This window comes from Aeromonas sp. 61P, from assembly GCF_051919545.1.
Classification (GTDB): domain Bacteria; phylum Pseudomonadota; class Gammaproteobacteria; order Enterobacterales; family Aeromonadaceae; genus Aeromonas; species Aeromonas veronii.
Genome location: NZ_JBQBEL010000001.1, coordinates 3,039,263 through 3,154,605, shown reverse-complemented (window position 1 = coordinate 3,154,605; position 115,343 = coordinate 3,039,263). Strand labels below are relative to the sequence as shown.

The window sequence follows — 115,343 nt, the reverse complement described above, 5'->3', positions numbered from 1 at the left end:
CGGGTGCGAAGAAGGGGGTTAGGGTTTTCCCTTCCTGATAAGCGTTCCAGTCCAGCTCTCCTTTTTGCATGGCATTTTTCAGTTTGAACCAGAGGTGCGGCTGATCCAGCAGCTCGTCCAGTTGCAAAATGAGGTAACCGCCGTTGGCTTCGCGCAGCAGACCGGGCTCCAAAAGGTGCTGGTTGGCATAGACTGAGCCTTGCTCGGTCTGGTAGTTGATGGAGCCAAAAAGGGTATCCCAGTTGAGATCACGGCCATAAATTACCGGCGCTTCCTGCGCTTCGTGGTGGATCAGCAGGTTGATCAGAATGGGGTGCTGGAACTCCAGACCCAATGCCACATGAGCCGCCAGATCAGAGAGGAAATCATCGATTTTCGGATCATTGTTCTGCTTGCGCATGATGCGGGTCACGATGCGTTCGGCATCGAGATGGTGGCTCAACAGCTTGAGCAGCTCGCCAACCATTTCGCAAAACTCGACGCCGGTGCCCGGTTGCAGGCGCAGCCAGATAGGCTTGTAGGGGTTGTTCAGATTCTCGGTGTAGCAGAGATCAAACAGGTCACCATCCTTGCCATTGGAGTCGGCAATCAACGTTTGGCAAACGCCTTCGTAATCTGCGCCGGGGAACCCGTTGAGCAGCATGACCGGACAGTCACCATCAAAACTGGCAAGACGTTTGATGCCGGAAATGGCTCTGGGTTGCAGCGCAGCAAAGGGGATAGGTTCAAGCTCGCTGAGCTTGGGGAACTGTTCAATCGCAAAAGCGGGTTTTAATTGTTCTGATGTTAATTCAGCCACTTAAGACATCCGGTCGAAGATAGGATCAATTGTTGCCATTATACACAGTTCAATAAGTGGTGACAGGAAACAAGATATTCCATTTAACATAATATACATTATGCGCAATGACGGATGCGGGAGGACGGAATGAAGAGAACTGTGCAATGGAGCCGCTTTGATGCGGTTGACTGCTTGGCCACCGAGGCCGACATGGTTGCCTATCTGCTGGCAGCTCTTGAAGATGGCGATCCGGCGCTGCTGACTGCGGCGTTTGACGATGTGGAGCGTGCTCGCGCCAAACTGCGTGGCCAGCCGAGCTACACACTGGAAGAACTGTTGGCTCAGTGTGACCCCAATGCCACGTTACCAGGTGAGATAATTTAACCTCCAAGTTTGAGTGAGCCGACACGCAGGAAGAACTGTTGGTCAAAGTTGCCAATGAAGGTAAGTCATTGAAATGTGGGGAATTGTTCCGTGGGTGCGCGGTGATGCATAATTGACTCCGGTGAAGCATCACCGAGTAACTACAGAGGATCTCCCATGACGACCAGCAACACCTATGCCTATGAGAAGCTGCTTAGCGCACTGACCTATATTTATGAGCGTGGAACTCCAGCTCAGGCGCTCAATGAGATTTATGGGCAGATGTTGGCTCACATCTCAGCAGAGAACGATTTACCAGTAGAGCTGAGACCAAAGTTCGAAAACTTGTGTGCTTTAATTGAATGCTTGCCGGACTCGCTTTACAAAGAACGAGATTTGGAAGTGATCAGAGATAGCATGTCTGCTTTATATGGTCTTCTGTTCCAATTCCCTGGCTATACACCTCATAAGTGATAGGAATGTCATTCAGATAAGCAAATGCCGATAACCCTATTTATCGGCATCTTCGTTAGAGATAACAGGCGGCACTAATAAACTATTGAACTTACTTCTCCACGGGAAATCTTCGACATTTCAATGAAGTCATATTTTGCGGTGTCAGGGAGAGCCTGAAAGAGTTTGGCGATGTATGTTTGATCTTCTGACAAGCGCTGCATTCTACGATATGCATCATCTACTGGAATTGTGGTCAATACCCCCTTCCCTTCACACCAGATGCTAAAGATTGCAGCGTTTACGCCCACTCTCTCCATCAGTTCGATAGCAGATAGGTTGCTGACGTCGAGTTTGGCAAGAACCTCCTCCCCCAACGGCTTCAAGTAGTGGTGCTCCCCATCGAACGGAGGAAGCGATTGAAAAAATGCAATTTTGGACTGAGTGAGATTGAAATGCTGTTCATATCGAACCTCACTCTTCGCCTTCCTAGCCGCCTTTGCTTTCTGCTTGGAGCGTTGCGCTCGCTTTTCTTTGCTGGCCACGATCAACTTCCCTATCAATGAGTGCGAGCCATATGGTGCTACCACATGGATAAACATTCAAGACAACACAGCTGGAATGGATTAACCAAATGTCCCATTTTGAGACAAGAGTCCACTATTAAAGACAGTGGACTCTGGGGCCACGGATGCCCCCTCCCCCCCAGGGTCAGCGCGGGGCATCTAGCGCGCGCAAGAGCCGATGTAGCTCACAAAAGCAGGGTGCTGCGCTTGCTGGATACGTCTCATCAGAGCAACAAGTTGCTCAGCCGAGCCGCATCGCCGATGAACACCAAGAGGGATGACCTACGCATAATCACCCCCCCTAGCTGCAAATGAGAGCCTGGCAGCGAATGGATGGGGCCAACAAATTGCGCATGCGCAAAAGTTTCTCATGCGAAACTCGGGGCCCATGACCAACCTTGAGACTCTACCCCGCAAGCGGGGGCCCCTTCTCAAGGTTGTTCCTGGAATACGTGGAGGCGCTAGTTCAGGGGAAGCGCAGCGAGTGCCATCGTTGCCGAGCTTTCTTGCTGGGGCTTGTTGCCCTGACAGTACAGAAAATGCTCCCGTTCATCATATACCAAGCGCAGCAGACAAGGCCCAAGGGAATAGACCTGATAACCGGCCATCATTAAGTCGCTCAGTTTCATTGAGAAGTAATAGGCATTGTTGCCCTTGGCCTCCAGGTAGTACTCGAACTGGGCATGAAACTTACCGGTATTGTCCTTATAGGATGTATCCGCCCAGCCGGTAATGGTGATATCAAACTTGGAGAATGGGGCTTCCTGCACGCTTTTAGCAGGGGTGGTCGGCATGACTGGTGCCGCCGCCTTCACTTCTGGGTCAGAAGGCGCTGGTGATGCTGCTGCCTGCTCTACCGGCACAGATACCGGCGCTGGGTCATCACTGCCCAGCATATTGAACAGGGACTTTACGCTCATCGGGACACCGATGAAGATGAGGATCACCGCCAACCACAACCACCATCTTTTCCACAGCGGCACAATGTCGGAGGCTTTGGCCTCCTGAACACTGCCTTCTGTTTGGGTATGTGACTTGTAGAACGGGAAGAACGTCTTGTCGTACCGGCGAACAGACTCAGAGAGGCAGGTTGCGCGAGCCCCAGCACCATCGAGTACTTTGCGGGTGTAGGTTTTATCAGAGCCCGCAGCGGCGTGTTTGCTGACCAAGAACTGGATCTCGATCATGTCACGCAGATCCTTGTGCACCTTCCCCAGGGACTGGGTCATAAACAGAATGTCGTGGCCGTAATGACGGTGCATGGAGAAGTATTCTAGGCAGTTGATGAGGTCATCGCTCGCCTTCTTGTTACGCCCTGCTCGGGGGTATTGGAAGTGACATTCATCAATGACAAACAGCGGGCCTTGCCCCTGCTCGTTGCGCCACTCCTCCTGGGTGAAGTGCTCGGGGTCAGAGAACGCCTTGATAGCGCCGTGCTCCCGACTAAAGCCATCCTGACGAACCTCAACGAGATCCCTCACCTCCTCGCCAAACACGGCGATCAGATGATCCATCATCAACGGCAGGTTGGTGACCACACGACGGCCTTCCTTGATGGCTGGGATCACGTGAAATGCGACTGCTTCATACGATTTGCCAGAGCCGGGACGGCCAACAATGATGTTTAGTGCCATGTTGCCTCCTTATGAACCGAGTCTGGTGAAGGGGATCAACTGGAGGATCAGGCGAACGCCAATCGCCGTCACAATGATGGCTGAGGCATCATTCACCCCCGCGATGGCCATGATGTTTTGCACATCAGCGGGGAGCATGGAGAAGTACTGAATGATGTTCATGGCCCCGAGCATGGAGCCAAGGCCGGAGATAGCCAGGTGAACAATCGACAAGATCGCTTCAAAGAGGAAGCAGGCCAAATCCTTGAGCATGTCAAAGAGCGAGAGCAGCAGTGAATAGAGCAGGTTCAGGAAGTCATTCCAGCGGTGAGCAAACCAATCAAGCATGAGAGCACCTCATTTTTCGCATGAGAAAATCAAGCAGCGCGGACTTAGCCGCCGAACACTAAACGCCTGGCCAGCAAGCCGGCGCAGAAGATGACGAAAGCACGAATGGCTATCCAGACATTCGGCGGCACGGTCAGTTGATGGCAGCCGAAGTCAGCGAACCCCATGTCAAAACAGATTGTCCAGGTAGGGTATTCCCCTCCCCCTGACAGCTGTAGACGAAAGCCATTAAGCCAGTCAAAAAGCGCGGTGTGTTGCAGCTCTTGCGTGAATCCGCTCCATACGCCTGCCATCCCAGCGGGATAACGAGACTTCCACCAAGAGGTTCCCTGCGCGGTATCGGGCAGGGTTTGTGCGGGGACGCTGGTTGTGAAGGTGTCGGAAAGCAGCCGGTTAGTTTCATCAATCCGCGTTTCTACGCCATGAAGGTCAACGGCGTTGGTCGTAGCCAATAGCTCATTGGTGCGGTCGAGACGAGATTCCAGGCCGCCAAGGTTGGAGACGGTAACAGAGCTGGGTATGCTGCCAGTGCCAGTGCCAGTGCCAGTGCCAGTGCCAGTGCCAGAACCGGAGCCTGTGCCGGTTCCCGAGCCAGTCCCAGAACCAGTTCCTGACCCCGTACCCGTCCCAGAGCCTGATCCAGTGTTGCCACCTTCACCTGGAACGGTTGGTTTCGGGCCGGTGATAACAGGGCGAATTACACCGCCTGCAATTGCGCCAGTATCTGGGTCTGTAGTTGGTTTGCCGGTGATAACGGAATTAATGGCATCACCATATATTGGGTCAGTGACGGGAGGCAGTGGCTTACCCGATGGTAATACAACGGGAGGTGTCCCAATAATATCGAAGTCTGGGCGGTTATCAGGCTTAACCGGAATGACAACTGAGTTATCTACTAGGTGAGGCTTGGGAAGACGGGTGCCTGGATTTTTCATGTCCTGCAAATAGTGTTCAGGGATAGTACCATCAACGCTGACACCATCGAGAACACTCGCTACAGACTCTTCCAAAACCTCTTCCTTATTAGTTGACTCAACTTTAAGCAAAGCAGTTTGGTAATCATATGAAACGGCAGAAGTTACAACGGATGATTTAACCATTGTGTCATTTCTGTATTCATTAACGACAATGTCAACATCATAGGCATAGCGGTAGTTCGTACCTGAAACACCAAAGAAAACCTTAGATAAGGGATTGGCCTCACAGCGGTTAAAAAAGCGAACAATAGTATTGTTTGGCGGGGTCACATCCTCACGGTAGAACTTACATGTCGGGTTGGTATCCAAATACTGTGATGTACGGATTGAAAGGACGCTGTTGGCTTCCTCAGTGATATAAGAAACACAGGTGGCCATATCTAAGGCTTTGTCACCTTGCTTGTAATAAGGGTCATCACTTTTGTTTCTGGAAGGGTCAGGGAGGCCTGTAAATCTGTCTGGAGGAATACAGCTAGAAACTGGGGTTGAATCGGCGTAGGGGGCGTAACTGAACTCCTTCATAAGATCACAGTCAAGGAATCCTGAAGAAGAAAAATCGCAACGTTTGACGTTATCAAGGTTATCACCATTGAGCGTTATTCCGTAACGCTTGAGCTGGAAAGAAAGCATACCGTAGGGGTCGATCTTCAAATCCTCCTTTGCGAAGTTTTTAAGCAACGGCGGAGTTGATATTGCAACAGCAGTAACAGCAGCAGCGCCCGCGGCGTACTGGACGGCCAGACGAGTAGCTAGGGTTCTGCCCGTCCAGATTGCGGCTTGTTCGGCCATAGCCATTACCACGGGGGCAAATGCCGGTAAGAACGCGCGTGCTTGGTTGACAGGCATCCAGGCGGTGAAAAAGCACAATGAGTAAACAAGGAGTCTGCGCCACATATGGTGCTCCAAGAAATTTAGCGGCTAAATTTTTCGCATGAGAAAATGGCGCTGTAATATGTTGTAAAACGCTACAACATATTACAGTTGGCTTGCGTGGCTAAAAGTTTCGCATGAGAAACTTTCCGTTAGAAAAGGGGGCTTATGCCCCCTTCATTCCCATAACAAACGCCATTCCTGATAGTCCCCCTATCGTAATAATTGACGACATGAAGACGATATAGGCAAAGGAAGCGGTCATTAGGCTTTGCTGACCAAGCGTTTGGCCAAGGAGATCCCCTTGGTTGCCAGCGCGATGCCAACAATAGTGACACCGGCACTTGCAACGAAGGTTACAACCGTTCCCAAATTGACAGCAGCAAACATCTGGTCAAGAGCCGATGTTTCTCCGGCAGCAAAAGCCGGTGCAGAAGCTGCAACGATGATTACAGGAATAGCTTTTTTGACAATAGACATAAGTACCTCACAAGAGATTAATTACTTTTTTCGCTACACCGATAGCGAAGCCAGGAAACCAACCGAGAACAACAACTGCGCCAAACGCCCATGAAAACATAATGGCGATATCTGACGGTGCTATATCAACGGTGGATTGTTTATATTCCTCTACGGTTTGGATAATCATAGAGGAACATTCTTTTACAGGGATATCTGTCTGATACAGAAATCCCTGTTCATTAACAGCGATGCAATAAGCCATTTTTGCCTATGGTGTTATTCCCATGAGCGATAAAGAGTCTTCATTACCTTTTTCAATTCTTGCTCAGTGTTAATAACTGTATTGCCGACATATACCAAGTCACTATCAACGTAGTGAAATATGATGCCTGGTATTGAGCTAGTCAGGTAATGCCGTCCATCGCTTGAATTAGCCTGTAGAACGGGAGTTGTCCCCTCCTCCCACTTGACGTCCTTTTTCAGAAACTTGAGGGCCATCGATCACACCTTGTTTTTCTCATGCGAAAGTGAGGTGACTTCGCGAAGAGCCGCATCGTTGCTCATGTGGTAGGTCACGTTGGCGCCACGCTGACCAGACCACGCTTCAAGCCAAACAGGGATTTCGACAACTTTGTCGATCATGCTGTTGGCCTGCAGCGGAATGCCTGCTTGGGCCAGGGCGTTGGGAACCCGGATCACAATTTGTTCTTCCTGGAAGCCGCCAAAGCCATTCGAACGGCTAACCGCAATGCCGATTTCATGGCGAGTGATAGGGCCGTTCCGCCCCTGTGTGTTTTGCTGACGAGAGCCGAGCATACGGCCACGGATGAGAACACCTTGATGCATAAATGACACTCCTTAACTGACGGCCCTGAGGCGGTGCCCAGGTGATGATGGATAAGAACGAGGCGGCATTGCCCCTGGTATGGGTTCGACAAGAGTTCGGGTGACCATAGGAACACCGGACGGGTCACGTTCGATGGTGACGACTTCTGTTGGTTGTGCTGCTGTGGCCATGCGGTCTAGTGTGCTGACGGGTTCGACATACCAGTCGGGGTGCTGCCGCCCAAAATCGATATTGATCACCTGGATCAGCGGTACCACGTTGGAGGCTTCGCCAGAGAGATTTTGCAACTGTGCCTTGGTGAGGCCTACAGCCATCAGGTCGGCCAAATGACGGCGAAATGTCTCTCTGCTCATGCTGCGATAAACCGTTTCATACCCTTCATTGAGTAGCCGGCGATAAAAGCCATGAACCCTTTGGGCCTTGGCATAGCTGGTGTTCCCCTTCGGGGTGATGCGCTGATAACTGGTGTAGAGCGCGTTACGGATCTCGTCGTCGGTGTAGACCTTCATGGGCTGTTCCCCCAGGGCATCAAACAGTTCTTTAAATGCGGCTTTCCATAGATCGGCAATCAAACAGCGGCCGTCTTGCTCGTAGTCTTTTTGGTACTGGATGGCGTCAAACAATCTGAACGGGACGCCATGCTTGGTCAGCGCCCGTTGTTTCAATCGGGCCTCAAAGCGAACGCAGAGGCTCGCATAGAGCTGCAATGCTGGGTTTTTCATGACCTCAACACAGCGGCGAAGTGATTCATTTTTCGGCTGTTTTTGAAGGCGCTTCATGTATTCGGCCAGCTGACGCTGGAACTCTGGGCCCTTCAAATAGGCTTTCAAGGAACGATGGCGGCTGCCGGTGTTCCACTCTGCAGTAGTCTCATGATCACGGTTCATCCTGCTCTGCTTGGTCTGTCCGGAACGGATGTTCTTGAGTGCAGAAATGACCTGTTTCCCCTGCTCTTCTGTATTCACCCGGGCGGAGAACGTTACATCGATCCATTCAAGGGTAGTGTTTGGAATGTCCAGCATTTCAAACAGTTCAGGGCAGGCGCATGCCAGAGTTGCCAGCAGTTCGGTCGAGCAGAGCTCGATGCTCGTTGGGCCGAACACGTTGTGGCCTTGCAGAAGTTTTGCTGGAGAGGCTTTGAGTTCGACACCTGGAAGGCGGTTGCTACCCCCTTGATGGATCTTCATTGCAAGGCTGCCGAAGTGACTGGGCAGTGACTCGAAGGGATGGGACAGGCCGGAAACGGTCAAATCCCCATCAATCTCATACTCAACTGCCATAGCGGAGAGCTTTAGCCTCCCCTGCTTAGCGACCTGTTCCAGATCGATATAGACCCCCGAGCGATGATCGGCCGTTGGAGATACCAACTGCCATTCGCTTTTGAAGGGTAAATCGAGCTTGAGGAGGTCTATCACGAGAAACCTTGGCAATACCAATATAGACACTAAAGGGTGTCACATATGTTACGTGAGAGCCTGTGCTAGAATTAAGGTAAATGACACTGAAAAGTGTCAAATAAGATCCTTTGGCGAGTATGGAAAAAACAGGAGGGTAGAATGACTGGTGTACCCAACCAGCAACATGATGAAGAGACTATGACCGACCTACAAAGGGCTGAGCGCATCAAAACGGCCATAACAACCCACTCTACATATGAACGCATTGAGGAGATGACTGGGGTCAACATAACGACACTCAAGCGTATCGCATCTGGCAAAAGGGACGTTTACGCGAGCGAGCTGGAGAAGATCGCGGAAGCCACCCAAGAATCCCCCGTCTATCTCATGTTTGGCGAAGACAAGGACATGGTGAAAAAAGGGAAGCTCATGTTCGATGGCCGAAGGAACAAAGTTGCAGAAGCGGCCATGTTTAGCCTCTACAACATCAGAACGCTGAAGGATGACGAGATTATCGTCATTGCGAAACTGATTGCCGGTCTCCAAGCTATGAGGGTGAGTGAGCGGTTTTTCCTGAAAGACTTAGAGAAGCTCAGGGAGCTAAAAGATAGTGAAGGCGATGAGTAGTCATCACCACCAGGGGGGCTTTTATAGCCCCCTTTTCTTTTTTAAAAGGCGGGGAATTTATTATAAATTGGCCGCCGAATTTTTAATAAAAAATCCAATTAAAACAAATATTTCGGGTGTTTACATCGTGTCATCTCTGTGTATTATGAGATCCGCGAGGAAACTGTATATGCGTACAGCTCACTTGCTCAGATAAAAATGAACAAGCAGCAGTAACAGCTTAATTTGGAGGTGGTTATGGGGATTAAAATGAAGATGGCGATCGACCAGAACGGTCGGCCATGGTCTTCGGATGAGTACATTAAAGGGAAGGGTGCAGAGCCATTGCTATGCGAGCACTGTAAGGTGACTGTAACGCATAACTCTGAGCATGTGCGAGGCCTGGATGGCAAATCAATCCTTGTTCCCGCCTACTTCAAGCTGATGCCTGGCAAAGTGCACGCGGTAGGGGCTTGTCCATATGCGATTGATGCAACGCTGTTAAGCATCGTTGATGAATCGAAAGATATGTTTGTCAGCTTGGGGCAAGGCGAATATCGCATGCGCCTCAATATGATAAAGGACAATATAAAGAATGCGTCATCAGCATCACAGAATAAAGGTAGCGGAATTTCTGCTGGTGCTAACTCAAATAGCTACATTAAGTCAGGCAAGCAGAAACTACCTTATATAAACTCTGCCAAAAGAGTGCTAGAGCTTCGTGCAGCTTGTGACAGTCAGTCGGCTATTGCAGACAAAATAAAGCTTGTTTTTGGTAAGGAAAGTATTGGTTGGGATAAGTTTTATTTTGAAGCTGATGGATATCTTGATGCGCTAAAGATTTTGGCATCTGGGAAAGAATATCCGATTGCAATTCATGGTGTTATAAAATCAAAGCGCATTGGAGTTGGGAAAAACAAGAGCAACGTCATCAACCTATACAGGTGCCTTTCTGTTGCAGATCAAGATGATAGCTCGGTAGGCGCGAATGTTGAGGTCAGCGTCTGGGCAAAGGATGCAACATGGTTTGGTAAAGTGGATAAGGGTGATGAGGTTATCATATTGGCATTGTGGCGCAGTAACCAAGGTGATGTTAGCGAAGTTCCCGATAAAGAATTCAAGAAGTATCGAACAGACAAGATAAGTACAACGCTTGTAGTTGCATCACAGCTAATAAAGATATAATGAATTTTAAATGGGCACATATAGTGCCCTTTTATATATGTAGTCTACTCATTAGATATTTCTTGGGTCACTGCGCATAAATGCGGATTATGTTACGGGCGCTCCGGCGTTGGGACGATGCCAGCAAGCTGTCCCACGTCCCTGCCTAGTCGCGTCCCCCTGCCCCTTCGGGATTATCGCAGGGGGAAAACCCTCAACATAATACCGCGGCCACATTATGCGCAATGACGGATGCGGGAGGACGGAATGAAGAGAACCGAACAATGGAGCCGCTTTGATGCGGTTGACTGCCTGGCCACCGAGGCCGATATGGTTGCTTATCTGCAGGCAGCTCTTGAAGATGGTGATCCGGCGCTGCTGACTGCGGCGTTTGATGATGTGGAGCGTGCTCGCGCCAAACTGCGTGGCCAACCGCGCTACACACTGGAATAACTGCTGGCACAGTGTGACCCCAATGCCACGTCACTTAGTGAAATGGATTGGGGTCCAGATTACGGAAAGGAAATTTGAGAATATCTTTTCAGTATTCGGCGATACGTTTGTGGGTCAATCCCACAATTTGACTGAACCTGCTTCGTTTGCCGGCTCGTTCTTGGGTTCAGGTCGCAGGCTAACTGCTGCAGATGGATAAATGCCCTGATTCTCTTGACCATTAAAGAACCACTTACAACGCAGTTCATTATCCAAAGCATCTACATAGGTGACTGTCATGTAAGGGCCACCACTGTTCAGATAAACTACATCGCCAATGCTGTATGTCATTTCGAAGTTTCTCCATGAAGAAGTAAATAGGCCAAGTTAAGATGGAGCTGGAAAAAAAATGATTCAAGTGATCAATAGCATGGAGATGCCGATAACCCCATTTATCGGCATCTATGTGAGAGATAACGTTGAGTGGATTTAACCACTACGGCGACACAACTCCTGTATTAATGCGATCCATGACGAAGAACCATCATGGACACCTTGATCTGCCAAACGAAGAAGATCCTCACCTAAAGCAGACAATGCATCGTGCTTGGAGCCATAGTGTTGGCAATAGGAATTGGCGAGTTCAACCAACTGCTCATTTAGCTGTACCCTAACATCTCTTGGAACTATGTCCCCTCCCCTTAGTCGATATTCTGAAACCACAAATGTCCCATTTTGAGACAAGAGTTCACTATTAAATCAATCCGTTGTGCGGAATCCCCCTCACTTATTGAGCGTTATGTTTGATTTTCACCGTTATAACTATCGTCATTACCGTGAATATTCTTGGAAATATCTGTCCCCTACTTGAGAGGTCTCTCTCTGGAAATATTGATACTCCTTCTTGTAAAACAGCCATAAAAATGCCGACTATCGCGATAGATTCCCCTCCCCTTAATCCTCACAGCTTATTGTTGTGGCTGGCATGATTGCGACTTTTTTGGAAGTCGGGTCAATTCATATTCAAGGCACGTTTGGCGATGGCCAATGTGGGTGGCTGGCAGGTCAAGTAGAGGTTGCTGTTAAACTGCTGCAATATGCGTTTGAGCTCGTTCATATCGTCGGGATGGAGGGTTAAGGACCAGAGTGCTCTGGGCTGGCCATGATGGAGGCCATTGGTATAGATAATGGTGCAATCTTCGATACGCAACTCTTTGCAGTGGGCCTCCATCTGCAGGCCCACATCCGGAAACCAGATATGCAGTGTGCCTGAAGAGATAAAGGTGAACTGGGCCATGAGCGACCCTTTGCCAACGATCCTGAAGGTCTTTTCCACCACTGCCACTTGCATATCCGCTCCTTGGCTTCTCGTTAATATTGACATCAATATCACCAATGATGACTGGATATGCAAGTGTGATAACAAGGCGCTGTTCAATCCGAATATGATTGCTTCCGGCATGTTACTTAGCTTTCGGCATCGGGTGGTCTCGGTGTTTCAGCAAGCAATTTTGTTTTTTTGCTTCTCTGTTACGCGATAAATATGTATGCCGCAGATGAGAAGGTGCCTATTCTTAATCATCCATGTGAGCCACAAATATTCCCTGAACCGATTGCCATCCAGAGAAGTACAACATCGCTGCACCAACTTCTATGACATCCCAAACAAGCCATTCTGTGCTCTAAGAGCAGTCAATACAAATCAGGGTAATGTCACGTTGTTCGTTAGCTTTTGCGAACGTTATCTCTCACTTGTTGGTTCAGTCGGTCCAGCGGCTTTTGCTGGGCGCTCTCATGTCGTTCACTGTGGCTGGTGTGCAGGTATTTCGAAGTGGTGTCGATGCTGTCATGTCCTGCATCGGCCTGTACATGGGAAAGCGGCCGCCCATGCAGGTTGATGTCATGGGTGATCCCGGTGTGGCGGATCGCATGGGGAGAGAGTTGCCGCATTTCGGCCGCATCCTGGACAAATCCATCCTGCTCTGCCAATTCTGCGCCTTTACCGATGATCACCATGATCAAATCCCGTAACTGGCGAATGCCGAGGTTGGCGTTGATCTCCCCCTGCTCGCGGCCGTGGGCTGCCGCTTTATGACGAACGAACAGTGGCGTCTGTTCATCCGGTGTCGGCAAGGGAGAGAGACCGAGGAAACGGCGGTAGCGCTCGAGTGCCGCCAGCAGCGCTTGGGATACCGCTACGGTACGCCGTTTGCCCCCTTTGCTTTGCGGAATAAAGTAGCCCCAGACGCCGGTTTTGCGATCCCGCCTGAACTGCCCCATCACAGGGGTAAAGCCCGGCCGGGCTGCAACCTCAGAGATCCGCAGATAGCAGGCGTACATCAGAATGGTGAGAAAACGGCTGCGCTCGTGTTGCTCCGGATGGTCGTTGGCAAGGGTATCGGCAGCCTGCATCACGTATGACCACTGCAACTCGCTGAAGGCCTGCACCTGATCATCGGCCTCCAGCTGTTGCGGCCGTTTGACCCGCTGCAGTAGCAGAGCGGGATTCCTGTCCATGTACTCCTCCTGGATCAGGAACTGGAAGAAGGCCGACAGGATGGCGAGCTTGGTCTTCATCGCCTGCTCGCTCAGGCGATAGGGCAAGGTGCGGCCCAGCTCCCGCTTGCCGAGAAACGGTCGCCATTGCGGATTGGGCAACCGCTCTCCCCACTCCTTGTCGAGGACAAACTGCGCCACGTTGCGATAGGCGATCAACTCGCCAGGGGGGGACTGACAGTAGTCGAGATAGCGGATCATGATGCGGCGAGTGAGATCTTTCGGGCTGATGGCCGCCTCGCGAAAGCACCAGTGCAAAAAAGTGGTCAGTTCGCTGCGATAGGTTTTGTAGTTGTTTTCGCTGTTGCGCTGCTCCAGCAGCCAATCAACCGCCAGTTCGTAAACCAGCCCGGCATCGGGCACATCATTGAGGCTGAGGTTGGCAAGGTACTGATTGACCTGCGGATTGCCAGCTTCCAGATAGATAAGGCTGTCAAACAGCGGCATGGCTGGCGGCAAGGATAATGGTTGTTGAGTCATGGTGTTGCTTGTTGATGCTGAGATGAGTCGATATGAGCCTGTGAGCCGAGTTGCTAGAAAAGGGCTCGTGATACATGAATGCGGCTTCTGTTGGGATTGGTACTACCTCTTGTTGTTGCTGATTAAGGTAACCGGGAGCGATCTGGATAACGTTCTCTCCACTGTTTGCTCAATTATTTCCTCATAGATCAGGCTGATGTCGCGCAGTGGTGCTCGCTATTCAGTTATGCATTGGATATGCACCGTTGTTAAAAAATTCTCGGGGTAAATAGCCGTAAAAATGGTTTTAAATGCAAATAAAGTGAATGCTGCGAGCTGTTTATCCCGAGAAATAAGGTCTGTGCAATCAGGCCACCTGCTTGAGTGGCTTCTCCTTGCGCTTGGCTGCTGGGGCCTCTTCCTCTTTCGTGCCTGCCTGAACCTTGCCGCCGCGCAGCAGGGTTTGCAGCACATCGCGCTGCTCTGCCAGGTAGAATGCCAGACTCTCTTGCTGCTCTGGCGCCAGCTCGATCGGGGCGCCAGCCAACAGGGTCATCAACTCATCGGCCGTATCCAGCAGCTTGTCATAGGCATCGGCCTCTTTTTTGCTGGCAAAGGTCATTTTTTCCACTCCCCCACGAACAACCACATATTTGATCTCGACAGCCATGATGGCCTCCTCTTGGTGATGATGGATAGAGTATATGTATGGATATACAGTATTGCAAATAACCTCACCGGAAAAGAGTTCGCCGGGGTTTAGCGACAAAAGCCGCGCTGGATCAAGCTGTCTCAAAGTGCCATTTGACTTCCACGCCTGACTGGTCGGATCATGGCCTTATGACGATCGTACGACACCTGTTTATCCTGCTGATGGTAGAGGTGCTGCTCCTCGGGAGTATCGCCCACCTGGTCGTGGGACTTCCTTGGTTGCTGACCTTGCTGTTTGTCGTGTTTGCCCTGCTTGGGTTGCGCTGTCTGGTGGTGCTCGGCAGCTGGCTGTTTACCCGCTTCTACCCCTCCCCGGCTATCGGCCTCGGGCGCCGGGTAAAGATGATGGCGCAGGAGATGCTGGCCTACCTCTACACCTTCACCTTGTTGCTACCGTTCGAGCCTTTGTTGATGGCACCCGATCGGCTGCGTCCATGCCAGCGTCCCGTATTGCTGGTGCATGGTTACGGTTGCAGTCGCGGGATCTGGCGCACCCAGCGCGCCAGATTGGAAGCCGCAGGCCATGTGGTTGCCACCATTACCCTGATGCCACCATTTGGTCATATCGATGAGATGGTGCCGCTGCTGGCCACCCGGATTGACGATGTGCTGGCGCAGACCGGGGCTGACAAGCTGGTGCTGGTCGGTCACAGCATGGGGGGGCTGGTCTGCCGCGACTATCTGGCTCTCCATGGGGGTGACAAGGTCGTGCGCCTGATCACCCTGGCTACGCCTCATCAGGGGAGTCAGCTTGCCGCCCTAGGGCTTGGGGCCAATGCCCGCGAGATGGAGCCCGGTTCCGGCTGGTTGCAGCGTTTTGCCTCTGTGCCGCTTTGCGTGCCCGGCATCTCGGTGCGCACCAGTCACGACAATGTGGTGATGCCGCAGGAGCGGCAACGATTGGTGGGAATGGAAGATATCGAGTTGCCCGCCATTGGCCATCTCTCTTTGCTCTACTCCCGTCGCACGACTGATCTGCTGCTTGATCTGCTGTCCCGAGTCTGATTCTCCTTATTCGACCTTCAACTGTTATTCCAAATAAAACAGGGGCCTGATTGCTCAGGCCCCTGTTGATTTCTTTATCGTATCACCCGGTTAGAAGTGTATCCCCTTAATCAGGGTCGAGACGGCAACCTGATCGGCGGTGGCCTTGGATTTGTCGCCATCCTTGGGATCGGCAAAGGTGCGGAAGCTGGTATTCATGATCACCTGCGCAACACGAGGTGCCAGGGCATGCACCACCTGACCAAACACCCCGAGGCGTGTGGCCAGTCGCACATGCTTGTTGATGATGGTATCGCACACCAGATCGGCGGCCTCTTCCGGCGTCATCATAGGTACCTGCTCATAGACCTTGGTCGGCGCGACCATCGGCGTTTTCACCAGCGGCATATTGATGATGGAGAAGCTCACCCCTTTATCGGCAAACTCGGAGGCGGCGGTACGCACCCAGGCATCGAGGGCCGACTTGGAGGCAACATAGGCGGAGAAGCGCGGCGCATTGGTCAACACCCCGATGGAGGAGATGTTGATGATGTGCCCTTTTTTCTTCTCGATCATGGTGGGTAGCACCCCCATGATCACCTTGAGCGCGCCAAAGTAGTTGAGCTGCATGGTGCGCTCCAGATCGTGGAAGCGATCGAAGGAGTCCTCGATGGAGCGGCGGATGGAGCGGCCGGCATTGTTGACCAGAATATCGACGCCGCCGTGATCGGCCACGATGCGAGCGGTGATCTCCTCGGCCTGCGCCAGATTGGAGAGATCCCCCTGATAGATCTCGATGGTCAGCCCCAGCTCGGCAAACTCCGCTTTAGTCTCGGCAATCTTCTGCTCGTCGCGGGCGATGGTAACGACGTTGGCCCCCGCCTCCGCCAGCTTGCGCGCGGTTGCACGGCCGATACCAGAGGTTGCCCCGGTCACCAGCACCACCTTGCCCTCTACCCGACCACGCAGGGAGCGATCAATGAAGAGCTCCGGGTCGAGGTGACGCTCCCAGTAGTCCCACAGCCGCCAGGCGTAGCTGTGCAGCGGCGGCACTTCGATACCGGTCCCTTTCAGTACCCGCTGAGTTTCGCGACTGTCGAAACGGGTGGGATAGCTGATAAGGCGGAACACATCCTTGGGCAGACCCAGATCGGCGATGGCGGCATCGCGGATGCGGCGCACCGGCGCCATGGTCATCAGCATGGCGGTCAGGTGGCGGGGAATGAAATTAAAGAGAGAGGCGTTGATGCGGATCGCAGGCTCTGGCGCATGGGCGGCGCGGGAGAAGGTGCTCAGCATATCGCCAACCCGCATCGGATTGGGGTCGGTCAGGTGGAAGGTTTTGTTCTCCTCTCCCTCCTGATGGGCGATATGCACCATGGCATCGACCACAAAGTTGACCGGCACGATATTGATACGGCCCCCTTCCACCCCGATGGCTGGCATCCAGGGAGGTAGCAGACGACGCAGTTTCTGAATGGTCTTGAAGAAGTAGTAAGGGCCGTCGATCTTGTCCATCTCGCCGGTATTGGAGTCACCGACAACGATCCCCGGTCGATAGACTCGCCACGGAACTGTGCACTCATTGCGCACAATCCCTTCCGCTTCGTGCTTGGTCTGGAAGTAAGGCATGTCGAGGTGTTCGGCCTCATCGAACATATCCTCGCGAAACAGACCGTCGAACAGGCCCGCTGCAGCGATGGAGCTGCAGTGGTGGAACTGCCCCGCCCCCAGCCGCTCGGCAAGTTGAACAGCATGACGGGTCCCTTCGGTGTTGACCTGCTGCTGGATCCCGGCCTTGGCGTTGAGATCATAGATGGCAGCCAGATGGAAGAAGTGGTCGATCTTGCCGATCAACTGCTCCTGCATCTCGACCGATACCCCCAGCAGCGGTTGCGTCATGTCGCCAAAAACCGGGACTGCGCGCGATTCATCCACAATCCAGAATGAGAACAACTCTGACAATTTCTCCTGATGAGAGGCGCGCATCAGAAAATAGACGGTACAGTCGGGATGCTGTTGGAATAACTTTTTGATCAATCGACGCCCGATAAAACCACTACCGCCAGTAATGAAATAGTTCATAAAGAGAATCCTGCTACTGATTAGGGTGTTACTAGGTTGTTAGATATATCACGATTCATATGGGAATCTGCAATTTGATTGTCGGTTCGTGAGCAAACCCTAATTTCGGTGGTGTGCCTGTTCCGTTATTAGGTAGAACCCTCTATTTTTTGTCCCTAGACTGAAGTTGAAAAATCAGTAATGCCACAACCCGAATGCAGTTTCGTTGTCGCCATTACATTTAACTGTCGTTATTCAAGGAGAAGATCATGGCTAAGAAATTGAAAGCGCTGGCAGGGTCAGTGACCGACAACCAACTCACCTCCACCATCAAGGAGTCCACCCAGCAGATCTGGTTGGCGGGTCTGGGTGCCTATGCCAAGGCGCAGGAAGAGGGTGGCAAGATCTTTGAAGCCCTGGTGCAGGAAGGTGAAGCGCTGCAAGCAAAAACCCGTCAGAGCGCAGATGAGAAGATTGCCGCTGTGACCGACAAGACCGCCAATACCTGGGGTCGTCTGGAGCAGGTGTTTGAAGATCGCGTGGCCCGCGCTGTGGCCAGCCTCGGCATTCCGACCCGCAAGGATATCGACAAGCTCTCCAAGCGCATGGCCGAGCTGACCGATGTGGTCCAGCAACTGCTGGATGCGCAGGAAGGAGGCCCCTGCCGCTGAAGCCAAACCGGCTGCCGCCAAAAAGCCCGCTGCCCGCAAGCCTCCGGTAAAGAAGGCACCGGTAGCCAAGGCCAAAGAGGCCGTAGTTGAGCAGGCCGCCGATCTCCTCTCCGCAGCGGAAGATGCGGTGAAAGAGGTGAAGGCCAAAGCAGAGAGCGTCCTGCCCTGATCCCTCGCGGTGACGGAAGGTGATTGATACCGGCCCATGCCCTGCGCTGGGCCGGTCTTGTCATGGTGAATGTCATGGATAGAGAGGCGACGCTATGAGTACCATCGCAATTGCCCTTGCTGGCGGCGGGCCGCTCGGCGGCATCTACGAGATCGGTGCCTGCGCAGCCCTCTCTGACAGCATCAACGGCCTGCGCCTTGACCATGCCGATATCTATGTTGGTGTCAGTTCGGGGGCCGTGGTGGCATCGGCGCTGGCCAACGGCATCTCGCCGGCTAAGCTGGTGCGGATCCTGCTCAGCGATGACTCGGGGGAGATGTTTGACCCGGCTACCTTGCTGCGCCCCGCCTTTCGTGAATATGCCGACCGTCTGGCCTCGATCCCGCCGCTGGCGTGGCAGAGCCTGACCTACTATCTGGCGGCGCCCTGGAAACGCAGCCTGTTTGAATCGCTGCAGGGGCTCTCCAAGGCCATTCCGACCGGACTGTTCGACAACCGCGGGGTAGATCGCACCCTGACCCAGTTTTTCTCTCGTCCCGGCCGCAGCAACGATTTTCGCCAGCTGCGCAGCCGACTGTTTGTGGTCGCAACCGAACTCGACACCGGTCATCCGGTTGCCTTTGGTAGCCCGGGGCTCGATGACGTGCCTATCTCGGCGGCGGTACAGGCGTCGGCCGCTCTGCCCGGCCTCTTTCCCCCTTCATTGATTAACGGTCGTTACTATGTGGACGGGGCGCTGATCAAGACTCTGCACGCTTCGGTAGCGCTGGAAGAGGGGGCGGATCTGGTGTTCTGCATCAATCCGCTGGTGCCCTATGATGCGGACATGGCCGCCGGCGCGCCGACCAATCTGGTGGACAGCGGTCTGCCGGTGGTATTGGCCCAGACCTTTCGCGCCATCATCCACTCCCGTATGCATGTGGGGATGGATCGCTACAAACACCAATATCCCGACGCTGACGCCCTGCTGTTTGAGCCCTCTTCAGCCGATGGCGAGATGTTCTTCACCAATGTGTTCAGTTACCGGGATCGCCGCCGCCTCTGCGAGCACGCTTACCAGCATACCCGCCGCGATCTCTGGCTGCGTCGTGACGAGCTGGCGCCGGTGCTGGCCAAGCATGGCCTCGAGCTCAATCTGGCCGCGCTGGCCGATGAAGATCGCACCCTGCTGGCCCCCGGCATTGGCTCGGTCGCCGCCCTCGACAAGTCGCTGGAGCAGTTGCAGCACTGGCTTGCCAAACGCTATCGCCACGGCGTGCGCCGTTCATCATCAAAGGAGTAGCATGGATCGCAAACCCAAACGTCGTACCCGGGAGCGGATCCTGACCACTGCCCTCGCCTGCTTCAATCGACAAGGGGAACCCAGCGTCACCACCTCGGCCATTGCGGCCGAGATGGAGATCAGCCAGGGCAATCTCTACTACCACTTCCACAATAAGGAGGAGATCGTCAACGCCCTGTTCTGCGAATTTGAACAGCAGATGGATCGCCTGCTGGAGGCGGTCAGCACCCCGTCCGATGAGCCAGAAGATATCTGGCTCTTTCTCCACCTGATGTTTGAAGCCATATGGCAGTACCGTTTCCTCTACTACGATATCGCGACCCTGATGAGTGGTTATCATCAGGTGGAACAGCGCTTTTCCGCCCTGCTGCGCCGCAAGGAGCAGACCGCCATCGCCATTTGCAACCATCTGCAAACGGTCGGGCTGATGAAGGGCACGGCGCAACAGATGCGCACGCTGGCGGCCAATGTGGCGCTGGTGGGCACATTCTGGATCTCTTACCAGCGGGCACTGCACCCCAAGGCGGACGCCGATATCGCCCTCGGCGTCTTTCAGGTAATGCAACTGGTCGCCCCCTATTTGCGGGCCGATGCCCGCGCTCATCTGGGCGCCCTCGCCCACCACTACACCGACAAGGTTTGATTCACATGCTACAGGGAGAACAAGCATGACCACTTCACAACTCGAATTTGTCCCCTTCCCCTACGCGGATGCGGCCTATGACTATGCTGGCCAGAAGCTGGCGGACAACTGGGATCGTCTCCATCAGGGGGATGCCGAACCCTGGCCCGAGGATGAACAGGTACAGGATGCCTGGCGGGCCTATCATGCCGGGGATTTTGCCCGGGCCGTCGCCCTTGGCGAAGCGGCCGGTGAGGCGGGCCTCAATGTGGCAAACAAGGCACTGGTGATCCACGCCAGCTATCTGCTGGAAGACAAGTATGCCAAGCGCGCCGCCTTCGAGCGGGCGGCCAGCCATGCCGAGAAGCTGCAAAAGCGCCAACCCAAGAACGCCAACGCCTGGTATTTCCACGCGCTGGCCCTCGGGCGCTACAGCCAGGTGATCTCCATCTCCAAGGCCCTCTCGCAAGGAATTGGCGACAAGATCAAGGCAAGCCTTGAGAAGGCGCTGGAGCTGGCGCCAGATCACGCCGAGGCCCATATTGCCTTTGGCGCCTGGCATGCGGAGATCGTCGACAAGTTGGGGGCCATGATCGGCGGCCTCACCTATGGCGCCAAGAAGGAGGAGTCCGAGCGTCACTTCAAGGAGGCGCTGGCGCTGATCCCCGAATCGGCTATCGCCCGCATGGAGTACGCCAACGCTCAGGTGATGCTGCACGGCAAGAGCCGCCTGAAAGCGGCCGAAGCCCTCTATGCCGAAGCGGCCGAATGCGAACCGATGGATGCGATGGAACGTCTCGATGTGGAGGCGGCGCGGGAAGAGTTGGAGGATTAACCGCCACTCTTGCCACGGATAGACAACAAAACAAGAGGCCAACCCGTGGGTTGGCCTCTTTTATTATGGGTACAGACCGGTTGGCTACGCCGTCACCGGTCGCTCAAGTACACACTCAACCGAGCAGCGCATCCAGTCCGTTGGGGTCAAACAGTAGCTCCGGCTCCATCAGAACCAGCAACAGCAGTTGCTCGAACTCCACCGCAAACCGCTCGACCACCCGATCCGGATCCGGTACCAGCTTCTTGTCGGTGATTAGGCCCAGTTGCACCTTGTGATCGTAAGAGAGGATGGAGACGCCGACGCCGATATCCCCCGATTGCGGCACCCAGAACAGCGGCTGACGCAATTTTGCTCCAGCCAGATAGAGGGTCTGCTGCGGGCCGGGTACATTGGTGATCACCGCGCTGGCCTTGGCCGTGAGCAGCTCGACGGCCTGCTGTTGCACCGCATTGGGGGCCATGCCAAGGGCATGTAACAAGTTGAGCACCACCACGGGTTGCAGCGAGGTGCGCAGCGCCTGCATCCGGTCACGCACGGTATAGAGCCGCTGCAACGGGTGTTCAACATCCAGTGGCAAGTCCAGGGCCACCAGCCCGAAGCGGTTGCCAAGTGCCCCCTCATCGTCCGGTGCACGCATATTGACTGGCACCAGGGCGCGGATCTTGACCTTGTTGGCATTATCCCCCTTCTCCTGCAGGTAGTGGCGAAACGCCCCTGCGGTGGCGGCGATCAGCAGATCGTTGACCGAGCAGCCCAGTACCTTGCCCACTGCCTTGATATCCGGCAGATCAATTTGTTCCGACCAGGCCACTCGCTTGGTGCTGGTGGTCTTGCCCCGCAGGCGGCAGGGGGAGTCATCACCTAGGGTGGCGATATTGCACAGCTCGCTCGCCAGATCGCGCCCGGTCTTGAGGTAATCCACCGCCTTGGTGGGATGGGTGACCACTTCGACATATTTGGACCAGAGGCTACCGGTCAGCTTGAGACCGGCTCGCACCAGACGGCTGCCCTGGTGGCAATCCTCATCATCCTCGTCATCGCTGTCATCCAGTGGCTCCGGTGACGGTGGTCGCGGCGCCCCTTCCGGGGTGTTATCCATCATGGTCAGCATGGCTCGCACCAGCGAGAAGCCATCGCCCATAGCGTGGTGAATGCGCACCACCAGCGCTTGCCCACCCAGCGACGTGTCGGTCAGGTGCATATCCCACAGGGGGCGCTGGTGGTTGAGCGGCGTCGAGGCGAGATCGGCCACCAGCTTCTCCAGCTCCAGCTTGCCTGCTTCACCCGGCAGGATCACTCGCTTGAGGTGCTGATCGAGATCGAAATCGGGATCATGGCGCCAGTAGTAGGAGCCCCCCTCCAGCACGGCCCGCTGGTGAAAGCGGGGTTGCACCGAAATGGTGTGGCGCAATCCGGCCCGCAGACGCGCTTCATCAAGCTCTCCTTCAAACATCAGGACACCGATGATCTGCATCAGGTTGTTGGGTCTGTCCATGCGTAACCAGGCGGTATCGACGCAGGAGATAAATTCACTCAGTGGCATGGTTGTTTCCCTACAAAATGAATTTACCGAGGCGGCAAATTGCTCCTTCCCTCATATCCGGATGAAGGCTTGATGCAATCAGAATGACTTTAATGAGTGCCGACTCGAAATATGAAATAAAGATGAAAGATTACTTAAAAAATAGAATCGAGACCTCGCTGGATAATAAATCTGACAAACCATATGGCTTGCCAACTTATTTCAAACAGCCATCGTTTACAGCTGGTTTATTTAAAACCAGTGCAACGAAGAGTTTCAAACACGTTTGGGGCAAGGTAAGCGATTGTCGACATAATCGAGGATCTCTTGCTCCAGCACGCTGCGTACTGGCAACAGCATCAAACCAAGATGCACTTCCAGTTCCAGGGTATCTTCGTCCAGGGTGAGAGTGCCATGTACCCCTGAGCCGCGAAAACGAAGCTCGGTCTCCTCTTCATCCGCCCATTCGCAATCGAGTTGATAGCTCTCGCTCATGTCCGCAGCGATGGCTTCGGCCGCGATCCGGGCGGCGGCCAGTCCCAGCGGATGCTGACGGCTGATCTGAATGATAGAGAGTGCGCTGCTGCCAGCGAGCGAGTTGAAGAACATGGTCGTTACTCTGGGTCATAAGTTAGTTATTGATATTAAACACATGTTCACAACAAATGAAAGGATGGTTCACATAAATGGGACTCACTTAACAGAGTCGAGAGGGATGCAGGCCATCAGCGGGACATGGCATTTATTCCCTCCCCCGTGCGCGCTACACTTGTCACGGAACGGTCAGCAAAAGCTGCTTGTTTTTCATTCACTTGTATCTTCGTATCACCCAATCCCCATCAATGGGCCCAAGGCCAGAGAGCTGTAGATGACGCATCAAGAACATGCCCACGACGACGATAGCACCCTGGGTCGGCTCTACCGCCAGCTCAAGCGGGTTGCAGCCTTGCGCGAGCAGATGCGTGCCCACCCGGAAGATCAGCAGGATCGGGATCGGCTACGCCAGTGGCAGGCCGACCGGTTGGGGCGAACCCATCGTGATCTGCTGGAGAGTGACCGCTACGGCCCTGCCGCCGAGTTTTTCCTGACCGATCTCTATGGCCCGGGGGATTGTGCCCGCCGCGATGCGGACGTGATGCGGGTGATGCCAACCGCCGAGCGGCTGTTGCCGGAGTCCGGCCTCAAGGTGCTGGCGCAAGCGATCGAGCTTGATGCCCTCTCCGAGGAGCTGGACTACCTGATGGTGGTGGCGCTGCGGCGCATTGATGGCATTGATCCCATCACCCCGGACCACTACACCATCGCCTATCGTGCCGTGGGTGAACAGGCGCGCCGGGAACATCAGATTGCGCTGGTGAGCGAGCTTGGGATGACGCTGGACAGGCTGGCGAGAAAGCCGCTGCTGGGGGCAACCCTCAAGCTGGTGTCTGGTCCCGCCCATCTGGCGGGGCTTGGCGAGCTCTTCTCCTTTGTCGAGCGTGGTTATCAGGTGTGTCATCAGATGGGGCGTGCCAACGAGTTCCTCGAGACCATCGCCAGTCGCGAGATGGCCATTATGACGGCGCTCTTTAACGGCGACAGCAGTGCGCTGGGGTAAGGATTATCGAGGGATAAGCCGCCGGAATAACAAAGCGGGCCGATGAGCCCGCTTTTCGTTTATCACTGTTTGCCGATATGTTGGCCAATGCAAGACCGGTCAGATCACCAGCAGATCCATGAAGGCATGTACCGGGGTGGCGGCAAGGCGCGGCCCATCCTGACAGAGGGCCAGAATGTCGTTGACCCGTTTTGTCGGGAAGCGGGTGGCCAGATTGTGCTGGAATTTCTCCACCAGCAGCGGGATCCCCTCCTCCCGCCGGCGACGATGGCCGACCGGATACTCCACCTCCACCTTGGCGGTGTGAGTGCCGTCCTTGAAGAAAATCTGGATGGCGTTGGCAATGGAGCGCTTGTCCGCCTCCAGATATTCGCGGCTGTAACGTTTGTCCTCCTGCACCACCATCTTGCCGCGTAGCGCGTCGATGCGGGGATCGGCAGCAACATCGTCCTCGTAATCCTCGGCAATGAGGCGACCGAAGATGAGCGGCACCGCCACCATGTACTGCAGGCAGTGATCCCGATCGGCCGGGTTGTTGAGGGCGCCGACCTTGCTGATGATGCGAATGGCCGACTCATGGGTGGTGAGCTCGATACGGTCTATCTCGTCGAGCCGCCCCTTCACCTGACCATGCAACTTCATGGCGCACTCCACCGCGGTCTGGGCATGGAACTCGGCAGGATAGGAGATCTTGAACAGCACGTTCTCCATCACATAGCTGCCGTACCCCTGATGCAGGGCGAACTGGTTGCCCTTGAACAGCACATCGTAGAAGCCCCACTTGGGGGCGCTCAGCACACCGGGATAGCCCATCTCGCCGCTCATGGTGATAAGGGCGAGGCGCACTGCGCGAGAGGTGGCATCCCCCGCCGCCCAACTCTTGCGCGACCCTGCATTCGGGGCATGACGGTAGGTCCGCAGGCTCTGGCCATCGACCCAGGCTTGGGAGACCGCATCGATCACCTGATCGCGGGTTCCGCCAAGCATATGAGTCACCACTGCGGTGCTGGCGACCTTGACCAGTACCACGTGATCGAGACCGACCCGGTTGAAGGAGTTCTCCAGCGCTAGCACCCCCTGAATTTCGTGGGCTTTGACCATGGCCACCAGCACATCGGCCATGGTGAGCGGCGCCTTGCCCTCGGCCACGCGAGTACGGGAGAGCCAGTCGGCGGTGGCCAGAATACCGCCCAGATTGTCGGATGGGTGACCCCACTCGGCGGCCAGCCAGGTGTCGTTGTAATCGAGCCAGCGGATGATGGCGCCGATATCCCAGGCCGCCTTGACCGGATCGAGGCAAAGCTGGGTACCGGGCACCCGGGCACCGTGGGGTACCAGTGTACCGGGGACTATGGGGCCAAGGTGTTTGGTGCACTCGGGAAAGCGCAGGGACAAGAGGCCACAGCCCAGCGTATCCATCAGGCAGTAGCGGGCGGTGTCGAGAGCCGCCTCGCTGGTAATGGGGTGGTTGCAGACATAATCGGCAATATCGACCAGCACCTGATCGGGCTCGGGTCTGTGGTTGACGTCGACGTTGGCGGACATCGTGATTTCCTTATCGTTGTTGTAGAGAGACAAAATGACGGGGCGCCGGACCGACATAGTCGGCGCTCGGGCGGATGATCCGGTTGTGTTCGCGCTGCTCCATCACGTGGGCGCACCAGCCGGTGACCCGCGAGCAGACGAAGATGGGGGTGAACAGCTTGCTCGGGATCCCCATGTAGTGATAGGCGCTGGCGTGGAAAAAGTCGGCGTTGGGAAAGAGCTCTTTCTCCTCCCACATCACCTTCTCCGCCTCGCAGGAGACGCGATAGAGGCGATCATCCCCTACCGCCTCGGCGAGCTTGGCCGACCACTCCTTGATGATGACGTTGCGTGGATCCGAGGTGCGGTAGATGGCGTGTCCAAAGCCCATGATCTTCTCCTTGGCCGCCAGCTTGGCCAGCAATTCGCGCCTTGCCTGCTCTTCATCCTGCCAGTGTTCGATCATCGCCATGGCCGCCTCGTTGGCACCGCCATGGAGCGGGCCGCGCAGGGTGCCGATGGCCGCGGTGATGCAGGAGAACATGTCAGAGAGCGTCGAGGCGCAAACCCGCGCCGCAAAGGTGGAGGCGTTGAACTCATGCTCGGCGTAGAGGATAAGGGAGACATGCATCACCCGCCGCTCCAGCTCGCTCGGTGCCTTCTGGTGCAGCAGCGCCAGAAAGTGGCCACCGATACACTCCTCGTCGCTGTCGAGGGCGATACGAATACCTTCATGGCTGAACTTGTACCAGTAGATCAGAATGCCCGGGAAGGCAGCTAGCAGCCGATCCGCCACTTCATGCTCATGCTCGAAACCATCTTCCGGCTCCAGATCGCCGAGCATGGAGCAGCCAGTGCGCAGCACATCCATGGGATGGGCATCGGCGGGAATGCGTTCCAGCACTTCCAGCAGCGGCTGGGGCAAGGTGCGCAGGCGGCGCAGCTCGCGCTTGTAGGCGTCAAGCTGCTGCTCACCGGGCAACTCCCCCTTGAGCAGCAGATAGGCGACCTCCTCGAACTGGGCGCTGTCGGCCAGCTCCTTGATGTCATAGCCGCGATAGGTAAGACCGGTGCCACTCTTGCCTACTGTGCAGATACTGGTCTCCCCTGCGCTTTGACCGCGCAGACCGGCCCCGCCCAACGGTTTTTGCTGTCCCATAAGCTGCCTCCTATTCCTTGGCTGTAAACAGACGATCCAGTGTCTGCTCGTAGTGGTGATATCCGAGGAAGTCGTAGAGTGACTCCCGGGTCTGCATGGTCTCCACGACAGCGCGCTGATGGCCATCCTGGCGAATATGTTGATAGACGTTGAGGGCGGCCTGATTGGCGGCCCGGTTGGCACTCAAGGGGTAGAGCACCATGTCGACCCCGTGGGCGGCCAGTTGCTCTTTGTCAAACAGCGCGGTTTTGCCGAACTCGGTCATGTTGGCGAGGATCGGCACTTTGGCCGCCAGCTTGAACTGGTCGTATTGGGCAAGCTCGGTCACCGCCTCGGCGAAGATCATGTCGGCACCGGCGGCCACATAGGCAGCGGTGCGTTCAAGAGCAGACTCCATCCCTTCCACCGCCAGTGCATCGGTGCGGGCCATGATGACGAACTCGCTATTCTCGCGAGCATCTACTGCCGCCTTGATGCGATCGCACATCTCCTCCAGCGACACCACCGCCTTGTTGGGACGGTGGCCGCAGCGCTTTTGGGCCACCTGATCTTCCATGTGCACGGCGGCAACTCCGGCCCGCTCGAACGCGCGGATGGTGCGGGCGATATTGAATGCCCCGCCCCAGCCGGTATCGATATCGACCAGAAGCGGCACACGGGTCGCCGCGGTGATCCGTTCGGCATCGATCAGCACGTCGTTGAGGGAGGTCATGCCGAGATCCGGCAAGCCATAGGAGGCATTGGCTACTCCGGCGCCGGAGAGATAAAGAGCTTGAAAGCCGCTGCGTTCGGCCATCAGCGCCATATAGGCATTGATGGTGCCGACGATCTGCAGGGGATGTTCATTGGCAAGGGCGGTGCGAAAGCGCAGGCCTGCCGAGGGGGACAAACTGGACATCATGACTCCTTTCACCTGTCTAGTCTGGCTATCTAATATCACGTTTACGTTAACGTCAATTATACTTTCGTAACATTCCGGCCGCAGGCAAGACAGGAAACCGGTTTTAGGGTAAATTTCACCAATTCCTTCAACAGGTTGAATTGTATGATGGAGCCCGGTTCCGTGATTGTCTGTCCGGCGTGCGACTTGCTGATCCAGCGCAAAGCACTGCCGCTGCGTCGCCATGCCCACTGCCCGCGTTGTCACCAACATCTCTATGGCCGTTATGCCTTTCGTCCCTCCCAGTTGATGGCCCTGACCATCACCGGATTTCTGCTGCTGCCCTCCGCATTTTTTGAGCCGCTGATCTATCTGCGGCTGGCTGGGGTCAACACCGACGCCGACCTGCTGCGCGGTATTCTGGTGCTGTTTGGCGAGGGCGAATGGTGGGTGGCCAGCCTGGTGCTCTGGTGCGCCGTGTTGGCGCCGGTGGGATTATTGGCGGGGATCTTTGTGCTGGCTTCGGGTCTGGCCAAACGTTGGCACATTCTTCCCGTCACCTTGAAGCTGGTCGAGGTGTTTCGCCACTGGGCCATGCTGGAGGTCTATATCGTCAGCCTGCTGGTTGCCCTGTTCAAACTGATCGACATCGCCGATGTGCGCCTCGGTGGCGGCTTGCTCAGCCTCGGTATTCTGATGCTGCTCAACATGACCCTGCTGATCCTGTTTGACCCCGCCCCCTACTGGGCGCGGATCCCGTTAAAGGAGGTGGAACATGACCAGCGCCCGTGAGATGGGGCTCTGCCGCTGCCATACCTGCGGTCTGCTGGTGCGTTATCAAGCCGGGGCAGTCTGCCCCCGTTGCAGCAGCAAGTTGCAGGTGCGCATTCCCGCTCCCTCGCCTGGTCGTGGGGCTTGCTGGCGCTCGCCACCTTCATGTTGCTGCCTGCCAATCTGTTGCCCATTACCCATTTCTACAACAAGGGGTTACTGCAGTCAGATACCATCTTCAGCGGTATCATGATGCTCTATCGCAGCAAAATGAGCGGGATTGCCACCATAGTCCTCACCGCCAGCATACTGGTGCCGGTGGGCAAAATATTGGGTCTGGGCTGGATCTGCTGGCAGTTGCAGCGGACCAAACCGGTGCGGCGCAAGCGCCAGCTGGTGATGTATCGGGTGATCGATTTTATCGGTCGCTGGTCGATGCTGGACTTGTTCGTGATTTCGCTGATGGTGGCACTGGTCGATCGTGGTGTGCTGCTGAGTGTCCGCGCAGGCCCCGGTGCCACCGCCTTTGCCGGTGTGGTAGTGCTGACCATGATGTCGGCCCGCATGCTCGATACCCGTTTACTGTGGGACAAGGCGGCCCGTTGATGATTTCTCTGTTTTTGTCTGATGTGCTGTTTAATCCAGCCAATAAGGAGTCACTATGATCGGGGCTGAACCCGTCATCGAAAAGCGTCGCTGGTTATCGCCGGTCTGGCTGTTACCCCTGATAGCCCTGCTGCTGGCGGGTGGCTTTCTCTATCAGCAGGTATTGAGCCGTGGCCAGCTTATCCAGATCAACTTCGCCCAGGGCAACGGCATCTTGCCGGGTAAAACCCAGGTTCGTTATCAGGGGGTGGCCATCGGTGTGGTGCAAGAGCTGGAGCTGGCTGAAGATGGCCGCAAGATTGCGGTGATGGCCAAGATTGACAGCCGTGCCAGACCGCTGATCCGCAAGGGATCCGACTTCTGGCTGGTGAGCCCCAAGGCGTCGCTCACCGAGATCTCCGGCCTCGATACCCTGGTCTCCGGCAACTACATCAACCTGCAACCGGGGCGTGAAAGCAATCCGCTGGAGGAGACCTTCGATGCACTGGAGGGCCCTCCTCCCGGCTATCAGGCTCAGGGGCGGATGCTGCACCTGACCGCCGATTCGCTGGGTTCGGTGGGGATTGGCGCCAAGCTCTATTTCCGCGGTATCGAGGTGGGCAGCGTCATCAATACCCGCCTGGGTCAGGACAACCAGAACGTCATTCTGGATCTGGTGATCGAGCCGCGTTTCGAACATCTGGTCAAAGCTGATACCCGCTTCTGGAACATCAGTGGCATCAAGGGCTCCTTCAGTCTGGCCGGGGTGAGCGTGGAGGCAGGCAGCCTCACTTCCATCCTGAGCGGCGGCATTGCCTTTGACTCACCAAAAGATTCTCCTGAGCCTGAGAAGGGACAGACTTTCGTCCTCTATAAAGGGCTGGCGGAAGCGGCGCGTGGCGAGCGTATCGACATTGCGGTTGGCGATCTTCCGGTCAAGGAGGGGATGCCCATCCTCTATGAGGGGATCGAGATCGGTCGTATCGACCCCATTCGTCTCACCGACAAAGGCCGGGTGGTGACGGCGCTGATCAACCCGGAGCAGGCTTACCGCATTACCGACAAGAGTCAACTGGTGTGGGAGAGCGTCTCTCTCTCCGCGACCGGCGTGCAGCATGCGGATCGCCTGCTCTCCGGCCCAGCCATTCGCCTCGACTATGTGGCGGGCAAACCGGTACAGAAGATGACCCTGACCGATCGCGCGCCCCAGAGCGGCACCAAGGTGACGCTGCAGGCTGACGATCTGGCGGGGCTCAATCAGGATGCACCTGTCTGGTACAAGGGATTGCAGGTGGGCCGCATCAGCCAGCTCATCCTGGATGCGCGCGGCAATGCCAGCGTCGAGCTGGTGATGGCGCCGAACTATGGCCATCTGCTCAACCGTGCCCGCTTCTATCGCGCTGCCCCGTTGCAGATCGATGCCGATCTGAGCGGCATCAAAGTAGAAACCAGTCCGGCCAGTGCCTGGTTGGGAGGCGGGATCAAGCTGGTACAAGCCAGCAGTGGCGAGCGGATTAACCGTCTCTACCCCAGTCAGGAGCTGGCACTGCTCGGTACCCGTGATGCCAAGCCCCAGCGCTGGTTGCTCAAGGCAGATCAGGCCGATGGCATCGGCATTGGCTCACCTGTGCTCTATCTGGGGTTGGAAGCGGGCAAGGTCAAACAGCTGCGCGCCGCCAAAGAGGGGGTCGAGGTCGAACTCGAAATTGATGGGGTCTATGCTCCCCTCCTCGCCCAGCAACCCCAATTCTGGAAAAAACCGGCTATCGACACCAAGGTGCGGGTCGATGGGGTGCAGGTCAAGGTTGGCAACCTCGGTACCCTGCTGCGTGGCGCCATCGAGTTCGATCGGTTGGCCAATGGCCGCAGCAGTCATCAACTGTTCGATTCCAGGGAGCAAGCCAAGGCCAAGGTGCGCCAGCTGTCACTGGTGGCAGAGAGCAATCCGGGGCTCGGGATTGGCAGCCCGATCCGCTATCGCGGTGTCGATATCGGCAAAATTGAAGAGATCGAGCTGGAGCCGTCACTGGGTCAGGTGATCTTCAAGGCGGAACTCGATGGCCACTATGCCGAGCGTTTCCTGCAGTCCGGCGCCCGCTTTACTCTGGTGCAAGCCAAGCTGGGGCTGGGCGGTGTCGCTCACCTCGATACCCTGATCAAGGGGGCGTTTGTAGAAGCACAACCCGGTAAAGGCGCTGGCAAAGATCGCTTCCCCTTGAGCCAGGTCGGCCCGGTGGGTCTGTCCCTGACCCTCAAGAGCCCCTCCGTCAATGGCCTGAGCGTCGGCAGCCCGCTGCTGTTTCGCAAGATGGTGGTGGGCAGTGTCACCAGGGTGGCGCTGGCTCGGGATGGTAGCGAGGTGGTGATCGACGTTAACGTCGATCAGGAGTATGCCCATCTGGTGCGGGCAAACTCCCGTTTCTGGAATGTCTCCGGGGTCAAGGCGGATATCGGGTTGACTGGCGGCACCATCGAAGTGGAGACGGTGCAGAGCCTGCTGGCTGGCGGCATCGCCTTCAATACGCCGGAGAGAGAGATGGGGGCGACCGTCAAGGCGGGGCATAGCTATCCGCTCTATGGCAAAGCCGAGAAAGAGTGGCTGGAGTGGAGTCCACGTATCCAGCCCTGATCTCTTCCCTTTGTATCTCATCCAAGCCCGGCACAGTGCCGGGCTTTTTTATATTCCGGTGCCTGTTGATGGGGTTCAGATTCAGAATATTCTTAGCCTTGTGGTAGGATATCGCCCCTCTTTTTCGGTCAACGAGACGGCACAGTGCACGACAACACCTTCCTTCCCGATTACTTTTTACGCCACATTGCGGCCATCATGCCGGCCCATCTCTCGATGGATGAGTTTGTGGCCAGTTGTCGACGTCCGCTGCGCCGCAGCATTCGGGTCAATACCTTGAAGATCGCCGTCTCGGATTTCGTCGCCCTGATGGAGCCACTGGGTTGGCAGCTCGACCCTGTGCCCTGGTGTGATACCGGCTTCTGGCTGACCCGCAGCGATGAAACTGTCCCCCTTGGCAACACCGCCGAGCACTTGAGCGGGCTCTTCTACATTCAGGAAGCGAGCTCCATGCTGCCGGTGACGGCACTCTTTGCCAGCGACAAGATCAAAGCGGATGGCATGTTGCTGGATGCAGCGGCGGCCCCCGGCTCCAAGACCACCCAGATAGCCGCCTTGATGAACAATCAGGGGATGCTGGTTGCCAATGAGTTTTCCAGCAGCCGGTTGAAAGTGCTCAGCGCCAATATCCAGCGCTGCGGCGTGACCAATGTGGGTATGACCCATTTTGATGCCAAGGTATTTGGCCAGTGGTTGCCTGAGACCTTCGATGCTATCCTGCTCGACGCCCCCTGCTCCGGTGAAGGTACGGTGCGCAAGGATGAAGATGCGCTGCGCAACTGGAGCATCGAGAGCATCGACGAGATTGCGGCGGTGCAACAAGGGTTGCTGGAGAGCGCCTTCCATGCCCTGAAACCGGGTGGTGTGCTGGTCTACTCCACCTGTACCTTGAGTGAGCAGGAGAATCAGGCGGTCTGCCAATCCCTGCTGGACAAGTTTGGCGATGCCTTGAGTTTTGACTCATTGGCAGACCTGTTCCCCCATGCAGAGCAGGCCTGTACATCCGAAGGATACCTGCACGTTTGGCCCCAAATCTTCGACAGTGAAGGCTTTTTCGTCGCCAGATTGCGCAAGCTTCACTCGGTGCCCAACACCATGTTCCAGCCGGGCAAGCTGGGTAAATTCCCTTTTGCGCCACTTCCTGCCAAAGAGGCGGAACCCATATTGCGCGAGATCGAAGCCAACTTTGGGGTGGCACCGCAGGGTCAGCTGTTTGGCCGCAATGACGAGATCTGGCTCTTCCCCCAGCGGTTTGATCAGGTGCAGGGCAAACTTCGTTTCGATCGCATCGGCATCAAGTTGGCCGAAACCTTCAAGAAAGGTTATCGCCTCACTCATGAGTGGGCATTGGCCTATGGCGATAAAGCAAGCAAGGGCGTGGTCGAGCTGGATAGCGCCAATGCGCGGGAATTCATGATGGGGCGGGATGTCTGGCCAGAACAGGATGCTGGTACTGGCGAGGTGATAGTCCGCTATCAGGGGCATACCCTGGGCATGGGGAAATGGGTGGGGAGTCGGGTCAAGAATGCCCTCCCCCGCGAGCTGGTGCGTGACAACAATCTGTTCAATGCCTAGTGGGTTGTTCAGTGCATCAGCACTTGAACGAGTCTGAAATACCCACACTCTGGTTGAACTTTTCTTCGGATCTTGAAAAGCCTTGAGCCTTGTCTAAGCTTAAGGCAATCCGAACACCAGTTAGCGCACGGCTCTGCAAGGAGCCAATTCCCCTATGCCAGGTACAAGGAATTCGTACCTGGCTTTTTTTATCTTTTCACGTATCGCTGTTACTTCACTCTTGTGTCTATTCAACGGTCTCTTCGAGCTGTGTGGCGACTCTGTTTTCAAACGGAGGTTCTCTACCCAGCTCATGTTGGTAGAGCAGATCGATCGCCTGCTCGATGAGTGACGCCTGACTGTCTTCGAGATGAAGACCCAGTGCGGCCAATCGCTCTGCGTGGCGATTGCTGATCCAGCATTGCAGCCGGGTATGGGTCTCCTGCTTGCGTTTTACATGTTGGCGCTGCCGCTCGGCATTGTTTTGGGGCCCCGCCTCTTGCTCTTCACGCACTGTCATTTCTTGGCTCATATGTCCTTGCGATATTACGTTTCCGAGTTTGTTATCTCTCATCTCATGCCATTATCCATTGGAAGATGCCCCTCCACCTTGGGCTGCTGGCTGCACGGCAAATATATCATCAGATCAACAAGATATCATTTAACATAAAAAATGATTATACGCAGTCAGTAAGCAAGTCGTTTCAGCGCTTCCCATCATCACGCAACCCACGGCCAGCGCGGCTCCCGTGTTTGCGCAATACTTTTTTAGGATGCTGTACCAAGTGGCTTTTGCCTCGGGAGTCTTTGCTCTGACTGCGTTCAGTGCAATTATCACTTCTTCCGGATCAAGCCCCGCTCCCTGAGCAAGGAAAATTGCTGTCTCATCAGTAAATTGCGCCCGTTCGTTGTTTATTGACGCTATGTAAGATGTGGTAAAACCCAAGTCTTTAGAAACTTGAGTGTAAGTTGTGTAGTTTTTGGCCCTCATATAGGCCGCCATCAGTGTTTTAGAGTCCATCTGCTCATCCTTTCATGTTTGTCAAATCAAGATTATCACACCTTCCCTGTGCCTGTTTCCGTATGTTGTAAATAGTTCGCACATGTCTTAAAACTCACATCAACTTACCATTCAGTGAGTACGAAGCATGGAACGCCAGACCCTACAGCAACAAACCCCGATTTACCACGTTTGCCAAGAGTGCGGCGGCGAAGGTTGCGCCGCCTTTTCTGACCTGCTGATTCTGGATGGTGACATTCAACTTGACCCTGAATGGTCTGACGAGCACACCGTACAAGAGCAACTTGACTGGCTCGACGCCTTCTCCGAGCGCGTCCAGCTTCTCACCAAGATGGCGCCCATAAATGGGGTTATCGGCACCACTCCAGATTACCCGCTTGAGGCCCGTCTTGCCCATGTGAACAAGCTCGCTGCTCGTATGCCTTACCGCGTCACTAATGCCGGATTGAATTGTGACGTCCTCTGTGACGGTGCCGATTCTGCTCCCAAGGTTGACCCTGTTTGCCCCAAGTGTGGCAAATCCCGCTTCGACTCGGCCTATGGCTGCCTTGCTCCACAGGTCTATTCCCCTGCTGCTGGTGATTGGGTATGTGGCAAAAAGACCGCTGCCCCCTCCCCCAAGCCTGCCCCCAAATACGACATCAGTTTTGATGACCGGAATATGTATCAGCGCCGCGAAGATGACCTTCGTCTTGCTGGTGAGTGGGAGGTTTAAGCCATGTCTTCATTTCGTGCTTACCGTCCTACCTGCCCTTTCTGCGGCGAATTTATGGAAGGTGACGGGTATTCTGACGTTCTTCACTGCCCTAACACTGAGGCTGATTACAGTTCGTTCGAGCCTGACGCCTCCCCTGTTTACTGCTATCAGGCTGAGGAATAAGTCATGATCCGCTTTACCTCCTACGCCAACCAAAGGGACTTGAACAATGGCCGCTCCGCAAATACCGGACATTTCACTCTGGGACGTCCTTCTCATCGTTCTGGCTATCCCCTTCTCGGCGCTGGCTCTGGCTATTCTGACCACGATTTATACTTACTACGTCTCCGCAGTTCAGAGCCTTATATGGCGATGCTTCGGGAAGACTGGGCCCAAGAACAAGCCGCCCTCAAACCCGTAGACCTCAAATCTGTCTATGCCGACAAGGACTCTGACCATATTCGGGTCGGCTCTTTCGCCTATCTCGATGATAAAGCCCTGCTCAATTATGGCGATATCAACGCCCCCGAGCATTGCCAGCACCGCCGCGATATGACCGTGCGCAATCACTACCTGTTGCCGTGGTTCCGTTCTGCCTACTCACAAGCCCTTGAGTACGCTGGTTTGCTTGAAGCGAATCAGCGTATCAAAGAGCTTTTTGACCTGATGAACATTTCCGGCGACTGCGGAACCCTTAACCTCACCTCTGACGATGAGGCGTTCGAGGCATTCGCCGAGCGCCTGGCTAAACATGTGTTGACCCTGCGTAAGGATTATTTTGATGGAGACGAAGAGGAATATCCCGCCTTCCGAAATGCGCGCCATCTTCTGGAAAGCTATGACCTGCTCGATCCAGATTATGATTACCAATTTGAAGAACCCGATGTGGCACGTCCATGTCATTGGCTCAATCGTTGGGTATTACCTACTTTCTTGGCTCGGCTTATTCGCCGTGTGTCTGCTCGTAGACTTTTCGATGCTGCCCGTCTTGCTGGAATGGTTCACAAGTCCGGACAGGTTTATGCACCGGATTATCTTGTGTCTCGTCGTGCCCATCGTGTGCACAAGAATAGATCCACCCTTGCAGGCTTGGCTGCTGTTGATATATCTGATCCTCTTAATGGTGTTTCTCTTACCGATGCGATAGACGCCTCTGTCTCTAATCCAGAGGTACAGCGCGCCGAGCTGATGACCCGCCTCAAAGGGTTCGAAACCATCGCCAAGCAGGAACGCCACGCCGCCTTGTTCCTCACCATCACCTGCCCTTCCCGCTTCCATCCGACCAGCGGCGGCAAGACTAACCCCCGCTGGATTGCAGCGGGCCGCCCTACCGTCAAAGACGGACAGGATTACCTCAATGGTGTATGGCGCAACATTGGCCGCCGCTGTGCTGACAAGGGCACTGAAAAGGCCCCCCGTGAGCCAATTTCTGTATACGGATTTCGATTTGCCGAGCCTCATGCAGACGGTACACCGCACTGGCATTGCATCATCTTCGTGCCCTACGAACGCGCCAATGAGTACCGCTCTATCTGCCGGAAAGAGTGCTTCAAGGACTCCCCCAATGAGGCGGGCGCCAGCAAACACCGCTTTACCTGCAAGCCGTTATCTCTCAAGCGCGGCTCTGCTGTGGGCTACTGCTCCAAATACATCGCAAAAAACGTGGATGGGTTCGCCGTTGGCGAAGACTTCGAGACCGGAACCTCTGCCCTTACCACTGTCCAGCGCGTCCTTGCATGGAAGAGCGCCAACAATATCCGCCAGTTCCAACAGGTCGGCGGCCCAACAGTAACCGCTTGGCGTGAACTGCGCCGGATGGCTAATCAGGACTACGATATGCCCGGATTCGAGACCCTCTCCCAAGGCGATTGGCTGCTGCTGGACGCTTGTCGCCGTGCTGCTGACGAAGGCAACTGGGACGCTTTCTGTGTCGCAATGGGCGGCATCTTCTGCCCCCGTGACGCTCAGACCTTGCGCCCCTCTTACTCCACTCCCCGCGCCTTCACTCGCTTGAACGCTGGCAACGTGGGCCGTCCGTACCACGAGAACGCCGCCGATTTCGAGCTGCGCGTTAGTCCAGAAGGCCGCCTGACCCAATACGGCGACCCTGCAAAGACCACCGTTGATGGTCTTCTCTTCAACCAAATTCACATTGCTACCCGCCTCAAGCGTTACCAAATCAAGTCGCTGGAAGCGTGGGAAACCCAGAAGAAAAAACTCATTGAGCAGGTGCGTGATTACTTCATCACTGCCACCGAAACAGGCGAATACCTGCACATGGCTGACGAACTGTATGAGCAGGGACGCGAGAAGCTTCTCGAAGACCTCGATAACAACCACCTCATCGCTCTGGACTGGGCCGACTGGCAGGAGTGGGCAGCGCGCAGCGCTGGCGACTCCTGTCCAGTCTGGCCGTCAGTTCCCTTGGACCCGTGTCAATAACTGCCCTAAGCACCAAGCAACCACCAACTCACAGAAGGCTTAAAAAATGAAAATCATCGCTCAGATACTCTCAGGCACCGACATCACCACCGCCACCAAAGACCGTGACGGGCGCAAGGTCACTACTGGCACCGTGAAGCTGCTCACCACTGACCCGAGTCAGATCATTGATGTGGCCATCACCGAAGAGCAGGTGACAGCCGGCTATCACGCCATGCTTAAAACCATCGCTGGTAAGGGCCCTACCGAGTTCATGGTCGAGTACCGGAACGGCTCGTTCGGTGACGACAACGGCCGCCACCGCCAGTTCAACGGGTTCCGTCTGGTAGACCTGCCCGCAAGCGTCCAGAACGCTAAGGCGTAAGCATGGACATTCCACCCGACTATTCCCAACTGATTGTGGCTGCCGCCTACATGCTGCTCTACGCCATTGGGTTCATGGGAGGGAATCAACGGTGATTGAGCAAGGTATTGAAATGTTTATTGCTGGCGGGTTCTTGGTTTGGCTCGTTGGCTACGGTTCTGGCACTACGTTTCGATACGTGCGCCAGATTTTTGAGAAGGCCGCTCGCGGCAATTGAAAACGGTAAACGCAATTCAAGGTTGAGTTGTATTGAAAAGCGTAAACATCAATCAAAAGGAAATGATCATGAAAATTCGCAATATGGTTCGTAAGTACGCTGCTCCGGTAGTTGTTACCTCCGGTGTTCTGGTCTCTGGCGTTGCCTCCGCTGCTGGCGGCGCTCTGGATTCCGCTCTGGTCACTGAGGTGAAGACTTCCGTTCTGGCCGATGCTGCTACCGCTTCCGGCGCTGGCTTTGCCATCATGGCCGTGGTGTTGTCCCTGTCCATCGGCTTCGGCCTGCTGCAAACCTTCGTTCGCAAAGGTGCTCAGGGTTAATCACTGGCGGGGCTCTGCCCCTGTACTATCGGGGGGCTCTGCCCCCCTTTTTCATGGGGGATATATGCGCCCGTACATCGTAATACTAGCTGCCGCCGTCACCTTCTCGGCCTCGGCTCTCCAGATAGGCGATTTCTTCCAGAATGCCGAAGTTATCAAGGCAAACTCTGTCAAAATCGTCAATGACTCTTTGATTAAGGTAAACACCACAATTAAGGGGTATGCCGCAAATGCGCCTTATGCTGTTAAGCATGTTGATGTTCCAAAAGCTTCTTTTATGTCTCATGTTAAAACCAACATGAAAGGGCTTGTAAAGAAAAATGCTTGGTATGCTGCTTGGTTTGCAACTATGGCTGCTGCTGGTTGGGCCATTGATGAATTAACCGGACAGGTTACTAGCTCTAAAATTAAGTTTACTGGTCAGTGTGGGACTAACTTTGGTAATTTTTATAATTTCACTTATGAGCAATGTTTGAATCGCGTTCTCGATGGTGATTCGCTAAAGCAACTTGTTTTAGTTTCTGGCCCTAAAAATCCTCAACTTGGCTTGACCTCTTCTTTTAAAGTTTATGCTTGTGCCTCATCCGAACCTGATATTTGTTATGGCGCTCGTAATATGTCTTTTACTCCTCAAATTTCCCAAGGTGAAGTTACTGAGTCTGTTCCTGATGATGCTATTTATCAGTCTCTTGCTGATTTTATGCTTCAAGACCCAAAGGCAGCCGCTCAAGCTTTTATGGTTCCGGATGCGTGGCCTTACCCTTACCCCCATATCTTTCCTGACCCTGTTAAATACATCCCAGGCGTTTCAGAGGCTGATGAGGCATTGCTCGATGCCCTTATTAAAGGTCAGTTACAGACTACCAACCCAAACGCTGCCAACTATGTGACCCCTGAGAAGCTCCAGCAGCTTCAACAGCTTTTGTCACAGCTTCAACAGGGCATTACCCCAGAAGGTGGTGTAGGTTCTGCTAATGACAAGCTCAAAGAGCCTCTCACACAAGCCCAGCTCGAAGAGACCATGAGAAAAGAGAAAGAGGCAGAGGCCAAAGCGGATCAAGAGGCTGCCACTAAAGCGCAAGATGCCCTCAAGCCTGCCGAGGGTGCTCTTGATAAATTGTCAGAGGAAAAGACATGGCTTGAAGAGCAAATTAAAGAGGCTGCAAATCAGGCTCCCCCTACTTCGTCACCAATATTTCCCCAATGGGTTTGGCCTGTTGGCAACTGTAAGCCTTTTCCATTTACGTTCACCATATCTGGCTTGACCGCAAAGGCTAATGATTACGGCCTTTTTTGTCAGAATTACAATGAGACATATCACCCGTTAATATATTGGTTCCTCTATATGTTATTTGGCCTTTATTTGTTTGTTCTTTGGAATAAAACAATGGTTCAAGTCCTCGGGAGTCGTTGATTATGAAAATACTTGTCGGGTTGCTTATAGAACGCTTTGGCTCATTCTTTGCCAAGATTGTTGGCCTTATGTCAAAGAAGGCCGCTTTAATTGCGCTTATTGCTGCCATGTCTGTGATGGTTGTTACATTCACTGCCGCTCTATCCGGCATTCTTGCCACATTAACCACTGGTATGAATCAGCCCCTTGTACTGTTTGGCCTCTCGCTTTTGCCATCCAATACTCCCCATGTCATGGCTCTTATTGCCACTGCCAGAACGGCCCAATGGCTCTTTATCTGGCAAGTCTCGGTTGCCCGTGCTGCATATGATGCCAAATAACCTAACAGTTACCTTAATTCGGGAGGTTTCATGAAAGCGCCGTATTTTGTCACTGGCCCCGTTGGGGCTGGTAAGTCCGTAACAATGGTCTCCATCATGGTCGGCTACCTCAATGAGGGCCGCCCTGTTGCGACAAACATTGATGTTTATCCCGAGCACATGCCCCTCAATGAGAAGGGTAAAGCAACCCCGATCATCAGATTGCCGGAAGAGCCCCGTTCGTCAGACCTTGAGAACCTCGGTTATGCGTATGAGCGCCCTAAGAAAACCGCGCTCCGGTCAGACCAAGAGCAGATCTATGATGAATCGAAAAATGGCTGCCTGGCTCTCGATGAAACGGCGTTCTTCATGAACACTCGTGACTGGAACAACCCTGACCGCGCCCAGTTGATTAAATGGCTCCGTCTCGTCCGTAAACGCGGCTGGAACGCTTTCCTCGGTGTTCAGGACATCGAGTCAATCGACAAGCAGATCGTCAACGCCCTTTGCCGTACCATCTGCTGGTGCTACAGCTCCGATACCATGTTCAGCTCGTCCATGGGGGCCAAGGGCTTTCTCGTCTATCCCCTTATCTGGATTGCTCGGCTGGTGATCAAGTTCGGCCTGCGCGTTCCCCGCGTCCATGTGGCCTCCTATTTCAAGGGCAAGAGCAAAGCCACCGGTAGCCCCTGCGGCACCAAATACACATGGGGCCGTTGGCTCTACAAGGCTTATGACACCGCCCAAGAGTTCGACGATGGCAAAGAACTGTTTGATTTCCCGATACGGGATTCAAAGGGACTTATCAAATGTCGGATCAAGCTTGGCAATGGCGATTACAAAGACGCTTATCTCCACCCTGACGCCATAGACGCAACGCCCGACTGTGAACGCTATACAGAGCCTCGCTTTGTCGATATGCGGGCCTGCTACAGCATTCTGCCAGCAAAATACATCCATCAGTGGTATGGAGATAAACACGTGCAAAAAGCCAAGCCATCCGGCGCTGTTGCATCATCCAGGTCAACCCCGCCCGTCTATCAATTCCGATTCCCGATCACCAATCCCTTGCAGATCCCCCGCTGGGCCATCATGCGGTTTGCCGACCACGTTGCCCGCCGCCAAAACATCCCCATGATCCTTGTTTTGCTCCGGTGGGGCATCGTCAACCATGCTACAGCCATGCGCCATCCAGAGTTCGGCAGGGTCGTCCGCCGTAATTACTGGCTGCGCAAGTATGGCCTTAAAGCCCGTCTCAACTACTACGGGCAGCTAACCCTTACCCGATCTCTCCAATACCATCAGGGCTACACTCTGACCCCCTCTGTTTGACCCCTGATAAAGTATGTGAAGGGCGCGCGCGCCTCACCCCCCTCCCCCTCCAGATGCAAGCTGTAGGGGGCGCGGTTGGGTCGAGTGAGCGCCTTTTTCTTTTGCAGTTATCCACGGCTCGGAACCCCTTATCCATCAGGCAGTCCCCCGGTCTCCCCAACGGGGAGATGTCCCCGCTGTTGGGGGCCTTCGCCTTGGAACAAGGCGCGTATAGCCTCCCTATAACCACCGGAGTCCAAGTTTCCGCCCTGCGGCCGTAGGCCGCCCTGAGCGAAGCGAAGGCAAGAAACAATCACCCCGAGTGGGCATGGGGAGGCCTTACGCCCTGAAAAACAAAAACAAAGAGAGCTGATTTAACCTGCGGACTGTGGCCCTGACTGCGGGGGCAAGGGGGGCTCGCCTGTGGAGAAGGGGTTCCGAGCGGTGGGTAACTGCGGGCGCTTGCGAGACACTGGCGCGCCCCCGCCCAAAGCTTGCATTGTGATAACTGGACATCGTACCGTGTGCGTTCCTGCACATACCTCGGCCAGTTCTTCAATTTCCAAACAGGCGGGGTTTTCTAACACTGCGTAATGGCTTTTTTATGTTAAATAGCAGTCAGCGGAACCGCATTTTCAGGGGCTTTAGCCCCTACAAGCCGCCCACTTATGTCGATATTTCCACCAATCGGCGGGCGGCGGAACATGCCCATCTAGCCCTGAGACTGGATCACCCCCTTCCCTGCTAAACCGGCTTTTAAGGCTTTCAGCATTCTGAGGTCGGCAAACGCCTTAGCGCCCCGTGTACTTAACCTTTGGGGATTTCCATCTTGGGAAGTGTTCAGCGCCCATAATGTCGATTAGCTCCAGTCGCTGACGTGTCATTTGTGACCCTGCGGGCGTTATCAGGTGGTATCCGGACATCCTCCATCCCTCCCAATATCGCTCGAAAATGGTTGGTAATTCCCTGCCTGATGCCATTCGCATGACTCGTTTGTATATCTCTGGCATCACTTTCCCTTCGTCCCATAGCGTGACCTCTGTCACAGAAACAAAACAAAGATTTGCTGTTTCTTCGATACTTAACCCGCACTCAAACCAACGAAAAATGAAGTTTTTTGTAATATTCCGTTTCATACAGTTCAAACCATCAAAACTGGCTAATTCCAGCGGCGCACAGTTTGAGCCTCTATTTAACGTAATCTCTGAAGTGACGCAGTTGTGTCAAAGCAAGCCATCAAGGGCATGATCGGAGAATTTATGGGCATCATCGAAGTACTCCTGCAGGGTTCGCATATCCTTGTGGCGAGTGACTTCAATGATCTTGTTCATCGGTTTGCCGGCAGTCACCGCCGAGGTGATAAAACCGCGCCGCAGGCTATGGCCACTGACGTAAAGATCGTCGATGGTTTGGCCGGTTCGCCGCTTGATCATCAGGTTGATGCCCTGTGGGCCGAGTGGTTCGGCCATCAATTGGCCCCAGCGGTTCATGCGCCGAAACAGCGGCCCCTCGCTGATCCGGCTTTTGTGTAGCCATTTTTGCAGTGCCGACACGGGGCAATAGTGCTTGCCCGGAATCAAGGCTATCTCGGTTTCATGCAGCTGATGCTTGCTCGGTTTGAGGCGAAGGCGGATCCCCTGCCCCATAAAATCGAGATCGCTAACCTCAATTCGGGCCGCTTCCGAACGGCGCAAGGCGCCACTGAACATCAGCAGTATCAGGGTGTGATCACGCAAACCCGCGAGGTCATTGGTGTCGATGCCATCCAGTACCTGGATCAATGGTTGCAGCGTCAGGGCACCGGTTTTGCGCTTGCGGTTATCCCCTAACCTGACAATACCGCGCATCATCTCCTTGATTTCGGGATGTTCGGTGGGCATGGGGTGAATTCCTTTCTGCTTGAAGGCATAACGGATCCCCGCCAGCCGTCTCACCAAGGTTGCTGGTTTTCGAGGCTCGCCATTACGCAGCTCCCCCTTCCCCCCCTCTTTATCCAGCCATATCCAGTCGGCCAATACGCCGTCGGCCTGATCAGCGAGAAAATTCATGATGTCGTGATGGGTCGTTTGTAGCGGATCCAGCCCGTGCAATTGGCACCAGAAGACAAAAATACGGGTATCAGCCTGATAGGCATTGAGGGTGGAATCCGCTTTTGCACTGCGCAAAAAGCGGCGCGCCCGGCTATTTAGTTGCGCATCAAAAACAGTCTGCAGTGACTGATGAGCTGGATTAGACAAGGTTGGATATGCCACGGAACGCTATGATTAATATGAAGTTTGAGAGGATCTTACAGGATCCTTCCCACACATCAAGTATCGATAATGAATATTATCGATACTTATAGCCTGATGTTTTTATACCTCTTGGCCACATTAGATAAACGAAACATCAGAATATGATTCGACTCGGTTTGTATGGATGAACAGGCTACATAGACTGGATAAATGTGAGAGATAACACAGTTCGGTGTTGATATTCAGGTGGGTAATCAGCTTGGTATTTGAAATATAAAAGCCCCGAGCAACGGGGCTTATGTGTTATTTTTTCGCCAGTTTGAATAGTTCAAAGAAATTTCGGCTGGTGGCTTCTGCCAATTCATTAAGCGGAATATGACGCAGATCGGCAATAAACTGCGCAACGTCTCGCACAAAGGCGGGTTCGTTCTCCCTCCCCCGATGCGGCACGGGGGCAAGATAGGGCGAGTCGGTTTCGACCAGCAATCTGTCGAGGGGAAGTGCCTTGACCACCTCTTGCAGTGCAGACGCATTTTTGAAGGTGGCGATCCCGGAGATGGAGATATAGAACCCCATCGCCATCGCCGCTTGCGCCATCTCGAGGGATTCGGTGAAGCAGTGCAGCACACCGCCGACCTGATCAGCGCCCTCTTCTCGCATGATCTGCAAGGTATCTTGCTGGGCATCGCGAGTGTGGATGATCAGCGGCTTGTTCAGCGCGCGAGCAACCCGGATATGTTCGCGGAAAGAAGCTTGCTGCACTTCCTTGTTCTCGGGGGAGTAGAAGTAGTCGAGCCCGGTCTCACCGATGGCGATCACTCTTTCGTCCGCCGCCTGAGTAAGCAGCAAGGCTGCATCCACCCCGGGTTCCTGATTGAGCGGGTGTACCCCGCAAGAGGCAAACACTTGGGGATAAGGTGCGATCGCCTCGAGCATGGTCGGGAACTGTGCCTGAGTCACACTGACACAGAGAAAATATCCCACGTCCAGTTTCGCGGCCTTGGCAAGTACATCAGACATGCTGGTCTGCTTGCTGCCATAGCTGAGGCGATCGAGATGACAATGGGAATCAACGAGTAACATATAAAACCTTTCTGCTTGTCGGTACTTATAACCAGCGACTGAGCCAGTTCATCAGATGGATGGTGGGATTGGAGAGCTGGCCCGGCTGGCATGCCGCTTTCAGGGCTACCAGATCTTGTTCTGCCTCCAGCAGTTTTTCGCTGGAGTGCTGCTCCGCCAACCGTTGACTCAAGATGGCCAGATCAGGCATGGCCAGCTGATGGTGACCGCATCCTGCCTGGGTTTTCAGGGCATCGCACAAGAAGAGCTGCAACCAGTGCAACCTTACCAGCGTCTCCTGACCAAGCTGGCTGCACAGTGCCGTCGCCTTGACCGGACTTTGACTCAGGGCGACAAACTGCTCCAGCAATTCGCGGCGAGTACCGTCCTGTTGCTGCTCGATATAGTCGAGTACCCGCAACGGGGCCCCTTGACAGATCCGCACCTGAGCCAACGTGGCCTGATGACCCTGCTCGGCCAACCAGCGTACTGTTTCCCCTTCCGCAGGCAATTGACAGACATGTTTGTGACAGCGACTGAGAATGGTGGGAAGCAACCGGGAAATCTGGGAGGCAATCAGCAACAGCAAGCTGTCGCCGGCCGGCTCTTCCAGGGTTTTCAACAGGGCGTTAGCCGCCGATTCGGTCATCCGCTCCGCCTCAGGAATAATCACCACCTTGCCACGGCCGAGCTGGGCAGAGCCCTGCAGCCGGGTGCAGATCTCGCGAATAGCCTCGACCCCGATTGTCTTGCTGTCGCGGGTGATGGTGCCAAGATCCGGGTGGTTGCCCTTGTCAAATAACTGGCAGGAGTGGCAGTGGCCGCACGGCTCTCCGCGATCCGGTTGCTGACAAAGATGCAGACGCGCCAACCGCTCGGCCAGCTGTTCTTTGCCAAGACCGGGATCGCCGAGCAACAACCAGGCGTGGCCGAGACGACCGGACTGGGCAGTCTGGCTCAGGGCATGCCAGTCGGGGATCAGCCAGGGATACATAGGCGCTCGTTTGACAGATAGTGATCCAATGCAAGCTCGATGGCAGCTTTGACCTGTTCCGGCGTTTGCGCCGCATCGATCACCACAATGGAATCATCCTTGGCGGCCAGTTCGAGATAACGAGTTCGGGTGCGCTCGAAGAAGCTCAGTTGCTCCAGTTCGATGCGATCCAGCTCGCCACGATGGCGCGCGCGCTGCAAGCCAAGGGCGGGATCGATATCGAGATAGAGGGTGAGATCCGGCTTGAAGTTGCCCAGCACTGCCTGCTTGATGGCTCCGATAAGCTGTGCATCGATACCACGGCCGCCACCCTGATAGGCCTGGGAGGAGAGATCGTGGCGATCCCCCACCACCCAGACACCGTCGGCCAGTGCGGGTTTGATGCGGGTCTCCACCAGTTGTACCCGGGAGGCATACATCAGCAGCAATTCCGCCTCGATGGTGAGGCGCTCGTCGTGCACCTCTTTGACGATGGCCCGCATCCGCTCGGCCAGTGGCGTACCACCCGGCTCGCGGGTGCACTCGATCCGGTTGATGCCGTGGCGCTGCAGATAGTCGGTCACATAACGAACGGCCGAGCTCTTCCCTGCCCCTTCCAATCCTTCGATCACAATAAATTTAGACATTAGGGTTTCTTCAATATGTATTCGCGAACCGCCCGATTGTGTTCATCGAGGGTCTTGGAGAAATAGTGAGCACCGCCCCCCTTGGCGACAAAGTAGAGATAATCGGTCGATTTGGGGTTAAGCGCAGCTTCGATGGAGGCCTTGCCCGGCATGGCAATAGGCGTGGGCGGCAAACCGTCGATCACATAGGTGTTGTAGGGATTCTTGTCGGTCAGATCGCTGCGGCGAATGTTGCCATCGTAGCGATCTTTCACCCCGTAAATGACGGTGGGATCGGTTTGCAACTTCATGCCCAGACGCAGACGATTGACAAACACCGAGGCGATCTGTGCCCGCTCGTCCGGCTGGCCGGTCTCCTTCTCGATGATGGAGGCCATGATCAGCGCCTCATAGGGCGTTTTGTACGGCAGGTTGGCCTGACGTTTCTCCCAGCTCTGCTGCAGGAAAGTCTCCATATCCTGATGGGCGCGACGCAAGATCGAGAGATCGCTGGCATGGGTGGTATAGGCATAGGTTTCCGGCAGGAACCAACCCTCCAGCTTGCCATTCTCGATGCCGAGCTCCTGCGCCAAGTCGGCTTCGGATTGCTCGACGGTCAATCGCTCAAGGTATGGGGCGCTGGAGAGCTGCTTCTGCCAATCCTCGAAACGGGAACCTTCGACGAAGGTGAGGCTGAAGTGAAACTCCTTGCCCGATGCGAACAGAGAGAGGGTCTCCTTGAGAGGGGCCCCTTCCTTGATTTCATAGGTGCCCGATTTGATGGCCACCAGTTCGGGATGGCTGCGCAGCCAGAGCCGCACCGCCCAGGGGCTGGTTTCCCCCTCACCTAGTTCGGCGATGAGGCGCGCCGCATGGGCGCCCTTCTCCACCGTAAAGAGCCGGGTCGGCCCCTTGTTGGTGAGCGTCTCTACCTGTTGCCATTTGTAATGTACATAGCCCCCGGCAGCGGCTACCGTCAGTGCCGCCCCCGCGAGCAGGGTGTAAAGCCGATTAAACTTCAATGACCAAACGCTCCTGTAAACGGCGACTCAATACCGCTGTGGGATAGTGAATATCCTCGATGCAATTGACCGGCACGACCCCCATCAGGGTATTGGTGAGCCACACCTCTTCCGCCTGCCATAGTGACTCCAGCGGAGCCTCTACCACACGCAACTCAATACTCATCTGTTTCAACATCGCCATCACCTGGCGGCGCATGATGCCATCGACACCACCGCGGGCGAGATCGGGTGTAAACACCGTCTTGCCCCGACGCCAAAACAGATTGGCACTGACCCCTTCAATCAGAAAACCACGACTGTTAAGCACTATCCCTTCGACTGCATTTCGGCTGACAAGTTCGCTTTTCAGCAATACCTGCTCCAGACGATTCAAGGTTTTAAGCCCGGCTAGCATAGGCGCATCACCGATCCTCTGGCGGCACACCACTATCTCGATCCCCTCCTGTTGCCACTGGCCATAGTGAGTGGGAAATGGTGCCAGAGTGACAATCCGGGTTGTGTGCTGACATCCGCTGCCGTCATAGCCCCGCCCCCCCTCGCCGCGGGTCAGGATCACCTTGGCCACGCATTGTGGCTGGTCGGCCACAATCTCTTCAACCTCCCGGGTCAAGAGATCCCAGTCCGGTTCAACCAATCCCAGCCGGTTGTTGGCCAGCTGCAACCGTGCCAGATGGGCAGGCCACTGCAACACGCGACCCTCCCTGACCGCCATGGTGGTGAAATGACCGTCACCATAGGCCAGCCCCCGATCATGGGCCGAGATGGTATCAAGCTTCATGCCATTGATAAGCAAAGGGATCCCTCCGATAAAAAAGGCCCGATACCGGCAGTATCGGGCCTGTGTCTTTGCCCTGCGGCAAATTATACGCGTTTGAAGATCAGTGAGCCATTGGTGCCGCCAAAACCAAATGAGTTGGAAAGGGCGTACTCGAAGCTGCCAGGCTTGGCCACATGGGGTACCAGATCCAGATCGCACTCATCATCCGGGTTATCCAGGTTGATAGTGGGCGGAGCCACCTGATCACGCAGGGCCAACACAGTGATGATCGCCTCGATGGCACCGGCGGCGCCCAACAGGTGACCGGTCATGGACTTGGTGGAGCTCACCATCAGGGATTTGGCGTGCTCACCAAACACCGACTTCATGCCACGCAGTTCAGCCACATCACCCAACGGGGTGGAGGTACCGTGCGCGTTGATGTAACCAATCTGCTCGGGGGCAATGCCAGCATCCTTGATGGCATTTTTCATGGCGCGAGCACCACCGTTGCCATCTGCAGGAGGCGCAGTCATGTGGTACGCGTCACCGCTCATGCCAAAACCGACCAGCTCGGCGTAGATCTTGGCGCCACGGGCCTTGGCGTGTTCGTACTCTTCCAGCACCAGTACACCGGCACCGTCACCCAGCACGAAACCATCGCGATCTTTATCCCACGGACGGCTCGCTTTTTGCGGCTCGTCGTTGCGGTTGGAGAGTGCCTTGGCGGCAGCGAAGCCACCCATCCCCATCGCGGTGGAGGCTTTCTCGGCACCGCCGGCGACCATCACGTCGGCATCACCGTAAGCGATCATCCGACCCGCCATACCGATGGCATGGGTACCAGTGGTACAGGCGGTCGTCACGGCGATGTTCGGCCCTTGCAGACCTTTCATGATGGAAAGATGACCGGACACCATATTGATGATGGTGGACGGAACGAAGAAGGGACTGATCTTGCGCGGGCCGCCATTGACCAAGCTTTCGTGGTTCTGTTCAATCAGACCCAGACCGCCGATACCGGAGCCAATCGCCACGCCGACACGTTCGGCATTCTCTTCATTGATGGTCAGGCCGGAATCATCCAGCGCCTGGATACCGGCCGCGATGCCGTATTGAATGAAGAGATCCATCTTGCGAGCGTCTTTACGGTTGATACCGTACTGCTCGGGATCAAAATCCTTCACCAGACCTGCGAAGCGGGTTGCAAACTCGCTGGCATCAAAGTGTTCGATAAGGGAAATGCCGCTCTGCCCGTTGAGCAGTGCTTGCCAGCTGGATTCGGCAGTGTTACCCACCGGGGAAAGCATCCCCAAGCCGGTCACCACGACTCTGCGTTTTGACACTGAGGTAGTCTCCGAGAGGTGTTTTGAAAAGGAACAAATACAAAAGAAGCGGCCCTTGGGCCGCTTCTCTTAGAACAGGAACTTATTCCTGATTAGCGGTGATGTAGTCGATAGCCGCTTGAACAGTGGTGATCTTCTCGGCTTCTTCATCAGGAATTTCGGTATCGAATTCTTCTTCCAGCGCCATTACCAGTTCAACGGTATCCAAAGAGTCAGCGCCCAGGTCGTCGACGAAGGAGGCAGCTTTCTTAACGTCTTCCTCTTTAACACCCAGTTGTTCGATGATGATTTTCTTTACGCGTTCTTCGATGTTGCTCATGACCTGAATTTTCCTTTAAAAATACGCTATTTGCGTCTGGTTGGGGTAGTTTATTCAATTGACGTGAGTTTGCAAGTAGCTTGCCGCTGGTCAAACCACGAAATGTGCCAAACTTCGGCGTACTATCGCAAATTTGAACAGATCTTACGACAAATTGATTACACCATGTACATCCCGCCATTAACATGCAGGGTTTCGCCGGTGATATAGGCTGCTTCATCAGAAGCCAAGAATACCACAGCTGCGGCAATTTCTTTTGGATCACCCAAACGGGCGGCAGGCACCTGACTCATGATGCCGGCACGTTGATCGTCATTCAGGGCACGGGTCATGTCGGTTTCGATGAAACCGGGAGCAACCGCGTTCACTGTGATACCACGGGATGCCACTTCCCGCGCCAACGACTTGGTAAAACCAACCAGACCGGCCTTGGCGGCAGCATAGTTGACCTGACCGGCATTGCCCATGGTTCCCACCACGGAGCCAATGTTGATGATGCGACCGTGACGTTTCTTCATCATGGCACGCAGCACAGGTTTGCTCAGACGATAAAGCGAGGTCAGATTGGTATCGATGATCTCGTTCCACTCGTCATCTTTCATCCGCATCAACAGGTTGTCACGGGTGATACCCGCGTTGTTGATCAGGATGTCGATGTCGCCAAAGCGCGCCTTGATGGCGGCGAAGACGGCTTCGATGGATTCCTGGCTGGTCACGTTCAGTGCCATGCCGCAACCATTCTCGCCCAGATAGGCGCTGATCGCCTCGGCACCGCTCTCGCTGGTCGCCGTACCGACCACTTTCGCGCCACGGGCCACGAATGTTTCGGCAATCGCACGGCCGATGCCACGACTGGCACCGGTCACCAACACAACCTTATCGGTAAAGCTCATCACTTGCTCCTGTTTACTTGATCTGGGCCAGCGCCTGCTCGAAAGAGGCGGCATCGTTGGCGTGAATACCTTCCACGCGCTTGTCGATACGCTTGGCGAGCCCGGTCAACACTTTGCCCGGTCCCATCTCGATCTCGAGGGTAACCCCCTCGTTGGCCATCCGCTCGACAGTCTCGGTCCAACGAACCGGGCTGAACAGCTGACGTACCAGCGCTTGCTTGATGGCGGCCGGATCCTGTTCACAGGATACGTCGACATTATTGATGACAGCGATGGTTGGAACCTTGATCTCGATCCCGTCCAGCGCAGCTGCCAGTTTTTCTGCGGCAGGTTTCATCAGCGCGCAGTGAGACGGCACGGAGACCGGCAGCGGCAGCGCACGCTTGGCGCCCGACTCTTTCATCAGCACGTTGGCGCGCTCAACGGCCTCTTTGTGACCGGCGATAACCACCTGGCCCGGGGAGTTGAAGTTGACCGGAGAGACCACCTGCCCTTGTGCCGCTTTTTCGCAGTTGGCGGCGATGGATTCGTTATCCAGACCGATGATGGCCGCCATGGCGCCGGTGCCTTCCGGTACCGCTTCCTGCATGGCCAGACCACGCAACTCGACCAGTTTGACCGCATCGGCAAAATCGAGTGCGCCGCTGCAAACCAGCGCGGAGTACTCACCCAGGCTGTGACCCGCCATCATGGCAGGAGTTGCCCCACCCTGCTGTTGCCACAGGCGCCACAGGGCGACAGAGGCCGTCAGCAGCGCAGGCTGGGTGCGCCAGGTTTTGTTCAGATCTTCAACCGGACCATCCATCACCAGGGCAAACAGGTCATAACCCAGCACCTGACTCGCCTCGGCGAAGGTCTCCTTGATCACGGCATGTTGTTCGGCCAGCTCGGCCAGCATGCCAACGGACTGGGAACCTTGTCCCGGGAAGGCAATGGCAAATTGGGTCATCATTGATTCCTTTTAGATAAGACAAAAATGAAATCGGTGACGGGATGATGGGCGCACCATCCCGCCGAAGATCAGAGGCGAACCAGCGCCGAGCCCCAGGCAAAACCGCCGCCGAAGGCCTCCAGCAGTACCAGCTGACCCGGTTTGATCCGGCCATCCCGCACCCCTTCGTCAAAGGCGACCGGAACGGAAGCGGCAGAGGTATTGCCGTGCTTGTCGAGGGTCAGCACCACTTTATCGAGGCTCATACCCAACTTCTTGGCGGTGGCGCTGATGATGCGAAAGTTGGCCTGATGCGGCACCAGCCAATCCAGCTCGCTCGGCTTGATGCCTGCAGCAGCAAGGGTTTCGGTGACGATCTCGCTCAGACGGGTGACCGCGACCTTGAAGACATCGTTGCCTTTCATATACATGTAGGCTTCGAGCTCGGCACCCGGCATGCCGCGGCGAGGGTGCGGCAGCTTGAGCAGCTCGCCATAACGGCCATCGGCATGGAGATGGGTAGAGAGGATGCCCGGCGTCTCGCTGGCACCGACAATCACAGCCCCAGCCCCATCACCAAACAGGATGATGGTGCCGCGATCTTGTGGATCGCACATGCGGGAGAGTACATCGGCCCCGACGACCAGTACATGGCGGGCGGCGCCGGATTTGACGAACTGATCGGCAATGGAGAGCGCATAAGTGAAGCCTGCGCAGGCCGCTGCCACGTCAAAGGCAGGGATGCCCGGTACGCCGAGCAGCCCCTGCAGCTCGCAGGCGGCAGCCGGGAAGGCATTTTCAGCACTGGTAGTGGCCAGCACTATCATATCGAGATCGGCAGCGGTCAAACCGGCTGCATCCAAGGCGCGCAGGGCGGCCTGGTAAGAGAGGGTGGCAACGGTCTCGTCAGCCCCGGCAATACGGCGCTCACGGATACCGGTGCGTTCCACGATCCACTCATCACTGGTCTCAACCATCTGCTCGAGATCGGCGTTGGTACGCACTGAACTCGGCAGGTAGCTGCCAGTACCCAGAATTTTGCTATGCATAGAGTTCTTATAGATCCCTGTCAGAGAAGACAGCTTCAAGGCGATCTGCTATTTGCAGTGGAAGTTGATGTTTGGCCTCTTGTGCGGCCAGCAGGATCGCATTACACAGAGCGCGCCGTTCGGCCCGCCCATGACTTTTTACCACAATGCCGCGCAATCCTAACAGACTTGCCCCGTTATACTGGTCGGGGTTCAGGTAAGAAAAACGCCGTTTGAACATAAATCCGGCGATCCGGCCAAGAAAAGTGCGTTTCTTGCGGGGATATCCGGCCAGCTGGGCCATCATCCGCACCACCCCTTCTGCCGTCTTGAGGGCGACATTGCCGACAAAACCGTCGCAGACGATCACGTCGCTGTCGCCGCTGAAGATGCGATCCCCTTCGACGAACCCGACATAATTGAGCGCGTGGCACTGACGCAACAATTCGGCGCTGTGGCGCACCAGATCGTTGCCCTTGATCTCCTCCTCGCCGATGTTGAGCAAGGCAACACGAGGTAATGCTATGCCTTCTACCTTTTCGGCCACGACGGAGCCCATCACCGCAAACTGCAACAGGGTATCGGCATCGCAACTGACGTTGGCGCCGAGATCCAGCATCACAGTGCGTTTACCACTCAATGTTGGCAACGCCTTGATGAGGGCTGGTCTGTCTACCCCGGGTAGAGATTTGAGCACGCACTTGGCCATCGCCATCAACGCACCTGTATTGCCAGCACTGACGCAGGCATCGGCCTCACCGGCTTTCACCAGATTGAGTACCACCCGCATGGAGGAGTCTTTCAGAGTACGCAGCGCCACGATCGGTTTATCGCCCATGCCAACTACCTGGGATGCATGTACGAAACGAACGCGGGGATGATTCAGCAAGCCATGTTGCTGCAGCAAAGAAGAGGTCTGGTGCTGGTCGCCGACCAGGATCAGTTTTAGCTGGGGTAAAAGAGACAGTGCCTGCACGGCGGCAGGCACTGTTTCCGAGGGGCCAATATCTCCCCCCATGATGTCTAGCGCGACAGTTTGCGTAGACAAAGGCAATCCTTAAGCGATTACCTTTTTACCGCGGTAGAAACCATCGGCAGTCACGTGGTGACGACGATGAATTTCGCCACTGGTCTGATCAACAGTCAGGGCAGCGGTGGTCAGCGCATCGTGGGAACGACGCATGCCACGCTTGGCACGGGTTTTACGGTTCTGTTGTACGGCCATTGTAGGCTAACTCCTAAATTCACTTACGTTTAAGCTCTTCAAGAACTGCAAAGGGATTCGGCCGCTCATCAGCAGGTTCGATTTCACCCCAGGTCATCTCCATGTTTCCTCTCGGGCATGCATCCAGAGAATGCATAGCGACTTGAGGCAACGAGAGGATGAGTTCATCCTCCAGGATTTGATGAAGATCTATCTCGCCGTTTTCGTCCAACTCAATGGGCTCATAAGCTTCCGGCAGTTCTTCCTCGTTTGTTCTTTCGAACAGCGGAGTGTAGATAAATTCAGCTTCACAGAGGTGTTCGAATGTCTCTCCGCAACGTTGGCAAACCAGGTCAACCTTGGCATGGGCAGTGCCTTTCATAACGGTCAACTTCTGGACATCTTTGCCAAAGTGCAGTGATACCTCGATATCACTCTGCAAGCCAGCGGTTGATTCCTCCAGCCTGGGCATCTGCGACTTTTCCACTATCCCGATGTAATCGAGCAGCTTCAAGGCACTACGGACTGGATCAACCTTAACGGGCAACTTCACCTTTTGCATAGGGCGCGAATAATATAGGTCCAACAACTGATAGTCAAAGGAAAAAGTCCTTACCGCCGATGATTTTAACGTCACAAGTCCCTAGAATGCCGGTACTCGCTTTCATCGGTACCTGATTATGCCACAGAATCTGATCCTCGCCTCAACTTCTCGCTATCGCAAAGCCCTGCTGGAGAAGCTCGGCCTCCCCTTTGAATGTGCCGCCCCCGATGTGGATGAACGCCCGCTGGCTGGCGAATCCGCCGAGGCGCTGGTGGCCAGACTGGCTCGTGCCAAGGCTGATGCCATCGCCCGACATCGTGATCACGGCTTGATCATCGGATCTGATCAGGTGTGTGTCTGCGATGGACGCATCCTCGGCAAACCGGGCACCATCGACAATGCCATCGCCCAGCTGATGGCGGCTCAAGGTCGCAGCGTCACCTTCTATACCGGCCTGTGCGTGGTAAATGCCGCAACCGGTGAGACTCATCAACTGGTGGAACCTTTCACCGTCCATTTTCGTAACCTCGATGAAGCCGCCATTCGCCGCTATGTAGAGGCAGAATTGCCCCTAGATTGTGCGGGCAGCTTCAAATGTGAAGGGATGGGGATCGTTCTGTTCAAGGGGCTGGAGGGGCGCGACCCTAACGCATTGATCGGTCTGCCACTGATCGGCCTGATCGAACTGCTGGAGCGCCACGGTATTGCCCTGCCCTGATTGCGGACGAGAATAGATAAGCTAGATCGAGGATATAAAAAGCCCGATCAATAGACCGGGCTTCTGTTATCAATCAGATTGATGTCTGTTAAAAAGAGGCGTCTAAAACAGCGCGCGAAGAGCCTTCATGGAGTCCACCACCGCCACAGGTCCTTGACGACCGAGGGCATCCCGACTATCTACACCCCAAGTAACGCCGATGCGCGGCATGGCAATTGCCTCGGCCATCGCCATATCGTGAACAGAGTCGCCGATCATGACGGCCTGCCGGGGTGACAGCCCCAGCTCGTCCAGGATCTGCTCAAGCATCAGCGGATCAGGCTTGGAGCGAGCCTCATCGGCCCCACGACTGGTCACAAACAACGAGCGCAGCCCGGTCTCATCCAATACCCGATCCAGCCCACGGCGCGATTTGCCGGTAGCGATGGCCAGTTGCAGCCCTCGTAACTGCCAGTCATGCAGCAACTCCCCAGCCCCGGCAAACAGCGGGCTGGGGGTCGCGTCGTGCAGATAGTGATGACGATAGCGATCGATGATTGCGGCAATCTGGCGCTCACCGCTGGTGGCGCCACTGCCACTGCATAAGGGGAACAGACGGGACATGGCGACATCGAGGCTCAATCCGATGATCTGCCGGATCTGGGCTGGTGCAGGTACCGCCAGCTCACAATCTCTGGCGGCCGCTTGCACACAGGCCACAATCCGGCCTACCGAATCCATCAGGGTACCGTCCCAATCGAAAATGGCGAGCCGGATATCCTGCATCAGCGTGGCAAGCCGTTGAGGAAGTTGTCGAGCTCAGGTGCGAGCGGCGCTTCTACCTGCATTTCGCGACCATCGGCCGGATGGGTGAAGCTGAGCTTCCAGGCATGCAAAAAGAGCCGTTTCAGACCTTGGCTGCGCATTTTCTCGTCAAATGCTGCTTCACCGTACTTATCGTCACAGGCGATCGGATGACCGGCATGCAGGGTATGCACGCGGATCTGGTGGGTACGACCGGTGATGGGGCTGCACTCGACCAGGGTCGCTTCGGCAAATTGACGCACGATACGGAACCGGGTTTCGGAGGGCTTGCCATCGGCACTGACCCGTACTACCCGTTCACCGGATTGCAGATCGTTTTTGCGCAGCGGCGCATTAACCACCTTGACGTGAGCCTGCCACTTGCCACGCACCAGCGCCAGATACTGTTTGCGCATGGTCTTGATGCGCAACTGCTCATGCAGGCTGCGCAGGGCGCTGCGCTTCTTGGCAACCAGCAATACACCAGAGGTGTCGCGATCCAGTCGATGAACCAATTCGAGGAAACGGGCTTCCGGCCGCAGGGCTCGCAGCCCTTCAATCACGCCAAAGCTCAGGCCGCTGCCGCCATGTACTGCCATGCCGGAGGGCTTGTTCAGCACGATCATGGCATCGTCTTCGAACAGGATCTGGCTCTCCAGACGCTGGATAACCCCGAGGTTTGCCGAAGGCAGCTCATTCTTCTCGGCAACGCGCACGGGGGGCACCCGCACCTCGTCACCTGCGCAGAGTTTGTACTCCGGTTTGATGCGCTTTTTGTTTACTCGCACTTCGCCTTTACGAAGGATGCGATAGATCAGGCTCTTGGGGACGCCCTTTAGCTGAGTCTTGAGAAAATTGTCGATGCGCTGCCCGTCATGCTCAGCTTCGATGGTGAGCAGCTGCACTTGTTGTTGTATCTGTGTCATGGCGCGGATTTTAACACTGCCCGCGCCCCTTGGCTGCATGGTTTGTTGAAAAATGGCGCCTTGCTATAAAAGAGGTTTAAATGGGATAATAAACAAGGTTTTGTCATTGTGTTCAAGCCTTGTACTAAGTGGCCAAAAAGTATGCCACCCAATCCCGAAACACCGTGTATACAAGAACATGACGGTTCCCGGGTGCGAGGTACAACGCATGGAGAACACAAACATCACCGTTTATTTGTCTCCATTTCGGCATCCTTATTCATTCCTTCTCGAGAAGTGATGACCAGAACGCCCTTAGTTTGCGCCTCATGCATACCCCAACCGGGAGGTTGCCCCAGTATGCTGAAGACCCGAGGCCGGCGCTGGCAGGACCCAGATGGAGGAAATCAAAATGACACAATAATGAGAACTCAATGAAAAGAATGCTTATCAACGCAACTCAAGAAGAGGAGTTGCGCGTAGCGCTGGTTGACGGACAACAGCTCTACGATTTGGATATTGAAAGTCCGGGACACGAGCAGAAGAAAGCGAACATTTACAAGGGTAAGATCACCCGCGTAGAACCCAGCCTTGAAGCTGCTTTTGTCGACTACGGCGCCGAGCGCCACGGTTTCCTGCCGTTGAAGGAGATCGCCCGCAATTACTTCCCCTCCGGTTACTCCTATCAGGGTCGTCCCAACATCAAAGAAGTGGTCCGCGAAGGTCAGGAAGTTATCGTCCAGATCGACAAGGAAGAGCGTGGCACCAAGGGTGCAGCCCTCACCACCTTTATCAGCCTGGCAGGTAGCTACCTGGTACTGATGCCCAACAACCCCCGTGCCGGTGGAATCTCCCGCCGCATCGAGGGTGATGAGCGGACTGAACTGAAAGAAGCCCTGAGCGGATTGACCGTGCCGGAAGGCATGGGCCTGATCGTACGTACCGCCGGTGTGGGCAAGTCTCCGGAAGAGCTGGAGTGGGATTTGAACGTTCTGCTCAACCACTGGGACTCCATCCACAAGGCCTCTCAGGAGCGCGCTGCGCCGGTGCTGATCCACCAGGAAAGCAACGTCATCGTGCGTGCCATCCGTGACTACCTGCGTCGCGATGTGGGCGAGATTTTGATCGACAATCCGGTGATTTTCGAACGCGCCAAGGCCCATATCGAGCTGGTACGTCCCGATTTCCTCAACCGCGTGAAGCTGTACAAGGGTGAAGTAGCCCTGTTCAACCACTTCCAGATTGAGAGCCAGATCGAATCAGCCTTCCAGCGTGAAGTGCGCCTCCCTTCCGGTGGCAGCATCGTTATCGATCCGACCGAAGCGCTGACCTCCATCGATATCAACTCCTCCCGCGCCACCAAGGGCGGCGATATCGAAGAGACTGCGCTGCAAACCAACCTGGAAGCGGCCGACGAAATTGCCCGTCAATTGCGTCTGCGCGACCTGGGTGGCCTGATCGTAATCGACTTCATCGACATGACCCCGGTTCGCCATCAGCGCGAAGTGGAAAACCGTCTGCGTGAAGCTGTGCATCAGGACAGGGCCCGTATTCAGCTGGGCCGGATCTCCCGTTTCGGTCTGCTGGAGATGTCTCGCCAGCGTCTGCGCCCCTCCCTCAACGAGTCCAGCAGCCATATCTGCCCCCGTTGCCAGGGTCAGGGCGTGATCCGTGACAACGAATCTCTCGCCCTGTCCATCCTGCGTCTCATCGAAGAAGAGGCCATGAAGGACAATACCGAGCAGGTTCATGGCCAGGTGCCAGTGGATGTTGCCGCCTATCTGCTTAACGAGAAGCGTGCCGCCATCGCCAGTCTGGAACAGCGCAATGATGTGCGTGTTTACATCATTCCGAACCAGCATCTGGAAACCCCGCACTACGAAGTGACTCGCATTCGTCAGAACGAGATCCCGGAAGCGGCCAGCTACGAACTGAAAACCGAGATTGCCAAGCCGGTCTACCAACCGAAGCAAGCTCAGGTGATCGAGCGTGAGCAACCGCTGCTGCAAGGCTTTGCCCAACCGGCACAACCGGCCCCTGTGGCGCCGCAACAGCCGGCGGCTCCCGTTGCTGCGGCCCCTGCCGAAGCCGGCTTCTTCAGCAAGCTGATCAAAGGCATTACCGGCCTGTTCAGCAGCGATGCAGCCCCTGCCGACGTGAAAGCGCCCGCCGAGAAACCAGCAGCTCGTGAAGTACGCAAGGATGAAGGTCAACGTCACCAGCGCGAAGAAGGCCGTGGCCGTGGTCAGCGTCCTCGTCGTGATGACAATCGTGGCAACCGCAACAATGCGGAAGCTGGCGAGAAGCGTGAAGGTGGCAACCGCGAAGCCGGTGAAAACCGCAATCGCCGTCCCCGCAAAGAGCGCGAGCCTCGTCAGGAGCGTGAAGCCCGTGGTGAGGTGCGTAGCGAACAGCGCATGGAACGTGAACCCCGTCAGGAGCGCGAACCTCGCGAGCCGCGCCAGGAACGTGCGCCACGTCCAGCCCGTGAACCTCGTGCTCCCCGTGAGCCGCGCGCCGAAGTCGTTGTTGAAGCGGTAGATGCCGTTGATGCAACTGCCGTCCAGCCACGTCAGGAGAAAGAGCAGAAAGTGGCCGAGCGCCGCGAACGTCGCCAACTGCGCAAGCAGATCCGCGTCGATGTCGCCGCTGCTGACACCCCTGCCCTGCCGGTTGACGAAGTACCAGCGCAAGCTGAAGTGATCGATGCCACCGTGGGTAACGAGCAGGAAGAGCAGAGTGAAGGCCAGCGCCGTTCACGCCGCACTCCGCGCAGCCAGCGCATCGAAGGTCAGCGCCGCAAGCGCATCAACGAAGATGCCCGCAGCCAGCGTGACGAAGAACAGCAAGATACCACCACGCTGACCACCGCAGCCCAGGCAGATATTGCCAAAGCACAGGTTGAAGAGCCGGTAGCACCTGTTGTCACCATCCCGAGCGCTGAAGCCATTGCCGCAGCCCTGCAGGCCTCTGCAGCACTGACCGAGCACGTGGTTGCCGAGGCCATCGCTGAAGAAGCTGCCGAGCAGGCCACTGCCCAGGTTGAAGCAACTCAAGCCGATGTTGCCGTAAGCCCGGTTGTTGAAACCGTTGCTGAGGTAGTGGTTGCAGCAGAGCCAGAAGTAGCTGTTGTCGCTGCTCCGGTTGCCGACGTGGCTCCCGACACAGTGGTTGAAACTGTACCGGTTGTTGAAGCCCCTGTTGTTACCGCGCCTGTCGTAGAAGCTGCACCGGTCGCCGCTGCAGTCGAGATGCCAGCTGCTGTTGTCGAAACCCCGGCACCTGTCGCTGCCGTTGTTGCGGAAGAGACTCCGGTCGTCACCAAACAGGTAGCACGCTCCGCTGGCTTGCTTGCTCGTGCCCGCAAGGCATCCGCCCCGATGGCAACTCCTGCCGAGGCCCCTGCCCTGCCTGCCCGCGAGCCGGTTAACTACCCGCCGCTGGTACGCAACGAGGTGAGCACCTCAGGTCGTCACGGTGGCAGCACTGCCGCCGTCAACGTGGCCACCTGCCCGGCCGGTCGCCCCTAAGCAACCCGGGTTGACCCCCTAAACAAAAGCCACACCAACCGGTGTGGCTTTTTTATTTCTCGTGTCCCGTTCTGAATATGGTTTACACCTTTTCCCCCAATAAATGGAGAACCCTGAGGTGTCCTGACAAGATCGGACAGTCCCAGATCAAGCAGCCTGAGCTGTTCTCCAATACCTCTTGTTAAACTCCGCCGGGCTGACATTGCCAAGTCGTGAATGCCGACGTTGGCGGTTGTAAAAAATCTCTATGTATTCCTGAATCGCTGCCTTGGCCTCCGCTCTCGTCTTGAATCTATGGTGGTGAACCAGTTCATTTTTAAGAGACCCCCAGAAGCTTTCTATCGGGGCATTGTCGAAGCAGTTCCCCTTGCGTGACATGGAGGTCTGCATGCCAAATTGTACCTGGAGAGCCCGGTAAGCCTTGGCACAGTACTGACTGCCCCGGTCTGTGTGATGAATAAGCCCAACTGGTGGCCTCTTCTGCTGCACAGCCCGAAACAGCGCCTGACTGACCAACCTGGTGGTCATTCGCTCTCCCATCGCATAACCCACTATCTCACAGGTAAACACATCCTTGAGACCAGCCAGATAAAGCCAGCCTTCGTCGGTGGCGATATAGGTGATATCACCGGTCCAGACTTCGTTGGGCTTCGTCGGCGTAAAGACCTGACCAAGGCGATTCTCCGCCACAGGCAGGGAATGAGCAGAATGGGTTGTCGCCTTGAATTTGCACTTTTGTTTGCAAGACAACCCCATTTCACGGCGCAATCGCCCAATTCGGTCCCGTCCGGCGTAAAATCCTTCGGCGGCCAACTCAGCTTGTAAACGCGCTGCGCCATAGGTCTGGCGCGTCTTGCTGTGAGCAGCCCGAATGGCGAGGTTGAGTCGTTCATCTTCTTGTTGGCGCTGTGACAGTGGACGCTGGCGCCAGTGGTAGAAGCCCGCACGAGAGACCTCCAGCACACGACAGATAACGGAAATGGGATAGAGATCCTGCTGGTTGGCTATCCACGCGTACTTGGCAGTGACTCCTGAGCAAAGTACGCGGCGGCCTTTTTTATGATGTCGCGCTCCATGTTGGCTTGTGCGAGAGCTTTGCGTAGCCGGGCCACTTCACCTCCAGCTCGGCGACAGAACGCGCTCCGGGAATGGCCGATGTATCCTTTCCTCCTTTGGCTGCGACCACCCAGTTGCTCAGTGTGCCTTTGGCTATACCCAACCTTCTGGCGGCTTCAGCTTGGCCAAGGCCTTGCTCCAACAGCAGTCGAACCGCCTCTGCCCGAAACTCTGGTGAATAGTGTTCTCTCGATTTCATTAAATACCCCCGATTGTCTCATAGTAACAATCGGGACTGTCTGTGAAAATCAGGATACCTCACTAAACGTGATGCTGTGAATTAAGGAAAAAAATATAGTTGTCTTGCCCCTAAAACCTCAGTTGGTATGAAAGCCTTGGCCGGTGGGCGGCAGCGCCTCCTCATACTCCATCCGGGTCACTCTGGCGGTGCGCGGGCCATGCTCCAGCCACCCCAGCATCATCTGCACCCCCTGCGCGGAGCCGCTGATGAGGATCTCCACAGAGCCATCCTCCAGGTTGTAGGCATGGCCCCGCAAACCCAGTTGCAGCGCCCGCTCGCGGGTGAAATAGCGAAATCCCACCCCCTGCACCTGCCCCCACACCCGAATGACAAACGATTGCTCTCCCATTTCTCACACCTTCCGCTTAAGAAAAAATTTCCCGAGACGATAATGTGCCGACACTCTATCTCTGCAGGATGCAGCTCCATTATGAAAGAAGTTAAATTTCGGTGGGTTGACCGCTATCTCATTCACCTCACCATCAGTGAAAAATTCCATATCGCGTTCTGGTTACCTCTATTCATCATCGCCTTCCTCAGCTGGTACATGCTGGCGGCCAGCCATCAGCAGGAGGTCTCCCTGCGGGTAGCACAGTTGCAGCAACGGGTCGAAACCACGGCGCAGCTGGTCAGCCAGCAGCCAACTCTGGTGTTGCCTGCTGATCTGCGTCTGACCCGGCAAGGCAGCAGCGGGTTGCAGCAGCAAGGAGGTCACTACCTCTTTACCGCGCCAGCAGGTCAGGTAGGCTACGTCACCGGTGATCTCGACACCGGCAACCTCTCCATGTGGGAAGGTCAGGGCTCGACCCTGCTCCTGATCGGCGCGCTGGCCGCCCTGATGGCACTGGTGATCCACTACATGATGACCTTTGTCTCCGGTGCGCTCTACTCCACCAACAAGGCGCTGCAAACCGTGGCGGACGGGGATCTCACCTTCCGACTCAACTTCTTCCCGGTGCGGGACGAGTTCTCCACCCTGGCGGGCAGCATCGACCGATTTACCGACCGCCAGCACCAGATCGTCAAACTGGTGGAGGAGTCTGCCGAAGCGCTGACCATGGCCGCCGACGAGTTTCGTGACCATGCCCGCGAAGGCGAGACCATGGCGCGTTCACAGCGCCAGCACATGGATTCACTGGCCACTGCCATGGAGCAGATGTCGGCAGCGATCCGCGAAGTGGCGCGCAATGCCAACGACACCCTGCAGCAGACCCGCCAGTCGAGCCAAGAGGCGGCCAATGGCGCCAACCGGGTGGCCCGCACCATCGAAGCGATCCGTACTCTGGCCGACGAGATTGGCAACGCCTCCGGCGCGGTCGAGCGGCTCACCCACAACGCCAACCGGATCAACGAGGTGGTCAACGTCATCAACGCCATCTCCCAGCAGACCAACTTGTTGGCCCTCAACGCCGCCATCGAAGCGGCCCGTGCCGGTGAGCAGGGTCGCGGCTTTGCGGTGGTAGCGGATGAAGTGCGTACTCTCGCCAGCCGTACCCAGCAGGCGACGGTGGAGATCCAGCAGATGATCGAAGAGCTGCAGACCGGTACCGGCGCGCTGAACGAGATCATGGAGAAAACCGTGGGGCGTGCCGCCAGCAGCCAGCAGCTCATCAGCGAGGTGGGGCTCGATATCGAAAAGCTCAGCAACCACAGCGATGCGGTACTGGAGATGAGTACCCAGATCGCCACCTCCAGCGAAGAGCAGAGCTCGGTCGCCACCGAGATCACCCACAATCTGGATCAAGTGCGCCATGAAGCGGCGCAGGTGGAAGAATCCGCCAGCGCCTCGGTAGCCGGTACGCAGGGGCTGAAAGCCACCGCCAGCGAGCTGACCCAGGCGCTCAAGGGGATTAAGCTCTGACCATATGAGGTGTCAGATCAGGGCAACCCCATCCATTACACAGGGTTGTTTGAGTTTTACCTGCGGGCCACATAGAATGTGGCCCTTTTCTTTCTACCATCGGCAAACATCCATGAGCGCTTCCATCTATCTCGTCAAAGGCCGCGAAAAATCCCTGCTGCGTCGCCACCCCTGGATCTTCTCCAAGGGGATTGAGCGGGTTCAGGGCAACCCCATTGACGGCGATACCGTCGAGATCTATGCCAACGATGGCAAGTGGCTCGCCCGTGGCGCCTGGTCAGGCAGTTCCCAGATCCGTGCTCGAGTCTGGACCTTCGACAAGGATGAGACCGTCGATCTCGACTTCTTTATCCGTCGTCTCAAATATGCGCAGGAGTCTCGCGATCCGCTGATCAAGCGTCAGGGTCTCACCGGTTATCGCCTCTGCGCCGCCGAATCCGACGGCCTGCCGGGTCTGACCATCGACCGTTATGCCGATTTTCTGGTGTGCCAGATCCTCTCTGCCGGTGCCGAGTTCCAGCGTGAGCTGATAACGCAGGCACTGCGTACCCTCTACCCAGAGTGCAGCATCTATGAGCGCTCCGACGTGGCAGTGCGCAAGAAGGAAGGGCTGAAAGAGCGCACCGGCGTTATCTATGGCGAGACCCCGAATGAGCCGGTGGTCATCGAGGAGAACGGTGGCGTCAAGATCCTAGTGGATATTCGTAACGGCCATAAAACCGGCTTCTATCTGGATCAGCGGGATAACCGTCAGGCTGCTGCCAAGTATACCGAAGGCAAGCGGGTGCTCAACTGCTTCTGCTACACCGGTGGGTTTGGCGTTTATGCCCTCAAGGGCGGCGCCAAGGAAGTGGTCAACGTCGATCTCTCCCAGAATGCGCTGGATATCGCCCGCCAGAATGCCGAGCTGAACGGGCTGGATACCAGCAACACCCAGTTTGTCCGTCACGACGTCTTCAAGCTGCTGCGGGAATATCGTGAGAAGGGCGAGAAGTTCGATGTCATCGTGCTGGATCCGCCCAAGTTTGCCGAGAGCAAGGCCCAGCTGCTTGGCGCCTGCCGTGGCTACAAGGACATCAACATGTTGGCGTTCCAGCTGCTGGCACCGGGTGGCGTGCTCTTGACCTACTCCTGCTCCGGCCTGATGGAGCAGAGCCTGTTCCAGAAGATCGTCGCCGATGCGGCACTCGATGCAGGTCGCGATGCCCAGATCCTGGAGCTGCTCTCCCAGGCTTCCGATCACCCCATCGGTACCGCCTATCCGGAAGGCTTCTACCTCAAGGGTCTGGTGGTGCGCGCCCGCTGATCGGTCGTCATATTCCCTTGTGATCAATCAGGCCCCTTGCGGGCCTGATTGTTTTGCATCGCGCCGTATAAACCTGAGCCTGACGCTCGCCCCGATGACCACCCTCTCTGCTTTATTCGCGTTCCTTCTCCTCCTCTTTTACTGCCAGCGCCCCACTTCTTCTCTGTTTAAATTACTTTGCACAATAACTGCACATTTATGATTTAAATCACATCCGTATGACTCTCTTTTCCGTAGTGTGATCCCGCCTGCGGCAGCCGAGCCGGGGCAACCGTCCCGTCAGGATTGATGGGCGGCACAACAACAAAATAGATGTCAGGCCAAGCTGAACATCACAAGGGATCCCGATATGAATCAATCATTGCCGCTGTTAACGCCGCTGCGGGGCATCGCTGCCCTGATGGTGGTGCTGTTCCATGCCCGATTATTGCTCTTTCCCCAGTGGATGGAGCCGATCGCAGGCCACACCCAACTCATCGAGAACGGCTACCTCTGGGTCGACCTGTTCTTTATTTTGAGCGGCGTGGTGCTGGCCCATGTCTATGGCGAGGCTTTCACCCGCACGCCCCGCACTATCGGTTATGGCCGCTTTCTCTGGCTGCGGCTGACCCGCGTATACCCCCTCTATATGGTGACCCTGCTATTGCTGGTTGGCTGGGAGCTTTACAAGGCACAGCACGGGGTGGGCTTCTATGCTGGCCCCCTGTTCAAGATGTGGGAGTGGGAAGGGATGCCGCCCTTCGGTTCACCCTTCACCCCGGCCGAGGCGCTGCCAAGCGCCTTCCTGCTGCTGCAGGTGGTGACCGATCACGGGCTGACCTGGAACTTCGCCGCCTGGTCGCTCAGCGTAGAGTGGATCAGCTACCTATTGTTCCCGCTGCTTATCCCGCTGGCGGTGACCCGCAGTCGCTGGAGCCATCTCGCCCCCCTGCTGGCGCTGACGGTGCTGGCCTTTATCGTACACAGTCGCGGCACCTTGGATGTCACCAGCGGGGCGCTGGCGGTGGGACGCGGGGTGAGTGAATTTGTGCTCGGCCTCTGGCTGCTGCCAAGGGTCAAGGCCGCGCAAGGCTTGCCCATGATGAAGCATGATCTGCCGCTGCTGGTAGCCTTTGTGCTGCCCTTCGCGCTGATGCAGTTCACCATGACGCCGCAGCTGACACTGCTGCTGATCGGCTCCTACGTGCTGCTGATCTGGATTGCCGCCGCTCAGGGGGAGCGCCGGAGTCCGCTGCTGCGCCTTTTGGATAACCGCTTCACCAACTGGCTGGGAGATCTCTCCTACTCCATCTACCTGCTCCATGCGCTGGTGCTGCTCACTGGCTGCGAGCTGATCCACTATCTGGCGCCGGGGATCACCGAATGGTGGTATGGCCAGACCAACCCGCTGCTGGGGGTAGTGGCAACCTTGCTGATGCTGGTGGTGCTGATCGGGCTCTCGGCGTTGAGCTACAACCTGCTGGAGCGGCCACTGCAACGGCGCCTGCGCCGCTGGGGCAAGTCACGGCAACCGGCGCTGGAGCAAGCCGGATAAGCTAATCTCGCCCTGTCTGGATGAGTTGACGGGCTTATGCCAACTCATCCAGTACCAGTTCATCCAGATTGCTCATCACCCAGGCGCTCGGGTGCTGGCTAAATCCAAGCTTGGGGTAGTACGCCACCGCCTGCGGCGCGGCCAGCAGGATCAGCTTGCAGCCGGGCTGCAATTGTAAAAACGTCTCGCGAATAAGGGCTTTGCCAATCCCCAGCCCCTGCACCGACTCGGCCACCGCCAGATCCGAGAGGTAGCAACAAAAATGAAAATCGGTCACCGAGCGGGCCACACCGACCAAGGTCTCGCTCTGCCAGGCGGTGATCAGCAAATTGGCGTTATCCAGCATGCCCTGCAGGATGGCCGGATGGTCCAGCGGCCGTCTCGCCCCGAGCGAGGTTTGCGCCAACAACTCCGCAAGCTGTGCCGTGGTGATGGGGTGGTTAACCAAAAATGTTGTGGTCACTAAGCTCTCCTGTTGTCGATCGGCTGTTGCGTGCTGTGGATCTCTTTGACGTCCTCTTTGCTGCATCTGTACTGCAATCAATCAGCCAGCGCCGGATCCAGAGCGATGACAGGCAAGTGCGGGCAATTCCCTGCTGTTTATGTGAATTCCTGTTCGAACCCCAAGGGGCAAATGTGGCATAATGCCCCGTCCTGTGGCCCTTGGCGGGGCTGCGCTGGCGCACCTTGTCGCCCTTTTCTTCCCCGTCCGGCCTGGCGGTCCTTCATAACTGCCAGTCATCGCTGCCCCTGTTGGCACCGAGGCCACCCATATTTGCGGCTTCTTGTCATTCTCTCTACAAGACCGCCCATTGACCAAGACGGCTCCACAGAGCCTCTGCTCTGTTTGCAAATAAAAGGGGTAAGTATGTCTTCCATTCGTCTGACCCAATACAGCCACGGCGCTGGCTGCGGCTGCAAAATTTCTCCCAAGGTACTCGACACCATTCTCAAGAGCCAGATCCCAGGCTTCAACGACCCGACCCTGATCGTTGGCAACAGCAGCAAGGATGACGCGGCCGTGGTCGATATCGGCAACGGTCAGGGCATTGTCTCCACCACCGACTTCTTCATGCCCATCGTCGATGACCCCTTCACCTTTGGCCGCATCGCCGCCACCAACGCCATCAGCGATATCTACGCCATGGGCGGCAAGCCTATCGTTGCCATCGCCATCCTCGGCTGGCCCATCAATACCTTGGCGCCGGAAGTAGCCCAGCAGGTGATCGATGGCGGCCGTCAGGTGTGCCATGAAGCGGGCATTTCGCTGGCCGGTGGTCACAGTATCGATGCCCCCGAGCCCATCTTCGGCCTCGCGGTCACCGGTATCGTGCCTCTGAATGCCATCAAGCAGAACGACACCGCCAAGGTGGGTGACACCCTCTATCTGACCAAGCCCCTCGGTATCGGCATCCTCACCACCGCCCAGAAGAAGGGCAAGCTGAAACCCGAACACGAGCAACTGGCCCCCAATGCCATGTGCACCCTCAACAAGATCGGCCAGCGCTTTGCCGAGCTGCCGGGTGTCCACGCCATGACCGACGTCACCGGCTTTGGTCTGGCGGGCCATCTGCTGGAGATCTGCGAAGGCTCCAATGTCAGCGCCCGCCTCGACTTCAAGGCGCTGCCGCTGCTTGATGAGGTGGATTACTACCTCGCCGAGGGCTGCGTCCCGGGCGGTACCCTGCGTAATCACGACTCCTACGGCCACAAGCTCGATGCCATGGACGATCGCACCCGCAACATCATGTGCGACCCGCAAACCAGTGGCGGCCTGCTGGTCGCCGTGGGGAAAGAGAGCGAAGCCGAGCTGCTCGCCATCGCGCGCGAAGCTGGCCTTGCACTCTCACCCATCGGCCAGATCAAGCCCCTTGAGGGCTCCCGCTTTATCGAGATTGTCCAATGAGTGAATTGCCACTGGCCACGGACTACGCCCAACTCTTTTTGGACGATGTGCCGTTGATTGATGTGCGCGCCCCCATCGAGTTCAAGGAGGGGGCCTTCCCCTGCTCGACCAATCTGCCCTTGATGACAGACGATGAGCGTGCCCAGGTGGGGACCTGCTTCAAGAAGCAGGGTCAGGCCGCCGCCATTGAGCTTGGACACAAGCTGGTGGGGGGAGCAGTGCGTGCCGAACGACTCGAAGGCTGGCTGGCGCAGTTGCGCAAGCAGCCCGATGCCCTGCTCTACTGCTTTCGCGGCGGCCTGCGCTCGCAAACTGTACAACAGTGGCTGGCTGAAGCGGGGGTGATTCGCCCCCGCGTCGCCGGTGGCTACAAGGAGCTGCGCCGCTTCCTGATCGACACCCAGGACAAGGCCTCTGCCGAGTGTCGCTGGACTGTGCTGACCGGCATGACCGGCTCCGGCAAGACCCATATGCTGGACCATGTGGCCCAGGCGCTCGATCTGGAAGGACACGCCCATCACAGGGGCTCGTCGTTTGGTCAGCTGCCCGGCGGCCAGCCCAGCAACATCAACTTTGAAAACAACATGGCCATCGAACTGCTCAAGCGCCGCCATCAGGGCGAGCATGCCTTCGTAGTCGAGGACGAGAGCCGCCTGATTGGCCGCTGCTGCCTGCCCCTCTCCCTCCATGAGGCCATGAGTCAGGCACCGCTGGTGGTGGTGGATGTACCGCAGATCGATCGCGCCGAGCAGATCCGCGAAGATTACGTGCACGATCTCTGGCTGCGCTATCAAGCCATGTATGGCCAGGAAGCCGGTTGGCCGCTGTTTGCCGCCTACCTCACCGATGCGTTGGCCCGCCTCAAGCGCCGCCTCGGCGATCTGGCCCACCGCGAGCTGGATACCCTGATGCAGACCGCCCTCACCGAGCAGGAAAAGAGCGGCGATACCGGGCTGCATCTGGCCTGGATCACCTTGCTGCTGACCCGCTACTACGATCCCATGTATCTCTACCAGCTTGGCAACAAGCAGGAGCGCATCGTGTTTCGCGGTGACAAGCAGGCCTGCCTCGACTATTTCGCCGAGCAGCATGCCAGCGCACTGCGCGGCTGACCCATCCCAAGAGAGGAACTCTATGTTGAAATTCGAGGTGATCCCGGTCACCCAGTTCGCCCAGAACTGCTCCCTCATCTGGTGTGACGAGACCCATCAGGCGGCCCTGATCGATCCGGGCGGCGAAGCGGACAAACTGCTGGCCGCCATCGCCAAGCGCGGCCTGACCCTGACCCACATACTGCTGACCCACGGTCATCTGGATCATGTGGGTGCCGCCGCCGAGCTGCGGGAAAAGACCGGCGTCGCCATTACCGGTCCCCACAAGGAGGACGCCTTCTGGCTCGACATGCTGCCCCAGCAGAGCCAGATGTTCGGCTTCGCCCATACCCCCGCGTTCACGCCGGATCGCTGGCTTGAGCAGGGTGACAAGGTGCAGCTTGGCCAGTGCGAGCTGGATGTCTACTTCTGCCCCGGCCACACCCCGGGCCATATCGTGCTGCTGAACCAGGCCGAAAAACTCGCCTGGGTTGGCGACGTGCTGTTTGCCGGCAGCATCGGCCGCACCGACTTCCCCCGTGGCGATCATGGGACGCTGATCAAGTCGATCACCGAGACCCTGCTGCCGCTGGGTGACGAGATCGTCTTTATCCCGGGCCACGGCCCCAGCTCCACCTTCGGCCGCGAGAAGGTGAGCAACCCCTACCTGACCCAGCCTATCTGGTGATCAAAAAAGGCAGCGGTATTAGCCGCTGCCTTTTCTTCTCTGCTCTCTTTTTCATTCTCGACTCCTGCCATCCGGCCAGCCATGTCCCCTCTGCGTTCTCCAGTTCAGCATGCCTGTTTGTCTCTTTCGCCCAATTAAAATCCCCACCCTGGGGTGAGGATTTATTTATAGGTGCAACCGTCTGGTGGCTTATTGTGCCAGCAGGTGACCGACCAGCTCATGACGCCACCCTTGCAGCAGCATCGGTTTATCGCTACGGGCCCGCTCTTCGTCGTTCATCCGCCAGCTCCAGGTGAAGTACTGGTGAATGATCTTCTTGCTGGCAATCAGCTCGGGCGGAATATTGCTCGCTTTGGCCTTCTCTTCCACCATAGCCTTGATGCGCTTGAGCTCGGCCTTGTACTGGGGGAAGTCCACCAGCCGGCGAATGGGCTCGGGCCAGCTGTCAGGATCGCTCTGCTGCGCCTTGGCGACGATATCGAGCATCCGCTTGCCGTGGATCTTGATCTCGATGGGCGAGAGGCCGAGCTCGTTGAGATCCCGCAGGGAGGCAGGACGACGCTCCGCCACCTTGAACAGGTGCAGCTCTTTGACCACGAAGTTGAGGGCCAGATCGCGGCGCACCGCCTCTTGCTGGCGCCAGGCGGCCAGCTCGCGCAGAATGGCGAGCTCGCGGCGACCCAATTGCCAGGCGTTGACGATGTCAAGATAAGCCTGACGGGGATCGCTACCCTGGGTCTTGCGGGCGGAGTGGTTTTGGCACTCCTGCTCGAACCAGGCAAACTTGCCGCTTTCCCGCAGTTTGGCCATCACCTTCTCGTAGAGCGGCATCAGGTAGAAGACATCCGCTGCCGCGTATTCAAGCTGACGTGGCGTAAGCGGGCGGGCCAGCCAATCGGTGCGCGCTTGATCTTTTTCCAGCTCGACCCCAAGGAATTCGTTCACCAGCGCACCAAAGCCGACCGAGACGCCGTAACCGAGAAAGGCGGTTGCCAGCTGGGTGTCGTGCATCTGGTTGGGCAGGTGGCCCGCCTGATGCTGGATAAGCTCCAGATCTTCGCCAGAGGCGTGCAGGATGGAGATCTGCCCTTCCCTGCCCAGTCGCTGCCAGAGGGCGGAGAGATCCAGCGTCAGCGGATCCAGCAGTGCCAGATGCTCGCCGTCATAGATCTGGAACAGGCCAAGCTGGGGGTAGTAGGTACGGGTGCGAACGAATTCAGTATCGATAGCCAGGGGAACGTCGGCCAGAGAAGCGAGATACTGCTCAAGTTCGGCTTGCTGAGTGATAAGTTGATAGTGCATCTGTGCCTGCGCGGTTGATCAGGGCCAAAAAGAAAAAACCGTGGGATGACCCACGGTTCTGCATAACGACGGTGCTGGTTTGCAGAGGGTTCTGCAGCTTCAGTCCGGTTATTGCTTGGCAATCTCCTCGTCGCGCAGTACGCGGCGCAGGATCTTGCCCACATTGGTCTTGGGAAGTTCGTCACGAAATTCTACCAGTTTCGGCACCTTATAGGCAGTCAGATGTTTGCGGCAGTGGGCAATAATCTCGTCCTCCTGCAATTTTGCATCTTTCTTGACCACAAAGATCTTCACCAACTCGCCGGAGACCTTGTGTGGCACACCGACAGCGGCCACTTCCAACACTTTCGGGTGCAGGGCAACGACATCTTCGATCTCGTTCGGATAGACGTTGAAACCGGAGACCAGGATCATGTCCTTCTTGCGGTCAACGATCTTGAAGAAGCCCTGCTCGTCGCACACGGCGATATCACCGGTACAGAGCCAGCCATCCTGCATCACTTCGGCGGTCGCCTCGGGACGCTGCCAGTAGCCCACCATCACCTGCGGGCCGCGCACCTGCATCTCGCCCGGAGTGCCGAGGGCGTGGATCACCTGACCGTTGTCATCCACCAGCCGGATCTCGGTAGAGCAGACCGGCAGACCGATGGAGCCGTTGTAATCGGTCAGATCGTAGGGGCAGACGCTCACCAGTGGTGAGCACTCGGTCAGACCATAGCCTTCCAGCAGCGGAGTGTCGGTCAGTGTCTTCCACTTCTCCGCAACCGCGCGCTGCACTGCCATGCCGCCGCCGATGGTGAGCTTGAGCTTGTCAAAGGCGATCCCCTGAAACTCTTCGTTGTTGACCAGCGCATTGAACAGGGTGTTGACCCCGGTAATGCAGGTGAAGGGGTACTTCTTGATCTCTTTGACAAAGCCTGGGATGTCGCGCGGGTTGCTGATCAGCAGGTTGTAACCGCCGATACGCATAAAGAGCAGGCAGTTCACGGTCAGGGCAAAGACGTGATAGAGGGGCAATGCGGTGACCACGAACTCCTTGCCGCGCTCCAGCATGGGGCCGTAGACGCCGAGACACTGCTCGACGTTGGCAATCATGTTGCGATGGGTCAGCATGGCCCCTTTGGAGAGGCCGGTGGTGCCACCGGTGTACTGCAGGAAGGCGAGATCGTCGTTGGTGATCTCCGGTTTGATGTACTGCAGGAAACGCCCCTTGGAGAGGGCCTGACGCATGGTGGTGGCGTGGGGCAGATTGTATTTCGGCACCAACTTCTTGACGTACTTGACCACGAAGTTGACCAGGGTGCCCTTGGCCAGCCCCAGGTTATCCCCCATCCGGGTCAGAATAACGTGCTTGATCGGGGTGTCGTAGACCACCTTTTCCAGGGTATGGGCGAAGTTGGAGACGATGACGATGGCCTTGGCACCCGAATCTTTGAGCTGATGCTCCAGCTCGCGCGGGGTATAGAGCGGGTTGACGTTGACCACGATCATGCCGGCGCGCAGGATGCCGAACACGGCGATGGGGTATTGCAGCAGGTTAGGCATCATCACCGCAACCCGATCCCCTTTCTCCAGCTTCAGCTCGTTTTGCAGGTAGGCAGCAAAGGCGCGGGACTGCTCTTCCAGCCGGCGGTAGGTGATGGTTTGGCCCATGTTGACGAAGGCGGGCTGATCGGCAAACTGGGTTACCGAGGATTCGAACATCTCGACCAGGGAGCTGTATTGGTCTGGATTGATCTCGGCGGGGACCCCTTCCGGATAACGTTTCAGCCAGACTTTTTCCACAAACTTCTCCTGCATAACTAGCACCTGTGCGCTCACTGTGTTGCCTCCGTCCCGGTTCACATCCATTTTAATCGGTTGTTTTAAGCTGATGCTCTAATGCCGCACATATTTACACAGCGCAACATCAATTAACAGCAAATTAACAACAGAAAAATGTGAGGGAGAAAACAAACCTAGAATAATTGAAAGCTGGCGATTCTACCGAACTTGACAAAACTTTACGATACAAACGGCCGTATCAACCGAATTTTCCATATGAAAATGGTGGTTTCCACCCAATATGACCCGCTCGATCTGCTGGAAGGCATCCTGACGGGCCTGCCATTGGGCTTCAAGTGCAGCAAAGCCCTGCTCCCCCTGAATCAACAGCACAGGACAGCGGATAGCCGCCATCAATGCCCGGGCCTGCCCTTCGCTCATTCTCAGGGGTGAAAGATCCCGCAAACGGGGGTCGCTGCGCCAGTGCCAGCGCCCTGCCCGCTCTTCAAGCTGCCGCTCACAGATAAGGCGCGCCGACTGCGGCGTGATATCCGCCACTTTGCAACGAGCGGCGACAGCCTCATCGATGGAGACAAAACCGTTGGCACTGCGCTCCCGGGTGCGACTGCGCTTTAAAATTGCACGTCGCAGCTGGGCAGGTACCTCCTCATCGGGCTGGCTGAGCGGCCCCAGCCCCTCCAGCATGATCAACCGCTCCACCTGTTCGGGAAACACCCCGGCATAGGCGGAGGCGATCAGCGCCCCGAGGGAGTGACCGAGCAGAGTGAAGCGCGACCAGCCTGCGGCCTGAACGATCTGGTAGAGATCGTCCAGCCAGTCGACAAAGACATAAGGGTTGGTTTTGTGATCGGAGTGACCATGTCCCGGCAGATCGACACAGATGAGGTGAAAATCCCCCAGATGCGGTGCCAGCGGCAAGAAGCTTGCACTGTTGTCGAGCCAGCCATGCAAAGCGATCAGCAGGGGTTTGCCCTGCTGAGTCTGATCCGCGAGTTGATTCTCAAGCAGGGCCACCTGCCGACCATCTGCCAAGGTGAGCAGACGTTCGTGCAGAGTGCTTTTGATGCTCTTGATCATGGCAAGCCTTAGCGACGCAGCGGCCGTCTCGGCCAGAAGGGATCATAGAAAGGATCGTAGAAGTAGGGGTCCATGTAGCGCACCTCCACCTCCTTGACTGGCGGCCACAGCTTGCTGCCCGTCACATTGAGCACAGAGAAGCGGTACTTGTGCTCGCCAATCTGGCTATCAACCGGTTTGCCTATGGTGCCAAGCACAGTCAGGCTGCGCCCCTTGGCATAGAGGGTCGGGTCGACAAAGCCCTTCATGATGGCCAGAAAACGGCCCGGGCTCTGCTCGGTCTGCTCCGGCACGCCGTTGGACTTGAGCGGCAAATAGACCACTTCAATGACGCTCTGATCCGCCTTGTTGTGCACCGCCGAGATAACGCCGCTCCAGCGGGCCGGTTTGCCCTCCATCCCGCCAAGGGCGGGCTGATAGGCCACCAGCTGGTTTTCTGGCTCATAGGCCAGCTCTTTAGGAACCGAGCTGCAGGCCCCGAGCAGCAGGGCCAGCGCCCCGACCACCATTGTGCGTTTCATCATGTCGCTTCTGGTATTACGCATCATGTCACTCTCCTGTTGCCGGCGTGGCCCGTCGGGCCATCCGCTTGTGTTGCAGCTGATGAGCGGCAAGAGCGACATGACGTCAGTGCTCCTGCCCTTATTCGCGACCCGGCAGTTTTTTCCAGGTCACCTTGTCACGCAAATAGACCGGCGTCGCCTGTTCAACCGGCACCGCCTCCCCCGCCAACCAGGCCGCGCGGGCCAGCGGCAACATGTCTTCTGCCGCCGGGAAGCGCACCTGACTCACCGCCAGCTCATCGGCCAGACCACTCAGGGTCTCGCCATAGGTTTCAAAACCGGTGCCGACGCAGGTCACCCGACCCGCCAGCTTGCCACGGACGTCAACCAGTGCCGCGGGCTCGCTCACCACCTCGTCACCCACCAGTTGCATGCGGCCATCAATCAGCTCATAGCGGCCGAAATAGACCTCGTTCATCCGCGCATCGATGGCGGTCAGCACCTGCTCGGCGCCATCCAGTCGATAGGCGCCTTGCGCCATGGCGGCTAGGGTCGAGATGCCAATCAGCGGCACACCCGCACCAAACGCCAGACCTTGCGCCACACTGATGCCGATCCGCACGCCGGTAAAGGAGCCCGGGCCGCGGCCGAACGCGATGGCATCGAGGTCACTCAAACTTATCCCGGCATCCTCTAACACAGCCTGAACCATGGGCAGGATTTTTCGGGTGTGATCCCGTGGCGCCTCCTCCCAGCGGGAGAACAGCTTGTCACCCACCAGCAGGGCGGCGGAGCAGGCTTCGGTGGCGGTATCAACGGCCAGGATCTTCAACTCGTTCATGCTTTCCAATCTCTATAAAATCAGTCAATTACATAACCGGCAAGCGAGATATGCTCACCCGTTGTTCAAATCTGTTAGCTGGCGGCACACTTATTCACTGCGATCGAAAAAACTCCCCAGCGTTCCCAACTCCCGGGTACGGGGGATGGCGGGCAGACTCTTGATAAAGGTGGCGCCATAAGGCTTGTTGACCATTCGTGGATCACAGATCACCAGCACCCCGTGATCACTGCGATCACGAATAAGCCGCCCCACCCCCTGCTTGAGGGCAATCACCGCCTTGGGCAACTGCAGCTCGGCGAAGGGATCCCCCCCCTTGAGCTTGCAATCATCCACCCGCGCCTTGAGCAGCGGATCATCAGGGCTGGCAAACGGCAGTTTGTCGATGATAACACACGACAACGCCGCCCCTCGCACGTCGATCCCCTCCCAGAAGCTGCTGGTCGCCACCAGCACGGCGCGGCCATTCTCGACAAACTCCTTGAGCAACCGCTGCTTGTTGTCCTCCCCCTGCAACAAGACGGTGCGGCCAATCTCCCGGCGCAGCACCTCGGCTACCTGACGCATCACCTGATGGCTGGTGCAGAGGAAGAAACAGCCACCCGGCGTCTTGTTGATGAGGGGGATCATCAGATTGGCCAGCTGCTCGCCACGGCCAAAGGCGTTGGGCTCCGGCAGATAACGGGGCACACAGAGCCGCGCCTGCTCGCCATAGTCAAACGGACTGTCGAGGATCAGCTCGGCGCTGCCCGCCAGCCCCAGCTCGGCTTTGAAGTGATCAAACCGCATATCCACCGTCAGGGTGGCGGAGGTGAAGACCCAGGCCACTTCCGGTCTTTGCACCTCGGCACTGAATCGCTCGGCCACCGACAGCGGCGTCAGATTGAGGGTGAAATGAAGCCGTGAGCAGTCGTACCAGTATGAGAAACCGGTCTGGTTGACCGCCAGCACTTCACCCAGGCGGGTGCGCAGTTCACTGATGCGCTCGAAGGCGTGATCCAGCTGCTCGCCACGGCCGAGAGCCAGTTTCAGCACTTCGTAGCAAAGCCCGATGGCATCGTTAAGACGAGCCAAAGCCTGCCCCCAAAGCGGCTGGCGCAGCATGTCGCGGGTATTACCACGACCGCCATCCACCCCGAAGGCGAGACGTAAGTCCTGACTGGCGATAGCGAGCCGGTCCGCCGCCTTGCCGAGCTGGGCCATGTCGTGGGCCTCTGCCCGATAGGCCAGCTGGATATCCTGCGCCAGATCCTGAATCGTTCGGCTGCCTACCGACTTGCCGAAGTAGTTGGTGGCGATCTCCGGCAGCTGGTGCGCCTCGTCAAACACATAGACTTGCGCTTCGGGCACCAACTCACCAAATCCGGTGTCTTTCACCGCCATATCGGCGAAGAAGAGGTGGTGGTTGATCACCACCACCTGGGCGTCCATGGCGCGGCGTCGTGCCACCACCAGATGGCAGTCGTCGTAATAGGGGCAGTCGCGACCGAGGCAGTTATCGTTGGTGCTGGTGACGTGGGCGAGGATCTCGGCGTTCTCCTGCAATCCCGGAATATCCCCCACATCGCCGTTATCGGTAGCAGTGGACCAGGATTTGACCTTCACCAGATCGTTGAGAATTTCAGGCTTTTGCAGATGGGATTCGCTCAAGAGCCGGTTCATCCGCTCGATGCAGAGATAGTTGCTGCGCCCTTTGAGCAAGGCCACCGGCGGGGTGTAGGAGAGCGCCCCTGTGATGGTCGGGAGATCCCGATAGAAGAGCTGCTCCTGCAGGTTCTTGGAGCCGGTGCTGATCACCACCCGCTTGCCGGACTCCAGCGCAGGCACCAAATAGGCGTAGGTCTTGCCGGTACCGGTCCCCGCCTCCACCAACAGACGGCCACCACTTTTGATGACGCGCGCGACCGCTTCGGCCATCTCCAGTTGGGGAGCGCGGGCTTTGAAACCGTCGATATGGCTGGCCAGAGGGCCATCTGGCTTGAACAGGGTCTGGATGGTCAAAAGGGCGTCCCGCAGCAAAAGCGGCCATTATGCCAAAAGCGCGGCAAAAGCGGGACAGATAATCTGCCTAGACGAACAGATCGATCTGATGCTCGGGGTCCGGCTTGTGATCGCCCTCTTCCGCCTTGGGCTGATCACGTTTGGCTGGCGTGTTATATGCCTGCTGGCGCTGCTGGGAGTCACTGTTGTCAGTGCTGGTCTTGCGCAGCTGGTGCTTTTTGCTGATCTGGTTCACTTCCCGCTTGATATCTTCGCTGCCGGGCGCAGCGGGCGCCCGGGGCAAAATGGGGAACAACAGGTCCTGGCTGGGCATGATGGCGACTCCTGCAGGGGTTATTGTCTAGTTATCGACCAGAAAACCGTTTTCGCCACTTTAATCGATCAAATCACAATTTCGGGTTGCATTTTCTGTCAAGGCAGGTAGTTTAAATCAGGCGTCAATTACGACATCTTATTTTGTAAAGGATTGATTACATGAAGTTCACCACCCTGAAGACTCATCACCACCATCATCATCCCGACTAGTCTTTCAGGAGGTTGACTGCTGGAAGACACTTAACTGGTGACTTCCAAAAGGACCGCAAGATTCATAAACCCTCGGAAGCACACACTTCCGAGGGTTTTTTCGTTTTTGACTAGAAGGAAATCGAGCAATGGAAACACAACGTCTGCGTATCGCCATGCAAAAGTCCGGTCGTCTGAGCCAGGACTCCCAAGCCCTGTTCAAGAGCTGTGGCCTCAAGATCAACCTGCGCGAGCAGCGCCTTATCGCCCATGTCGAGAACATGCCCATCGATATCCTGCGGGTGCGTGATGACGACATCCCGGGTCTGGTGATGGAAGGGGTGGTCGACCTTGGCATCATCGGCGAGAACGTGCTGGAAGAGGTGCAGCTTATTCGCGCTTCACAGGGACTGCCCTTCGAGGTCAAAACCCTCAAGCAGCTGGACTTTGGTGGCTGCCGCCTCTCGCTGGCGGTGCCGGAAGATGTAACCTACACAGGGCCACAGAGTCTGGCGGGCAAGCGCATTGCCACCTCCTACCCCGGGCTGCTCAAGCGCTTCTTTGACGATAAGGGGCTCGGCTTCAAGAGCGTGATGCTGGGTGGCTCGGTGGAAGTGGCGCCGCGCGCGGGTCTCGCCGATGCCATCTGCGATCTGGTCTCCACCGGCGCGACGCTGGAAGCCAATGGCCTCAAAGAGGTGGAGGTGATCTATCGCTCCAAAGCGGTGCTGGTACAGGCCCCCAACCCCTTGTCCGATGCCAAGCAGAAGCTCATCGACAAATTGCTGCCCCGCATTCAGGGGATGCAGCAGGCCCGCGAGAGCAAGTACATCATGCTGCACGCCCCCAAAGAGAAGCTCGATGCCATCACCGATCTGCTGCCGGGTGCCGAGCGTCCCACCATCATGCAGCTGGCCGGTGACACCAATCAGGTGGCGCTGCACGTCGTATCCAGCGAGACCCTGTTCTGGGAGACCATGGAGCAGCTCAAGGCGCTCGGTGCCAGCTCCATTCTGGTGCTGCCCATCGAAAAGATGATGGAATAAGGAAGGGATATCATGCAGACCCTGATCTGGAAGACCCTCTCCCCCGCCCAGCAGGCCGATGTGCTGACCCGGCCCGCCCTCAATGACGAGGCCGATATCGGCGCCGTGGTCAAAGAGATCATCGCAGCGGTGCGAAGCCGGGGCGACGAGGCCCTGCGCGAGCTAAGCCAGCGCTTCGAGCGCGCCCCCCGTGAACAGCTGCGCGTTAGCGAAGATGAGATTGAAGCTGCCTGCGCGCGGCTGGATGACAACATCAAAAGCGCCATCGAAGCAGCGATTGCCAACATTCGTACCTTCCACGACGCGCAAGTTCAGCCGGTGGTACGGGTAGAGACCCAACCCGGGGTTGTGTGCGAGCTGCGCATCCAGCCCATCAGCCGGGTCGGCCTCTATGTGCCGGGGGGCAGCGCACCGCTCCCCTCCACCGTGATGATGCTGGCCATTCCGGCACGCTTAGCCGGTTGCCGTGAAGTGGTGCTCTGTACCCCGTCCCCCGCCAGCGACGAGATCCTGTTTGCCGCCCGCGCCTGCGGCGTCGAGAAGGTGTTCGCCATCGGCGGTGCCCAGGCCATCGCCGCCATGGCGTACGGCACCGAGAGCATCCCCAAGGTGGACAAAATCTTCGGCCCGGGCAACGCCTATGTGACCGAAGCCAAGGGCCAGGTATCCCGCGACTGGCGCGGCGCCGCCATCGACATGCCGGCCGGCCCCTCCGAGGTGCTGGTCATTGCCGACGAGAGCGCCAACCCCGCCTTCGTGGCAGCAGATCTGCTCTCCCAAGCCGAGCATGGCCCCGACAGTCAGGTGGTGCTGGTGACCACCTCACCACTGCTGGCCGATGCCATCGCTGGCGAAATCAAGAGCCAGCTGGCCAAGTTGAGCCGCCGGGATATCGCCGCGCAGGCGCTCGGCAGCAGTCTGGTGATCCTCTGTGACGATCTGACCGAAGCGTGTGCCATCTCCAACGCCTACGCGCCGGAACACCTGATCGTGCAGACCCGCGCTCCCCGTGATCTACTGGATCAGCTTGAGAATGCCGGCTCCATCTTTCTGGGGGCATGGACACCCGAGTCGGTCGGCGATTACGCCAGCGGCACCAATCACACCCTGCCAACTTATGGCTATGCCCGCACCTGCTCGAGCCTTGGCCTCGCCGATTATCAGCGCCGCTACACGGTGCAGGAGCTAAGCGCCGATGGTATTCGCGGCCTTGGCCCTATCGTCGAGCGCATTGCTCAGGCCGAGGGGCTCGATGGCCACAAAAATGCCGTCACCCTCAGGTTGAATGCCCTGGCCACCGCGCCCCAACCAACAGCACAGCAGAAGGATTTGTCATGAGCATTGCCAATCTGGCGCGCCGCGTGGTGCGGGCCCTCACTCCTTATCAATCCGCCCGCCGCATCGGCGGCAAGGGCCACGTCTGGCTCAACGCCAACGAAGCGCCGCTGGCCTATCCCTTCACCATTGAGGGGAGCCGCCTCAACCGCTACCCCGAGTGCCAACCGGCCGAGGTGGTGAACGGCTATGCCGCCTACGCCGGGGTTAATCCGGATCAGGTGCTGGTGAGCCGCGGCGCCGACGAGGCCATCGAGCTCTTGATCCGCACCTTTTGCGAAGCGGGTGAAGATCAGATCCTCATCTGTCCGCCCACCTACGGCATGTACGCCATCAGCGCCGAGACCTGCGGCGTAGGTATCGTCGAGCAGCCGCTGACCGCCAGCCGTCAGCCTGACTGGCCCGCCATTGCCGATCGCCTCAGCGATGTGAAGCTGGTCTTTCTCTGCTCCCCCAACAACCCCACAGGGGATCTGGTGGGTCGCGACGGTCTTATCGCTTTGCTGGAGAAAGCCCGGGATCGCGCCATCGTGGTGGTGGACGAGGCCTATATCGAGTTCTGCCCGGAAGCGTCCGTGGTGGACCTGCTGGCCCGCTTCCCCAATCTGGTGGTGACCCGCACCCTCTCCAAAGCTTTTGCCCTGGCGGGGATCCGCTGCGGCTTTACGCTGGCAAGCCCCGAGGTGATCGCCATGCTGGCCAAGGTGATCGCCCCCTATCCCATCCCCGAGCCCATCGCCCAGATCGCGGCGCAGGCCCTCTCCCCCATGGGGCTGGAGCTGATGCGCGAGCGAGTGATGGAGCTCAACAAGCAAAAAGCCACCTTCAAGGCAGAGCTGGCCAAGCTTGCCTGCGTGAAGGAAGTATTCGAGGACAAGGGTAACTTCGTGCTGGTGCGCTTTGTGGATGGCGCCGCCGTCTTTGCTGCCATGAAGGCCGCCGGCATCATACTGCGGGATTTCTCGACCAAACCCGGCCTTGATAACAGCATTCGCGTCACCATCGGCTATCAGGGCGAGATGGATGCCGTGCTGGCCGTACTGCGTGATCTGCCCTCTCCCACTTTGTAAGACAAGGATGTAGCGATGAAGACCCCGTTTTTGTTTATCGACCGCGACGGCACCCTGATTGAAGAGCCGGTGACCGACAAGCAGGTGGATAGCCTCGCCAAACTGCGCTTCGAGCCCATGGTCATTCCGGTGCTGCGCGAGTTGCAGGCCGCTGGCTACGTGCTGGTGATGGTGACCAACCAGGATGGGCTGGGTACCGCCAGCCTGCCGCTGGAGAACTTCCAGCCACCCCACGACCTGATGATGCACCTCTTTGAATCGCAAGGGGTGAAGTGGGAACAGGTGCTGATCTGCCCGCACTTCCCTACCGACGGCTGTAGCTGCCGCAAGCCTCACCTCGGGCTGGTAAAGGAGTATCTCGCCTCCGGTCGCATCGACTTTGCCAACTCCTTCGTGATTGGCGATCGCCAGACCGATCTGCAACTCGCCGAGAATATGGGTATTGGCGGCATTCGCTACCACCCACAGGATCACGACTGGCTCGCCATCCGTGATCAGCTGTTGTCCAAGGGGCGCGTAGCCTCGGTGGAGCGTTACACCAAGGAGACCCGCATTCAGGTAGCGGTGGATTTGGACCCTTCTGCCACAAACAAGAGCGGCGGCAACCAGATCGCCACCGGTATCGGCTTCTTTGATCACATGCTGGATCAAATTGCCACCCACGCCGGTTTTCAGCTCAAGCTGAACGTCAGCGGCGATCTGCATATTGACGATCACCACACGGTAGAGGATGTGGGGCTGGCCCTCGGCCAGGCGCTGCGTCAGGCCCTTGGCAACAAGCGCGGCATCGGTCGCTTCGGCTTCGTGCTGGCAATGGACGAGGTGCAGGCGGTAATCGATGCGCGCCCGCTGACCGAGCAGGAGGTGGGCACAGCGCTGGACTTGAGCGGTCGCCCCTACTTCGTGTTTGACTGCCCGAGCGGCTTTGGCCGCGACAACGTGGGCGAGATGGCCACCGAGATGGTGCCCCACTTCTTCCGCTCGCTGTCGGACGCCATGGCCATAACCCTGCAGATGAAGGTGGGCAGCGGCAACACCCACCATCAGGTGGAGGCACTGTTCAAAGGCTTTGGCCGCGCCCTGCGTCAGGCCATCCGGGTGGAAGGGAGCGAGCTTCCCTCCAGCAAGGGAGTGCTGTGATGGATGTAAGCAAGCAGAAGCTGATCATTATCGATACCGGCTGCGCTAACCTGGCCTCGGTCAGAATGGCGTTCGAGCGCCTCGGCGTGCAGCCGCTGGTTTCCAGCGTGGCGGCCGATATCGAGCAGGCGGATAAGCTGATCCTGCCCGGTGTCGGCACCGCGGTGGCCGCCATGAAGAACCTAAACGAGCGCGGGCTGGTACCGCTCATTCGCGCCGCCAAGCAGCCGCTGCTGGGCTTTTGCCTCGGCATGCAGATGCTGGCGGAGGCTTCCGAAGAGAGCATGGGTACGGATGACTCGTCAGAGCGCCTTATCGACTGCCTTGGCATAGTGCCGGGCAAGATCCGGCTGATGGAGGTGGACAATTTGCGCCTGCCCCATATGGGCTGGAACCAGATTGAGCATGACGAGACCCATCCTCTGCTCAAGGGGATCCCGAGCGGCAGCTACTTCTATTTCGTTCACTCCTATGCGCTGGAGGTGACCGACGCGACGCTGGCGACCTGCGACTATGGCCAGCCGTTTACCGCCATCGTCGGTGGGGTTGCAGAGCACAGCAACTTCTTTGGCGCCCAATTCCACCCGGAGCGCTCAGGCGCAGCCGGTGCCCGTTTGCTGCAAAATTTTCTGGAGCTTTGAATGATCATTCCCGCAATTGACCTTATCAACGGTCAGGTGGTTCGCCTCTATCAGGGGGACTACGAGCAGAAGACCGAATACAGCAGCAGCCCGCAGGCCCGCTTAGATGAATATGTCTCCCAAGGAGCGGTGCAGCTCCATCTGGTGGATCTGGACGGTGCCAAAGATGCCAAGGCGCGCCAGCTGCCCCTGCTGACCCAACTGCTGTCGGCCACCGAAGCGCCGGTTCAGGTCGGCGGCGGCGTGCGCACCGAACAGGATGTGGCGGATCTGCTGGCCGCTGGCGCCAGCCGGGTAGTGATCGGCTCTACCGCCGTCAAATCCCCGGCTCTGGTGGCCAGCTGGATGGAGAAATATGGCCCCGAGCAGATCGTGCTGGCGCTGGACGTCAATATCGATGAGCAGGGCAATCGCCATATCGCGGTGGCGGGCTGGCAGGAGAACAGCGGTGTGACCATCGAGGCACTGATCGAGCGCTTCCTCCCCGCCGGGCTCAAGCATGTGCTCTGCACCGACATCAGCCGTGACGGCACCCTGGCTGGCACCAACGTCGAGCTCTATCGGGATCTCTGCGCCCGCTACCCGAGCGTCGCCTTTCAAGCCTCCGGCGGCATTGGCGGCATCGCGGATATCGAGGCGCTCAAGGGCTCCGGCGTCAAGGGGATCATCCTTGGCCGTGCCCTGCTGGAAGGCAAATTCTCGGTAGGTGACGCCATCGCCTGCTGGCAAGCCCCCGCAGCTGATACCACAGGAGGCAACTGATGCTGGCAAGACGTATTATCCCCTGCCTCGACGTAAAAGATGGCGTGGTGGTCAAGGGGGTGCAATTTCGCAACCACGAGGTGATGGGCGGCATTGTCGAGCTGGCGCGCCGCTACGCCGAGGAAGGCGCTGACGAGCTGGTGTTCTATGACATCACCGCCTCAAGTGATGCCCGGGTAGTGGACAAGAGCTGGGTGAGCCGGGTAGCTGAGGTGATCGATATCCCCTTCTGCGTCGCCGGTGGCATCAAAAGCGTGGAGGACGCCCGCCAGATCCTCGAATTTGGCGCAGACAAGGTCTCCATCAACTCTCCGGCGCTGGCCGACCCGACCCTTATCAGCCGACTGGCCGAGCGCTTTGGCGTGCAGTGCGTGGTGGTGGGCATTGACTCCTACTTCGACGCCGACACGGGCCACTATCAGGTCAAACAGTTTACTGGTGACGAGAGCCGCACCCGCACCACCGCCTGGCACACCCTCGACTGGGTGCAAGAAGTGCAAAAGCGCGGCGCAGGCGAAATCGTGCTGAACGTGATGAATCAGGACGGCATGCGTCAGGGTTATGATCTCGACCAGCTCAAGCTGGTGCGCAGTGTCTGCAAGGTGCCGCTGATCGCCTCCGGCGGCGCCGGTGCCATGGAGCACTTTCGCGATGCCTTCACCCTCGCCGATGTGGACGGGGCGCTGGCCGCCTCTGTGTTCCACAAGGGCCTTATCCCCATTCCCGAATTGAAACGCAGGCTGAAAAACGAAGGAGTCGCCATCCGTGAATAACTTCTCTGAAAATGCACAAACCACCGCCAGCGCGCGCCCCCTTGCCGAGCAGCTCGATTGGGCAAAATGCGATGGCATGATACCCGCCATCGTCCAGCATGCCGCCAGCGGCGAGGTGCTGATGCAGGGCTTTATGACCCGTGAGGCACTGGAAAAGACCCAGACCACAGGTCAGGTCACCTTCTTTAGCCGCAGCAAACAGCGACTGTGGACCAAGGGTGAAAGCTCGGGCAATGTGCTCCAACTCGTGGCCATCAGCACCGACTGCGATCAGGACTCTCTGCTGATTGCCGCCAACCCCGTCGGCCCCACCTGCCACAAAGGGACGACCTCCTGCTTCCATGGTCACCCGCTGCCACCGCTCGGTTTTCTGGCAGAGTTGGAACAGACCCTGGCCGCCCGCAAAGGGGCCGATCCGGCCACCAGCTACACAGCCAGCCTCTATGGCAAAGGGACCAAGCGGATCGCTCAGAAGGTGGGTGAGGAAGGTGTTGAAGTGGCGCTGGCCGCCATGGCCAAGGATCGGGAGGAGCTCATTAACGAATCCGCCGATCTGCTCTACCACCTGACCGTACTGCTGCAAAATGAAGGGCTGGGATTACAGGATGTCGTTCAGCGACTTTACGAGCGACATAATAAATAAGTTGATAGTAAAGCCGGGTTATCCCGGCTTTATTTAGTCAAGATGCACAGCCAGCTCAACTAAATTTTTATACGTTGTTAAACGTCGCTCCAATAGTGAGAGTTCCTTTTCTGCCAAAATAGTATTTTCTTCTACAGTCAAATTTCGCATTCGCTTAACACAATCTTTTGCTAACGTGATAAAACGATATGAACACTCATCATCTGAAGTCGATTTCAATAGACTTTCATAAGAAATGGCTAACATATTTTTTAATGAAACCATATATGTTCCATCTATAAAAGGATTTAGATATCGTTCATGTTCGACATCCTCAATATAACTTCCTATTGCACTCCCTGCTTTTATAAAACATTGAAAATGTTGTTCTTCATACTCACTTGTAAGAGTATTGAAACCTTTTAGCTTAGGATGGTTATCTGTCGTAGGCATTTTGCCATCCGCTACAGCACGATAATCTCCATTGCGTTTCTCGCAAAGAGAGAACATGTAAACAAGAAAAATCAGATTTAATGTGCAACCTTGGTAATTGACGATGGACGCGATCGTTCGATCCAACACTTGCTCTGTTTTTCTTAAGCTCAATGAAAAATGATCACAAACAGCTGTCAATACATTTACCAACACTTGGCTATCAGTGATCTCAGGCCATACGTTGACATGCTCAAAATGCAATTTTTTATCTACAATTGCCTGCTGAATAAACTCTCGCCGAGAGATACTGCCTAATGTAAATCGTCTATGAAAAAATCGGCCAAGATAACTTTCTGCATCAAAACCATCGCCATAAATTACCTTGATAGCATGCTGTAACTGCTCGGTATCCGTGGCCAGTACAAACACCACGCGCTTAATATCAAAGATATGCTTGATAGTCTCCAGCATTTCTACCGCATAGGAGGGACGGCAGCGATCCAGTTCATCAATCAAAATAAAGGCGGGATAGTCCAGTTCTCCGTTACCTAATCCAACAACCCCTTCCACCCATTGCCTTATCTCTTGTTTAAGATACTGAATAGATTCATAACGCTCTTTGTGATTGCTACAAAGCGTATCAACCAGCTTATCTGCATCTTCGCCTTCCACAGAAAAATCACTATCTTCCCATCCAGCTTTTTTAATGGCTGACTTGAGCACCAATTTCCCGCCCACTTTGAGCAAACCCAATAGTTTGGACTTGATGCCATCAGGTATTGCAACCTTATTTCCTGTTGCATCTTTCAATTGATCGATAATCGACGAAATAACCGTCAATAAAGGATCATCGGAAAAATCCTGCTGCCAGGCATCGATATAGACGGTGGGATAGTGCGCTTTCAGCTCCATATACCAGCGCTTGATAAACCAGGTTTTACCCGCCCCCCACTCGGCATTGAGGTTAAGCACATAGTTGCGCTGCTTGCCTTCGGCGGCCAGGTAGTTGGTCAGAAACTCTGCATAGCGGGCACGATCAAGCCGATCGGCACTCAAGATCTCTTCGCTACCCGCAATGGCCCCCGGCCCGTCCCACTGAACGACGTCATCCCAATTAAACGGTGCCACTGCCATCTCGAATCTCTCCATATTGCGTTGCTGAGGATGATATCAGGGGCACAGTGAAAATAGTTTGATTAAAGACCTGTTTGTTGCCCTTTCTGCCGCTCGGGCTGGCGTATTTGACTGCCGGGCAATTGCTCTGCTGCTGGCCAACGATGCCGGGCCGATATAGGTGGGACGGTTATCTGCATAGCCACGGACTCAGTTGATTTCCTTTGACCACACCAACGATGACAATCGTGTGACATGGCGCAGATCCTGCGGAAATAAACGCGAAACATGGCCTGTGAAGTGCTTAATTTAAACCGTTGGTACATATATTCGCGCTGTATACAACGATGCCCTTAACCAAGGATGGTTAGCCCCATGAAGGATGAGCCCTTCTCTATCCAGTTACAGCATGAGCTGGATCACCTCAAAGCCATCTTCAACGAGACGGACGCCTACATGTTTACCAAGGATCTGGCGGGCTGTTACACCTATGCCAATCAGGCGGTGCTGGATCTCTTTGGCTGCACCCTCGCCGAGTTGCAGGGGCAGGATGATCGGGCTTTTTTTGATCTCGAATTCTCGGATGCGATTCAGCGCAACGATCAACTGGTACTGGAGCAGCAGCTTGCCCTCGCCCAAGAGGAGGTCAACTACCTCAAAACCACCGGGGAAAAGCGCTGCTACTGGACTGTCAAAAAGCCCATGTATGACCGGGATGGCAACCTGATCGGCCTGTGCGGCATCTCCACCGATATCACCGAACACAAGCTGATCGAGGCGCGGCTGGCGGAGCAGCATCAGCTGCTGGAGCTCATCCTCGCCAATGTGGATGCCCATATCTATATGAAGGACAGCCTGCACCGCTTTCTCTACGTCAACCAAAAGGTCGCCGATCTGCTGGGCATTCCTGCCGAGCAGATCATCAATCGGCGCGATGATGAGGTGATCCCGGCTGCCAGCGCCTGCCAGCTGTGGCGGCTGGACAACCGGGTATTCGAAACCGGCGAGCTGCAAGCCGGGGAAGAGATGCTGACCGATCCCGAAGGAAATCAGCACTACTACTGGTCGGTCAAGGTGCCCTTTCTGCTGGGGGATGGCACTCCCACCCTGATCGGTATCTCCTCCGACATTACCGAACTGCACCAGCTCAAGGAGCAGTTGCACCAGCAGTCGGTACGCGATGGCCTCACCGGTCTCTACAACCGCCGTTTCTTTTTCGAACTGTGCGAGAAGAACCTCAGTCTGGACATGCGCCACCATCTCACCTCGGTGCTGATGGTGCTGGATGTGGATCAGTTCAAGTGCATTAACGATCGCTTCGGCCATCCCCTTGGGGATAGCGCGCTGGTGCATCTGGGCAGGGTGATGCAATCGGTGCTGCGCAGCGAAGATGTGCTGGCCCGCATCGGCGGTGACGAGTTTGCCATCTTGCTACCCAACACCACCCTCTCGGCCGCCGCATCTCTGGCCGAGCGGCTGCGCCTGCAGGTGATGCAAAGCCCGCTGCCCCTGCCCGATGGGGATAAGCTGGTCATCACCATCAGCGCCGGACTGGTGGAAAATGGCGAAGGGGAGCTGATGGAGAGCCTCTACGCCCGCGCCGATCAGATGCTCTATCAGGCTAAACAGAGCGGCCGCAACTGCGTCGCCTGCAAGGCACCCTAGCCATACAACGGGAGGGCCAGCAGCCCTCCAGCTCCCTCGTATCTCCCTCCTATGAATGGCTGTGCTGGCTCCTTACGAACAGGCCGCTACCCCAGCTGTTTGCGCAGCACAAATTTTTGCACCTTGCCGGTGGAGGTTTTCGGCAATGGGGTGAAGATGATGCGTTTGGGGGCCTTGAAGTGGGCCATCTGCTCCCGGCAAAAGGCGATCAACTCCGCCTGGGTAGTCTCTCGCCCTTCTTTCAGTTTCACGAAGGCGCAGGGTACCTCCCCCCACTTCTCATCAGGCATGGCGATCACCGCCGCTTCGTCCACATCGGGATGGCGATAGAGCACATCCTCCACCTCCAGACTGGAGATGTTCTCCCCGCCGGAGATGATGATGTCCTTGGATCTGTCCTTGATCTCCACATAACCATCCGGGTGCCATACCGCCAGATCGCCACTGCGAAACCACCCCTCCGCCATCGCCTCGGCGCTGGCCGCCGGATTTTTGAGATAGCCTTTCATCACCACATTACCGCGCAGCACTATCTCCCCTATGGTTTTGCCATCCTTGGCCACCGGCTCGCCAGTGACCGGATTGATAACCCGCATCTCCCCCTGCAGGGGCGACGCAACTCCCTGCCGTGCCTTGAGGCGGGAGAGCGCAGTAGCATCCTGCCCTTGCCAACTTCTTTGCGGCTCGCACAACACGCAGGGGCCATAGGTTTCGGTGAGGCCATAGACGTGGGTCACGGCGATCCCCATCGCTTCCATGCCGGCGATCACGGTGGCGGGGGGCGCAGCGCCAGCGGTCATCACCTTGATGGGGTGATCCAGCCCCTGCTTGAGCGCCGGGTCGGCATTGTTGAGCATATTGAGCACGATGGGCGCCGCGCAGAAGTGGCTCACCTTGTGCTCGTGCAGCGCCTCATAAATGGCGGCGGCCTGCACATGACGCAGGCAGACGCTCACCCCGGCGGTGGCCGCCAGCGTCCAAGGGAAACACCAGCCGTTGCAGTGAAACATCGGCAAGGTCCAGAGGTAGACGGGATGTTTGGGCAGCTCCCAGGAGAGCACGTTGTTGATGGCGTTGAGGTGGGCACCGCGATGGTGATAGACCACCCCCTTGGGATTGCCGGTGGTGCCGGAGGTGTAGTTAAGGGAGATGGCCTGCCACTCATCTTGCGGCAACCAGCCAGGCTCATCCCCATTCCCCTCTGCAAGAAACACCTCATAGTCGAGGTCACTGATCAGCGCACCCTCCCGGTAGAGGGGATCGTCGATGGCGATGACCAACGGTTGGCTCTCCAGCAGATCCAATGCCTTGCGCACCACAGGGCCAAACTCCCTGTCCACCAGCACCACCTTGCTCTGGGCATGCTGGAAGATAAAGGCCATCGACTCGGCATCGAGCCGGGTATTGATGGTGTTGAGCACGGCGCCGCTCATGGGCACCCCGAAGTGAGCTTCAAACATCGCCGGGATATTGGGCGCAACGATGGAGACGGTATCCCCTTCCCCGATGCCGCGAAGCCTCAGGGCCGAGGCCAACTGACGGCAACGGCGGGCGGTCTCGCCCCAGCTCTGGCGCAGCGAGCCGTGGATCAGCGCCGGATAGTCGGGATAGACCCGCTCCGCCCGCCCCAGAAAGCTGATGGGGGTCAGGGCCTCGAAATTGGCGGCGGTTTTGGCAAGGTCGCGCTCATAGATGTTCTGCACTGTCATCGGATTCCTTCCTCACAAGTGGCACAAAACGGGCTATTTCGGGATCAATCAGAGATCAGACAGCGACATGGGCATCCTGCCCGTCACTGGTCTCTTATGGGGATGACAGCCTAACAGTGAGCCTGCAGCGGCAGGTATTAGCAAAACGTCTTAGACAGGGGCAGCCTGCTGCCAACAGAGGCCCCCTGTTTTCGTTGCAAAAAATATTTCATTACGGGAAAGCGTGCCATTTTTTTCACAGGCTGTTTTTGGCGAATAACGAAAAATGACGATAATGGAATATTATTCCGTCAAAACTGCTTTATATGTCATTTCATTCATCTCGGCACGCACTATTTTCATGACCTTTATTTAAGGTAAACCGCATAAAACGAAAGCTGAAATAGTTATTGCATAATAACTTTTATTTCATATCAGCTGTTAAATCCATGGAAAATAAATTTTGTGAGCCATCCCATAAAGCGAGCATGGCACCATGTTCATTCAGCCACACACGGGTTACGGTTACAACGTGAAACAATCTACCGGATGTTCAATATCAGGCCAGATTTCTCGCCAATCACTACGCAATCCACAGTGAGTTTGCGTACCTTGGATGTATGATGCAGAAACCCTATCGACCCGATATTCCGCCGAGCCCAAACCTGCTTTATCAAGGAGCATTTTATGTGTGCCGTGCCGAATACCACACCACGCAGACAATTCCCTACTGCATTTACCATTCTGTTTCTTATTATGTTACTGGCCATTGCACTGACCTGGATAATTCCGGCGGGCGCCTATGCCAAGCTCTCTTATAATCCAGCCAGTGAAAGTCTGATGGTCAATAGCCCACAGGGGGAAATAAGCCGACTTCCCGCAACCCAGGATGCCCTGGCAAAACTTAATATCAATATTGCGGTGGAGCAATTTACCAACGGCACCATCCGCAAGCCCATTGCCATTCCCGGCACCTATGCCCGATTGGAGCAAGCGCCCAAGGGGTTCGGTGACGTGGCGGTCAGCATGGTCAAGGGCACCATAGAGGGGGCGGATATCATCGTCTTTATTCTGGTGCTCGGGGGGCTGATCGGCGTCATCAACAAGACAGGCGCATTCAGTGCGGGGCTGGTCGCCCTCTCATACAAGACCCGGGGCAACGAGTTCCTGTTTGTGGCGCTGGTCTGCTTCGTGATGGCGCTGGGAGGCACCACCTGCGGACTGGAGGAAGAAGCGGTCGCCTTCTACCCCATACTGGTACCCATCTTTCTGGCGCTCGGCTATGACTCCATCGTCTGCGTAGGGGCCATCTTCCTCGCCGCCTCCATGGGCACCACCTTCTCCACCATCAATCCCTTCTCGGTGGTGATCGCCTCCAATGCCGCCGGCATTCCCTTTACCGAAGGGCTGATCTTTCGCGCCATTGGCTGTCTGGTGGGCACCCTGGTGGTGATCGGTTATCTCTACTGGTACTGCAAGAAGATCAAGGCCAATCCAGCCTTCTCCTACACCTATGAGGACAGAGAGAGTTTTCGCGCCCGTTTTCTCAAAGAGGGCTCTATGGACGAAGGGGTGCCCTTCACCCTGCGCCGCAAGATCATTCTGACCCTGTTTATCCTCGCCTTCCCGCTGATGGTGTGGGGCGTCTCCATGGCCGGTTGGTGGTTCCCGCAGATGGCGGCCTCCTTCCTGACCATCGCCATCATCATCATTTTTATCTCGGGTCTCAAAGAGAAAGAGGCGGTCGAGGCCTTCACTCAGGGGGCGTCGGAGCTGGTGGCCGTCTCCCTCATCATCGGGCTGGCGCGGGGGGTCAATCTGGTACTGGATCAGGGGATGATCTCGGACACTATTCTGGCCTACGCCTCCGGTCTGGTCTCCGGCATGCATGGCGCCGTGTTCGCGGTGGCGCAGATGCTGGTGTTCACCCTCTTGGGGCTGGTGGTGCCCTCCTCCTCGGGGCTCGCGGTGCTCTCCATGCCCATCATGGCGCCGCTGGCGGATACCGTGATGATCCCTCGCTATATCGTGGTGTCGGCCTACAACTGGGGCCAATACGCCATGCTGTTTCTGGCCCCCACCGGACTGGTGCTGGTCACTCTGCAGATGCTCGGCATCCAGTTCAACAAGTGGGTCAAGTTCGTGCTGCCCATGGTGGGCTTTGTGCTGGGATTTGGCGCCCTGATGCTGGTGGCGCAAGTGATGTTGGCCTGATGGGCCTGTGATACATGAGTGACAACACCCCGAGCCTGGCGCGGGGTGTTCTTTTGTCAGCCTTAGTGGCGCACCCGCCCCTGCTGGCGGAAGCAGTAGAGTTTGAGGCTGATGTCGGCGATATCGGCGGGAACTCCTCTCCCTGCTCGGCCAGGGGTCGGTAGAGGGATGAAAGCAGACGTTCGGCCTGCTGCACCGTGATGATGTTGGCCTGGATGGCCGGGGTGATCCAGCTGGGTAACATTGACATATCTCCCCCTCATTGATCCGATGATCTCGGGTTAACCTCTTCATATCAGGTCTTACGCAGTTGTCTGCCGACCCGTTCACCCTCTGCTTCACCCAATCAAAGCAAAATGCTTGCCGTGATCTCTTATCGGCCAACATCCGATGGGGCTGGAGCCATTTATCAACCACTTGCGTGGCCATCTCAACGAACAGAGCCCTTGTTCAAGACCTTCCTTGACCTGCCCCCGTCAGCACTTTGCCACTCTGGCATGCTGCTCACCGCCCGCCTTGCAAATTGCGACTCGAATTGCTCCTTATCACACTTGCTAAGTTCACCACACGTCGGAAACCGGTCACTTTTAGTCCGTTGTCGCCAAAGTCAGACACTTTTTCATGGTGGCTGTTTTTTGACCTTGCCAGTGCCTGTCGCAGACCCATCCCCCTCGCCTTGTCCGGCCAACCGGTTGTGACAAGATGGCGCCAGATTGGAACAGCCCGTGTGGGTATGCAGGAGAACAACAAGATGAACAGATCCATGATGGCAGGTATCGGTATTGGCATCGCCTCGGCCCTGGCGCTCTCGGCCGCGGCCAGCGGCTCCCTCTTTACACCCCAGCCCACCTTTGCCGAGGTGATCGCCAGCAAGCCGATCACCGAGACCATCAAGACTCCCCGCCAGGAGTGTCGCAACGTCACCGTGACTCACCGCAAGCCGGTACAGGATGAGCACAAGATCCTCGGCACCGTGGTGGGCGCGGCGCTGGGTGGCGTGGTCGGCCACCAGTTTGGCGGTGGCAGCGGCAAGAAGGTGGCTACTGCCGCCGGGGCGGTCGCGGGAGGTTATGCCGGCAATCAGGTGCAGGGCAATATGCAGGCGGGCGATACCTACACCACCACCGAGCAGCGCTGCAAAACCGTACAGGATACGAGCGTCAACACCATTGGTTATGACGTGACCTATCGCCTCGCCGGTCAGGAGGGGGTGATCCGCATGAAGCAAGTCCCGGGCGCCACCATTCCGGTCAAGGATGGCAAACTGGTGATCGAGCCGCAAAAAGGGTAATCAACCCGGTTAACGACTCAAAGAGAGAAGGCCCGCCTCTTGCGAGACGGGCCTTTGGTTTTATTGCTTGTTACGCGGCTTTCGTCACCGAAGGGGCAAACTGCTTTCAACCCTTGCAGCACTTCTTCACCGCCCGCACCACGTTCTGATACCCGGTGCAGCGGCACAGATTGCCCGACAGCCCGCGGCGGATCTCCGCATCGGTCAGCGGACGGCGTTCGGTCTTGTCGAGCAGAGCCGCGCTCGCCATCACGAGGCCCGGGGTGCAAAAACCGCACTGCACCGCCCCCTCGTCGATAAAGGCCTGCTGCACGTCGGAGAGTTCGTTACCTTTGCGCTCTCCCTCCACGGTGCGAATGGATTTGCCATCGGCCCACACCGCCAGATAGAGGCAGCTGTCGATGGCAGTGCCATCCACCCGCACGGTACAGGCGCCGCACTCACCGACACTGCACCCCTCTTTCACACTGATAAGCCCCTGCCCGCGCAGGAAATGGAGCAACGACATGGTGGGCGGCACTGCATAGGAGTAAGGCTTGCCGTTGATCTCGCACTGGATCTCCACTGCGGGACAGCTTTGCGGTTGCATCATAGGATCTTGCCTCCGGCACGTTCGACTGCGCAGGCGACCACCCGCTGCGCCAGGGTTTTGATAAGGTGCAGGCGAAACTCCTTTTCCGCCCGCCAGGAGGATCGCGGCGCCACATCGGCCACCACCGCCTCGGCAATCGCGGCCAGTGTGGCACGAGTCAGGGGTTGCCCTTCGGCCGCCGCTTCCGCGTGAGGAGTGCGCACCGGGGTCGGGGCCGCCACGCCATAGGCCAGCCGCAGGCGCTTGAAGTGGCCCTTCTCAATCTGGCAGTAGGCGGCGCAGCCGATGGTGGCGATATCCATGGCACCCCGCATGGCGTACTTGAAGTAGTGGGAGCCCACATGGGGGTGAGAATCCGGCGCAAAGTGAAATGCCACCAGAATTTCCGCCGGTTGCAGCGCCACCTTGCCGGGGCCGGTGTGAAAACCGGCGATGGGGATGCGGCGTGTGCCGTTAGGGCCAGCAATCTCAAGCTCGGCCTCGAGCGCGACGGTAGGCGCCGCCGAGTCAGCACTGGTGGCGCCGTTGCAGATGTTGCCGCCATAGGTGGCGACGTTGCGGATCTGCGGGCCGGCGATGGTGGCAGAGGCTTCGGCCAGCATTGGCAGGCGGCGCTGCACCAGCTCGTTTTCGATGAGCTCGGTAAAGGTGGTGCCGGAGCCGATGCGGATCGACCCATCAGGCAACTCGCACACCCCTTTGAGTTCGGGCAAGTCGTGAATATCAACGATATGGCGATAGGCGGCGTTGAGGTGATGGAGCTGGATCATCACATCGGTGCCACCGGCCAGCAAACGCGCCTCGGGATCAGCCTGACGCAGGGCGACCGCCTCGGCCACGCTGTGCGCCTTGTAGTAACGGGCAATATCAAACATGGTGTTGCTCCTCCCCTGATCCCTCGCCAATCAAACCCGCCGCGACAAACTCCCGGAACAGGGTTTTGGGGGTGATAGGCAGCTCGTTGATGGCCACCCCGGTCGCCATGCGAATGGCGTTACGGATCGCCGGGCCCGGCGAGATAATGGGCGGTTCCCCCAGGGATTTGTGGCCATAGACCGACTGGGGCTCGTAGGTCTGCACGAAGTCGCATTCAAGTTCGGGCAAATCCAGCATGGTAGGGAACTTGTAGTCGAGCAGGTTGGGGTTGCGTACCACGCCGGTTTTGGCGTCGATGATCATCTCCTCGAACAGGGACCAGCCGATCCCCATCCCCATGCCGCCGTGCACCTGCCCCTCCGCCAGCTGCGGGTTGAGGATCTTGCCTGCATCGTGCAGGTTGATGATGCGATTGATGGTCACCTTGCAGAGATCGATATCAACGCTGAGATCGACAAACGTGCATCCGAAACTGGGCGGGTTGGTGGTGGTCTTGTGGGAGACCTCGGAGGTGATCTGACCGCCGATAGTGAGGTGGTAGTAGGCGTTGACCGACACCTCGGCAACGCTGATCAACACCTTCTCCGGCGCACCGGCCAGCACCACGTAACCGTCGATCAGAGTCAATGACCCCACATCCTGATGGCAGAGTTGGGCCGCCAGCGACAAAATGCGGGCCCGCAACTGCAGCGCCGCCTGATGGATGGCGGGGGCCGCCACATAGCTCTGACGCGAGGCGAACGAGCCAGGATCATAGGCGGTGATGTCGGTATCCTGAGTCGAAATGACCCGGATCTGCTCAAACGGAATGCCCAATGTCTGGGCCGCCATCTGGGCAAAGACAGTGTCCGACCCCTGCCCTATCTCGGTGGCGCCGATCTGCAGATTGACGGTGCCATCCTGATTGAGCAGCATGCGGGCACCGGCGATCTCCACCCCCACCGGATAGGTGTTGGAGCCGTAGCTAAAGCACGCTACCCCGATGCCGCGCCGCACCCTAAGGTGAGGATCCTGCCCCAGACACTCGGCCTTGAGTCGCTCCCACTCGAACATCTCGCGACCACGCTGCAGGCAGTCCGGCAACCCGGCGCTGTAGATGGTCTTCTGGTTGACCTGATTGACATCGCCTTCCCGCGCCACGTTGGCGATACGCACATCGAGCGGATCCAGCCCCAGTTCGGCGCAGGCGTCATCCAGCATGCACTCGAGGGCAAAAATCACCTGGGGCGCGCCGTAACCGCGCATGGCACCGGCGGTGGGCAGGTTGCTGTAAACGGTCTTGGCGTCGTAGCCAAAGGCGCTGCGCGGATAGAGGTAGCTGATCTTGTTGCCCCCGGCGCTGGCGATGGAGTGGCCGTGAGAGGCATAGCCGCCGGTGTTGGAGAGCACGTCGAGCTGATAGCCTTTGAGGGTGCCATCGCGGTTGAGGCCAATCTTGCCATCGATGGCAAAGCCATGGCGGGTGCGGGAGGCAAAAAAACACTCCTCCCGGCTCAAGGTCACCTTGACCGGCACGCCGCCGAGTTTGTAGCTCAAAAACGCCGCCATCGGCTCTTCCAGCACATCCTGCTTGTTACCAAAACCGCCGCCCATATAGGGCTTGATCACCCGTACGCTCGACCAGGGCAGGCCGAGGGATTTGGCCACCCGGCTGCGCACAATCTGGGGGATCTGGGTACTGCTGACGACGATGATGTGGTCCGGCTGATCCATGTAGGCGTAGCAGGTCACCGTCTCCAGATGGCAGTGCTGCACCACCGGCGTCCGGTAGTGCGCCTGAAATTGCAGGTCAGCGGAGGCAATGGCCTGCTCCGGGTCATTGGCGCGAAGCTGGCTTTGGCGCAGCAGATTGCCGCTCGGGTGGATGGGATAGGCACCGTCGGCCAGCGCGCTTTGGGCATCTGTCATCACCGGCAGCGGCTCGTAAGTCACCTTGACCAGCGCGGCAGCCTTCTCGGCCACCAGCGGATCACGGGCTACGACTATGGCGACCCCATCGCCAAAGTGGCGTACATGGTCGGTGAGCAGACGCCGGTCTTTCACATCCCGTTTCGCCTCATCGAGGGACCAGGCGTGACCGGCGGTGCGAAAACAGGTGGTGGGCACATCCTCATGGGTAAACACGGCTTCGACCCCATGCAGGGCCAGTGCCTCGGTCGCATCGATGGCAAGCACCTTGCCGTGGGCAATATTGCTTCGCACGTACTTGGCGTGGCGCATCCCGAGCATGATGTTGTCATCGGTATAGCGGGCGCTGCCGGTCACCTTGGCCTCGGCATCCACCCGCTTGAGCGGTAATCCTATGGACATATGCAAGTCCTTTTTTCGAAGGGAAAAATCTGGAACCGGTATAAAAAACAGCAAGATATGCGCCTGTTTCCCGCCATCGTCAGGACAATGGGGAGAAGTGTGAAGGGGATCCCATCTAGCCCGCTTTTGTTGGCTCGCAGCGACAAGCCAAGGGCAGCCCCTGAGCAAACGGGGCACATTTGCGGTGAAAAAAACGGCAGAGCGAGGAGAGCAAGGTGGGAGCCTATCAATCTGGTAGGAGGATTTATCAAAATGGTATCGCGATGGCACCAGCGGCTAAGGCATGGTAACCAACGTTGACGATCAGAGCGCCGCAGATATAAAAATGGGGCCGCCAGAGCGACCCCAAACGGGCGGGTTATCCCTAAATAGCCCACCCTCCAGCATAAAAGAGCACCAGCGCCAGGGCGATGACCACGGTGCCGACGTTGAGCTTGTGCCACTCCTTCGAGCAGATGCGGCCGATCACCAGCGAGCTGAAGCCAAGCATGATGCCGGTGACAATATTGCAGGTGAGCACGATAAAGACGGCGCACACCAACCCGGACATGGCCCCGACAAAGTCATCGAAATCGAGTTTGGTGACGTTGCTCAGCATCAAGAGCCCCACATACATCAGTGCCGGCGCCGTGGCATAGGCGGGCACCAGATAAGAGAGCGGCGAGAGGAACAGCATCAGCAGGAACAGGCCGCCGACCACGGTCGCGGTCAGGCCGGTTTTGCCTCCCGCCGCCGTGCCCGCCGCCGATTCGATATAGACGGCAGCCGGGGCCGCCCCCACCAGACTGGAGAAGATGCTGCTGACCGAGTCGGCACTGAGCGCCTTGCCGCTGTTGATGATGTGACCATCCTTATCCAGCAGGTTGGCCTGCCCCGCCACGGCCCGGATGGTGCCGGTGGCATCGAATACCGCTGTCATCACCAGCGCCAGCACGCTGGGCAACACCAGCGGCGAGAGGGCCCCCATGATATCCAGACTGAAGATGAGGGACTTGCCCTGATCGTCCGACAGGCTCGGCAGGGCGAACAGCCCCTGATATTTCACCGCCGGATCGAAAATGAGACCAAAGATGGAGATGGCGATAATCACCAGCAGGATCCCCCCCGGCACTCTCAGCTTCTCCAGCCCGAAGATCACCGCCAGGCCGATCAGGGACATAATGACCGGCATGGAGGTAAAAGCCCCCAGCGCCACCGGCAACCCCTCGAGCGGGTTCTTGATCACCAGCCCCACCCCGTTGGCGGCGATAAGCAGCAGGAAGAGACCAATCCCGATGCCGGTACCGTGGGCAATCCCCATCGGCAGGTTGTCGAGGATCCAGCTACGCACCCCGGTCACCGAGATGGCGGTAAACAGTACCCCCATCAGGAAGACGGCCCCCAGCGCCACCGGAATGGGGATCTGCTGCCCCAGCACCAGACTGAAGGCAGTAAACGCCGTGAGGGAAATAGCGCAACCGATGGCCATCGGCAACTTGGCCCAGAGCCCCATCAAGAGCGAACCGAAACCCGCCACCAGACAGGTGGCGACAAACACGGCGCCGGGGGGAAAGCCCGCCTTGCCGAGCATGCTCGGCACCACGATCACCGAGTAGACCATGGCAAGGAAGGTGGTGAGGCCCGCCAGCACCTCCTGTCTGACGTTGCTGCCCCGCTCGCTGATCATAAAGTAGCGATCAAGAGCCGTGAGCGGCTGTTGCTTTGATGCGCTCGGGCTGGCGTCATCATTGGCCAGCTGTTCCACGCTGTTTGTCCTGCTGTTTGCTTGGGTCATACCCAACTCCTTCACACGCGCCTGAATGTTCCATGACGAAATGGCGACAGGATCTGCGGGTCTGCCTCGCGCCAGTCTGATGAGAAACAGGCGATGGTGGCAGAGGATGCGACAGACAGACCAGGGCAGGCAGCCTTGACTCAAACGTTTGCCTTGCTGGTCAAAAAAACCGGGCCATTTCACGTTCTATGCGGGGAGATCCCCTGTGGTGCGGCAAGACTGGCGCCCCTGTGGGGCACGCCAGCCGCCGTATTCGTTGGGGCTGCGCCGCGGCAGCCCACTACAAGCCCTACCCCCGTTCATGCACCAGTTGGCCATCCACATAGGTGCGGTAGATGGATCTGTCATCCCCCAGGGTCAACAGCACAAAGAGCTTGTCCCGCAGGGTGGTGGAGTTGTCATAACGCAGCTGCTGCAGCGGGGTGGCGACCGGGTCGAGCACCACGAAATCCGCCTCCTTGCCCACCGCAAAGCTGCCGATCTTCTCGTCCAACCCCAGCGAATGGGCACCGCCCAGGGTCGCCAGATAGAAGGCCTGATAGGCCGAGAGCCGCTCGCCCTGCAACTGCATCACCTTGTAGGCCTCGTTGAGGGTCTGCAGCATGTTGAAGGTGGTGCCCGCACCGATGTCGGTGCCCATCCCCACCTTCACCTGCTTGCGCCACGCCTTGTGTAGCTTGAAGAGCCCGCTGCCGAGATAAAGATTCGATGTGGGACAGAAGGCGATAGTGGAGCCGGTCTCCTTCAGGCAATCCCACTCCTGCTCTTCCAGATGGACGCAGTGGGCAAACACGCAGTTGTGGCCGGTCAGCCCATGCTGGTGATAGACATCGAGATAACCCTTGTGCGCCGGGAAGAGGGATTTTACCCAGGCGATCTCGTCCTTGTTTTCGCACAGATGGGTGTGCAGATAGGTGGTGGGAAACTCTTCGCGCAGTCGCCGCGCCATCGTCAGCTGCTCGGGTGTCGAGGTGGGTGCAAATCGTGGTGTGATGGCATAGAGCAGCCGACCATTGCCGTGCCAGCGCTCGATAAGCTGCTTGCTCTGCACATAGCTGCTCTCGGCGGTGTCGAGCAGATAGTCGGGCGCATTGCGATCCATCATCACCTTGCCCGCGATCATCCGCATATTGATGCGGCTGGCCGCCTCGAACAGGGCATCCACCGACTCGGGGTGCACTGTGCCAAACACCAGCGCCGTGGTGGTGCCGTTTCGCAGCAGCTGTTTGATAAAGAAGGTGGACATCTCGCGGGCATATTCGAGATCGTTGTAGCGCCGCTCGGCCGGGAAGGTGTGGCGGTTGAGCCACTCCAGCAGTTGCTCGCCATAGGCCCCTACCATCTCGCTCTGGGGATAGTGAATGTGGGTATCGACAAAGCCCGGCACTATCATCTTGCCGCGATAATCGCGCACCCGCACCTCGGCCGGAATGCGATCCTTGCCCTCCTCCCACTCACCAAACCAGTCGATGCAACCGTTGCGAATGATCAGCAGACCATCCTCGATAAGACGGGCGTTGGACTCAATCTCCTCGGGCTGATCCACCACCCGGGTGATATCGAAGAAGCTGCCGCGTACCGCTTTGACAGAGTTGTCGTTTTTCATAACCGTTTCCCTGTTTTTCTTGTTCTGTTGACGTTTTTTGCCGGTTTAACCGTCAGATCCGTTCCACTTGTGGCGCCACCGCCTGCCCGGGCACTGGCTCTGGTGAACCCTCCCCCTTGCTGGCCGATGGCTGGCCCACACTGCGGGCGGTAAAGCTCACATCCGGCTTGTCGCTCAGCTGGATCACTTCAACCGCCTCTGCATCCCTGACGGCCGCCTTGCGTTTGCGGCTTTGCGGCAGCACCAGATTCATGATGATGGCGGTGATGCCGCCGGCGCAGATGGGGTTCTCCACCAGCATGTAGATACCCGCCGGCAGCACCTTGAAGACGTTCGGGTCATAGGAGACCCCGAGCCCAAGACCCAGCGAAGTGGCGACAATCAGGGTCTCCCGCCGATCGAAACCGTGGCTGATGATGATGCGACCACCGGCGATGGCGATCATGGAGAACATGATGACCATGGCGCCCCCCATCACAGGTGACGGTATGGTGGTAAAGAAGCGTCCCACTACGGGGAAAAGCCCCAGCAGCACCAGAATGACGGCGATAAACTTGCCCACATGGCGTGACGCCACTCCGGTCATCTGGATAACGCCGTTGTTCTGGGCAAAGGTGGTGAGTGGCAAAGAGCCGAGGGCCGAGGCAATGACCGAGACCAACCCATCAGCCAGCACGCCGCCGGAGAGCCGTTTTTGAAACTCGGGACCCTGAATATCCCGGTGGGAGACCATGGCGGTGGCGGTGATGTCCCCCACCGCCTCCAGCACGCTCAACAGATAGATGGTGCCCGCCAGCATAAAGGCGTGAAAATCGAAGGAGAAACCGTACTTGAACGGGATCGGTACCGTAATAAGCGGCAGGTTCTCAAGGGCGGAGAAATCCACCATGCCAAGCATCAGGGCCACCGCATAGCCCACCATCAGGCCGATGGCAATGCCACTCATCCGCAGCAGCGGGCTTCGGCTGCAGTTGAAGGCGACGATAACGCAGAGCACCAAGAGCCCCAGCCCGATGTGCTCGTATTTGCCAAAGGTGCCGCTGCTCATTGCGGAGAAGCCGCCGCCAAAGTCGATGATCCCCACCTTGATAAGACTCAGACCAATCATCAGCACCACCACACCGCTCACGGTCGGGGTGATCACCCGCTTGAGGTAGGGCAGCACGAAGGAGGAGCCCATCACCAGAAAGGCACCGACAAAGGAGACCCCGAGCAGGGTCGAGACGATCAGCTCCTCGTGGATGCCATCTTTTTTCATGGCGCCGCCGAGGGCGATCATCACGGTGACGAAGGAGAAGTTGACCGACTGGATGGAGAGCAGCCCAGAACCGATGGGGCCATAACGGTTTACCTGCAGCCAGGTGCCGATACCGGAGGCGATCATCGCCATGGAGACCAGATAGGCGGTGATCTCGGTGGATAGGCCCAGGGCACCGCCGACGATCAGCGCCGGGGTCACCATGGGAACAAAAATCGCCAGCAGATGGGTCACTGCACCCATCAGGGTTTGATAAAACGGGGGTTTGTCTTCCAGCTCGTAAATGAGATCCGAGTGCTTGCGTGTTGTTTTAGACATCGTGTTTGTCCCATCACACAGAATGTAGGCGGAGTACTCATTCCGCCGTCAGGCGCTGGGGACGAGCTGGCGCCCGCCCCTCACCTTTTCTTTTGTTATGCCGACACTTTTTGCTCCAGCTTGCCCAGTTCGCGCAGGATCTGCTCCGGCGTGAAGTGCCACTTGCGCAGCCAGACACCGCAGGCGTCGTGGATGGCGGTGGCGATGGCGGGCGCGGCGCCGTTCACCCCGATCTCCGAGATGGACTTGGCGCCGTAAGGGCCGACCTTGTCGTCACTCGGCACCAGGAAGGCCCGGAAGTCGCGGGGAATGTCGCCAATCTTGGGCGCGCCATAGCTCTTCAGATCCCGGGTGAGCGGGATGCCCTTGCTGTCGTAGCAGATCTCTTCGGTCATGGTGTGGCCGATGGCCCGCATGGTCGCCCCGTAGATCTGGCCGAGGGCCAGCTCCGGGTTGATGGGGGTGCCGCAGTCGAGCAGGGCGTAGAACTTGTCGAGCCGGATCTCGCCGGTTCTGACGTTGACAGCCACCTCGGCGAAGTTGGCCCCGTACGGGAAGGCAAGCTCAGAGGTGATGTAGCTGGCGGTGCCCACGAGGATACCGAAGCCGGTACCGGTCTCGGCCTTGTGGGCCAGCTTGGCGAGGGTCACCTCCCCCAGCTTGCCGCGCACCACGCCCGGGAACGCCAGCTCAACATCTGCTACCGGCTCGCCCAGCATGGCTGCACCGTGGAACAGGATCTTCTCCTTGAGGTTCTCGGCCGCCTTCTTGGCCGCGTTGCCGGAGAAGCAGGTACCTGACGAGGCGTAAGCCCCCTTGTCGAACAGGGCGTGGTCGGTATCACCGGAGATGACGTGCACATCCCCGAGCGGACAGTGCAGCACTTCGGCGGTCAGCTTGGCCACCACGGTATCGAGGCCAGTGCCGATATCGGCGCCACCGGAGTGGACGATAAAGGTGCCGTCCGATTCCAGTTTGACCATGCAGTTGGCCTGATCGATGTCCGGGATCCCCGATTTTTGCATGATGATGGCGACGCCACGGCCGATGCGCCAATCCCCGTCGGCGGGTTTAGGGCTATCCCAGGCAATCAGTTCGCGACCCTGTTTGAGGATGGGCTCGAGGGCGCAGCTGGCGGCGTGGGGCACCGAAGTAGGCATCTTGCCCTCGCCGATGGCACCCAGCACCTTGAGGATATCCCCTTCGTGCACCCGGTTGTGCTCCACCATGTCGAGCTGATCAATACCCAGTTTCTCGGCAAGTTCGGCAATCGCCATGGTCAGGGCGAAGTTGCCCTTGGGCGCGCCATAACCCTGATAGGCGCCAGTCGGGCAGATGTTGCTGTAGTAGGTGTTGACGGTAAAGCGCACGTTGTCGCACGGATAGAGCGGCAGGGAGAGCGCCGGGCCGTTGCTTGGCACCGTCAGGGAGTGGTTGCCATAAGGGCCGGTGTTGGCACGAAAATCCATATCGATGGCGGTGATGGTGCCATCTTTTTTGGCCCCCACTTTCACCTTCACCTTGGCCACGTGGCGGGAGGTGTTGCTGATGAACTCCTCTTCACGGGTGTAGCGGAAGGTGACCGGACGGCCGGTGACCTTGGTCGCCCAGGCGCACACCTCTTCCAGCAGGATGTCCTGCTTGGAGCCAAAACCACCCCCTACCCGCTCCTTGATCACGTGCACCTGATGTTGCTTGAGGCCGACGATACGCGCCACCTGACGGCGCACGTGCCACGGCACCTGAGTGGATGCGTGAATAACCAGACGATCCCCATCCATGTAGGTGAAGCAGATGTGCGGCTCGGTCGGGCACTGCTGGGCCTGGGTCGATTCGTAGGTGCGCTCGACAATCTCGTCCGCCTCGGCAAAACCTTTTGCCACGTCACCGATCTGGCCATGGACACTGGCGGCCAGGTTCTCGTGCGGGCGGGAGCCGATGGGGAAGTTGATGATCATGTGCTCGTCGCCGCGGCGCACCGAGCAGGCGTTCTGCTGCTCGAGATCCGCCGGCGCACCAGCCATGTAGACGATGGGCTCGTCGTGCACCAGCGGCGCATTGGGGGCCATCGCCTCATCGATGGTCATGACCGCAGGCAGCACCTGATACTCGACATCGATGAGTTTCAGGGCTGCCAATGCGATGGCTTCGCTCTCGGCCACCACGGCGGCGACCCTGTCACCTACGTGGCGCACCTTGCGGCTGAACATACGGCGATCAAGCGGTGACGGCTCGGGGGCACTCTGGCCACCTGGGGTGTAAAACACATCCGGGCAGTTGAGATAGGTAATGACATGCACTACACCCGGCAGCGCCTCGGCGCGGCTCACATCGAGTTTGGTGATCACCGCATGGGGATGGGGACTGCGCAGCATCTTGATGATCAGTGCATCCTCGGTGACCCGATCCTCCACATAGCAGGGCTTGGCCTGCACCATCTTGGCGGCGTCCACTTTCGGGCAGCTCTTGCCGATATGGCGCAGATCGTCACGAAACTCCGGGGCGATCTGGCACAGGTAATCGGGATCCTTCATCCGTGAGCAAGCGAGCTCGATGGCCTGATAGAACTGCTGGTAACCGCCATCGCGGTGAAACAGGCCCGAGAGCGCGTCGTCGATTTGATCACGGGTGGGCTCGGGGTGGCGATCAAGCAGGTCGGTGACGATGAGCGCCGCAGCCGGATCGTTGTAGCCCGACTGCACCACCCCCACATCTACCATCGCCTGCTGCACCAGACTGAGCTGGTTCCAGCTGCCCAGCGACTCGGCGGTGCGCACGTCGGCTCCATCCAGCTGAGCGGCGATCAGCAGGGAGGCGTTGATCACCTTGCCATTGAAGAGAATGGCGTCGGAGCCGGCAAAGCCGAAGCCGTCGTCGCTGTTGCGCACCGAGTGCATCCGGCACTGGTTGAACAGCACCCGCTGGGCATTCTCGCCAGCCGGGGTGATGACGGTGCGCAGGGCACCGTTTAGTGTGAAGTTGAGTTCCATCATGCCTGTACCTCCTGCTGCTGGCAGTCCACCAGCAGATCCGCCACTACCACACCGGTGATATACCGCTTGTAACTTATGCTGCCCGCCAGATCCTCACGGGGCGCAATCAGCTCGCTCACGGCCGCCTCCAGCGCAGCGTCGTGCAGATCGCGGCGCTCCACATCACGCAAGCGCATCGGCTGCGGGGTAACGCCAGCGACGGCTACCCGTATTTCGCCAATGCTGTCGAGGGCCACGGCGGCGGTCATTACCGCCAAGCCATCGGCATTGCGGCTGATGCGGCGAGTGGCGCAGCGCAGTTCAGGCTCCGGCAGCACAATCCCCAGCACCAGGGCATTGCGCTGCCCCGCCAGATAGGCGTCGATGGGTTGCAGCAGGTTGTTCTCCAGCACCACCACCGCTTCGAGCACCAGCAGCACCGGCAGCAAGGGGGAATCCTGCTGTTGGCAGGCAAGCTCGCCACCGAGAGTGGCCTGATTGCGCAGATGGCGGGAGTAGACAAACCCCAGCGCCTCGCACAGGGCGGCCGGGGTACGGGGATCATCTTTCAGGGTCTGCAGGGTGACGGTGGCGCCGATATGGAGCTGGCCGTGCTGCTGCTCAATCTGGCCAAGTCCGAGCTTGTCCAGCGAGATGGCGACCTTCTTGTCGGTGCGGGTCGGGGCGGCGTTGAGCTTGCTGCCGCCCCCCATGTAGACGGCGTCGTTGCCAAAGCGGGCCTTGAGTTCCAAAGCCTGACCCAGTTGCTCGGGTCGGAAGAATTGCTCAATCATGTGTCGTCCTTACTCTTGCTGCCCGCCGCCGGGGAGTTCCACAGGGCGGGCAATCCAGTCCAAACGTGCGGAGGGTGGCCTCAGGCCAGCTGATCCATCCGTTGCCACAGGCGGCTCGCCACCTTGCTGGCCTGCTGATAAATGGGCTCGACGTCAAAGGCGAACTCGCGATCCTGATAGACCATGCGTCCCTCGACCATCACGCTGTTGACCGAGGATGAGCCCATACCAAAGGCGAGATGGCCGCCGAGGTTGCGCGGCGCCAGCGGGGTCGGTGCGGCGTAGTCGCAGATGGTGAGGTCGGCCTTGTAACCCGGCTCCAGGCGGCCAAATTTGGCGCCGAAGTTGCGCTCCAGCAGGGTGTTGCCGTTCCAGAGGAAGCGGGCAAAGCTGTCAGGCCAGAGCGCGCCACCGGCATCCTTGTGCTTGAAGTAGGCAAACTTGAGCTCTTCGAGCATGTCGGAGCCGATACCATCGGTGCCAAGCGCCAGATTGCGATACTCCGGCAGGTGCATGTTGTAGCCCACATGATTGTTCATGTTGGAGCGGGCGTTGTGCACCAGGAAGGCATCGCGGCTGTTGAGCAGCTCGATGTCAGCCGGGCTCAGGTAGATGCCGTGGGCGATCAGGGTCTTGCTGTCGACAAGGCCAAACTCGTCCAGCCGGGCGATGGGCTCCTTGCCATAGTGGTGGTGACCGTGGGCCATGTCGTAGCGGTCTTCCGCCACATGGATATGCAGCCCGCGACCGGTGACCTGCACCGCTTCGCGCAGCATGGCGAGTCCCTCGTCGGGCACGGTGAAGGGGGCGTGGGCACCGATATGGGCTTCCACCAGATAGGGTTCGCTCCCCTTGGCTTTGGCCGCATCGATCTGTTGGGCGAACAGGATGTTCTCCTCTACCCCGGCCTGCAGCTCGGCGAGGCCGCCGTTGCGATCCGTGGTCTCGAAGCAGGTCATGCCGCGCAGACCCGCCTCCATAAACCCTTTGCGCAACACATTCAGGGAGCCCTTGATGAAGTTGGGCGAAGCGTGGTGGTCGATCACCGCGCTGCAGCCGCTCTTGATCGCTTCCAGCGAGCAGATGAGACCGCTGTAGTAGAGGGACTCTTCATCGAGCGCCCGATCGAGGCGCCACCAGAGGTTTTTCAGGGTGGAGATAAAATCCGGGCAGGGGGCGATATTGGCCATGATCCCCCGCGACAGGCCGGAGTAGAAGTGGTTGTGGGCACAGACAATGCCCGGCATCACCAGCTTGCCCCCCATCTCCCGATAGTTGGCCTCCGGATAGAGGGCCCGCAGATTGGGCCCCACCGCTTTGATAAGCGATCCTTCGATGGCGATATCCACCCCTTCCAGCACCCGGGTCGGCTCCAGCTGGACAGCGGTGACGTTCTTCAGAATAAACATGGTTTGCTCCTTCGCTTATTCGTGGTTCGCTCAGGCCTCGACGGCCCCCAGCAGGTAGTGGTGATGAGCATGGACATGGCTGATGATCCGGCACATATCGCCAAGGGCCGCAGGCGCATCCTTGATCCGGCTCTGGGCATCGATAGTCAGGCGATAGGTCTCACCACCCTGACGCACCCGCAGCTCACCACCGTCAGCCAGATAGAAACCGGGGTTGCGGCTGTTGTCGAAGTCCTCGGGCAGGCTGAAGATGGTGACCTTGTCCTGATAGGGCTTGCCCTGCCACGGGCAGAACTGGGCGCAGTTGCCACATTCGTTGCAGTAGGCATCCAGGTGCAATGTCTGGAACTGATCCTTGAAGCCCGGCACCGCGATGGCGACGTTGGCCCGGTTGGGGCAGACATCCACGCACTTGCTGCAGAGGTAGTTGCACTCGAGGCAGCGGTGCGCCTCTTGCGCCACGAAGGCATCACGCTCGTTCTTGTCGACCATGGTGACGGCGATGCTCCCCTTGCGGCGGTAGATCTCATCCTTGCCCGACGGCTGGATGGTCACTTCGCTCTGCTGGCTGGCGATATGCTCGCGAGAGAGCACCAGATCCGCCGCGCGGCGGGCACCACCGATGGCACCGACGATGGAGGATGGTCCGCTCTGCACGTCACCGATGAGGAAGACGTTGCGACGGCTGGTTTCGCCAGTCTGGCCATCCACCTCGGGCCAGCCATCGCTGCCAAGGGGAATGCCCATCGCTTTCAATACCTCGCAATCAGGCTGCTCGCCGATGGCGGTGATCAGGGCATCCATCTGCATCACTTCGGTCTGCTCGGTGGGCACCGGACGGCGGCGGCCCTGCTCGTCAGGTTCCCCCAGCGCCATCATCCGCACGGTAAGCTTGCCATCTTTCTCAAAGCGCTCCGGATTGGTGAGGAAGCAGAAACGCACCCCATCCTCCACTGCTTCCAGATACTCCTCGCGATAGGCGGGCATCTCTTTTTCGCTGCGGCGGTAGATAACGGTCACATCGCTGACACCCGGCACCTTGAGGGCGGCGCGGGCACAGTCCATGGCGGTGTTGCCGGCACCAACCACAGCCACATGGCGGCCCAGCGGCAGCGGTTTGCCCTGATTGAAGCTGCGCAGGAAGTGGAAGGATTTGTAAATCCGCTCGTGTCCCCCCTCAAGGCGCATGCCACCGTTCTTGTCGGCGCCAATGCCGACGAAGACATAGCTAAAGCCCTGGGCGTGCAGCTTGTCGACGGTGAGTGCCGGATCGCAGCCAAACTCGAACTTGACCCCGTGGGCGGCAACAAAGTCGATGTCGTGCTGGATAAGTTCAGCCGGAATGCGGAACTCGGGGATGATGTGCTTGACCACGCCACCGGCATCCGCTTCGCGCTCGAACACGGTGACCGGGTGACCGGCACGGGCCAGGAAGTAGCCGGCGGAGAGACCGGCCGGACCGGCGCCAATCACCGCCACCGGATGCTTGTCACCACTGCCTGCCGGTTTGTGCCAGCGGGCCTTGTACCCTTCCCAGCCGCGCTCCAGCGCCACTTTTTTCAGCTCGCGGATATTGAGCGCGCTTTCGTAGTCGAGACGGGTGCAGTTGTACTGGCACTGGTGATCGCAGATGTGGCCGGTGATGGCAGGCAAGGCGTTGCGCTGATAAATCAGCTCAAGGGCTGCCACATACTCTCCCTCGCCCATCAGACGAATGTACTCGGGGATATCCTGATGCACGGCGCAGGCGGTGACGCAGGGCGCCACGTAGCAGTCGGTCAGCGGCAGGCCACCACCCACTTCGATCCGATCCTCGGACTTCCACTCCTTCTGGGTGTAATCCATGGTGAGCGCCTTGGCGGCAAGCGCCTCCAGCTTGGCCACGTCCACCTGACTCATGCCCCAGCTGTCAGAAGCGTCGATCTCTTTGAGGCACTCGATCTGGCGCAGGTAGCCGCCCGGTTTCAGCAGGTCGGTGGCCATGGTGATGGGACGGATACCGGTCTCGAAGATCTCGGCGATGTTGAACTTGCTGGCACCGCCCGAGTAGGAGATGGGCAGCTTGCCATCGAAGGCACGGGACAGCACGGCGGCCACGTTGATGGAGAGCGGGAACAGCGCACGGCCGGACATATACATCTCATCGCCGGGCAGTGCCCCTTTGCGGTTGATGGTGCCAAGGGTATTGGTGAGTTTCACCCCGAAGGTGAGCCCCTTCTCGGCCCCCAGCGCCATCAAGCGAGTCAGCATGGCTTTGGCCTGATCCAGCTTGAGGTCGTGATCGAATGACTCTTCGCTCAGACCAATGTAATCAAAGCCGCAGGTATCGAGGATCTCGCGCACCCGCGGGTAGCCCAGCAGGGTCGGGTTGAGTTTGACGAAGGTGTTGAGCCCCTTCTCTTCCAGCATGTAGCGGCAGATGGCCTCAATCTCGTTGGGCGGGCAGCCGTGCATGGTAGAGAGGGTAACGCCGTGAACCAGATTGGCCGGGATACGATCCACCAGCTGTTGCAGGCGAGCGCGGCGCGCCCCCAGTCCCAGCTCGGCGATAAACTGCTCGTCGGCCACGAGGTCACGTACCACCTGCTGGTACTCGGCAAATTTCGGATTGCTGCTGGCATCCATCAGGCTGTGGATGAACTGCTGCATCGGTGGCTGTTTGATGCCATCGAGGTTGTAACCCACGCTCATGTTGAAGATAAAGGACTTGGCCTCTCCGTCGAGACGGGGGTCAAACACCTCCTCCAGCAGGTAGAGGGCAAACCAGGCTTTCAGATACTCGTCAAATGCCTTGGGCAGGGTGAACTCGGTGGACCACTCGGTATTGAAGCACTCATCCTCGGCATCGATACAGGGCTTTTCCAGTTCGAGACGGTCCAGGATCTGCACCGTCTTGAGCTCGATAAAGCGCCCGCCGGTCAGCCAGGAGGTGACGATATTCTGGGCCAACTGGGTATGAGGGCCGGCTGCCGGACCAATGGGGGTCTCGCAGGTTTCACCGAACACCTTGATCTTGCGCTCGTCCTGCTTGCGATAGAATTGCGCGGCGGGAATACCGAAAATGCTCTGACTCTCTTTATATTCCGCAAAAATACGGGTCAGCAGGTTCTTGAACGGAACGGGTCGCATAATATCGCCCATGGCTATCTCCTTGCAGCTGTTCTGCCCATTGGCAGCATGAATAAATGGGGTATCCCGCACGGGCATTACCCCTTGGCAAGGAGAGGAGCAACTATCAGGCCACTCCATCGGCAAAACTATTTTTTAGGGTAAAAGCGTGAGATGGCTCGAATTAATGAAGGCTGTTTGGCATGTCGCCATTATGATTGATGAGAGTGGTTCTCACTCACTTGAAATTTTATTCAAGGCAATGCCAGAGAAAAATGAAAAGTATCAAATCGGCAGCGATAAATATCACTTTGATAGGGTAAAAATCATCCAGCATTATCGCAAGCAAACCCCGGCCAATATGGTCTGGGTTTGCTTAAAAGTCACTGCTATATAAAAGGCAGTCGTCGCTATTTCGGTTTATCCAAAGGCTGCGAGATGACTCGGCGTTATCCCCCCTCTGGCTGCCATTGCACGCAGAGGGAGGTGGGCCCCAACGATGCGACTCAGCCCTGCTCGGTCGTAAACTCCTCGGCAGAACGCAGCTCCAGTTCGCCACGGATCAGCGCCTGATAGCGCTCGGGGGTATCGATATCAAAGAGGATGGCAGGACTCTCGACCGGTATGGTGCGATGGGGACGTTGCAGCAACCAGCGGCGCACCGAACCCTGTGCCGGCGCGGCAGCCAGCTCCCTTGCGAGGGATTTTGGCAGCAAGACCGGATGACCCGCCTCCCCCTCAAAGCTCGGGAACAGGGCGAGCTCTCCGCGCGCCTGCCACAACTGCTGATAGACCTCGCACGGGATACAGGGCAGATCCCCGTGGCTGATAAAGAGGTAGTCAGCATTGCTGGCCGCCAGAGCGCAGCGGATGGAACTGCCCAGCCCCAACTCATAGTCAGGGTTATGGACGATGAGAATGTCGGGGCGATTCCCATAACAGGCAGCGAGTTCGGCCCCGCGATGACCCACGACCAAAATAATCCGGGAGCAGAAAGCCAGGGCATTTTTGAGACTTGCATCAAGAATTGTCCCCGCGCCATAAGGTAGCATCATTTTCCATGCCCCCATGCGGGATGACAAACCTGCTGCGGTAATTATACAGTCACACTGTTCACGCCCCCGAGCCTGCACCTTTTCATTCACCTCGCAATTTATTTCGGTCATTGCCATGTCCTTGCCACACTCTGTTATTCACGCGTTTCCGGATATTGGTTCGCTTTTAAATCCACTGCTTGAAAATAGTGACAACCATACCACGCTAATTAGCCTTTGTGGTGCCGGAGGAAAAACCAGCACCCTGTTCTGGCTGGCGGAATATTTTTATAAGCAGGGTAAAAGGGTGCTAATTACCACCACCACCCGGATGTTTCTGCCTGCCCCGTCACACTATCGGGAATTGATTATCGAAACGGATCCCGTTCGTCAACTTACCCGTTGTCAGGCGCTACCGGATGAACCGACCCTGGTCGCCCTGTTCAGCCATATCGATCAGGCCAGCGGCAAGGTGGCGGGCCCCACGCCCCAGCAGATTGATCTCATCAAGGGGCAGCAGCGCTTCGATCTGATCCTGGTCGAAGCGGATGGCGCCCATCACAAGTTATTGAAAGTGCCCGCTTTGCACGAACCTTGCATTCCCCAGAGCAGTGATTGGGTGATCGCCCTGACGGGTGGCGCCATGGTAGGGGCCAAGGCGGACCCGCAGCAGATCCACCGCTGGGCCGAACTCCAGGCCCTGTGCGGGATAGAGGCCGGTGCCCCCCTCGACTGGATGCTGTTTCACCAGCTGCTCTGCCACCCTCAAGGGATGTTCAAGGGCACCCCGGCCAGGGCGCGCCGGATCTGGTTTATCAATGGCGATTATCAAAATGAGGCGTCATGGCAGCAGCCATTGATAAACCTGCTGGCCCGGCATCCCGAGCTCCACGCCATCTGGCAGGGGGCGGTACGCGAGCCACAACCCATTCGCCACGCACTCGGCTACTTCGCTCAGGATGAGGCTCAGCCGCCTCGCCCATGATGGTTTAAGGATAAGAAGAGGTACCTTATGAATCTTTTTTCACACGCAGCCCGACTGGAACAGGAGAACACTCCGTTCGCCATTGCCCAGATCATCGAGAGCCGCGGCTCCACTCCCCGCCATCAGGCCCAGATGCTGGTGATGGCTGATGGCCAGATCCTCGGCACCATAGGCGGCGGCATGATAGAGCGGCTGGTGATCGGAGAGGCGGTGGCGGCCATTGGTGAGCGCAAGCCCCGCATCTTCCACGGGCGGATGGCCCGCAACGGCGAACATGCGGTGGGGTCGGATTGCGGCGGCGCCATGTCGGTCTATATCGATGTCTATGGCCTGCGCCCCCGTCTGGTGCTCATTGGTGCCGGTCACGTCAACCGGGCGCTGGCCCATGCCGCAGCGCCGCTGGGTTTTGATATCCATGTGGGCGACTGCTTTGAAGGGAGCCTCAATCCCGACCACTTCCCCGCCGGTACCCATCTCAAGCAGGCCGATACCATCAGCGCGGTGATCGAGGCGCTGGCCATCGAGCCTGCCAACTTCGTCATCATCGCCACCAACCATCAGGACAAGGAGGCGCTGGATCGGCTGATCAGCCGTCCCCTCGCCTATCTGGGGCTGCTCGCCAGCAAGCGCAAGGTACAGACCTTCACCCAGGCGCTGCGCCAACAAGGGGTGAGTCAGGAGCAGTTGCAGCGGCTGCACGCCCCCATCGGCTACAACATAGGTGCCGAGACCCCCGAGGAGATCGCCATCAGCATTCTCGCCGAGCTGCTGCAGGTGAAAAACGGCAAATCGGGTGGGCTGATGCAGGATGACGTGCGCCTCAAGCGGGATCAACTGGTGGTGATGCGCGGCTCCGGCGATATCGCTACCGGCGTGGCGCTGCGCCTGCACAATGCCGGCTTCAAGGTGGTGATGCTGGATCTCGACAAACCCACGGTGATCCGCCGCACCGTCGCCTTCGCGCAAGGGATGTTCGACGGTGAAACCAGCGTCGAGGGTGTGAGCGCCAAGCGGGTCGAGAGCGTCGAGCAGGCGTTCGAGCAGCTGGATCGGGGCATCGTTCCGCTGCTGGTTGACCCCGACTGCGCCACCCTCACCGAGCTCAAGCCCCGCTATCTGGTGGATGCCATTTTGGCCAAGCAGAACCTCGGCACCCACAAGGAGATGGCCCCCATCACGGTCGCCCTCGGCCCGGGATTTGAGGCGGGACGCGACTGCGATGCGGTGATCGAAACCAACCGCGGTCACCATCTGGGGCGGGTCATCTATCAGGGCCCCGCCCAGCCCAATACCGGCATTCCCGGGGTGATAGAGGGGCACTCCGCCCGCCGGGTAGTGCGCGCCCCTGTCGCCGGGGTGATGAAGAGCTTTATCAAGCTCGGTGATCTGGTGCAGGAGGGGGATGTGATCGCCCATGTGGGGGACGCCCCCATTATCGCGCCGCTCTCCGGCATGGTACGGGGATTGCTGAGCGATGGCATCGAGGTGACCGTCGGCTTCAAGATCGGTGACATCGACCCCAGAGGCGAGCGGGCCGACGCCACTACGGTATCGGACAAGGCTCGCGCCATCGGCGGCGCCGTGCTGGAAGCCATGATGCATCTGGCCCAGCGCAGATAAGAGAGTGTTCTTAAAACCAGAAGGGCCCGCCATGATGGCGGGCCCTTTTTATTTCGTTGCCGACAATCGACTCAGCCGTGCTTGATGCGAGTCTCCCCCGCCACCGACACCACGGAGCGTTTGCCCTTGCGGCTAATCACCAACAGCGCCAGCACGATAAGGGCGATGCCGCTCCCCTCCACCGGCCCCGGATTTTCGCCCAGCAGCCACCAGGAGAGCAGCACGCCGCTCACCGGCACCGCCAGTGTGCTGAGGCTGGCAATCCCCGCTGGCAGTTTTTTCAGCACAAACAGCCAGAGACTCCAGGCGATGGCGGTGGCGAAGATGGCGCTATAGGCCAGCGCCCCCATCACGTAGGGCTGCCAGTCGATGGGGCGCTCCGGCACCAGCGCCGCCACCACGGCCATCACCACGGTGGCGTAGATCATCTGCCAGGTGGTGAGGGACATCAGATCCACCCCGGGGTGGCGGGCATACATCCGCTTGGCGATGATGGCGCTGATCCCCCAGCAGATGCCGGACGCAATCCCCAGCAGCGCACTCTTCATGGAATCGAGATGCAACTGCCAGGGCTCGATCACCAGCAGCAGGCCGCAGGCGGCCACCCCGACCGCCAGATAGTGGAGTTTGCGCATCCGCTCGCCGAGAAAGAGCGCCGCGAAGATCACCACCCAGAACGGCATGGTGTAGCTCAGAATGGCCACCTTGCCCGCCCCG

Annotated in this window: 103 protein-coding genes, 4 pseudogenes and 1 other annotated feature (2 of these 108 running past the window's edge); of the genes and pseudogenes, 44 read left to right on the top strand and 63 right to left on the bottom strand. The window is 57.5% G+C overall.

The window, feature by feature from the left end; all coding sequences use genetic code 11:
* Positions 1–799, bottom strand: partial view of a Lon protease family protein gene (locus ACTG2O_RS15000; protein ID WP_005336580.1) — the start only. 1,178 nt of this gene lie to the left of the window's left edge; the window shows 799 of its 1,977 coding nt (coding positions 1–799); its start codon is at positions 797–799; its stop codon lies off the left edge, out of view.
* Positions 800–928: 129 nt separating this feature from the next.
* Between ACTG2O_RS15000 and ACTG2O_RS14995 the strand changes: the two genes are divergently transcribed.
* Together ACTG2O_RS14995 and ACTG2O_RS14990 are read left to right on the top strand one after the other, a co-directional pair.
* Positions 929–1,165, top strand: coding sequence for a hypothetical protein (locus ACTG2O_RS14995; RefSeq protein WP_439976250.1), 237 nt, complete (start codon positions 929–931; stop codon positions 1,163–1,165).
* A gap of 156 nt (positions 1,166–1,321) precedes the next feature.
* A complete protein-coding gene (locus ACTG2O_RS14990) occupies positions 1,322–1,618 on the top strand; it encodes a hypothetical protein (RefSeq protein ID WP_236292797.1) in 297 nt (98 codons plus the stop codon).
* A gap of 74 nt (positions 1,619–1,692) precedes the next feature.
* On the opposite strand, the gene ACTG2O_RS14985 is transcribed toward ACTG2O_RS14990, so the two are convergent.
* The 8 genes from ACTG2O_RS14985 to ACTG2O_RS14950 all read right to left on the bottom strand — a co-directional run bounded on the left by ACTG2O_RS14985 (position 1,693) and on the right by ACTG2O_RS14950 (position 8,695).
* Complete coding sequence (locus ACTG2O_RS14985; protein WP_439976249.1) at positions 1,693–2,142, bottom strand: hypothetical protein; 450 nt, start codon at positions 2,140–2,142, stop codon at positions 1,693–1,695.
* Positions 2,143–2,624: 482 nt separating this feature from the next.
* Positions 2,625–3,797 (bottom strand): zonular occludens toxin domain-containing protein, encoded by a 1,173-nt coding sequence (locus ACTG2O_RS14980; protein ID WP_439976247.1) that lies wholly within the window; start codon positions 3,795–3,797, stop codon positions 2,625–2,627.
* A 9-nt stretch (positions 3,798–3,806) separates the two neighbouring features.
* Positions 3,807–4,124 (bottom strand): DUF2523 family protein, encoded by a 318-nt coding sequence (locus tag ACTG2O_RS14975; RefSeq protein WP_047440322.1) that lies wholly within the window; start codon positions 4,122–4,124, stop codon positions 3,807–3,809.
* Between the two features lie 44 nt (positions 4,125–4,168).
* On the bottom strand, positions 4,169–5,995 hold the full coding sequence (locus tag ACTG2O_RS14970) for a hypothetical protein (RefSeq protein ID WP_439976244.1): 1,827 nt from the start codon (positions 5,993–5,995) through the stop codon (positions 4,169–4,171).
* A gap of 240 nt (positions 5,996–6,235) precedes the next feature.
* Positions 6,236–6,451, bottom strand: coding sequence for a hypothetical protein (locus tag ACTG2O_RS14965; protein WP_439976242.1), 216 nt, complete (start codon positions 6,449–6,451; stop codon positions 6,236–6,238).
* 7 nt (positions 6,452–6,458) lie between these two features.
* Positions 6,459–6,620 (bottom strand): hypothetical protein, encoded by a 162-nt coding sequence (locus tag ACTG2O_RS14960; protein WP_154109889.1) that lies wholly within the window; start codon positions 6,618–6,620, stop codon positions 6,459–6,461.
* A gap of 314 nt (positions 6,621–6,934) precedes the next feature.
* Entirely contained in the window at positions 6,935–7,279 is a 345-nt protein-coding gene (locus ACTG2O_RS14955; RefSeq protein WP_042023432.1) for a DNA-binding protein, read from the bottom strand.
* A 12-nt stretch (positions 7,280–7,291) separates the two neighbouring features.
* Positions 7,292–8,695: a phage/plasmid replication protein, II/X family gene (locus tag ACTG2O_RS14950; RefSeq protein WP_265760530.1), complete on the bottom strand. Its 1,404-nt coding sequence runs from the start codon at positions 8,693–8,695 to the stop codon at positions 7,292–7,294.
* Between the two features lie 141 nt (positions 8,696–8,836).
* Between ACTG2O_RS14950 and ACTG2O_RS14945 the strand changes: the two genes are divergently transcribed.
* The 3 genes from ACTG2O_RS14945 to ACTG2O_RS14935 all read left to right on the top strand — a co-directional run bounded on the left by ACTG2O_RS14945 (position 8,837) and on the right by ACTG2O_RS14935 (position 10,900).
* Positions 8,837–9,304: a helix-turn-helix transcriptional regulator gene (locus tag ACTG2O_RS14945; RefSeq protein ID WP_201889999.1), complete on the top strand. Its 468-nt coding sequence runs from the start codon at positions 8,837–8,839 to the stop codon at positions 9,302–9,304.
* 237 nt (positions 9,305–9,541) lie between these two features.
* On the top strand, positions 9,542–10,468 hold the full coding sequence (locus ACTG2O_RS14940) for a hypothetical protein (RefSeq protein ID WP_439976240.1): 927 nt from the start codon (positions 9,542–9,544) through the stop codon (positions 10,466–10,468).
* A 246-nt stretch (positions 10,469–10,714) separates the two neighbouring features.
* Complete coding sequence (locus tag ACTG2O_RS14935) at positions 10,715–10,900, top strand: helix-turn-helix domain-containing transcriptional regulator (RefSeq protein WP_019446394.1); 186 nt, start codon at positions 10,715–10,717, stop codon at positions 10,898–10,900.
* Between the two features lie 114 nt (positions 10,901–11,014).
* Here the strand turns inward: ACTG2O_RS14935 and ACTG2O_RS14930 are convergent, their stop codons facing one another.
* The 4 genes from ACTG2O_RS14930 to ACTG2O_RS14915 form a co-directional block, all read right to left on the bottom strand.
* Positions 11,015–11,230, bottom strand: coding sequence for a YodC family protein (locus ACTG2O_RS14930; protein WP_080764885.1), 216 nt, complete (start codon positions 11,228–11,230; stop codon positions 11,015–11,017).
* Positions 11,231–11,891: 661 nt separating this feature from the next.
* Complete coding sequence (locus tag ACTG2O_RS14925) at positions 11,892–12,230, bottom strand: hypothetical protein (RefSeq protein ID WP_005333109.1); 339 nt, start codon at positions 12,228–12,230, stop codon at positions 11,892–11,894.
* A 374-nt stretch (positions 12,231–12,604) separates the two neighbouring features.
* Positions 12,605–13,882: a tyrosine-type recombinase/integrase gene (locus tag ACTG2O_RS14920; protein WP_019446395.1), complete on the bottom strand. Its 1,278-nt coding sequence runs from the start codon at positions 13,880–13,882 to the stop codon at positions 12,605–12,607.
* Between the two features lie 379 nt (positions 13,883–14,261).
* The gene (locus ACTG2O_RS14915; RefSeq protein WP_005333111.1) at positions 14,262–14,564 is read right to left on the bottom strand and encodes a YebG family protein; all 303 of its coding nucleotides are present in this window, start codon (positions 14,562–14,564) and stop codon (positions 14,262–14,264) included.
* Between the two features lie 170 nt (positions 14,565–14,734).
* Between ACTG2O_RS14915 and ACTG2O_RS14910 the strand changes: the two genes are divergently transcribed.
* Positions 14,735–15,610, top strand: coding sequence for an esterase/lipase family protein (locus tag ACTG2O_RS14910; RefSeq protein ID WP_019446396.1), 876 nt, complete (start codon positions 14,735–14,737; stop codon positions 15,608–15,610).
* 90 nt (positions 15,611–15,700) lie between these two features.
* Here ACTG2O_RS14910 and ACTG2O_RS14905 read toward each other — a convergent pair whose 3' ends face one another.
* Positions 15,701–17,674, bottom strand: a complete 1,974-nt coding sequence (locus ACTG2O_RS14905) for an SDR family oxidoreductase (RefSeq protein WP_439976237.1) — start codon at positions 17,672–17,674, stop codon at positions 15,701–15,703.
* A gap of 248 nt (positions 17,675–17,922) precedes the next feature.
* Between ACTG2O_RS14905 and ACTG2O_RS14900 the strand changes: the two are divergent.
* From ACTG2O_RS14900 to ACTG2O_RS14885, 4 genes and pseudogenes are all read left to right on the top strand, one after another.
* A pseudogene (locus ACTG2O_RS14900) lies at positions 17,923–18,493 on the top strand (phasin family protein).
* A 94-nt stretch (positions 18,494–18,587) separates the two neighbouring features.
* Positions 18,588–19,775 (top strand): patatin-like phospholipase family protein, encoded by a 1,188-nt coding sequence (locus ACTG2O_RS14895; RefSeq protein ID WP_019446398.1) that lies wholly within the window; start codon positions 18,588–18,590, stop codon positions 19,773–19,775.
* A 1-nt stretch (position 19,776) separates the two neighbouring features.
* Positions 19,777–20,418: a TetR/AcrR family transcriptional regulator gene (locus ACTG2O_RS14890; RefSeq protein ID WP_019446399.1), complete on the top strand. Its 642-nt coding sequence runs from the start codon at positions 19,777–19,779 to the stop codon at positions 20,416–20,418.
* 25 nt (positions 20,419–20,443) lie between these two features.
* Complete coding sequence (locus ACTG2O_RS14885) at positions 20,444–21,232, top strand: hypothetical protein (RefSeq protein WP_111901103.1); 789 nt, start codon at positions 20,444–20,446, stop codon at positions 21,230–21,232.
* Between the two features lie 115 nt (positions 21,233–21,347).
* Here ACTG2O_RS14885 and ACTG2O_RS14880 read toward each other — a convergent pair whose 3' ends face one another.
* Together ACTG2O_RS14880 and ACTG2O_RS14875 are read right to left on the bottom strand one after the other, a co-directional pair.
* A complete protein-coding gene (locus tag ACTG2O_RS14880) occupies positions 21,348–22,778 on the bottom strand; it encodes a wax ester/triacylglycerol synthase family O-acyltransferase (protein WP_019446401.1) in 1,431 nt (476 codons plus the stop codon).
* Positions 22,779–23,033: 255 nt separating this feature from the next.
* Positions 23,034–23,366, bottom strand: coding sequence for a polyhydroxyalkanoic acid system family protein (locus ACTG2O_RS14875; protein ID WP_019446402.1), 333 nt, complete (start codon positions 23,364–23,366; stop codon positions 23,034–23,036).
* A 259-nt stretch (positions 23,367–23,625) separates the two neighbouring features.
* Here ACTG2O_RS14875 and ACTG2O_RS14870 point away from each other — a divergent pair, with 259 nt between their 5' ends.
* The gene (locus tag ACTG2O_RS14870) at positions 23,626–24,354 is read left to right on the top strand and encodes an FFLEELY motif protein (RefSeq protein WP_439976233.1); all 729 of its coding nucleotides are present in this window, start codon (positions 23,626–23,628) and stop codon (positions 24,352–24,354) included.
* Positions 24,355–24,453: 99 nt separating this feature from the next.
* On the opposite strand, the gene ACTG2O_RS14865 is transcribed toward ACTG2O_RS14870, so the two are convergent.
* Genes ACTG2O_RS14865 through prpB form a run of 3 tightly spaced genes read right to left on the bottom strand, consistent with a single transcriptional unit; the run spans position 24,454 to position 27,935 of the window.
* Complete coding sequence (locus ACTG2O_RS14865) at positions 24,454–25,899, bottom strand: bifunctional 2-methylcitrate dehydratase/aconitate hydratase (protein WP_421286633.1); 1,446 nt, start codon at positions 25,897–25,899, stop codon at positions 24,454–24,456.
* A gap of 10 nt (positions 25,900–25,909) precedes the next feature.
* Positions 25,910–27,037 carry a bifunctional 2-methylcitrate synthase/citrate synthase gene (gene prpC, locus ACTG2O_RS14860; protein WP_421286631.1) on the bottom strand — a complete coding sequence of 376 codons (1,128 nt, stop codon included), beginning with the start codon at positions 27,035–27,037 and terminating at the stop codon, positions 25,910–25,912.
* Positions 27,038–27,047: 10 nt separating this feature from the next.
* A complete protein-coding gene (gene prpB, locus ACTG2O_RS14855; RefSeq protein WP_335844116.1) occupies positions 27,048–27,935 on the bottom strand; it encodes a methylisocitrate lyase in 888 nt (295 codons plus the stop codon).
* Positions 27,936–28,082: 147 nt separating this feature from the next.
* On the opposite strand from prpB, the gene ACTG2O_RS14850 reads away from it, so the two are divergent.
* The 4 genes and pseudogenes from ACTG2O_RS14850 to rsmF all read left to right on the top strand — a co-directional run bounded on the left by ACTG2O_RS14850 (position 28,083) and on the right by rsmF (position 33,477).
* A complete protein-coding gene (locus ACTG2O_RS14850; RefSeq protein WP_167572747.1) occupies positions 28,083–28,709 on the top strand; it encodes a paraquat-inducible protein A in 627 nt (208 codons plus the stop codon).
* Positions 28,693–29,294 (top strand): annotated as a pseudogene (locus ACTG2O_RS14845) (paraquat-inducible protein A). The gene ACTG2O_RS14850 and the pseudogene ACTG2O_RS14845 overlap by 17 nt, the downstream one beginning before the upstream one ends.
* A gap of 55 nt (positions 29,295–29,349) precedes the next feature.
* Positions 29,350–31,902 carry an MlaD family protein gene (locus ACTG2O_RS14840; protein WP_439976230.1) on the top strand — a complete coding sequence of 851 codons (2,553 nt, stop codon included), beginning with the start codon at positions 29,350–29,352 and terminating at the stop codon, positions 31,900–31,902.
* A gap of 144 nt (positions 31,903–32,046) precedes the next feature.
* Positions 32,047–33,477: a 16S rRNA (cytosine(1407)-C(5))-methyltransferase RsmF gene (gene rsmF / locus ACTG2O_RS14835; protein WP_439976228.1), complete on the top strand. Its 1,431-nt coding sequence runs from the start codon at positions 32,047–32,049 to the stop codon at positions 33,475–33,477.
* Positions 33,478–33,703: 226 nt separating this feature from the next.
* Here rsmF and ACTG2O_RS14830 read toward each other — a convergent pair whose 3' ends face one another.
* Both ACTG2O_RS14830 and ACTG2O_RS14825 read right to left on the bottom strand, forming a co-directional pair.
* The gene (locus ACTG2O_RS14830) at positions 33,704–33,976 is read right to left on the bottom strand and encodes a RepB family protein (protein WP_339380310.1); all 273 of its coding nucleotides are present in this window, start codon (positions 33,974–33,976) and stop codon (positions 33,704–33,706) included.
* A 141-nt stretch (positions 33,977–34,117) separates the two neighbouring features.
* Positions 34,118–34,477, bottom strand: a complete 360-nt coding sequence (locus tag ACTG2O_RS14825; RefSeq protein WP_349930975.1) for a DUF3693 domain-containing protein — start codon at positions 34,475–34,477, stop codon at positions 34,118–34,120.
* Positions 34,478–34,604: 127 nt separating this feature from the next.
* On the opposite strand from ACTG2O_RS14825, the gene ACTG2O_RS14820 reads away from it, so the two are divergent.
* The 7 genes from ACTG2O_RS14820 to ACTG2O_RS14790 all read left to right on the top strand — a co-directional run bounded on the left by ACTG2O_RS14820 (position 34,605) and on the right by ACTG2O_RS14790 (position 41,562).
* The gene (locus tag ACTG2O_RS14820) at positions 34,605–35,192 is read left to right on the top strand and encodes a hypothetical protein (protein ID WP_439976225.1); all 588 of its coding nucleotides are present in this window, start codon (positions 34,605–34,607) and stop codon (positions 35,190–35,192) included.
* Between the two features lie 168 nt (positions 35,193–35,360).
* Positions 35,361–37,616 carry a replication endonuclease gene (locus tag ACTG2O_RS14815; protein WP_439976223.1) on the top strand — a complete coding sequence of 752 codons (2,256 nt, stop codon included), beginning with the start codon at positions 35,361–35,363 and terminating at the stop codon, positions 37,614–37,616.
* Between the two features lie 46 nt (positions 37,617–37,662).
* Entirely contained in the window at positions 37,663–37,980 is a 318-nt protein-coding gene (locus ACTG2O_RS14810) for a hypothetical protein (protein WP_042658319.1), read from the top strand.
* A 285-nt stretch (positions 37,981–38,265) separates the two neighbouring features.
* The gene (locus tag ACTG2O_RS14805) at positions 38,266–38,517 is read left to right on the top strand and encodes a hypothetical protein (protein WP_205660700.1); all 252 of its coding nucleotides are present in this window, start codon (positions 38,266–38,268) and stop codon (positions 38,515–38,517) included.
* Positions 38,518–38,581: 64 nt separating this feature from the next.
* A complete protein-coding gene (locus ACTG2O_RS14800; RefSeq protein WP_439976220.1) occupies positions 38,582–39,931 on the top strand; it encodes a hypothetical protein in 1,350 nt (449 codons plus the stop codon).
* Positions 39,932–39,933: 2 nt separating this feature from the next.
* On the top strand, positions 39,934–40,251 hold the full coding sequence (locus tag ACTG2O_RS14795) for a DUF5455 family protein (protein WP_101530571.1): 318 nt from the start codon (positions 39,934–39,936) through the stop codon (positions 40,249–40,251).
* 30 nt (positions 40,252–40,281) lie between these two features.
* Positions 40,282–41,562, top strand: a complete 1,281-nt coding sequence (locus tag ACTG2O_RS14790; protein ID WP_439976218.1) for a zonular occludens toxin domain-containing protein — start codon at positions 40,282–40,284, stop codon at positions 41,560–41,562.
* A gap of 770 nt (positions 41,563–42,332) precedes the next feature.
* Here the strand turns inward: ACTG2O_RS14790 and ACTG2O_RS14785 are convergent.
* The 15 genes from ACTG2O_RS14785 to yceD all read right to left on the bottom strand — a co-directional run bounded on the left by ACTG2O_RS14785 (position 42,333) and on the right by yceD (position 54,501).
* On the bottom strand, positions 42,333–42,521 hold the full coding sequence (locus ACTG2O_RS14785; protein WP_272870685.1) for a DUF3653 domain-containing protein: 189 nt from the start codon (positions 42,519–42,521) through the stop codon (positions 42,333–42,335).
* Between the two features lie 243 nt (positions 42,522–42,764).
* The gene (locus tag ACTG2O_RS14780; protein ID WP_019446412.1) at positions 42,765–43,706 is read right to left on the bottom strand and encodes a site-specific integrase; all 942 of its coding nucleotides are present in this window, start codon (positions 43,704–43,706) and stop codon (positions 42,765–42,767) included.
* 372 nt (positions 43,707–44,078) lie between these two features.
* Positions 44,079–44,858 carry a TatD family hydrolase gene (locus ACTG2O_RS14775; RefSeq protein WP_019446413.1) on the bottom strand — a complete coding sequence of 260 codons (780 nt, stop codon included), beginning with the start codon at positions 44,856–44,858 and terminating at the stop codon, positions 44,079–44,081.
* Positions 44,859–44,883: 25 nt separating this feature from the next.
* The gene (holB, locus tag ACTG2O_RS14770) at positions 44,884–45,831 is read right to left on the bottom strand and encodes a DNA polymerase III subunit delta' (RefSeq protein ID WP_019446414.1); all 948 of its coding nucleotides are present in this window, start codon (positions 45,829–45,831) and stop codon (positions 44,884–44,886) included.
* Entirely contained in the window at positions 45,816–46,457 is a 642-nt protein-coding gene (gene tmk / locus ACTG2O_RS14765; protein WP_019446415.1) for a dTMP kinase, read from the bottom strand. Before tmk ends, holB begins: the two co-directional genes overlap by 16 nt.
* Positions 46,457–47,458, bottom strand: a complete 1,002-nt coding sequence (gene mltG, locus ACTG2O_RS14760) for an endolytic transglycosylase MltG (protein WP_005333156.1) — start codon at positions 47,456–47,458, stop codon at positions 46,457–46,459. The genes tmk and mltG overlap by 1 nt, the downstream gene beginning before the upstream one ends.
* Positions 47,448–48,254, bottom strand: a complete 807-nt coding sequence (pabC, locus tag ACTG2O_RS14755) for an aminodeoxychorismate lyase (RefSeq protein WP_439976215.1) — start codon at positions 48,252–48,254, stop codon at positions 47,448–47,450. Before pabC ends, mltG begins: the two co-directional genes overlap by 11 nt.
* A gap of 68 nt (positions 48,255–48,322) precedes the next feature.
* A complete protein-coding gene (gene fabF / locus ACTG2O_RS14750; RefSeq protein WP_201946488.1) occupies positions 48,323–49,564 on the bottom strand; it encodes a beta-ketoacyl-ACP synthase II in 1,242 nt (413 codons plus the stop codon).
* 82 nt (positions 49,565–49,646) lie between these two features.
* Positions 49,647–49,883, bottom strand: coding sequence for an acyl carrier protein (gene acpP, locus ACTG2O_RS14745; protein WP_439976212.1), 237 nt, complete (start codon positions 49,881–49,883; stop codon positions 49,647–49,649).
* Between the two features lie 158 nt (positions 49,884–50,041).
* A complete protein-coding gene (gene fabG / locus ACTG2O_RS14740) occupies positions 50,042–50,776 on the bottom strand; it encodes a 3-oxoacyl-ACP reductase FabG (protein WP_439830602.1) in 735 nt (244 codons plus the stop codon).
* Positions 50,777–50,789: 13 nt separating this feature from the next.
* Positions 50,790–51,725, bottom strand: coding sequence for an ACP S-malonyltransferase (gene fabD, locus ACTG2O_RS14735; RefSeq protein ID WP_005333161.1), 936 nt, complete (start codon positions 51,723–51,725; stop codon positions 50,790–50,792).
* A gap of 71 nt (positions 51,726–51,796) precedes the next feature.
* A complete protein-coding gene (locus ACTG2O_RS14730) occupies positions 51,797–52,756 on the bottom strand; it encodes a beta-ketoacyl-ACP synthase III (protein ID WP_019446418.1) in 960 nt (319 codons plus the stop codon).
* Positions 52,757–52,763: 7 nt separating this feature from the next.
* Complete coding sequence (gene plsX / locus ACTG2O_RS14725; RefSeq protein ID WP_019446419.1) at positions 52,764–53,783, bottom strand: phosphate acyltransferase PlsX; 1,020 nt, start codon at positions 53,781–53,783, stop codon at positions 52,764–52,766.
* 9 nt (positions 53,784–53,792) lie between these two features.
* Positions 53,793–53,960, bottom strand: a complete 168-nt coding sequence (gene rpmF / locus ACTG2O_RS14720; RefSeq protein WP_005300935.1) for a 50S ribosomal protein L32 — start codon at positions 53,958–53,960, stop codon at positions 53,793–53,795.
* A gap of 19 nt (positions 53,961–53,979) precedes the next feature.
* On the bottom strand, positions 53,980–54,501 hold the full coding sequence (gene yceD, locus ACTG2O_RS14715) for a 23S rRNA accumulation protein YceD (protein WP_005345553.1): 522 nt from the start codon (positions 54,499–54,501) through the stop codon (positions 53,980–53,982).
* A 118-nt stretch (positions 54,502–54,619) separates the two neighbouring features.
* On the opposite strand from yceD, the gene ACTG2O_RS14710 reads away from it, so the two are divergent.
* The gene (locus ACTG2O_RS14710) at positions 54,620–55,201 is read left to right on the top strand and encodes a Maf family protein (RefSeq protein ID WP_019446421.1); all 582 of its coding nucleotides are present in this window, start codon (positions 54,620–54,622) and stop codon (positions 55,199–55,201) included.
* 102 nt (positions 55,202–55,303) lie between these two features.
* Here ACTG2O_RS14710 and ACTG2O_RS14705 read toward each other — a convergent pair whose 3' ends face one another.
* Both ACTG2O_RS14705 and rluC read right to left on the bottom strand, forming a co-directional pair.
* Positions 55,304–55,966 carry an HAD-IA family hydrolase gene (locus ACTG2O_RS14705; RefSeq protein WP_439976208.1) on the bottom strand — a complete coding sequence of 221 codons (663 nt, stop codon included), beginning with the start codon at positions 55,964–55,966 and terminating at the stop codon, positions 55,304–55,306.
* Positions 55,966–56,910, bottom strand: a complete 945-nt coding sequence (gene rluC / locus ACTG2O_RS14700) for a 23S rRNA pseudouridine(955/2504/2580) synthase RluC (RefSeq protein ID WP_202801611.1) — start codon at positions 56,908–56,910, stop codon at positions 55,966–55,968. Before rluC ends, ACTG2O_RS14705 begins: the two co-directional genes overlap by 1 nt.
* Before the next feature lie 413 nt (positions 56,911–57,323).
* Between rluC and rne the strand changes: the two genes are divergently transcribed.
* A complete protein-coding gene (gene rne, locus ACTG2O_RS14695) occupies positions 57,324–60,419 on the top strand; it encodes a ribonuclease E (RefSeq protein WP_026035073.1) in 3,096 nt (1,031 codons plus the stop codon).
* A gap of 147 nt (positions 60,420–60,566) precedes the next feature.
* Here rne and ACTG2O_RS14690 read toward each other — a convergent pair.
* Together ACTG2O_RS14690 and ACTG2O_RS14685 are read right to left on the bottom strand one after the other, a co-directional pair.
* Positions 60,567–61,734 (bottom strand): annotated as a pseudogene (locus ACTG2O_RS14690) (IS3 family transposase).
* A 118-nt stretch (positions 61,735–61,852) separates the two neighbouring features.
* Complete coding sequence (locus ACTG2O_RS14685) at positions 61,853–62,125, bottom strand: acylphosphatase (protein WP_019446426.1); 273 nt, start codon at positions 62,123–62,125, stop codon at positions 61,853–61,855.
* Between the two features lie 81 nt (positions 62,126–62,206).
* Between ACTG2O_RS14685 and ACTG2O_RS14680 the strand changes: the two genes are divergently transcribed.
* The 3 genes from ACTG2O_RS14680 (at position 62,207) to ACTG2O_RS14670 (ending at position 66,477) form a co-directional block, all read left to right on the top strand.
* Positions 62,207–63,637, top strand: a complete 1,431-nt coding sequence (locus ACTG2O_RS14680; RefSeq protein ID WP_439976205.1) for a methyl-accepting chemotaxis protein — start codon at positions 62,207–62,209, stop codon at positions 63,635–63,637.
* Positions 63,638–63,749: 112 nt separating this feature from the next.
* Positions 63,750–64,943 (top strand): class I SAM-dependent methyltransferase, encoded by a 1,194-nt coding sequence (locus ACTG2O_RS14675; RefSeq protein WP_005336736.1) that lies wholly within the window; start codon positions 63,750–63,752, stop codon positions 64,941–64,943.
* Between the two features lie 349 nt (positions 64,944–65,292).
* A complete protein-coding gene (locus tag ACTG2O_RS14670) occupies positions 65,293–66,477 on the top strand; it encodes an acyltransferase family protein (RefSeq protein ID WP_257124908.1) in 1,185 nt (394 codons plus the stop codon).
* Between the two features lie 34 nt (positions 66,478–66,511).
* Here ACTG2O_RS14670 and ACTG2O_RS14665 read toward each other — a convergent pair whose 3' ends face one another.
* Complete coding sequence (locus tag ACTG2O_RS14665; protein WP_439976203.1) at positions 66,512–66,940, bottom strand: GNAT family N-acetyltransferase; 429 nt, start codon at positions 66,938–66,940, stop codon at positions 66,512–66,514.
* A gap of 405 nt (positions 66,941–67,345) precedes the next feature.
* Here ACTG2O_RS14665 and selD point away from each other — a divergent pair, with 405 nt between their 5' ends.
* Genes selD through ACTG2O_RS14650 form a run of 3 tightly spaced genes read left to right on the top strand, consistent with a single transcriptional unit; the run spans position 67,346 to position 70,162 of the window.
* Complete coding sequence (gene selD, locus ACTG2O_RS14660) at positions 67,346–68,383, top strand: selenide, water dikinase SelD (RefSeq protein WP_439976201.1); 1,038 nt, start codon at positions 67,346–67,348, stop codon at positions 68,381–68,383.
* Positions 68,380–69,495 (top strand): tRNA 2-selenouridine(34) synthase MnmH, encoded by a 1,116-nt coding sequence (gene mnmH / locus ACTG2O_RS14655; RefSeq protein WP_257124906.1) that lies wholly within the window; start codon positions 68,380–68,382, stop codon positions 69,493–69,495. Before selD ends, mnmH begins: the two co-directional genes overlap by 4 nt.
* A gap of 22 nt (positions 69,496–69,517) precedes the next feature.
* Positions 69,518–70,162: an MBL fold metallo-hydrolase gene (locus ACTG2O_RS14650; RefSeq protein ID WP_158112562.1), complete on the top strand. Its 645-nt coding sequence runs from the start codon at positions 69,518–69,520 to the stop codon at positions 70,160–70,162.
* 189 nt (positions 70,163–70,351) lie between these two features.
* On the opposite strand, the gene rnd is transcribed toward ACTG2O_RS14650, so the two are convergent.
* The 7 genes from rnd to ACTG2O_RS14615 form a co-directional block, all read right to left on the bottom strand.
* Positions 70,352–71,464, bottom strand: a complete 1,113-nt coding sequence (gene rnd / locus ACTG2O_RS14645) for a ribonuclease D (RefSeq protein WP_439976198.1) — start codon at positions 71,462–71,464, stop codon at positions 70,352–70,354.
* Positions 71,465–71,572: 108 nt separating this feature from the next.
* A complete protein-coding gene (gene fadD, locus ACTG2O_RS14640; protein WP_085942148.1) occupies positions 71,573–73,249 on the bottom strand; it encodes a long-chain-fatty-acid--CoA ligase FadD in 1,677 nt (558 codons plus the stop codon).
* 198 nt (positions 73,250–73,447) lie between these two features.
* A complete protein-coding gene (locus ACTG2O_RS14635; protein WP_257124904.1) occupies positions 73,448–74,326 on the bottom strand; it encodes an alpha/beta fold hydrolase in 879 nt (292 codons plus the stop codon).
* Positions 74,327–74,334: 8 nt separating this feature from the next.
* Positions 74,335–74,850 carry a Slp family lipoprotein gene (locus ACTG2O_RS14630; protein WP_021230054.1) on the bottom strand — a complete coding sequence of 172 codons (516 nt, stop codon included), beginning with the start codon at positions 74,848–74,850 and terminating at the stop codon, positions 74,335–74,337.
* A gap of 118 nt (positions 74,851–74,968) precedes the next feature.
* Positions 74,969–75,670, bottom strand: coding sequence for a tRNA (adenosine(37)-N6)-threonylcarbamoyltransferase complex dimerization subunit type 1 TsaB (tsaB, locus tag ACTG2O_RS14625; protein ID WP_069556447.1), 702 nt, complete (start codon positions 75,668–75,670; stop codon positions 74,969–74,971).
* A 90-nt stretch (positions 75,671–75,760) separates the two neighbouring features.
* Entirely contained in the window at positions 75,761–77,671 is a 1,911-nt protein-coding gene (locus ACTG2O_RS14620; RefSeq protein WP_439976196.1) for an ATP-dependent DNA helicase, read from the bottom strand.
* Positions 77,672–77,738: 67 nt separating this feature from the next.
* Positions 77,739–77,984, bottom strand: coding sequence for a hypothetical protein (locus tag ACTG2O_RS14615; protein WP_439976194.1), 246 nt, complete (start codon positions 77,982–77,984; stop codon positions 77,739–77,741).
* 187 nt (positions 77,985–78,171) lie between these two features.
* Positions 78,172–78,300, top strand: a sequence feature (His leader region).
* 24 nt (positions 78,301–78,324) lie between these two features.
* Here ACTG2O_RS14615 and hisG point away from each other — a divergent pair.
* Genes hisG through hisIE form a run of 8 tightly spaced genes read left to right on the top strand, consistent with a single transcriptional unit; the run spans position 78,325 to position 85,585 of the window.
* On the top strand, positions 78,325–79,221 hold the full coding sequence (gene hisG, locus ACTG2O_RS14610; protein ID WP_439976192.1) for an ATP phosphoribosyltransferase: 897 nt from the start codon (positions 78,325–78,327) through the stop codon (positions 79,219–79,221).
* Positions 79,222–79,233: 12 nt separating this feature from the next.
* Positions 79,234–80,559, top strand: coding sequence for a histidinol dehydrogenase (hisD, locus tag ACTG2O_RS14605; protein WP_439976190.1), 1,326 nt, complete (start codon positions 79,234–79,236; stop codon positions 80,557–80,559).
* A complete protein-coding gene (gene hisC / locus ACTG2O_RS14600) occupies positions 80,556–81,626 on the top strand; it encodes a histidinol-phosphate transaminase (RefSeq protein ID WP_019446753.1) in 1,071 nt (356 codons plus the stop codon). Before hisD ends, hisC begins: the two co-directional genes overlap by 4 nt.
* A gap of 15 nt (positions 81,627–81,641) precedes the next feature.
* Positions 81,642–82,766, top strand: coding sequence for a bifunctional histidinol-phosphatase/imidazoleglycerol-phosphate dehydratase HisB (gene hisB, locus ACTG2O_RS14595; RefSeq protein ID WP_019446754.1), 1,125 nt, complete (start codon positions 81,642–81,644; stop codon positions 82,764–82,766).
* Positions 82,766–83,407: an imidazole glycerol phosphate synthase subunit HisH gene (hisH, locus tag ACTG2O_RS14590; protein WP_421342238.1), complete on the top strand. Its 642-nt coding sequence runs from the start codon at positions 82,766–82,768 to the stop codon at positions 83,405–83,407. The genes hisB and hisH overlap by 1 nt, the downstream gene beginning before the upstream one ends.
* Positions 83,408–84,169 carry a 1-(5-phosphoribosyl)-5-[(5-phosphoribosylamino)methylideneamino]imidazole-4-carboxamide isomerase gene (gene hisA, locus ACTG2O_RS14585; protein ID WP_439976186.1) on the top strand — a complete coding sequence of 254 codons (762 nt, stop codon included), beginning with the start codon at positions 83,408–83,410 and terminating at the stop codon, positions 84,167–84,169.
* Entirely contained in the window at positions 84,169–84,942 is a 774-nt protein-coding gene (hisF, locus tag ACTG2O_RS14580) for an imidazole glycerol phosphate synthase subunit HisF (protein ID WP_439976184.1), read from the top strand. The genes hisA and hisF overlap by 1 nt, the downstream gene beginning before the upstream one ends.
* Complete coding sequence (gene hisIE, locus ACTG2O_RS14575) at positions 84,935–85,585, top strand: bifunctional phosphoribosyl-AMP cyclohydrolase/phosphoribosyl-ATP diphosphatase HisIE (RefSeq protein ID WP_323914320.1); 651 nt, start codon at positions 84,935–84,937, stop codon at positions 85,583–85,585. Before hisF ends, hisIE begins: the two co-directional genes overlap by 8 nt.
* A 33-nt stretch (positions 85,586–85,618) precedes the next feature.
* Here the strand turns inward: hisIE and ACTG2O_RS14570 are convergent, their stop codons facing one another.
* Entirely contained in the window at positions 85,619–87,133 is a 1,515-nt protein-coding gene (locus ACTG2O_RS14570) for a KAP family P-loop NTPase fold protein (RefSeq protein ID WP_439976182.1), read from the bottom strand.
* Positions 87,134–87,487: 354 nt separating this feature from the next.
* Here ACTG2O_RS14570 and ACTG2O_RS14565 point away from each other — a divergent pair, with 354 nt between their 5' ends.
* Positions 87,488–88,777, top strand: coding sequence for a sensor domain-containing diguanylate cyclase (locus tag ACTG2O_RS14565; protein WP_439976180.1), 1,290 nt, complete (start codon positions 87,488–87,490; stop codon positions 88,775–88,777).
* Between the two features lie 86 nt (positions 88,778–88,863).
* Here ACTG2O_RS14565 and ACTG2O_RS14560 read toward each other — a convergent pair whose 3' ends face one another.
* Positions 88,864–90,486, bottom strand: a complete 1,623-nt coding sequence (locus ACTG2O_RS14560) for an acyl-CoA synthetase (RefSeq protein WP_439976178.1) — start codon at positions 90,484–90,486, stop codon at positions 88,864–88,866.
* 666 nt (positions 90,487–91,152) lie between these two features.
* On the opposite strand from ACTG2O_RS14560, the gene ACTG2O_RS14555 reads away from it, so the two are divergent.
* Positions 91,153–92,679, top strand: coding sequence for a YfcC family protein (locus tag ACTG2O_RS14555; protein WP_439976176.1), 1,527 nt, complete (start codon positions 91,153–91,155; stop codon positions 92,677–92,679).
* Between the two features lie 62 nt (positions 92,680–92,741).
* Here ACTG2O_RS14555 and ACTG2O_RS14550 read toward each other — a convergent pair.
* Positions 92,742–92,929 (bottom strand): annotated as a pseudogene (locus ACTG2O_RS14550) (hypothetical protein).
* A 501-nt stretch (positions 92,930–93,430) separates the two neighbouring features.
* Between ACTG2O_RS14550 and ACTG2O_RS14545 the strand changes: the two are divergent.
* A complete protein-coding gene (locus ACTG2O_RS14545; protein WP_439976174.1) occupies positions 93,431–93,970 on the top strand; it encodes a glycine zipper 2TM domain-containing protein in 540 nt (179 codons plus the stop codon).
* Positions 93,971–94,076: 106 nt separating this feature from the next.
* On the opposite strand, the gene xdhC is transcribed toward ACTG2O_RS14545, so the two are convergent.
* The 10 genes from xdhC to ygfK form a co-directional block, all read right to left on the bottom strand.
* Positions 94,077–94,562, bottom strand: a complete 486-nt coding sequence (gene xdhC, locus ACTG2O_RS14540; protein ID WP_005336775.1) for a xanthine dehydrogenase iron sulfur-binding subunit XdhC — start codon at positions 94,560–94,562, stop codon at positions 94,077–94,079.
* Positions 94,559–95,437, bottom strand: coding sequence for a xanthine dehydrogenase FAD-binding subunit XdhB (gene xdhB, locus ACTG2O_RS14535; protein ID WP_439976171.1), 879 nt, complete (start codon positions 95,435–95,437; stop codon positions 94,559–94,561). Before xdhB ends, xdhC begins: the two co-directional genes overlap by 4 nt.
* Entirely contained in the window at positions 95,430–97,748 is a 2,319-nt protein-coding gene (gene xdhA, locus ACTG2O_RS14530) for a xanthine dehydrogenase molybdenum-binding subunit XdhA (protein WP_439976169.1), read from the bottom strand. The genes xdhB and xdhA overlap by 8 nt, the downstream gene beginning before the upstream one ends.
* Positions 97,749–98,112: 364 nt before the next feature.
* Positions 98,113–99,414: an NCS2 family permease gene (locus tag ACTG2O_RS14525; RefSeq protein ID WP_180343373.1), complete on the bottom strand. Its 1,302-nt coding sequence runs from the start codon at positions 99,412–99,414 to the stop codon at positions 98,113–98,115.
* A gap of 397 nt (positions 99,415–99,811) precedes the next feature.
* Positions 99,812–101,128, bottom strand: coding sequence for a guanine deaminase (gene guaD, locus ACTG2O_RS14520; RefSeq protein WP_123173123.1), 1,317 nt, complete (start codon positions 101,126–101,128; stop codon positions 99,812–99,814).
* A gap of 52 nt (positions 101,129–101,180) precedes the next feature.
* A complete protein-coding gene (locus ACTG2O_RS14515) occupies positions 101,181–102,704 on the bottom strand; it encodes a nucleobase:cation symporter-2 family protein (RefSeq protein WP_201956489.1) in 1,524 nt (507 codons plus the stop codon).
* A 95-nt stretch (positions 102,705–102,799) separates the two neighbouring features.
* The gene (locus ACTG2O_RS14510) at positions 102,800–105,697 is read right to left on the bottom strand and encodes a molybdopterin-dependent oxidoreductase Mo/Fe-S-binding subunit (RefSeq protein ID WP_439976167.1); all 2,898 of its coding nucleotides are present in this window, start codon (positions 105,695–105,697) and stop codon (positions 102,800–102,802) included.
* Positions 105,694–106,470: a molybdopterin-dependent oxidoreductase FAD-binding subunit gene (gene ygfM / locus ACTG2O_RS14505; RefSeq protein ID WP_236284451.1), complete on the bottom strand. Its 777-nt coding sequence runs from the start codon at positions 106,468–106,470 to the stop codon at positions 105,694–105,696. The genes ACTG2O_RS14510 and ygfM overlap by 4 nt, the downstream gene beginning before the upstream one ends.
* A gap of 80 nt (positions 106,471–106,550) precedes the next feature.
* Positions 106,551–107,879 carry a putative aminohydrolase SsnA gene (gene ssnA / locus ACTG2O_RS14500; RefSeq protein ID WP_029300822.1) on the bottom strand — a complete coding sequence of 443 codons (1,329 nt, stop codon included), beginning with the start codon at positions 107,877–107,879 and terminating at the stop codon, positions 106,551–106,553.
* A gap of 30 nt (positions 107,880–107,909) precedes the next feature.
* On the bottom strand, positions 107,910–111,020 hold the full coding sequence (ygfK, locus tag ACTG2O_RS14495; RefSeq protein WP_439976164.1) for a putative selenate reductase subunit YgfK: 3,111 nt from the start codon (positions 111,018–111,020) through the stop codon (positions 107,910–107,912).
* Positions 111,021–111,156: 136 nt separating this feature from the next.
* On the opposite strand from ygfK, the gene ACTG2O_RS14490 reads away from it, so the two are divergent.
* Positions 111,157–111,384 (top strand): hypothetical protein, encoded by a 228-nt coding sequence (locus ACTG2O_RS14490; protein WP_439976162.1) that lies wholly within the window; start codon positions 111,157–111,159, stop codon positions 111,382–111,384.
* A gap of 109 nt (positions 111,385–111,493) precedes the next feature.
* Here the strand turns inward: ACTG2O_RS14490 and mocA are convergent, their stop codons facing one another.
* On the bottom strand, positions 111,494–112,153 hold the full coding sequence (mocA, locus tag ACTG2O_RS14485) for a molybdenum cofactor cytidylyltransferase (RefSeq protein ID WP_265346711.1): 660 nt from the start codon (positions 112,151–112,153) through the stop codon (positions 111,494–111,496).
* 4 nt (positions 112,154–112,157) lie between these two features.
* Between mocA and yqeC the strand changes: the two genes are divergently transcribed.
* A complete protein-coding gene (gene yqeC, locus ACTG2O_RS14480) occupies positions 112,158–113,006 on the top strand; it encodes a selenium cofactor biosynthesis protein YqeC (RefSeq protein WP_236284447.1) in 849 nt (282 codons plus the stop codon).
* 27 nt (positions 113,007–113,033) lie between these two features.
* Positions 113,034–114,626, top strand: a complete 1,593-nt coding sequence (gene yqeB, locus ACTG2O_RS14475) for a selenium-dependent molybdenum cofactor biosynthesis protein YqeB (RefSeq protein ID WP_236284446.1) — start codon at positions 113,034–113,036, stop codon at positions 114,624–114,626.
* A 71-nt stretch (positions 114,627–114,697) separates the two neighbouring features.
* Here yqeB and ACTG2O_RS14470 read toward each other — a convergent pair whose 3' ends face one another.
* On the bottom strand, positions 114,698–115,343 hold the 3' portion of the coding sequence (locus tag ACTG2O_RS14470) for a DMT family transporter (RefSeq protein WP_439976158.1). It continues 278 nt past the right edge of the window; only the last 646 of its 924 coding nucleotides appear in the window; its start codon lies off the right edge, out of view; it ends in the stop codon at positions 114,698–114,700.

Bases quoted from the DNA above. Each gene is read 5' to 3' on its own strand.
- ACTG2O_RS14995 (WP_439976250.1), top strand. From the start codon at position 929: ATGAAGAGAACTGTGCAATGGAGCCGCTTTGATGCGGTTGACTGCTTG.
- ACTG2O_RS14990 (WP_236292797.1), top strand. From the start codon at position 1,322: ATGACGACCAGCAACACCTATGCCTATGAGAAGCTGCTTAGCGCACTG.
- ACTG2O_RS14980 (WP_439976247.1), bottom strand. From the start codon at position 3,797: ATGGCACTAAACATCATTGTTGGCCGTCCCGGCTCTGGCAAATCGTAT.
- ACTG2O_RS14975 (WP_047440322.1), bottom strand. From the start codon at position 4,124: ATGCTTGATTGGTTTGCTCACCGCTGGAATGACTTCCTGAACCTGCTC.
- ACTG2O_RS14970 (WP_439976244.1), bottom strand. From the start codon at position 5,995: ATGTGGCGCAGACTCCTTGTTTACTCATTGTGCTTTTTCACCGCCTGG.
- ACTG2O_RS14965 (WP_439976242.1), bottom strand. From the start codon at position 6,451: ATGTCTATTGTCAAAAAAGCTATTCCTGTAATCATCGTTGCAGCTTCT.
- ACTG2O_RS14960 (WP_154109889.1), bottom strand. From the start codon at position 6,620: ATGATTATCCAAACCGTAGAGGAATATAAACAATCCACCGTTGATATA.
- ACTG2O_RS14955 (WP_042023432.1), bottom strand. From the start codon at position 7,279: ATGCATCAAGGTGTTCTCATCCGTGGCCGTATGCTCGGCTCTCGTCAG.
- ACTG2O_RS14945 (WP_201889999.1), top strand. From the start codon at position 8,837: ATGACTGGTGTACCCAACCAGCAACATGATGAAGAGACTATGACCGAC.
- ACTG2O_RS14940 (WP_439976240.1), top strand. From the start codon at position 9,542: ATGGGGATTAAAATGAAGATGGCGATCGACCAGAACGGTCGGCCATGG.
- ACTG2O_RS14935 (WP_019446394.1), top strand. From the start codon at position 10,715: ATGAAGAGAACCGAACAATGGAGCCGCTTTGATGCGGTTGACTGCCTG.
- ACTG2O_RS14930 (WP_080764885.1), bottom strand. From the start codon at position 11,230: ATGACATACAGCATTGGCGATGTAGTTTATCTGAACAGTGGTGGCCCT.
- ACTG2O_RS14925 (WP_005333109.1), bottom strand. From the start codon at position 12,230: ATGCAAGTGGCAGTGGTGGAAAAGACCTTCAGGATCGTTGGCAAAGGG.
- ACTG2O_RS14920 (WP_019446395.1), bottom strand. From the start codon at position 13,882: ATGCCGCTGTTTGACAGCCTTATCTATCTGGAAGCTGGCAATCCGCAG.
- ACTG2O_RS14915 (WP_005333111.1), bottom strand. From the start codon at position 14,564: ATGGCTGTCGAGATCAAATATGTGGTTGTTCGTGGGGGAGTGGAAAAA.
- ACTG2O_RS14910 (WP_019446396.1), top strand. From the start codon at position 14,735: ATGACGATCGTACGACACCTGTTTATCCTGCTGATGGTAGAGGTGCTG.
- ACTG2O_RS14905 (WP_439976237.1), bottom strand. From the start codon at position 17,674: ATGAACTATTTCATTACTGGCGGTAGTGGTTTTATCGGGCGTCGATTG.
- ACTG2O_RS14895 (WP_019446398.1), top strand. From the start codon at position 18,588: ATGAGTACCATCGCAATTGCCCTTGCTGGCGGCGGGCCGCTCGGCGGC.
- ACTG2O_RS14890 (WP_019446399.1), top strand. From the start codon at position 19,777: ATGGATCGCAAACCCAAACGTCGTACCCGGGAGCGGATCCTGACCACT.
- ACTG2O_RS14885 (WP_111901103.1), top strand. From the start codon at position 20,444: ATGACCACTTCACAACTCGAATTTGTCCCCTTCCCCTACGCGGATGCG.
- ACTG2O_RS14880 (WP_019446401.1), bottom strand. From the start codon at position 22,778: ATGCCACTGAGTGAATTTATCTCCTGCGTCGATACCGCCTGGTTACGC.
- ACTG2O_RS14875 (WP_019446402.1), bottom strand. From the start codon at position 23,366: ATGTTCTTCAACTCGCTCGCTGGCAGCAGCGCACTCTCTATCATTCAG.
- ACTG2O_RS14870 (WP_439976233.1), top strand. From the start codon at position 23,626: ATGACGCATCAAGAACATGCCCACGACGACGATAGCACCCTGGGTCGG.
- ACTG2O_RS14865 (WP_421286633.1), bottom strand. From the start codon at position 25,899: ATGTCCGCCAACGTCGACGTCAACCACAGACCCGAGCCCGATCAGGTG.
- prpC (WP_421286631.1), bottom strand. From the start codon at position 27,037: ATGGGACAGCAAAAACCGTTGGGCGGGGCCGGTCTGCGCGGTCAAAGC.
- prpB (WP_335844116.1), bottom strand. From the start codon at position 27,935: ATGTCCAGTTTGTCCCCCTCGGCAGGCCTGCGCTTTCGCACCGCCCTT.
- ACTG2O_RS14850 (WP_167572747.1), top strand. From the start codon at position 28,083: ATGATGGAGCCCGGTTCCGTGATTGTCTGTCCGGCGTGCGACTTGCTG.
- ACTG2O_RS14840 (WP_439976230.1), top strand. From the start codon at position 29,350: ATGATCGGGGCTGAACCCGTCATCGAAAAGCGTCGCTGGTTATCGCCG.
- ACTG2O_RS14830 (WP_339380310.1), bottom strand. From the start codon at position 33,976: ATGACAGTGCGTGAAGAGCAAGAGGCGGGGCCCCAAAACAATGCCGAG.
- ACTG2O_RS14825 (WP_349930975.1), bottom strand. From the start codon at position 34,477: ATGGACTCTAAAACACTGATGGCGGCCTATATGAGGGCCAAAAACTAC.
- ACTG2O_RS14820 (WP_439976225.1), top strand. From the start codon at position 34,605: ATGGAACGCCAGACCCTACAGCAACAAACCCCGATTTACCACGTTTGC.
- ACTG2O_RS14815 (WP_439976223.1), top strand. From the start codon at position 35,361: ATGATCCGCTTTACCTCCTACGCCAACCAAAGGGACTTGAACAATGGC.
- ACTG2O_RS14810 (WP_042658319.1), top strand. From the start codon at position 37,663: ATGAAAATCATCGCTCAGATACTCTCAGGCACCGACATCACCACCGCC.
- ACTG2O_RS14805 (WP_205660700.1), top strand. From the start codon at position 38,266: ATGAAAATTCGCAATATGGTTCGTAAGTACGCTGCTCCGGTAGTTGTT.
- ACTG2O_RS14800 (WP_439976220.1), top strand. From the start codon at position 38,582: ATGCGCCCGTACATCGTAATACTAGCTGCCGCCGTCACCTTCTCGGCC.
- ACTG2O_RS14795 (WP_101530571.1), top strand. From the start codon at position 39,934: ATGAAAATACTTGTCGGGTTGCTTATAGAACGCTTTGGCTCATTCTTT.
- ACTG2O_RS14790 (WP_439976218.1), top strand. From the start codon at position 40,282: ATGAAAGCGCCGTATTTTGTCACTGGCCCCGTTGGGGCTGGTAAGTCC.
- ACTG2O_RS14785 (WP_272870685.1), bottom strand. From the start codon at position 42,521: ATGGCATCAGGCAGGGAATTACCAACCATTTTCGAGCGATATTGGGAG.
- ACTG2O_RS14775 (WP_019446413.1), bottom strand. From the start codon at position 44,858: ATGTTACTCGTTGATTCCCATTGTCATCTCGATCGCCTCAGCTATGGC.
- holB (WP_019446414.1), bottom strand. From the start codon at position 45,831: ATGTATCCCTGGCTGATCCCCGACTGGCATGCCCTGAGCCAGACTGCC.
- tmk (WP_019446415.1), bottom strand. From the start codon at position 46,457: ATGTCTAAATTTATTGTGATCGAAGGATTGGAAGGGGCAGGGAAGAGC.
- acpP (WP_439976212.1), bottom strand. From the start codon at position 49,883: ATGAGCAACATCGAAGAACGCGTAAAGAAAATCATCATCGAACAACTG.
- fabG (WP_439830602.1), bottom strand. From the start codon at position 50,776: ATGAGCTTTACCGATAAGGTTGTGTTGGTGACCGGTGCCAGTCGTGGC.
- fabD (WP_005333161.1), bottom strand. From the start codon at position 51,725: ATGACCCAATTTGCCATTGCCTTCCCGGGACAAGGTTCCCAGTCCGTT.
- ACTG2O_RS14730 (WP_019446418.1), bottom strand. From the start codon at position 52,756: ATGCATAGCAAAATTCTGGGTACTGGCAGCTACCTGCCGAGTTCAGTG.
- rpmF (WP_005300935.1), bottom strand. From the start codon at position 53,960: ATGGCCGTACAACAGAACCGTAAAACCCGTGCCAAGCGTGGCATGCGT.
- yceD (WP_005345553.1), bottom strand. From the start codon at position 54,501: ATGCAAAAGGTGAAGTTGCCCGTTAAGGTTGATCCAGTCCGTAGTGCC.
- ACTG2O_RS14710 (WP_019446421.1), top strand. From the start codon at position 54,620: ATGCCACAGAATCTGATCCTCGCCTCAACTTCTCGCTATCGCAAAGCC.
- ACTG2O_RS14705 (WP_439976208.1), bottom strand. From the start codon at position 55,966: ATGCAGGATATCCGGCTCGCCATTTTCGATTGGGACGGTACCCTGATG.
- rluC (WP_202801611.1), bottom strand. From the start codon at position 56,910: ATGACACAGATACAACAACAAGTGCAGCTGCTCACCATCGAAGCTGAG.
- rne (WP_026035073.1), top strand. From the start codon at position 57,324: ATGAAAAGAATGCTTATCAACGCAACTCAAGAAGAGGAGTTGCGCGTA.
- ACTG2O_RS14685 (WP_019446426.1), bottom strand. From the start codon at position 62,125: ATGGGAGAGCAATCGTTTGTCATTCGGGTGTGGGGGCAGGTGCAGGGG.
- ACTG2O_RS14680 (WP_439976205.1), top strand. From the start codon at position 62,207: ATGAAAGAAGTTAAATTTCGGTGGGTTGACCGCTATCTCATTCACCTC.
- ACTG2O_RS14675 (WP_005336736.1), top strand. From the start codon at position 63,750: ATGAGCGCTTCCATCTATCTCGTCAAAGGCCGCGAAAAATCCCTGCTG.
- ACTG2O_RS14670 (WP_257124908.1), top strand. From the start codon at position 65,293: ATGAATCAATCATTGCCGCTGTTAACGCCGCTGCGGGGCATCGCTGCC.
- selD (WP_439976201.1), top strand. From the start codon at position 67,346: ATGTCTTCCATTCGTCTGACCCAATACAGCCACGGCGCTGGCTGCGGC.
- mnmH (WP_257124906.1), top strand. From the start codon at position 68,380: ATGAGTGAATTGCCACTGGCCACGGACTACGCCCAACTCTTTTTGGAC.
- ACTG2O_RS14650 (WP_158112562.1), top strand. From the start codon at position 69,518: ATGTTGAAATTCGAGGTGATCCCGGTCACCCAGTTCGCCCAGAACTGC.
- rnd (WP_439976198.1), bottom strand. From the start codon at position 71,464: ATGCACTATCAACTTATCACTCAGCAAGCCGAACTTGAGCAGTATCTC.
- ACTG2O_RS14635 (WP_257124904.1), bottom strand. From the start codon at position 74,326: ATGATCAAGAGCATCAAAAGCACTCTGCACGAACGTCTGCTCACCTTG.
- ACTG2O_RS14630 (WP_021230054.1), bottom strand. From the start codon at position 74,850: ATGATGAAACGCACAATGGTGGTCGGGGCGCTGGCCCTGCTGCTCGGG.
- tsaB (WP_069556447.1), bottom strand. From the start codon at position 75,670: ATGAACGAGTTGAAGATCCTGGCCGTTGATACCGCCACCGAAGCCTGC.
- ACTG2O_RS14615 (WP_439976194.1), bottom strand. From the start codon at position 77,984: ATGCCCAGCCAGGACCTGTTGTTCCCCATTTTGCCCCGGGCGCCCGCT.
- hisG (WP_439976192.1), top strand. From the start codon at position 78,325: ATGGAAACACAACGTCTGCGTATCGCCATGCAAAAGTCCGGTCGTCTG.
- hisD (WP_439976190.1), top strand. From the start codon at position 79,234: ATGCAGACCCTGATCTGGAAGACCCTCTCCCCCGCCCAGCAGGCCGAT.
- hisC (WP_019446753.1), top strand. From the start codon at position 80,556: ATGAGCATTGCCAATCTGGCGCGCCGCGTGGTGCGGGCCCTCACTCCT.
- hisB (WP_019446754.1), top strand. From the start codon at position 81,642: ATGAAGACCCCGTTTTTGTTTATCGACCGCGACGGCACCCTGATTGAA.
- hisH (WP_421342238.1), top strand. From the start codon at position 82,766: ATGGATGTAAGCAAGCAGAAGCTGATCATTATCGATACCGGCTGCGCT.
- hisA (WP_439976186.1), top strand. From the start codon at position 83,408: ATGATCATTCCCGCAATTGACCTTATCAACGGTCAGGTGGTTCGCCTC.
- hisF (WP_439976184.1), top strand. From the start codon at position 84,169: ATGCTGGCAAGACGTATTATCCCCTGCCTCGACGTAAAAGATGGCGTG.
- ACTG2O_RS14570 (WP_439976182.1), bottom strand. From the start codon at position 87,133: ATGGCAGTGGCACCGTTTAATTGGGATGACGTCGTTCAGTGGGACGGG.
- ACTG2O_RS14565 (WP_439976180.1), top strand. From the start codon at position 87,488: ATGAAGGATGAGCCCTTCTCTATCCAGTTACAGCATGAGCTGGATCAC.
- ACTG2O_RS14560 (WP_439976178.1), bottom strand. From the start codon at position 90,486: ATGACAGTGCAGAACATCTATGAGCGCGACCTTGCCAAAACCGCCGCC.
- ACTG2O_RS14555 (WP_439976176.1), top strand. From the start codon at position 91,153: ATGTGTGCCGTGCCGAATACCACACCACGCAGACAATTCCCTACTGCA.
- ACTG2O_RS14545 (WP_439976174.1), top strand. From the start codon at position 93,431: ATGAACAGATCCATGATGGCAGGTATCGGTATTGGCATCGCCTCGGCC.
- xdhC (WP_005336775.1), bottom strand. From the start codon at position 94,562: ATGATGCAACCGCAAAGCTGTCCCGCAGTGGAGATCCAGTGCGAGATC.
- xdhB (WP_439976171.1), bottom strand. From the start codon at position 95,437: ATGTTTGATATTGCCCGTTACTACAAGGCGCACAGCGTGGCCGAGGCG.
- xdhA (WP_439976169.1), bottom strand. From the start codon at position 97,748: ATGTCCATAGGATTACCGCTCAAGCGGGTGGATGCCGAGGCCAAGGTG.
- ACTG2O_RS14525 (WP_180343373.1), bottom strand. From the start codon at position 99,414: ATGATCAGCGAGCGGGGCAGCAACGTCAGACAGGAGGTGCTGGCGGGC.
- guaD (WP_123173123.1), bottom strand. From the start codon at position 101,128: ATGAAAAACGACAACTCTGTCAAAGCGGTACGCGGCAGCTTCTTCGAT.
- ACTG2O_RS14515 (WP_201956489.1), bottom strand. From the start codon at position 102,704: ATGTCTAAAACAACACGCAAGCACTCGGATCTCATTTACGAGCTGGAA.
- ACTG2O_RS14510 (WP_439976167.1), bottom strand. From the start codon at position 105,697: ATGATGGAACTCAACTTCACACTAAACGGTGCCCTGCGCACCGTCATC.
- ygfM (WP_236284451.1), bottom strand. From the start codon at position 106,470: ATGATTGAGCAATTCTTCCGACCCGAGCAACTGGGTCAGGCTTTGGAA.
- ssnA (WP_029300822.1), bottom strand. From the start codon at position 107,879: ATGTTTATTCTGAAGAACGTCACCGCTGTCCAGCTGGAGCCGACCCGG.
- ygfK (WP_439976164.1), bottom strand. From the start codon at position 111,020: ATGGGCGATATTATGCGACCCGTTCCGTTCAAGAACCTGCTGACCCGT.
- mocA (WP_265346711.1), bottom strand. From the start codon at position 112,153: ATGACCGAAATAAATTGCGAGGTGAATGAAAAGGTGCAGGCTCGGGGG.
- yqeC (WP_236284447.1), top strand. From the start codon at position 112,158: ATGTCCTTGCCACACTCTGTTATTCACGCGTTTCCGGATATTGGTTCG.
- yqeB (WP_236284446.1), top strand. From the start codon at position 113,034: ATGAATCTTTTTTCACACGCAGCCCGACTGGAACAGGAGAACACTCCG.